Origin of the sequence: uncultured Modestobacter sp., from assembly GCF_947486615.1 — a bacterium.
Classification (GTDB): Bacteria; Actinomycetota; Actinomycetes; order Mycobacteriales; family Geodermatophilaceae; genus Modestobacter.
Genome location: NZ_CANKUD010000006.1, coordinates 113196 through 228538 on the forward strand (window position 1 = coordinate 113196; position 115343 = coordinate 228538).

Consider the following 115343-nt stretch of genomic DNA (forward strand, 5'->3'; position numbering starts at 1 on the left):
CGGGACATCACGCCCAACCAGGCGCGGTCCGGCTGGGCGGTGGGCTGGCAGAAGGAGGCCTTCTGGGGGCGGGAGGCGCTGCAGGCGGAGAAGGCCGCCGGGCCGGCGCGGCGGCTGTGGGGCCTGCAGGCCCCCGGCCGAGGCATCCCGCGCCCCGGGATGGCCGTGCTCGACGGGGACGGCGCCCGGATCGGTGAGGTGACCAGCGGGACGTTCTCCCCGACGTTGCGCACCGGCATCGCGCTGGCGCTGCTGGACACCACGTCGGGTGTGGCCGAGGGCAGCGAGGTGTCGGTCGACGTCCGGGGCCGGCCGCAGCCGGTCGTCGTCCGCCGTCCGCCGTTCGTGGAGTCCCACGTCCGGTGACCGAGTGCTCCCCGCCGCCGCCGGCGGCGGGGAGCGGCTCAGCGCTTGGGGTGTGACTCCTTCGTCGGCACCGGCGGGTCGGGCATCCCGTCGGCGACGACCGCGTCGCGGCGGCCCATCGGCTGGGGCTCGCCCTCGGTGGTGTCGGCCGCGGTCTGGTGCTCGGTCTCGGCGTTGATCTCCGCGCCCAGCAGCACCAGGTAGCAGGTCAGGTACAGCCACAGCATCAGCACGATCACCCCGGCGATGGCGCCGTAGGTCTTGTCGTAGGACCCGAAGTTGTCCACGTAGATGCTGAACAGCAGGCTGACGACCGCCCAGATGACGGTGACCACCAGCGAGCCGAGGCTGACCCAGCGCAGCTTGGGGGCGTCCCGGTCCGGGGCCAGCCGGTACAGGACGGCCAGGGACCCGGCGATCACGGCCAGCAGCAGCACCCACCGCAGCACCTGGGCCAGGACGGTGCCGAGGACGCCGAGGGGCAGCGCGTCGAGCACGACGGGCACCACCGCGATGAGCGCGAAGGTGAGCAGCACGAAGACGATCGCGCCCAGGGTGAGACCCAGGGCGAGCGCCTTGCGCTTGACGAAGCTGCGGGTCTCCACCTCGTCGTAGGCGAGGTTCACCGCGGTGATCAGGTTGCCGGTGCCGCCCGAGGCGCTCCACAGCGCAGCCAGGATGGAGACGATCAGGCTGACGGTCAGCGCACCGCCGCTGTTCTCGGTGATGTTGGTCAGCTGGGTGGTGAGCAGGGTCTGGGCGCTCTCCGGCAGCTGGTCCGACAGCGAGGCGATCTGGCTGGCGACCTGGTCGGGGGAGGCCACCAGGCCGTAGATCGAGATGGTCGCGATCAGTGCGGGGAAGACGGCCAGGAAGGCGAAGAAGGCCACCCCGGCACCGATGATCGGCATGTTGTCGGCGTTGTTCTCCGCCCACGCCCGCTTGACGATCTGCAGCCAGCCGCGCGGGGGGATCTCCGTGGGCTTCTCGGCGTGCACCCCCGGCATCTCGCTGCCGCTGGGCACCTCGGGCGCGGGCCGGGCCGCCTCCCGCGTCTCGGTGGCCACCACCGTCGACGACGTGGCCCCGCCGGGCGGACCGCTCGCGTCGTCCCGCTGTTCGGCGGCACGGGCCGCGGCCCGCCGTTCCGCCTTCTCCTGCACGCGCGCACGGATGTTGTCCACGGCGCTGCCCGGTCGCCCGGTGTCGACCATCTGGGTGGTCCCCTCGTCTCGGGTGGTGGTCGGCTCGCGGGTCAGTCGCCGGGCCAGTTGCCGGTCAGCCTGGTGAACCCGCGCGCGCCGGCCCGGTCGATCACGGCCTTGGTGGCGCCGAACAGCGCGCCCTGGACGGCGGCGGCCAGCACCACCTCGCGCATCCCGTACTCGCTCTGCAGGGCGCCCGGTGCGTCGTCCTCGTGGGCGACACGCTTCCACACCTGCTTGAAGGCCGCTCCGGAGAGCGCGCCGGCCAGCACGCTCCCCAGCAGACCGAACGGGCGGTAGACGGCCTTGGGGCTCGGGCTCACCGGAGGACCCGGGCCAGCGTGCCCCGCCAGCCGCTGCGCCGGCGGGTCAGCCGCTGGGCGGTGGCGCGCTGGGTCGCGGCCAGCTGGGCCGTCGCCGCGCGCTGGCTCGCGGTGAGCCGGGCGGCCGCGGCCCGCTGGGTGGTGGTGACCCGGGTGGTGGCCGTGTGCCGGCGCGCGGCCCGGGCTCGGGCCGCTGCCTTCCGCCGGGCGGCGGTGCGCTCGGCGGCCGCCCGGCGGGCCGCGGCGCGCTCCTGGCCGGCCCGGCGTGCGGCGCGGGCGGCTGCGGCACGGCGCTCGGCGGCCCCCTTCGCCGCTGCGCGCTCGGCCCGGCCGGCCCGACGACGCCTCCGCCAGGCGACCAGGCCCACCAGCGCGGACACGGCCGCGACCCCGCCGCCGATCACCGCCGGGGGGTTCTCCCGGTAGGTCTCGACCGCGGTGTCCTTGGTGCGGTTGACGCCCTCGACGGCCGAGGTCCGGGCGCGGTCGGCGCTCTCCTTGGCCCGGCCGGGGACGTCCAGGCGGTGGCTCAGCTCGTCCACGGTGCGCCCGAGCTGCTCGCGGGTCTGCTCGATGTCGGCCCGGATGGCGTCGGGGTCGGTGGGCCCGGCGCCGCCGTCCGGCTTGCTGCTGTCGGCTCCGGTCATCGGGACGCACTCTCCTTCACGGTGGCGACGTCGGTCTTGACGCTGGAGATGGCCTCGGTCGGCACCGGTGGGGCGGCCTGCTGCACGTCCTTCTTGCCGATCAGGGCGAGGACGCCGGCGAGGGCGAAGAGCACGACCGCGACGATCACCGCCGAGAGCCAGGCCGGGACGGCGAGGGCCAACGCCAGCACGGCGGCAGCGACGAGCACCTGCAGGCCGAGGAAGCCGAACAGCCCGGCCCCACCGAACAGGCCGGCGCCGACGCCGAGCTTCTTGGCCTTGGTGCTGACCTCGGCCTGGGCCAGGCGCATCTCGTCCCGGACCAGCCGGGTCAGCTGGTCGGAGAGCTGACCGATCAGCTCACCGGTCGAGGCGTTCTCCGGGGCGGGTGGCGGTGCGGTCACGCGGCTCGCGCCGGCGCCCGGGATGGGCTGGCTCATGGGTCCTCCGCGGTCTCGGGCGTGGGTGGTGCCTGCACCATGCCCATGCACTTACCTTGTAAACCAAGATCGCCTGGACGTCGCGGAGGCCTTGCCACAGCGGCGGGAGCTGCCGTCGGGCCGCCGGGTCGCTAACCTCCCGCCATGAGCTGGACCTGGCAGCTGGAAGACGCCTCGGGTGCGCCCGTGGACCCCGCGACGCTCGGGGTGGAGGTGCCCGAGTGCGACAACCAGGGTGACGCCGAGTCCTGGCTGGGGGAGACCTGGCGCGACCTGCTGGAGCGTGGCGTCGCGACGGTCACGCTCCAGCAGGACGGCGAACGCGTCTACGGCCCGATGGGCCTGGCCGCCTCCTGACCGGGGTGGACGCCGCCGAGCGACGTCCACCCCGCCCCGGCCCCCTGGCCCCCTTGCAGAGCCCGCCGCGAGCCTGCGAGTGGTGGGGGGCGAGGGGGTCCTTCCTCAGCCCCGGGAGGTCTTGGCCGGGTCGCGCTCGACGACGTCGCCCAGTGCCTCGTCGATACGGGCCATGACCTCGGCCGGCAGCTCCACGCCGGCGGCCTTGACGTTGTCGTGCACCTGCTCGGGGCGGCTGGCCCCGATGATCGCCGCGGCGACGTTCTTGTTCTGCAGCACCCAGGCGACGGCCAGCTGGGCCATCGACAGACCGAGCTCGTCGGCGATCGGGCGCAGCTGCTGGACGCGGGTCAGCACGTCGTCGGTCAGGTAGTTCTTCATCGACCCGCCCACGGTGGCGTGACCGCCCCGGCTGTCGACCGGCGGCTGCTGTCCGGGCAGGTACTTGCCGGTGAGCACACCCTGGGCCAGCGGCGACCAGACGATCTGGGAGAGGCCCTCCTGCTCGCTGGTGGGCACCACCTCGGCCTCGATCACCCGCCACAGCATCGAGTACTGCGGCTGGTTGCTGATCAGCTGCACCTTGAGCTCGCGGGCGAGCTCGGCGGCGGCGGCGATCTCCTCCGCGCGCCACTCCGAGACGCCGAGGTACAGCACCTTGCCCTGCCGCACCAGGTCGGCGAAGGCGGTCATCGTCTCCTCCAGCGGCACCGAGGAGTCGTACCGGTGGGCCTGGTAGAGGTCGACGTAGTCGGTCTGCAGTCGCTGCAGCGACGCATTGCAGCTCTCCACGATGTGCTTGCGGGACAGGCCGCGGTCGTTGGCGCCGGGGCCGGTGGGCCAGTAGACCTTGGTGAAGATCTCCAGGCCCTCGCGACGCTGGCCGGCCAGCGCCCGGCCCAGCACCGACTCGGCCTTGGTGCCGGCGTACACGTCCGCGGTGTCGAAGGTGGTGATCCCGACGTCGAGGGCGGCCCGCACGCAGGCGTGCGCGGCGTCCTCCTCGACCTGGCTACCGTGGGTCAGCCAGTTGCCGTACGCGATCTCGGAGATGGTCAGGCCGGAACGGCCCAGGCGTCGTGTCTGCACGACACGACGGTACTTAGGCCGGGTAATGACCAGCCGCGGCCCCCTCGCAGGGTCCCGCCACGAGCCTGCGAGTGGTGGGGGGCGAGGGGGTCCTTATTCAGACCTCCGCGCCGAGGGCGACCTGCGGCTTGGGGAAGCGCCAGCGGCGGATCATCGTGGCCCGGCTGACGCCGTACCAGATCAGGCTGCGGGTGCGCTGCGTGGTGTTCGGGAAGCGCTCGGCCACCGTCTTCTTGATCTTGCGGCCCAGGATGACCGAGTCGCCGATGATGACCAGGAAGAAGGCGAACCAGATGAAGACGGTGTAGCTCTGCACGGCCGGGTTCGGGATGAAGTAGCCGACCAGCACCAGGGCTGCGACGACCAGGAAGACGCTGCCGGCGTTGCGGCGGGCGTCGACGAGGTCGCGCACCAGCCGACGCTCGGGGCCGCGGTCACGGGCGGGCAGTGAGCTGTCGTCCCCGCGGGCGGCTGCCTCGCGGGCGCTGCCCCGGCCGGCGGCCTGCTGCTCGCGCATCCGCCGGTAGGCCTCCTTGCGGGTGGTTGGCGGCGGGGGCACCGGCCCGCTGCGCCGGCCCTGGGCCTCGTTGCGCCGTGGGGTGGGTCGTCCCTTGCCCACGGCCGTGCTCCCGGCCAGCTGGGTGGTCAGGTCGGACTGGGCGTCCGGGGTCGTCGCGGAGTCGGCGCGGCGGCCGGGCAGGCGGAGCTTCACGGCCGGTGAGTCTACGTGGCCGCGGGCGCCGTCCGGTGTCGTCCGCTGCTCTCCGGCCAGGCGTCGTCCCCCGTCCGGATGGGTGCGGATGCGCCCTCGGTCGGCGAGAGCGCCGTACAGTGGGAAGCAGCTCCGCCACGGCGGTGTTGGAAGCTCCGGCAGTCCGTCCCCGCGACGGGCCGTGCAGGACACCCTCGAGTGTGGGAGGACCACGACATGACCGTGCAGGACACGCAGGCCCCCGGCGCCACCGGCGTCATCCTCAGCGAGCCCGCCGCGTCGAAGGTGAAGACGCTGCTGGAGCAGGAGGGCCGCGACGACCTGCGGCTGCGCATCGCCGTGCAGCCCGGTGGCTGCTCGGGTCTGCGCTACCAGCTGTTCTTCGACGAGCGATTCCTCGACGGCGACCAGACCTTCGAGTTCAGTGGCACCGAGGTGATCGTCGACCGGATGAGCATCCCGTACCTCAGTGGCGCGACGATCGACTTCGTCGACACCATCGAGAAGCAGGGCTTCACCATCGACAACCCGAACGCCGGCGGCTCCTGCGCCTGCGGCGACAGCTTCCACTGATCGCCGGCTGAACCGCCACGAGGCCCGGTTCCCCCTCGGGGGAGTCGGGCCTCGTCGTGTCCGGGGTCAGTCCACCGGGTCCGACGGCACTGGGATGGGGAGCCGACCGCCGGTCGGCACGGGCTCCGGGACCAGCGGGCCGGGGGTGAGGGACGGCGGTGGCTCCGCGGGGGTGACGAATGCCGGACTGCCCGGGCTCGTGAAGTCGCCCCTGGCGCTGTAGCTCGGCTCCGTGCCGGTCGGCGGGCTCGGCGGCGGAGGCGGCGAGGCGCACGCGCTCGGGGTGTCCGGACAGACACCGTCGTCCGTGGAACAGCCGGCGAGCAGCCCGGCCACCGCCAGGGCGGCGACCAGACCGGCTCGCCGGCGGCGGGTCACAGCCGGACCGGGTAGATCGGCTCGGGGATCTGCGGGGTGATCCGCTCCTCGACGAAGATGCCGTGCCAGATCATGAACACCAGCACCTCCCAGACCTGCCGGGCGATGCGCTTGCTGGGCACCTCGGCGTCCTGGAGCCGGTCCAGCAGGCCGAGCACGTGGTCGCGGTCGAGCCACTCGTCGGTCTGGCTGGCGGTCACGATGTCCCGGGCCCACTCGTGCAGCGGGCCGGCCAGGAACTCCGCCGTCGGCACCGGGAAGCCCAGCTTGCGGCGGTTCATGATCTTCGGCGGCACGATCTGCCGCATCGCCTGGCGCAGCGCGTACTTGGTCGCGTCCCCGCGCGCAGGGACCCGCATCTCCAGCGGCAGGCTGCTGGCCAGGGCGAAGACCTCGGGGTCCAGGAACGGGACGCGCAGCTCCAGGGAGTTGGCCATCGTCATCTTGTCCGCCTTGACCAGGATGTCCCCGCGCAGCCAGGTGAACAGGTCGACGTACTGCATGGCCGTCACGTCGTCGTAGCCGGCCTCGCGGGTCTGCCGGTAGAGGGCCTCGGTGACCGTGACGTGCGACATGTCGGGGTCGTGACCGGGCAGCAGCTGGGCGAGCTCGGCGGCGTTGAGGTTGCGGGCGTTGCCGTAGTAGCGCTCCTCGAGCGGGATCGAGGCGCGCCGGAGCAGGTCCTGCCCGCGCACGCCCTCGGGGACCACCCGGGACAGTGCGCCGAGCGCCCGTCGTCCGGCGGCTGGCAGCTTCGACGCCCAGGCGAGGCTGAGCGGCTCGCGGTAGATGGTGTAGCCGCCGAACAGCTCGTCGGCGCCCTCGCCGGAGAGCACCACCTTCACGTGCTTGCGCGCCTCGCGCGCCACGAAGTACAGCGGCACGAGCGCCGGGTCCGCGACCGGGTCGTCGAGGTACCAGACGACGGTGGGGATCGCGTCGGCGAACTCCTGCGCGGTGATCTCCACCGGCACGTGCCGGACGCCCAGGATCCGGGCCGACTCCGCGGCGATGTCGACCTCGGAGGTGGCCTCGCGCTGGAAGCCGACGGTGAAGGTGACCAGGTCGCTGTTGTACTTGTGCGCCAGGGCGGCGACGGCGGTGGAGTCGATCCCGCTGGAGAGGAAGGACCCGACGGTCACGTCGGCGCGCATGTGCTTGGCGACCGAGTCGTCCAGCACCTCGGCGATCCGGTCGTACAGCGCCTGTTCCGACCCCGGGGTGACCGGCTTCGGGGCGAAGCTCGGGTGGAACCAGCGCTGCGTGTGCAGCTCGCCGTCCGCGACGGTGAAGCTGGTGCCGCTCTCGATCCGCCGGATGCCCCGGTGCAGCGTGGCCGGCTCGGGGACGTACTGGAGCGTCAGGTAGTGCTGCAGCGACGCCGGGTCGACGCCCCCGGCGCCGGGCGTGCCGCCGAGCAGCTCCAGCAGGGCCTTCTTCTCCGAGCTGAAGACCAGGCCGCCGTCGGCCAGGCGGGCGGTGAACAGCGGCTTGATACCGAAGGCGTCCCGGGCGCCGAACGCCGTCCCGGTCTCGGTGTCCCAGATGACGAAGGCGAACATCCCGCGCAGCCTCGGGACGACGGCCTCACCCCACAGGTGGTAGCCGGCGACGATGGCCTCGGTGTCGCCCTCGGTGGCGAAGGTCGCACCGGCGGCCTTCAGCTCCTCGCGCAGCTCCAGGTAGTTGTAGATCTCGCCGTTGAAGACGATCCGGTACCGCCCGTCGGCGTAGGGCATCGGTTGCGGGCTGCCCTCGATGTCGATGAAGGCCAGCCGGTTGAAGCCCAGCACCGCGCGCGGGTCCGACCACACCTCCCGGTCGTCCGGGCCACGGTGCCGCAGGCAGCGCAGCGCGTGCTGCACCCCGGAGACCGTCTGCTCGTCGACCCGTTCGGCGTCGGTGGACAGGTAGGCCAGCAGGCCGCACATGCGGGAGGTCTCCAGGTGGTGGGAGGCGGGGGAGGGGCGGTCAGAGCGGCTGGCCGGCGCGCACCCGCGCCGTCACCCGCCGCTCGGCCCAGAACGACACGAACGGCACGACGCCGGCCAGGAAGACCAGGACGGTGCCCTTGGCGGTGAACCGCGCCTTTCGGGCCAGGTCGAAGGCGGCGAGCAGGTAGACGATGTAGAGGAAGCCGTGGATCGGCGACACGACCTCCGAGACCTCGGGGACCCCACCCCAGTGGTTCAGCGGCAGGGCCACGAAGACCACGATGATGAGCATCACGCCGACCACGTACGCGAGGACCCGGTAGCGGCTCAGTGCGGTCGTCAGCTGCGCGGTGGACGTGGTGGTGTCAGCGGCCACGGGGCACCTCCTGCCCGAGGGCCTTGGCGTTCAGCTCGGCCAGGTAGGCGTTGTAGGCGGCAAGCTCCGGGTCACCCGTGGTGTCGATCCGGGGGCGCTGGTACAGGACGACGGCGTTGCCCGGCTCGTCGTCGGCCGGGTCGCGGTTGGCCTCGTCGCGGCACATCCGCAGGTAGAACCACAGGCCCATGAAGCCGTAGAGCGGCCACTGCAGGGCGTAGCTCCAGTTGACCGGCCCACCGCCGTCCTCGGCCTTGCCGAGCTGCCAGTTGCCCAGGAAGAAGGTGGCCACGAACAGCGCCGCCACCAGCAGGTGCATCAGCATCCACCGGACGGTGAGCAGGCGGGAGTACACGCCCCGACTCTAACCGCCGGGCGGGGCTCGGCGGCGCCGTCCCGGGGAGGCGACGCGCACATCCGCCCTCCGCGGTGGACGGCGCGCGGCCCGTCCGACCAGCCCGGTCGGCGACCCGCCGGGAGGGCCTGCCCGCCCCCGGGACGACAGGCGGGGTCGGCTAGTCTCGGCGAGACTGTGGTCGGGGTGGGCAGAGCCTGTCGGGGAACCGAGGAGCGCCCGCCGGTGAGACCGCGTGGCGCCGCCACGCGGGGGATGAGGAGGCAGCGGGCAGTGGCTCGACGCAGCAAGCTGGCGAAGGTCGCCGGGCTCGGTCTCCTGGGTGCTCTGACGCTCAGCGGGTGTGATGTCACGGGCAGTTGGCTCAGTTGGGGATGGCCTGAGGGCATCACCGACGAGGCTCGCGAGATGCACCAGTTGTGGATCGGCTCGACGATCGCGGCCCTGGTGGTCGGCATCGCGGTGTGGGTCCTCATCGCCTATGCGGCCATCCGGTATCGCAAGCGCGGTGACGAGCTCCCGCGGCAGACGGCCTACAACCTCCCGTTGGAGGTCGTCTACACGGTCATCCCGTTCGTGATCATCGCGGTGCTGTTCTTCTTCACCGTGAACACGCAGAACCGGGTGATGGAGCGGAGCGCCGAGCCCGAGGTCACGGTCGCGGTCAACGCGTTCAAGTGGAACTGGCAGTTCGTCTACCCGGAGACCACCGACGCGAACGGTGGCGAGCCGGTGTCGACGGTCGGCAGCACCACCGAGATCCCCATCCTGGTGCTCCCGGTCGACCAGACGATCCGTTTCGAGCTCGCCTCGGCCGACGTCATCCACTCGTTCTGGGTGCCCGAGTTCCTCTTCAAGCTCGACGTCATCCCGGGCAACGAGAACGGCCGGGACAACGTCTTCGAGGTGACCGTGCGGGAGCAGGGTGCCTACGTCGGCCGGTGCGCCGAGCTGTGCGGCACCTACCACGCCTACATGAACTTCGAGGTCCGCTCGGTCAGCGAGGAGGACTTCGAGGACTACCTGGACGCCCGCCTCGACGGCCTGTCGACGTACGACGCGCTGGAGAGCATCGGTCAGCCGGGTGTGGCGACCAGCACCGTGCCGTTGCCCCAGGGCGGCCAGCAGGCTGCTGCCTCCGATGACTGACCCGACCATCTCGCTGGACCAGGAGGAACGGCCGTGAAGGTCGAAGCGCTCATCTTCAACTTGCTCACGGTGTTCTGCATCGTGGCCGCGCTCGTGTACGGCATCTGGGCGCGTGAGCCGATCGGCACGACTGCGCTGGCGCTGTCCGGCGGCCTGACCGCGCTGATCGGCGGGTTCTTTTGGTTCGTCAGCCGGCGCATCGACGCCCGCCCCGAGGACCGCAAGGACTCCGAGATCGCCGACGGCGCCGGGGAGCTGGGCTTCTTCAGCCCGGCAAGCTACTGGCCCTTCGGGCTGGCCCTGTCCGCTGCCCTGATGGGCCTGGCGCTGGCCTTCTGGTACCCGTGGCTGGTGCTGCTGGCGGGTGCCTTCCTGCTGATGACCATCGGCGGGTTGCTGTTCGAGTACTACGTGGGGCAGAACGCGCACAGCTGAGCCCTCCTGCCCGTGCAACGGGGCCCCTCCCATCTCGGGAGGGGCCCCGTTGCACGTCCTGGGCCGGGAGAGGCCCGCAGCAGAGGACGGCGGGTCGGCGGCCTGAGTGCCGATGCGCGCCAGGTGACTGCTCGTCTGCATCCGGCGGCTCCTGGATGCGGCGCCGGGCGCCGGGTGTGGAGCGGCCCTGGGGCCCTCCCGTCTGGTGCTGGGCCAGGACCCAGGGCTTCCTGCTGCGCGGCGCGTGGCCTCCTGCCTGCGGACTGGCACGCCGTGCGTGCCGGGCAGCGGCACGCGGCCGGCGTCGACGGACTGCCGCCCGATCGGGTGGCCTGGCCAGCCGGGCCGGCCTCGGCCGCTGCCCACGGCCAGCTGGTGCCGTGTGATCCGCCGGCGTCCGCGGCACGCCCCGGAGGGGACCGGTTGGTCAGTGGGCAGGCGTTCTGCGGGCTCAGGCGGGGCTGGAGCGCGGGCGTGGAGGGGCCCGGGGGAGAGGGTGACCGCCTCACCGGCCGGGGATGGGTCGGACGGGGAGGAGTGCGCGGCGCCGGCGACGGCGAGGGACCGCGGTCAGGCTGTGCTCCCCGGCGGCCCTGAGCCAGTGAGGTCCCCACGGCCGCTCTCGAGCTGCGCTGCACGGGGCCTCGGTGCGAGCGGGTGTGCGACGTCTTCCCAACGGCCGGCCGTTGCACGGTGGTCATCGGCCCGACGGCTGCCCTGATGGTCTGCGGCGCGGTGGTTGCCGGGGTGGCCGGGAGAGGTGCGCCGCAGGCGTCGTCTCATGCCGGTCAGCCGGTCAGCCGGTCAGCGGGACTCTGCAGGGATCCAGGCACCGAGCTGGCGGCCCGGCAACGAGCAGGGCCCCGGCGGACGATGCCGCCGGGGCCCCTGCTCGTGTGGTGCTGGGTGGTGCTGGGTCAGTCGCGCGGCTCCTGCTGGGGCCGACCACCCTCGGACGGACGTCCGCCTTCGCTGGGGCGGCCGGACCCGGTGAGTTCCCGGCTCGACTGCTCCGACTCCAGGCCGCGGGCCTCCAGCTCGGCCTGGCGCTGCACCGCAGCCGGCTCCTCGATGGGGGAGAAGAAGCCCCTGATCGCCCGGCGAGCGCCGCCGACCTGGTTCATCTTCTTCGGCACCGAGGCACCGCCGTAGGCGAGCTGGCCATGACCGTGCTCGTCGACCGGACCCAGCGGCTGGTGGACCTCGATGAACTCACCGCTCGGCAGCCGGCGGATGACGCCGGTCTCGATGCCGTGCTCGAGCACCTCGCGGTCGTGCCGCTCGAGACCCAGGCAGATCCGGTAGGTGATCCAGTAGGCGATCGGCGGAAGGACCAGGAAGCCGATCCGGCCGAACCAGGTCATCGCGTTGAGGCTGATGTCGAACTTCTCGGCGATGACGTCGTTGCCGCCGGAGATCCAGAGCACCACGTAGGCGGTGATCGCCATCATGCCCAGCGAGGTGCGGACCGGGACGTCGCGGGGGCGCTGGAGCAGGTGGTGGCTGGCCGTGTCACCGGTCAGCTTGCGCTCGATGATCGGGTAGAGCGCGAGCAGGGTGAACATGATGCCCGGGATGCCGAGGGCGCCCCAGAGGACCGGCGGGATGTGGTAGCCCCACAGCACGATCTCCCACGGCGGGAAGATCCGGGAACCACCGTCGACGAAGCCGATGTACCAGTCGGGCTGGGAGCCGGCCGACACCTGCGCCGGGTTGTAGGGCCCGAACAGCCAGAACGGGTTGATCTGCACCAGACCACCGAGTGCGGCACAGAGACCGAAGACGATGAAGAACAGTGCGGTCGCCTTGCCGGCGAACGTCGGGAAGAGCCGGTGGCCGACCACGTTGTGCTCGGTCCGACCAGCACCCGGGAACTGCGTGTGCTTCTGCTTCACCAGGATCAGCAGGTGCAGCGCGATCAGGGCCAGCAGGATGGCCGGGATGATCAGGACGTGCAGGATGTAGAGCCGGCCGATGATCAGCTCGCCGGGGAAGTCCCCACCGAAGACGGTGAAGTAGACCCACGTCCCGATCACCGGGATGGAGAGGAACACCGCCGAGAAGATCCGGAGGCCGGTGCCCGACAACAGGTCGTCGGGGAGGGTGTAACCGGCGAAGCCCTCGAGCATGGCCAGCACCAGCAGTGCGACACCGATGAACCAGTTGGTCTCACGGGGCCGGCGGAAGGCGCCGGTGAAGAAGATGCGGAGCAGGTGGACGCAGATCGCGGCCACGAACAGCAGCGCCGCCCAGTGGTGCATCTGGCGGATCAGCAGGCCACCGCGGACGTCGAAGGAGATGTCCAGCGAGGACTCGAAGGCCGCCGACATCTCGATGCCGCGCATCGCTGCGTAGGAGCCCTCGTACGTGACCTCGGTCATCGTCGCGTCGTAGAAGAACGTCAGGTACGTCCCGGACAGCAGCAGGACGACGAACGCGTACAGCGCGATCTCGCCGAGCAGGAAGGACCAGTGGTCGGGGAAGACCTTGTTCAGCGTGCGGCGGAGCGGCCCGGCGACGATCAAGCGATCGTCGACCTCCAGGGCCGCCTTGCCGACGAGCGTCGTGGGCTGGCCCGGCGCCGTCGTCGTGGTGGTCGCCATCAGTCGAGTCTCCCAATGTTCCAGAACGAGGGTCCGACGGGCTCGGGGAAGTCGCCGCGTGCCCTGAAGTATCCCTCGTCATCGACGGTGATGGGGAGCTGCGGCAGAGAGCGGGTCGCGGGGCCGAAGACCGGCTTCGCGCCCTGTGTGACGTCGAACTGCGACTGGTGGCACGGGCACAGGATCCGGCTGGTCTCCTGCTCGTACAGCGATACCGGGCAGCCGGCGTGGGTGCAGATCTTGGAGTAGGCGATGTAGTCGCCGTAGCCGAAGTCCTCGCGGCCCTCGGCGGGCACCAGGGTGTCCATCTGGTCCGGACGCAGGCGGATCAGCATGACGGCCGCATCAGCTGCCCGGTTGCCGCCCTCGACGGCCGGGAACACCGTCTCCAGCGAGCCGACCTGCTGGTCGCCGGGGCGGATGGGGGTGCCGTCCTCCCGGAGGAGGCGGACGCCCTCGGCCCACGGGGTGGTGGCCAGCAGGTTGCCGGTGTTCGGGTTCTTGATGAGGCCGCCGAGCGGGGCGATCAGCATGGCGCCGAAGGCCGCACCCATCACGCCGATGGTGCCCAGCAGCACCTTGCGGCGGGGGAGGCCCGAGTTCTCCAGGCTGCTCATCAGCGTCGCGCCGGTGGTGACCCGGTCGAAGTGCGAGCCGTCGTGCTTGTCCTGGACCGCGGTCTCGTGCGGCAGCAGCTTCTTGACGTAGAGCACCAGGCCGACACCGATGCAGATCAGCGATGCGCCCATCGTGGCGCCCAGGAGCGGGGTGTAGATGGCACTCCAGGTGCTGCCGCCGATCTCCCACTCCCAGCTGGGGAGGAACCAGCCGGAGCCGGCGTAGATCACCAGGAAGGCGACCGCGAACAGGGCGGCCAGCGCGAACCACAGGGTGACCTGCCGGGTGTTCTTCTTCTCCAGCGGCGAGCCGGGCGGGGCGGCGGGTTCGACGTGCAGGACCTCGACCCCGTCGTAGCGGGCGCCCAGCCGGTCCAGCTCGGTGCGGTCCATCGCCGCCAGCTGCTGGGGCGAGTGCTCCGCGTCGGGGCCGCTGTGGTGCGGTCCGGACGTGTTGTCCCCGCCGGCCGAGCCAGGACCGTGCTCGGTGGTGGTCACGCGGTCTCCTCGGAGGCGTTCATCGCCCGTGCGTGACGGGCGGGCTTGAGCGGGTGGTGCGGGAACTGGCTCACGGGGCCTTCGTCCCCATCCAGAAGATCCCGAAGAGCAGGGCGCCGACACCCACGGTCCACATGACCAGGCCCTCGGCGACCGGGCCGACCCGGCCGATCCCGGCGCCGCCGGGGTCGGCAGCGGCCTTGATCGTCTGCACGTAGTTGATGATCGAGCGCTTCTCGTCCGGCGTCAGCTGGTTGTCCCCGAAGACCGGCATGTTCTCCGGGCCGGACAGCATGGCGGCGTAGATCGTCAGGTCGTTGGCGTCGAGCAGCGAGGGGGCCCGCTTGCCGGAGGAGAGCGCCCCGCCCATGCCGGTGAAGTTGTGGCACTGGGCGCAGTTGAGCCGGAAGAGCTCCCCGCCCTCGGCCAGGTCGCCGTCCCGCAGGTCGCCGGAGGGCAGCGTGGGGCCGCCACCGTTCGCCTGGATGTAGGCCATCAGCTGATCGATCTCCTCCTCGGAGAAGATCGGGGGGCGCTCGGGGGCCTGGGCCTCCTGGCGGACCAGCGGCATGCGCCCGGTGTGCACCTGGAAGTAGACGGCGGCCTCGCCGACCCCGATCAGGGACGGGCCGCGGTCCTGGACGCCCTGCAGGTTGGACCCGTGGCAGGTGATGCAGCTGCGGGTGTACAGCTCGCGGCCGGCCTCGACGGCGTTGGACGGGTTGCCGGTCGAGTCGTCTGCGGCGCTGGCCCCCGGGGCCAGGGCGGAGTAGCCCACCCCGGTCAGCACCAGCGCGGCCAGCAGGCCGGCGATGTTGGCCAGGCGGCGGCGCTGCTTGCTCCGGCGACGGTCGCGTGCCGCGGCAGCCGGTGAGCCGGCGGCCGGACGGCGACGGCGCAGGCCGCTGCGCCCGCCCTCGAGGGGGGCTTCGGAGGAGGCGTTCGTGGTGGACACCCGGTTCCCTACTTGATCAGGTAGATCGTGACGAAGAGACCGACCCACACGACGTCGACGAAGTGCCAGTAGTAGGACACCACGATGGCCGAGGTCGCCTGGGCAGGCGTGAAACGGCCCATGGTGGACCGGATGAGCACGAAGAGGAAGGCGACCAGGCCGCCGATCACGTGCAGGGCGTGGAAGCCGGTGGTCAGGTAGAACACCGACCCGTAGGCCGACGACGAGATGGTCGTGCCGTGGTCGACCACCAGGGTGCGGTACTCGAAGCCCTGGCCCAGCACGAAGACCAGGCCCATCGCGAAGGTGATGGTGAACCAGCGGCGGAGGCCGTAGACGTTGCCGATCTCGGCGGCGAACACGCCGTACTGGCAGGTCACCGAGGAGGCGACCAGGATGAGCGTGAAGAACAGCGCGTACGGCACGTTCAGCTCGGTCGGCTCCGGCGGCCAGCCGTCCTCGGCTCGGGCTCGCGCGGTGAAGTACATGGCGAACAGGCCGGCGAAGAACATCAGCTCACTGGCGAGCCAGACGATCGTGCCGACGCTGACCATGTTCGGTCGGGTCAGGGAGTGCACCCGCGAGGTGTCGAAGGTGCTGCTCGCCACGGGGGCCGTTGTCACCGGCTCATCATGGCATCGGTACAGGCGTCCCACGACGTGGGGTGGGACGGCGTGGCGCGTGTCGAGGCCGCTGTGCGCGAGTGCGCTGGACAGGCCCGTGCGGCGCACTGCCCGGGCGGTCGGGTGGGGGCACTAGGCTCGCGCAGGTGAGCGTCGACGCCGCACCGGCCACCGTGCTGGTCTTCAGCCCGCGGGCCGAGGTCCGCGCCGCCGTCCAGACCGCGCTGGGCCGTTCGCCGGCCCCGGACGTGAGTCCGGTCACCTACGTGGAGTGCGCCACGGCCGACGAGGTCGTCGCGGCCGTCGACGCCGGTGGCATCGACCTCTGCGTGCTGGACGGCGAGGCCCAGCCGACCGGGGGGATGGGCATCAGTCGCCAGCTCACCCACGAGGTCGCCGACTGTCCCGCGTTGGTGGTGCTGATCGCGCGGCAGGCCGACAGGTGGCTGGCGCACTGGTCGATGGCCGACGCCACCCTCGCCTACCCGATCGACCCGTTGGCCGCCACGGACGTGGTTGCCGGGCTGCTGCGCGAGCGCGACGCGCAGCGCCCCGCCGTCCGTCGCTGATCGGTGGGCACCCAGGAGCCGACGTGGTCGGGTCTGCTCAACCGGCTCGTCCGGGGTGAGGACCTCGCCGCGGTGGACACCCGCTGGGCGATGCGCCAGGTGATGACCGGGGAGGCGACGCCTGCTCAGGTCGCCGGCTTCGTCGTGGCGCTGCGCGCCAAGGGCGAGTCGCCCGAGGAGGTCACCGGCCTGGCCGGGACGATGCTGGACCAGGCCACCCCGGTCGTGCTGCCGGTCGACTGCGTGGACATCGTCGGCACCGGCGGCGACGGCGCCCAGACGGTGAACATCTCGACCATGGCGTCGATCGTGACCGCCGCGGCGGGCGCGCCGGTGGCCAAGCACGGCAACCGGGCAGCGTCCTCGGCCTCGGGCACCGCCGACGTCCTGGAGGAGCTGGGCGTGGTCATCGACCTGCCGGCTGCCGCCGTGACGCGGTGCGTCCGGGACGCCGGGATCGGGTTCTTCTTCGCGCCGGTGTTCCACCCCGGCATGCGACACGCCGCTGCCCCCCGGCGGGAGCTGGGGATCGGGACCGTCTTCAACTTCCTGGGGCCGTTGACCAACCCGGCCCGGCCGGTGGCCGCTGCGATCGGCTGCGCGGACACCCGGATGGCGCCGGTGCTGGCCCAGGTGCTCGCCGACCGGGGCACCCGGGCACTGGTGTTCCGCGGCGACGACGGGCTGGACGAGCTCACCACCACGACCACCTCGGCGGTGTGGGTGGTCCGGGACGGCGAGGTGGTGGCCGAGCGGCTGGACCCGACGGCGCTCGGCGTGCCGGTCGCCGAGCCGGGCGCGCTCCGGGGCGGCGGCCCGGCGGTGAACGCCGAGGTGGTCCGCCGTCTGGTGGCGGGGGAGCGCGGCGCGGTGCGGGACGCGGTGCTGCTGAACGCGGCCGCGGCGCTGGCGGCCTTCGACGAGCGCGGCGCACGGCTGCACGACGCCCTGGAGGCCGGTCTGCAGCGCGCGGCGGCAGCGGTGGACGACGGCCGCGCCGCGGCGAAGCTCGACGAGTGGGTCCGGGTCAGTCGCGCGGCACGGGACGGCGTCGACGCCTGACGGTCGGCGGGTCCCCGGCGGGTGAGAACGCCGGACGGTCTCGCCCCCGCTGCCCCGTGCGCACCGGGGCAGCGGCCGGTCGGCCCTGGTCGGGGCGCCTGGTCAGCGCTCGGCCGGGGCCTGGATCCCTGTCCCGGGGGTTCAGTCGGCCTGTTCGAAGCCGATCGAGAACGCCGCTTCGAGGTCGTGCCGGGAGTAGGCGCGGAAGGCGATGTGCGTGGCGGTGTCGACCACGCCGGGCACCTTGTTGATCCGGCCGGCGATCACCTGCGCGATCTCCTCGAACTCGTGCACCCGGACGAGCGCCACCAGGTCGACGTCGCCGGCCACGGAGTACACCTCGCTGACGCCCGGGAGCGCGGCGACGGCCTCGGCGACCTCGCCGATGGAGTCGGTGGCGGCATCGATCATCACGATGGCGGTGATCACGTCGGGGATGCTAGCCCGCCGGCGACCCGGCTGCGCCGTCCCCGCCGCGAGGTGGGGCGTGCGGCCGGGTCGGGGGCACCGGGCACGAACCGGTCGGGCTGGGCGCGGGTGCTCAGCGACCGGTGGTCGGCGAACGGGTCCAGTTCTGCCCGGCCGGCCTCCACCCGGGCGAGGAAGTCCCGGTAGTGCCCGGTGCCCGGGGTGCGGCTGGCGAGCGTGCCGGTGACGTCGACCAGCCGGGTGCCGGGCTTCTCCATCCAACGCAGCACCAGCTCGGTCTCGTCGACGCTGGCCGCCAGCTCGCCCTCCGGTCCGATCGTGGTCTCTGCGGTGGTCAGCAGGTCGGCCAGGTGGCCGCGCACCGAGCGGCCGCGTTCGGCGACGCCGGCGGCGACCAGGCGGCCGCGGCGGACGACCGACAGCTGCCAGCCACCGGACCCGTCGGGCCGGGCCAGCACCAGTTCCGGGACCGCGGCCAGCAGCTCCAGGCGCTGCCGGCGGTGCACCGCGCGGAGCAGGACGGCCACCCGGTCCCGGAGCACGGCGGCGTCCTCGTAGCGGCCCTCCCCGGCCAGCCGCTCGACCCGGGCGAGCAGCGGTGCGACCAGGCCATGGGGGTCGGAGTCGACCGCGGCGGCGAACACCGACGCCACCGAGGCGTACTCCTCCCGGCTCTGCTGTCCGGTGCACGGCGCGCCGCACCGGCCCATCCCGGCGAGGGCGCACGCGGTGCCCAGCACGGTGAGCGAGAGCCGGGACGTGCACTGCCGCAGCGGCAGCGCCTCGTGCACCGCCGCGACCGCGGCGTCCGCGGCCCGGCGGTCGGGGAACGGCCCGAGGAAGACCCCGGCGCCGGGCCGCACGCGGCGCACCACCGACAGCCGGGGGAAGGGCTCGTCGGTCAGCCGGACCCACAGTGCGCGTTCGGGGAAGCGGGACCGGCGGTTGTAGCGCGGCTTGTGCTCGGCGATCAGCCGCAGCTCGCGCACCGCGGCCTCCAGGTCGTGGGCGCACGGCAGCGCCTCGATCCGTTCGGCCAAGGTGATCATCTCGGTCATCCGGCTGCGCTGCTCGCCGGCGGAGAAGTAGCTGCGCACCCGGCTGCGCAGGTCGGTGGAGGTGCCCACGTACAGCGGTTCGTCGCCGGGGCCGCGGAAGACGTAGACCCCGGGGCCGGACGGCACGTGCTCGGCCAGGTGCCGCTTGCGCCGTCGCCGGGGATCGATCTGCCGGGTCAGCCCGGTCAGCTCCTCCAGCGACGTGATCCCGAGGGGGCCGAGCCGTTCGAAGAGGCCGTGCAGGACGTCGACGGTCGCCCGGGCGTCGTCCAGGGCCCGGTGGCAGGGCTGGGTGGAGGTGGAGAAGTAGGGCGCGAGCGTGGCCAGCTTGCAGTTGGGCACCTCGTCGCGGGTCAGCAGCCGGCGGGCCAGGACGGCGGTGTCGACCGAGGCGAACGCCGGCCACGCCACCCCCGTCGACTCGCAGGCCGCCCTGAGGAACCCGAGGTCGAACGGGGCGTTGTGGGCCACCAGCACGGTGCCCCGGGCGAACTCCAGGAACGCCGGCAGCACCCCGTCGATGCGGGGTGCGGCGGCCACCATGGTGGAGGTGATGCCGGTCAGCACGCTGATGTAGGGCGGGATCTCCCGGCCCGGGTCGACCAGGGTCTGGAACTCGCCGAGCACCTGACCGCCGCGCACCTTCACCGCACCGATCTCGGTGATCGCGCTGTCCTTCGGGGAGCCCCCGGTGGTCTCCAGGTCGACCACCACGAAGGTGACGCCGGCCAGCGGGGTGCCCAGCTCCTCGATCGCGGCCTGCTCGAACCGGGGCCGCTCGGACGCCGTGTGCCCCGGGGTGCTCAGCCGGTGCCACCCGGGCGGGGTGGTCGGCGGCCGCGGGGAGACGGTCGACGGGCGGGGCGGAACGGGTACGGACGGCACGGGACGGACGCTAGGTCGGGGGTCCGACAGTCCTCCGGAGGCCACGCCGGGCCGGTGGGTGACCCGGGTCCGGCCCGGGCGGCCGGGCGCGGGCGGTCGCGCAGAACTGTCGGTGGCCGCTCCTAGCGTCCGTGGCGTCCGGATCCGAGAGAGAAGGAGAGCCGCCGTGCTCATCGACTGCGACACCTGCACCGTCCGCGGTCAGGGCTGCGACGACTGCGTCGTGACCGTCCTGCTGGGTGCGCCACCGGGGTGGGGGAGCGAGCCCACCGTGGTCCCGCTCAGCCGGCGCCGTCCCGGCGTCCGCGCCGGCGAGCCGCTGGAGCCGGCCCGGGACGTGCCCGCGCGGGTGGACGCCGCTGCCGACGTGGACAGCACCCCGCACGACGACGACGTCCGCCCGGTCGTGGAGCTGGACGAGGTCGAGCGGAAGGCGGTCCGGGCGTTGGCAGACTTCGGCCTCGTCCCGCCATTGCGCCATCAAGATGCGACGACCCGAGGCGACCGCCACGTGAGCTGACAAATCCCAGACCTGTGATTTGTCAAGTGCTGCGGTGCATTCGGGGTTTGACGGGGCTTCATCTCGATCCGGTCACGGACTTAGGTTCGTCGTGTCCGAACGGGATGTCGTCGCCACAGAGGGTGACCCCGGACGGGCACCGCCGAACCGCCGGGCCGCCTCAGCGGCCGGGTGGACCGGGAGCCCACCGCAACGATGGAGTGGGTCTCGCGTGCTCCGCAGCGTCGGAGCGCACGCGTCGACGACGACGCGCAGACCGGGCGTCCACCCGCCCGGACCCGTGAGCTGACCGGTCGGCGGTCCCGACTGCGAAACGGAGTCCCGCCGCCCGTGGCGACGTCCCAGCACCGTGTCCGGTCCGCCTCCCTGTCGGCCCTGGCCCAGCTCCCGCATGGTCCCCGCCGCACCCGGCTCGTCGGTCGGCTCGGCACCGGGCTGCTCACCGGGCTCGTCGCCAGCCTGACCCTGGCCGTGCTGCCGGGCAGCGCCGCCGCGGCCCCGGCCACCCAGGCCGGCAGCGCGGACGAGGCGACCCGGCTGGCCGGTGAGGCCACCCACGAGCTCGAGGTCGTCACCGAGCAGCTCAACGAGGCCCAGGAGGTGCTGGCGCAGCAGCGGGCGGCCGCCACGGCCGCCGAGCAGGCCGTCGCCGCGGCCCAGGCCCAGCTCGCCACCCTGGACGCCCAGATGCGCCAGGTGGCGGTCAGCGCGTTCACCGGGGAGAACCTGTCCCGCTTCAACGCGCTCATGACCAGCGGCTCCGCTGACGAGTTCATCGTCCAGGTCACCACGTTGGACGCCATCGCCGGGCACACCAACGACGTGCTCGCCGAGGTCACGGCCGCGGCGGCCACCGCGCAGCAGGCCAAGGCCGACGCCGACGCCGCAGCCGCGACCGCCGAGCAGACCCTCGCGGACATCACCGCACGGCAGGCCGACCTCGGCGAGCAGATCTCCGAGTACAAGGCCCAGTACGAGGCGCTGAGCGTCGTCCAGCAGCAGGCCGTCGTCCAGCAGCACACCGGCCCGGTGCTGGAGGCCCCGGAGGTCGTCGTCGCCTCCAGCGACGCGGCGCAGACCGCCGTGGACACCGCGCTGGCCCAGCTGGGCGACCCCTACGTGTGGGGCGCGGGCGGCCCCGACGCCTACGACTGCTCCGGCCTGACCCAGTACGCCTACGCCGCGGCCGGGATCAGCCTGCCGCACTCCAGCCTCAGCCAGTCCCGGATGGGCACCCCGGTCTCGCGGGGCCAGCTGCAGCCCGGTGACCTGGTCTTCTTCTACAGCCCGGTCAGCCACGTCGGCATCTACATCGGCAACGGTCAGATGGTGCACGCCTCGACCTTCGGCCAGCCGGTGATCGTCTCCAGCGTGGACATGGCCGGCTACGCGAGCGCCCGCCGCCTGGTCGGCTGACCGGAGCGCCCGACCGATCCCGGACCCCCGTCCGGGACCCGGCCTGCGACACAGCAGGCCTGCCTAAGCTCGGCGGCGTGCGCCCGAGGACCCCCTTGACCCATCCGACCTGCCGCAGGTGAGCACCGCCTCCGGTGCCCCGCCGGACCCGCGCAGCACCCGCCGGCTCGCCCTGCTGGTCGCCGCTGTGCTGGGGGCGGCCCTGGTCGGGGTGATCGTGGTGGCGACGCCCTGGCAGCTGCTGCCCGTCCCGCCCGGTGGCCGCACCCCGGTCGACCCCGCCGCGGTGTTCACCGCCGACCAGATCGCCCGGGCCGAGGCGTTCGCCGCTGCCCTGCGGCCGGCCTCGCTGACCTCGCTGGTGCTGGGCCTGGCCGTCTCGGCGGTGCTGGGGCTGACCCGGGCCGGAGCCGCGGTGGCCCGGGCACTGGCCCGCCCGCTCGGCGGTGGCTGGGTCTGGCAGGTGCTGCTCGGCGCGGTCGGCATCACGGTGATCGGCCGGCTGGCCACCCTGCCGCTGTCGGTCTACGGCGAGGTGGTGCGGCACCGCTACGGCCTGTCCACCCGCGGCTGGGGGCTGTGGGCGCGCGACGTCGCCACCTCGACCGCCATCTCCGCCGGCCTGACCGCGCTGGGGCTGCTGGCGATCGTCGCCCTCGCCCGCCGGGCACCGCGCACCTGGTGGGCCTGGGCCGGCGGCGCCGCGGCCGCGCTGGTCGTGGTCGGCTCCTTCCTCTACCCGCTGGTCATCGAGCCGGCGTTCAACCAGTTCGAGTCGATGCCGGCCGGCCCGCTGCGCACCGAGCTGCTGGAACTGGCCGAGCGCAGCGGCACCCCGGTGGACGACGTGCTGGTCGCCGACGCCAGCCGGCGCACCACCGCGCTGAACGCCTACGTCTCCGGATTCGGCTCCACCCGGCGGATCGTCGTCTACGACACGCTGCTGGACCGGCTGCCCGACGAGCAGATCGAGTCCATCGCCGCTCACGAGCTGGGGCACGTCGCCAACGACGACGTCCTCACCGGCACGCTGATCGGCGCGCTGGGCGCCGGGGCCGGGACGGCGCTGCTCGGCTGGCTGCTGACCGCCACGCCGCTGCTGCGCCGGGCCGGGGCGTCCGGGCCCGGCGACGGGCAGGTCGTGGGCCTGCTCATGCTGCTGGTCGCGGTCGGCACCCTGGTCTCCACGCCGGTGCAGAACCTGGTGTCCCGGCACATCGAGGCCCGCGCCGACCTGCACGCCCTGGACCTGACCGAGGACCCGGGGTCCTTCACCGGCGTGCAGCGGTCGCTGGGCGCGGCCAACCTCAACGACCCGGACCCGCCGGCGGCCTGGCTGTGGTTCTTCGGCTCGCACCCGACCGTTCCGCAGCGGATCGCCTTCGCCGAGGACTGGGTGGCGGTGCACGGCCGGTGAACCGCACCCTCGTGGTGACCAACGACTTCCCCCCGCGACAGGGCGGCATCCAGACCTTCGTCGCGGCCCTGCTGGCGACCCGGCCGCCGGGCACGCTGGTCGTCTACGCCTCCGACCACCCGGGCGCGGCCGAGCATGACGCCGCGCTGCCCTACCCGGTGGTGCGGGCCGGGACGTCGATGCTGCTGCCCACCCCCGCGGCCACCCGGACGGCGGCCGGGCTGGCCCGCGAGCACGGCTGCGACACCGTCTTCTTCGGTGCCGCCGCACCGCTGGGCCTGATGGCCCCGGCACTGCGCCGGGCCGGGGTCGGGCGGCTGGTCGGTGCCACGCACGGCCACGAGACCGGCTGGGTGGCGCTGCCCGGTGCCCGCCAGGCGATGCAGCGGATCGCCGGCGGGCTGGACGTGGTGACCTACATCAGCGAGTACACCCGCAGCCGGCTGGCGCCGGCCCTGGCGGACCGGACCCGGCTGGTGCAGCTCTCACCCGGGGTCGACGTCGAGCAGTTCACCCCGGACGCCGACGGGTCCGCGGTGCGGGCCCGGCTCGGCCTGGGCGATGCCCCGGTGGTCGTCTGCGTCTCCCGGCTGGTGCCGCGCAAGGGGCAGGACGTGCTGGTCGAGGGCTGGTCCCAGGTGCTGGCCCGGCACCCGGGGGCGCGGTTGCTGCTGGTCGGTGGCGGCCCGCTGGAGCCGGCGCTGCGGCGGGCGGTCGCCGCCCGGGGGCTGACCGGCTCGGTCGTCCTCACCGGCGGCGTGCCCGCCGCGGAGCTGGCCGGGTACTACGCGGCCGGGGACGTGTTCGCCATGCCCTGCCGGACCCGTCGGGGCGGGCTGGACGTCGAGGGACTCGGCATGGTCTTCCTGGAGGCCGCCGCCTGTGGCCGGCCGGTGGTCGCCGGCACGTCCGGGGGTGCACCGGAGACGGTGCGCGAGGGCGTCACCGGGCACGTGGTCGACCCGCGGTCACCCGCGGAGGTCGCCCGGGTGCTGGCCGACCTGCTGGACGACCCGGCGCGCGGCCGGGCGATGGGCGCGGCCGGCCGGGCCTGGGTGGAGGAGCGCTGGTCGTGGACGACGATCGCGCAGACCTTCACCCAGGTCCTCGACGGCGCTTAGCGGCCCCGCTGCAGGGGGCCGGTGTGAGCCTGCGAGGACCGGGGGGCAGCGGGGTCCTTCGAGTAGAGCGCCTCGACCTCGTCGCCGAAGTGCTTCATCACCACGGCGCGCTTGAGCTTCAGGCTCGGGGTCAGCGTCCCGTTGTCCTCGGTGAAGTCGTCGCCGAGCACCCGGAACTTCTTGATCGCCTCGGCGTGTGACACCGCCTTGTTGGCGTCGGCGACGGCGGCGTCGAGCTCGGCGAGCAGGTCGGGGTCGTCGCGCAGCTGGGCGGCGGTGAGCGCGGCGTCCTTGCCCTGTGCCTTGAGCCAGGCCGGCAGCGCCTCGGCGTCCAGGGTGACCAGCGCGGCGATGAAGGGGCGCTGGTCGCCGACGACGATGCACTGGCTGACCAGCTTGTGGGCCCGCAGCCGGTCCTCGAGCACGGCCGGGGCGACGTTCTTGCCGCCGGCGGTCACCAGGATCTCCTTCTTCCGCCCGGTGATCCGCAGGAAGCCCTGGGCGTCGAGCTCGCCGATGTCACCGGTGTGGAACCAGCCGTCGGCGTCGATGGCCTCGGCGGTGGCCTGCTCGTTCTTCCAGTAGCCGCGCATGACGATCCCGCCGCGCAGCAGCACCTCGCCGTCCTCGGCGATGGCGGCGTCCACGCCGGGGAGCGGGCGGCCGACGGTGCCGATGCGCAGGGCGGCGTCGTGGTTGACCGCGGCGGCGGCGGTGGTCTCGGTCAGGCCGTAGCCCTCGAAGATGGTCACCCCGATGCCGCGGAAGAAGTGGCCCAGCCGCTCACCCAGCGGCGCACCGCCGGAGATCGCGCCCGAGCACCGCCCACCCAGGGCGGCGCGCAGCTTGCCGTACACCAGCCGGTCGAACAGGGCGTGCTGCAGCTTCAGGGCCAGGCCGGGGCCGCCGGTGTCCTGGGCGCGGGACCAGTCGACGGCGACCTGGGCCGCGCGGTCGAAGATCTTCCCCTTGCCGTCTCCCTCGGCCTTGGCCTTCGCGCTGTTGTAGACCTTCTCGAACACCCGGGGGACGGCGAGCACGAACGTCGGCCGGAAGCGGCCGAGGTCGCCGACCAGGTCCGCGACGTCGGCGGTGTGCCCGATGACCGTGCGGGTGTTGATCGCGCCGACCTGCAGCACCCGGGCCAGCACGTGGGCCAGCGGGATGAACAGCAGCAGCGACCCGTCGGGGTTCATGAACCGGTCGAGCAGGGTCATGCCGTTGCGGATCTCGAACAGGAAGTTGGCGTGCGTGAGCTCGCAGCCCTTGGGCCGCCCGGTGGTGCCGCTGGTGTAGATCAGCGTGGCCAGGCTCCCGGAGGTCAGCGTGGCCCGGCGGGCCGTCAGCTCGCTGTCGGGGACGTCGGCGCCGGCCGCGGTGAGGGTGTCGACCGCGCCGTCGTCCAGCACCCAGACCGGCCCGAGATCGGGGACCTCCGAGCGCACCGACTCGACGGCCGCGGCGTGCTCGGCGCCCTCGACGACGATCGCCCGCGCGCCGGAGTCGGCCAGGATCCAGGCGACCTGGTCGGCACTCGAGGTCTCGTAGACCGGGACGACGACCGCGCCGGCGGTCCAGATCGCGTAGTCCAGCACCGTCCACTCGTAGCGGGTACGGGCCATCAGGGCGACCCGGTCGCCGGCCTGCACGCCACCGGCGACCAGGCCCTTGGCAACCCCGGCGACCTCGGCGGCGAACTGGGCGTGGGTCACGTCGACCCACTCGCCCCCGCGCTGGCGGCGCAGCCCGACCTCGGTCGGGTGGTCGGCCGCGTTCCGGGTGATCATGTCGGTCAGGGCGTCATCGGGCCCCACGGTGGCAGTGGGGGGAACGCTCAGCTCGCGCACGCCGGTCCTCTCTGTCCCGCCCGGGCGGGGCACCGTCGCCCCACCACCCCGGACGTGGGGTCGCCGGTCAATCTAGTCCGGCGGTGCGATCGCCAGCACCGGATGCGTCCCCCGCCCGGGGCAGCCGGCCCGGCAGGAGGCCAGGTGGGGACGGCGGACCGACTACCCTCCGGCGCATGGCGGACCAGTCCACCCAGTCGATCGTCGTCGATGCGCCCGCGGCCCAGGTGATGGCCGTGATCGCCGACTTCCCGGCCTACCCGCAGTGGGTCGGGGCGGCCAAGCAGGTCGAGGTGCTGGAGACCGGCCCGGACGGGCGGGCCCGCCGGGTGCACTTCGTGCTCGACGCCGGGGCGGTCACCGACGACTACGTGCTGGACTACAGCTGGGACGGCGACCGGCGCGTCGACTGGACCCTGGTGCAGGGCCAGATGCAGAAGCAGCAGGACGGCTCCTACGTGCTCACCGAGTCCGGCGGCTCGACGACCGTGACCTACTCGATCACGATCGACCTGTCGATCCCGATGCTCGGGCTGATCAAGCGCAAGGCGGAGAAGGTCATCCTCGACACTGCGCTCAAGGAGCTCAAGAAGCGCGTCGAGGGCTGATGCGCACCGCCCAGGTCCTGCTCGTGACCGGTCCCGGCGGCGCGGGCAGCTCGACGGTCGCCGCGGCCACCGCCCTCCGGCTCGCCGCCGACGGCAGCCGCTGCGTGCTGCTCACCGCCCGGGCACCCTCGGTGGGGGGCCTCGCCGACGCGGTGACCGTGGACGTCGTCACCGCCCAGCCCGCGCTCGAGGCGCTGTGGGCGCGGCACGCCGACCAGGTCACCGCCGCGGCACCGCTGCTCACCCTGCCGCCGGCGACCTCCGTCGTCCCGGTGCCCGGCGTCACCGAGTTCGCCCTGCTGGCTGCGCTGGCCGGGCACGTCCGCGCCGGGGACGCCGAGGTGGTCGTGCTCGACGCCGGCCCGGCGCCGGCAGCCACCGCCCTGCTCTCGCTGCCGACCGCCCTGCGCTGGTGGCTGGGCCAGCTGGCGCCCACCCGGCTGCGGGTGCTGGCCACCCTGCGCGCGGCGGCGAGCTCCGGCCACCCGGGCCCGGCCGCGGGACTGCTCGCGGGGGCGACGGCGGTGGAGGAGCTGCTGGACGCCGCACCGCTGACCGACCCCTCGCGCACCGCCGTGCACCTGGTGCTGCGGCCGGAGCCGGCCGCGGCCGACCAGCTGCAGGAGACCGCCACGGCACTGGGCGTGCTGGGGCAGCGGGTCGCCTCGGTGACCGTGTCCCGGGTGCTGCCGGAGGGGCCGGGGGAGTGGTGGGCCCGACGGGCCGCCGTCCAGCGGGAGGCGCTGCGCGGGGTGCGCGCGCTGGTCGAGCGCGTCGGCGAGGTCGCCGAAGCCGCCGTCCCGCCGGTGTCGGTGGCCGAGCTGACGGCGCTGGACGCCGCGCTGCCGGTCACGGCCGGTGAGCCGGCGGCGGTGCCGGCACCCCGCCGGGCCGACGGCGGCTGGGCGCTCGACGTGCCGCTGCCGTTCGCCCGCCGCGGGGCGGTGGAGCTGACCCGGTGGGCCGACGACCTGGTGGTCACCGCGGCCGGCGTCCGTCGCTCGCTGCCGCTGGACCCGCTGCTGCGGCGCTGCACGGTCGCCGGTGGCGCGCTCAACGACGCCGGCACGGACCGCGCGACCCTGGAGGTCCGGTTCACCCCCGACCCCGAGCAGTGGCCGCCCGGCCTGCTGGCCGCGCACGCCGCCGGAGCCGGGGCGTGACCGCCCCGGGCGGTGACTGGGTGGAGCAGGCGCGCCGCTTCGTCGCCGGGCTGGCCGCGGACCCGGTCGCCGGCTCGCCGCTGGCCGACTGGGCCGAGCAGGCCCGCCGGCTCACCGCCGAGCACCGCATCGGTGACCGGCTGCAGGGCTTCCTCGGCATGCCGCACTCCGCGGCGCCGGCCGACGAGCGCGCCGGCACCGCCGGCGCCGCACCCGATGCCTCCGCCACCGGGACGACTGGGCACGGTGGCCCCGGGTCGGCTGCCCGGTCCCGCGCCGAACGGGCCGGCGCGCCCGAGCCCGGTCCGGCCGGGCCTGGTCCGGCCGGGCCTGGTGCCGCGGGGTCCGACGCCACTGTCGAGTGCCGGGGCTGCCCGCTCTGCGCGGGCCTGGCGGCGCTGCGCGGCCGGCGTCCGGACCTCACCGAGGCGCTGGCCGACGTCCTCACCGCGGCGGCGACTGCGCTGCGCGGTGACCCGGTCACCACCCGCACCACCTCGAACGCCCCCCGCACCACCCCGGACGGCAGCGACGCCGGCACCGATGTCCCTGCCCCCGACGTCCCCGCCGGGGACGCCCCCGCGCCACCGGAGAAGACCGTGCCCCACCCCACCCCCGCCCCCGTCCAGCGGATCGACGTCGCGTGAGCGGCGACCTGACCCTGCCTGCGGCGGTGTCGCCCGCCGACGCCGCGCTGCTGCCGGCCCTGGGCATCGACATCGGCGGCACCAAGGTCGCCGGCGGGGTGGTCGCGCCGGACGGCACGATCCTGGACACCGCCCGGCGGGCGACCCCGGGCAGGTCGGTGAGCGCCACCGAGGACGCGATCGCCGCCGTCGTCGACGAGCTCGCCGAACGGCACGGCGGTCCGCTGGTCGGGGTCGGCGTCGGAGCGGCCGGCTGGTTCGACCGGACCGGGGACACCGTGCTCTTCAGCCCGCACCTGGCCTGGCGCAACCAGGCGCTGCGCAAGGACCTCGCCGTCCGGCTGCAGCGCCCGCTCTGGGTGGGCAACGACGCCGACGCCGCGGCCTGGGCGGAGTACCGCTACGGCGCCGCCCGCGGCAGCGACCTGGTCGTGATGATCACGCTGGGCACGGGCATCGGCGGCGGGCTGGTCATCGACGGCCGGCTGCAGCGCGGGGCGCACGGCGTGGCCGGCGAGTGGGGCCACATGCGGGTGGTGCCCGACGGGCGGTTGTGCGCCTGCGGCAACCGGGGCTGCTGGGAGCAGTACGCCAGCGGCAACGCCCTCGGCCACACCGCCCGCGAGGTGGCCGACAACTCCCCGGCGGCCGCCGCCGACCTGCTCGACCGGGTCGGTGGGGACGCCGCCCGGATCACCGGCGAGGTGGTCGCGACCGCCGCGGCCGACGGTGACCCGCTGGCCGTCGAACTGCTGTGCGAGGTGGGCACCTGGCTGGGGCAGGGCATCGCCGACCTGTCCGCGATCCTCGACCCGGACGTCGTGGTCATCGGCGGCGGGGTGAGCGTGCTCGGCGAGACCGTGCTCGCCCCGGCCCGCGACCGGCTGGAGCGGGCACTGCCCGGCCGCGGCTTCCGGCCCGGCCCGCGGGTCGCCGCCGCCCAGCTCGGCGCGCAGGCCGGCCTGGTCGGCGCCGCCGACCTGGTCCGCCGTGCCGTGGTCGACGGGGACGCCTGACGGAGGGATCCCGCTGCCCCCACCGCTCGTGAGCTCGCAGCGGGGGCCGGGGTCACGGGGCGAGCTCGCGGGCCAGCTGCTCGAGGAACAGGCCGATGTCGGTGACGATGCCCATCGCCTGGGCGCTGCCGCGGTCGGCGAGCTTGGTCACCGTGGCCGGGTTGATGTCCACGCAGACCAGCGGGATCGAGGCCGGCAGGATGTTCCCGGTGGCGATGGAGTGCAGCATCGTGGCGACCATGATCGCGAAGCCGACGTCCGGCAGTTCCGCCCGCATGGCGCGCTGACCGACGACCACGTCGGTGATCACGTCAGGCAGCGGGCCGTCGTCGCGCACCGAGCCGACCAGCACGAACGGCTTGCCGGCCTGCACCATCGCGTGCATCACCCCACCGGTGAGCACCCCGGTCTCCACCGCGGCGGCGATCGAGCCGGCGGCCCGGATGGTGTTGATCGCCCGGATGTGGTGCTCGTGGCCGTGCGGCACCCCCGAGCCCTTGGCCAGGTCGACGCCGAGCGAGGTGCCGAACAGCGAGGACTCGATGTCGTGGGTGGCCAGCGCGTTGCCGGCGAACAGCACGTCGACGTAGCCGGCGCGCACCAGCCGCACCATCGCCGGCGCCGCGCCGGTGTGCACCACGGCCGGGCCGCCGACCCACAGCACCCGCTGGCCGGCCGCCTTGACCTGGCGCATCCGCTCGGCGATCTGCCGGACCAGCAGCGCCTGCGGCTTCTCACTCGACACCGAGGACGACATGAACCCGAAGTCGTCCTCATCGCCGCGCGGGGCCTGCGGCGGCAGCTCGACCCGCACGCCCGATGCACCGCAGACGACCTCGTCGCCGGCGCGCACGTCGCTCACCGGGACGGTCCGGACGGTCGGGGCCCCCGCGCCGCGGGTCACCACCAGGCCGCAGTCCATCTCCGGGCGCTGCACCCGCAGCCAGTCGCGGTCCAGCCGGACCAGGGTCTCCAGGTTGGTGGTCGAGTAGAAGTCCTCGGGGAAGACGCCGTCCGCCGGCGCCGGGCGGGTGGTCGCGGTCCCCGGGTCGACCGGGTTGGCGCCGTGCACCTGCAGCCGCATCACGATCCGGTCCAGCCGCTCGGGCTCGTCGGCCCGTACCTCCACCAGCGCCCGCGACTCGTCCTCGTGCTGCCGGCCCAGCTCCAGGCTCTCGATCCGGTAGTCGCCGCCGTACTCCAGGACGTCGTCGAGCACCCGGGCCAGGATGCCGGTGTCCATGAGGTGCCCGGTCAGCGTGACGGTGGCCGAGTGCGCGAGGGCGGGTGAGGTCACCCCGCGCACGCTAGGGGAGCCCGTCGCCCGGGAGAACCCCTCGCGGTGCCCCGCCCCGCCGGCCCCGTCGCAGGGGCCCGCCGCGAGCCTGGGAGCGGTGGGGGCGACGGGGTCCTTCTTCAGACGACGGCGCCGTCGTCGCCGTCGTCGGTCGACCGCTCGCGCATCCGGGAGACCAGCACACCGACCCCGCTGACCACGGCGGCGACCCCGAGCACCAGGCCCAGGTCGATCGAGAGCCCCAGCCTGGTCGGCGCGATGATCAGCAGCGCGCCGGCGGCGATCAGCAGCAGGGAGTACAGCGACGCCGGGGCCAGCACGGGCAGCGGCGGGGGCGGCGGGGGCTCGTAGTGCTCCTCCGGGGCGTCCAGCACCGAGGTCTCCGCCGGCGGCGGGGGCGGGTCGTCGCGCGGGGGACCGTCGGGGACGGACCGGCCGTGCTCGGCCTCGAAGGCGGCGACGATCCGGGCGAACTCCTCGTCCTCGCGCTGCTGGTCGGGCCGGAGCCGCTCCGGCTGCGGGGGAGCGGGGGCGGGCTCGTCGGTGTGCTGGGCGACCACGGTGGCGGCCTCGGTGCGCCGGGCCCGGTCCACGAACAGCCGGTCCGACGGCGGGCTGGGCAGGGAGACGCTGCGGGTGTAGGGCTCCACGTCGGTGGAGGGGTCCAGGTAGGCGGCGATCCCGGCCGCCTCGAGGACGTCGAGCAGGTGCTCACCCACCCGGGGGTCGACGTCGCGCAGCGGGTACCAGAGTGCGGCCTGCAGACCGTTGTCCCGACGGCCCCGGCCGCGACGGGGGAGGGTCACGCCGGGCTCGGGGACGAGGCGGGCACGCGCTGCCGGATCCACTCCACCGAGCGAGCGAAGATCATCGGGGCGTCGTTGTCCAGGGTCGCCACGTGGAAGCTGTCGTGCAGCAGGACCTCGGTGGTGTCCGCGCTGCCCACCTCGGCCAGCAGCAGTCGGGTGGAGGCGGGCTCGACGACGTGGTCGGTGACGCTGCGGAACACCAGCAGCGGCGCCCGCACCGCGCCGAGGTCGGCACGGACTCCCGCCCAGAGCCGGCGCAGCGCCAGGGCGGCCCGGGTGGGCAGCCGCCGGTATGCCAGCTCCACGCTGCCCGGCTTCTTCACGTCGTTCGCGACCGGCGCCCAGGCCGGGGTCAGCCGGGCCAGCAGCGGCAGCAGGGCGGCGTCCTTCCGCTCGGTCAGCAGCGAGGGGTTCACCAGCACCAGCGCGTCGACGTCGCCGGGACGGCGCTGGGCCAGCCGCAGCGCCAGCGTGCCGCCCATCGACAGCCCGGCCACCACCACCGCCGTGCAGCGCCCGCGCAGCTCGTCCAGGGCGGCGGACAGCGCGCCGTACCAGTCGTCCTCGGTGCTGGCGTTGGCGTCCTGCCAGCGGGTGCCGTGCCCGGGCAGCAGCGGGCAGCGCACGGTGAACCCGGCGGCGGCCAGGTGCTCGCCCCACGTCCGCAAGCTCTGCGGGGTGCTGGTGAACCCGTGGCACAGCAGCACCCCGACCGGGCCGTCGCCCAGCGCGAACGGCTCGGCACCGGGCAGCACCGGCGTCGGCTGCGGCATGGTCCCCTCCGGGTCGGGTCGGGTGGTGCAGGGCGGGTGGTGCGGGGGCATGGGGCGGGTGGGGCGGGACGGGCGAGGTGCGCCGGCCGATTGTCGGAGCGCCAGGCGCTTCCCTAGTCTGACAGTCGCTGAGGGAGGCGCGTTGTTCTACTGGTTCCTCAAGTACGTGGCCGTCGGGCCGATCGTCAGGCTCGTGTTCCGGCCCCGTGCGGTGGGCGCCGGGCACGTGCCCGCGACGGGTGCGGCGATCATCGCGAGCAACCATCTCTCGGCCTCCGACTGGATCTTCATGCCGCTGTCGCTGCGTCGGCGGGTCACCTTCCTGGCCAAGGCCGAGTACTTCACCGGCACCGGGCTCAAGGGCGCCGCCCAGCGGGTGTTCTTCGCCGGCAGCGGGCAGGTGCCGATCGACCGGACCAACGCCTCCGCGGCCGAGGACGCCATCCGCACCGGCATCGCGATCCTGACCCAGGGCAGGCTGCTGGGCATCTACCCCGAGGGCACCCGCTCCCCGGACGGCCGGCTCTTCCGCGGCAAGACCGGGGTGGCCCGGATGACCCTGGAGACCGGCGCCCCGGTCGTGCCGGTGGCGATGGTCTACGAGCCGCGCAGGGTCCCGCTGCCCGGCCGGCTCGGCCGGCTGCTGAGCAAGCACATGGTCCGGGTCGTCGTCCGCTTCGGGGAGCCGCTGGACTTCTCCCGGTACGCCGGGCTGTCGGGTGACCGGTTCGTCGAGCGGTCGATCACCGACGAGATCATGTACGAGATCATGGAGCTCTCCGGCCAGGAGTACGTCGACCTGTACGGCGCCAAGGTGAAGAAGTCGATGGACACCACCGGGGTCAGCGCGACGGAGGCGGTCGGCCGGCTGCAGCCACCCCCGCACGAGACCGCCGACCGGCTGCCCAGCTCGCTGGCCGGCTGACCGGGCCGGACCGCGCGAGCACGCCGCGGGCGTGGACCTGCAGCGGGCGGCGCCTACGGTGTGCCGGTGAGCGTGCGGCGGTACTTCTACGACACCGAGTTCATCGAGGACGGCACCACCATCGACCTGGTGTCGATCGGTGTGGTCGACGAGACGGGCCGGGAGTTCTACGCCGTCAGCACCGAGTTCGACCCGGACAAGGCCATCCCGTGGGTGCGCCGCAACGTGCTGGACCAGCTGCCCTCCCCGGCGGACCGGGCCTGGCGGAGCCGGCAGCGGATCCGGGAGGACCTGCTCTCCTTCCTCACCGCCCCCGGCGAGGAGATCGAGCTGTGGGCCTGGTTCGCCGCCTACGACCACGTGGCGCTGGCCCAGCTGTGGGGGGCGATGCCGGCACTGCCCCGCCCGATCCCGCGGTTCACCCGGGAGCTGCGCCAGCGCTGGGACGACGCGGGGAAGCCGCAGCTGCCGCCGAAGCCGGCCGGCACGCACGACGCGCTGGTCGACGCCCGCTACAACCTGACCCGCTGGCGGGTCATCCAGGACGCGACAGGGGCCGCCGGCAGCTGATCGCTGCCGACGGCCCCTCGGCCCCGCTGCAGGGGCCCGCGCTGAGCTTGCGAAGCGTGGGGGGCAGCGGGGTCCTTCGACTTACACGGTGAAGACGTTGATCAGCCGGGTCAGCTCACCGGAGAGCTGGTCCAGCTCCCGGGCGGCGGACCGGGCCGAGTCGACGTCGGCCGCGGTGCGGTCGGCGTCGGTGGTGACGTCGTTCATCGTCTCGGTGACCGAGCTGGCGCCGTCGGCGACGGAGCTGACGCTGCGGGAGAGCTCGTTGGTGACCGCCGTCTGCTCCTCCACCGCGCTGGCGATGGTGGTCTGGTGGTCGTTCATCTCCCGGATGACCGCGACGATCTGGCTGATCGAGCCGACCGCGGCACTGGTGTCGGCCTGGATCGACTGCACCCGCTGGTGGATCTCCTCGCTGGCCCGCGAGGACTCCTGGGCCAGCTCCTTGACCTCGGTGGCCACCACGGCGAAGCCCTTGCCGGCCTCACCGGCGCGGGCGGCCTCGATGGTGGCGTTCAGCGCGAGCAGGTTGGTCTGCTCGGCGACCGCGGAGATGACCTTGACGACGTCGCTGATCTCCCGCGAGCTGGTGCCCAGGGCCGCGATCGCGGTCTCGGTGCTGGCGGCCAGCTCGACCGCGCCCTGACCGACGTGGCTGGCGTCGCTGGCGCTGCGGGCGATCTCCCGGATCGCCGACCCCATCTGCTCGGCACCGGCCGCGGCCGAGGAGACCCCGGAGCTGATGTCCGCCGCTGCCTGGTGGGCGTGGCGGGCCTGGTCCCGGCTGCGGGACGCCCGGTCGCTGAGCCCGTCGGCCACCCGGGCGACCCCGGAGGCCGAGGTGGCCAGCGAGCCGGCGGCGGAACCGATGTCGCGGATGGTGCCGGCCACCTTGTCCACGAACCGGTTGAAGGCGTTGGCCAGCTCCCCGACCTCGTCCTTGGACGAGTCGTCGACCCGCTGGGTGAGGTCGCCCTCGCCGTCGGCGATCTCGGCCATCCGCTGGCGGAGCGCGTCCAGCGGCGCGGTGAGCCGGCGGCCCAGCCACCAGGCGAGGGTGGCGCCGGCGACCAGCACGAGCAGCGCGGCCACGACCAGCGCGGTGAACATCGAGGACCGGCCCTCGTCCAGCCCGTTGACCGGGCCGGCGAAGTCGCTGTCCTGCGCGTCGACCGCGATCACCCAGTCCCACGGGGCGTAGTAGGCCACCTGGACGGTGTGCGAACCGCTGGCGGCGTCCTGGTACTGCACGGTCGCCTGCTCGCCGTCGCCGAGCTCGAGGGCGGCGGTGACGATCTCCTGGACGTAGGCCTTCCCGTCGGCGTCGGTGGTCTCGAGGAGGTTCTCCCCGTCGGTGGCGCCGTCCGGGCTGATCAGCACCTGGCCGGCACGGTCACCGGTGGCGCCCAGCACCTGCACGGCGCCGTTCTCACCGACTGCGGTGTTCTGCACGCTCTCCCGCAGCGTCGGCATGTTCTCCTGCTTGACGCCGACGTAGAGCACGCCGATGACCTGGCCGGCCTCGTCGAGCAGCGGCTGGTAGGCGGTCACGTACCAGGAGTCGACGACGAACGCCGTGCCCCGGTAGGTCTGGCCGGCCAGCACCGCGGCGATCACCGGGCTGGGCGTGCCGTTGGCGCCGAGCGCGGGGATGTAGGTGCCGATCGCCCGGCTGCCGGTCGCACTGACCACGTTGGTGGCCACCCGCAGCATGTCGCCGGCGTCGTTCATCCGCTGGAAGATCGTCGCGGTGCCGCCGACCAGCGACTGGATCTGGTCGATGACCGGGGTCGGCGTCGCGACGTCGGAGTTCTGGCCCAGCCACTCGCCACCGACCTGGACGCGGGGAAGCGCGACCGGGGTGACCTCGCTGGTGACCTGGTTCTTGGCGTCCCAGGTGACGGTGTTGCGGGTGGCCGACCCGAGGGACAGGCCCCCGGACTGCTCGAGCACGTAGTTGGCGACCTGCAGGTCGCTGTCGACCTTGGCGGCGGTCGACTCGCCCTGGGTGGAGACGATGTCGTACACCCCGTCGGCGGTCTGCTCGACGCTGTGGTCGACCAGATCCTGGACGTCGGCCTTCGCATCGTCGGCGAACTGTCCGCTCTGCCAGGCACTTACCCCCAGCATCGCTGCCCCCGTGACGGCGACGCTGGCCACCGCCAACGCCACCACCTTCGTCCTGATGCCCCTGCGCACGTGTGCCCCCTGGCCCGCTTCCCCGGGCGGGAGAACTCCCGCCTCGGGCAGACCATCGGCAGTCGAGTGGATCTTCGGTACCCCCTGCGGCGACCACGTCCCGGGCCGTCCGCGCCGGGTCCCGGACGGCGGTCCCGGGGCGGGTCGGACGGGCGGGTCGACCGGCGGCCCTGACCCGCCCGCGCGCGCCGTACCCTGGCTGCGTGAGCCTCCCCGAACCTGCCGAGCTGCTCCCGGACCTGGACCGGTGGCGGGGACTCCCCGCCGCCCAGCAGCCGGAGTGGCCCGACCGGGCCGCGCTGGACGCCGTGCTGTCCACCCTCACCACCGTGCCGCCCATCGTGGCGCCGGCCGAGGTCGACACCCTGCGCCAGCAGCTGGCCGACGTGGCCCAGGGCAAGGCGTTCCTGCTGCAGGGCGGTGACTGCGCGGAGACGTTCGACCTGAACACCGAGCCGCACCTGCAGGCGACCACCCGCACGCTGCTGCAGATGGCCGTCGTCCTGACGTACGGCGCGAGCGTGCCGGTGGTCAAGGTGGGCCGGGTGGCCGGGCAGTACGCCAAGCCGCGCAGCTCCAACACCGACGCGCTCGGCCTGCCGTCCTACCGGGGCGACATGGTCAACTCGCTCAACCCGGTGCTCGAGGAGCGGATCCCCGACCCGAACCGGCTGGTGCGCGCCTACGCCAACTCCGCGGCCGCGATGAACATGATCCGCGCCTACGCCCGGGGTGGGCTGGCCGACCTGCACGCGGTGCACGACTGGAACAAGGACTTCGTGGCCAGCTCCCCGGCCGGGGTGCGCTACGAGGTGATCGCCCAGGAGATCGACCGGGCGCTGGCGTTCATGAAGGCCTGCGGCATCGATGACGCCGCACTGCGCGGGGTCGAGCTGTACAGCAGCCACGAGGCGCTGATCCTGGACTACGAGCGGGCCCTGCTGCGGATGTACGAGGGCCGCCCGTACGCGCTGTCCGCGCACTTCGTCTGGGTGGGGGAGCGCACCCGGCAGATGGACGGCGCGCACATCGAGTTCGTCTCCAAGCTGGCCAACCCGATCGGGGTCAAGATCGGCCCCACCACGACGCCGGAGCAGGCGACCGAGCTGGTGGAGCGGCTGGACCCCGAGGGCGTCCCCGGCCGGCTCACGCTGATCAGCCGGATGGGCAACGGCAAGGTCCGCGACGTCCTGCCCGGCATCGTGGAGAAGGTCACCGCCAGCGGCCACCAGGTGGTCTGGCAGTGCGACCCGATGCACGGCAACACCCACGAGTCGCCCAGCGGCTACAAGACCCGGCACTTCGACCGGGTGGTCGACGAGGTGCTGGGCTTCTTCGACGTGCACCGGGGCCTGGGCACCTGGCCCGGCGGCATCCACGTGGAGCTCACCGGTGAGGACGTCACCGAGTGCCTCGGCGGGGCGATGGAGATCAGCGACGACGACCTCAACAGCCGGTACGAGACGGCCTGCGACCCGCGGCTGAACACCGGCCAGTCGCTGGAGCTGGCGTTCCTCGTCACGGAGATGCTCCGTGGCTGACGAAGGACCCCACTGCCCCCCACCACTCGCAGGCTCGCGGCGGGCCCCTGCAGCGGGGCCGGGAAGCACGGCGGAATGACGATCTCCAACGGCGGGTCGGTCGACCTGCGCTCGGACACCCTGACCCGGCCGACCGCGGCGATGCGCCGCGCGATGGCCGAGGCGCTCGTCGGCGACGACGTCTACCGCGAGGACCCGACGGTCAACGCGCTGGAGGAGCGGGTCGCCGAGCTGTTCGGCCACGAGGCCGCGCTGTTCGTCCCGTCGGGGACGATGGGCAACCAGATCGGCCTGCGGCTGGTCTGCGAGCCGGGTCAGGAGGTGCTCGGGGACGCCGACGCGCACGTGCTGACCTACGAGATGGGCGCTGCCGCGGCGCTGTTCGGGCTCTCCTCGCGCACCGTGGTGTCCGAGGGGGGCCGGCTGTCGGCCGACCAGCTGATCGCCCAGGTGCGCCCGCACGGCGACTGGCACCTCACCGCCACGGCGGCGATCGCGGTGGAGAACACGCACAACCGCGGTGGCGGTCTGGTGCAGCCGCTGGCCGAGCTGGAGCGGCTGTTCGAGTGGTCCCGCACCGCCGGGGTCAACGTGCACCTGGACGGCGCCCGGGTGTTCAACGCCTCCGTCGCCAGCGGCGTCCCGCTGTCCACCTACGGCCGGCTGGCCGACACCGCCTCGGTCTGCCTGTCCAAGGGGCTGGGCGCGCCGGTCGGCTCGGTGCTGGTCGCCGGCGCCGAGCGGATCGCCGCCGCCCGGCTGTGGCGCAAGCGGCTCGGCGGCGGCATGCGACAGGTCGGGGTGCTCGCTGCTGCGGCGGCGTACGCCCTGGGCCACCACCTCGACCGGCTGGCCGAGGACCACGAGCACGCCCGGCTGCTGGCCGAGCGCCTCGGCGTGGACCCGGCGACGGTGGAGACCAACATGGTGGTCGTCGACGACGTGCCGGCCCCGGCGGTGGCCGAGGCGGCCAGGGCGCAGGGTGTGCTGGTCGGCCAGGTCAGCGCCCGGCGGGTCCGGCTGGTCACCCACCTGGACGTCGACCGGGCCGGGGTGGAGCACGCGGCGAAGGTGCTCACCCAGGTGATCGGGGACCTCGCCGGCCGCTGAGGCCCGGGGCAGCCCGTCCCGAGTCCGAACCGAGACGGGCGACGACTCGCGCTCGGGTGATCATGACTGAGACAGTGGGGCCCTCGTCCGCGGCCGCGGGCGAGACCGCGTCGCCGTCGACACGAAGAGGTCCCCCGTGCCAGAAGTCGAACCCGCCCTGGGTACCACGCCCCTGTTGTTGATCGCGGTGGCCGCGGTCGCCGTGCTGCTGGTCCTGATCATGAAGTTCAAGGTGCACGCGTTCGTGGCGCTGGTGCTGGTCAGCCTGCTGACCGCGCTGGCGACCCGGATCCCGGTCGGTGACGTCATCGACACCCTGCTCGCCGGGTTCGGCTCGACCCTGGCCAGTGTCGCGTTGCTCGTCGGCCTGGGCGCGATGATCGGCAAGCTGCTGGAGGTCACCGGCGGCGCCACCGTGCTCGCCGACTCGATGATCAACCGGTTCGGGGAGAAGCGGGCGCCGCTGGCCCTCGGCGTCGCCTCGCTGCTGTTCGGCTTCCCGATCTTCTTCGACGCCGGCTTCGTCGTCTTCCTGCCGATCATCTTCAGCGTCGCCCGCCAGTTCGGCGGGTCGGTGCTCATCTACGCGCTGCCCTCGGCGGGTGCGTTCGCGGTCATGCACGCCTTCGTGCCCCCGCACCCCGGTCCGGTGGGCGCCGGCGACATCCTGGGCGCCGACATCGGCCTGCTGGTGATCGTCGGCCTCGTCGTCGGGCTGCCGACCTGGTTCATCTCCTGCTACCTGTTCAGCCAGTGGATCGGCCGGCGCGTGCCGGTCTCGATCCCCTCGACCCTGGCCGGGCGGAAGTCCGAGGCCGACGACTCCCGGGTCGACAGCGACGCCGACGACCCGGACGGCCCGCGCGACGGCGGCGGCGCCACCGCGGCCGGCGGGACGGCGACCGCGACCGCCACCCGCACCGGTCCGCCGAAGTTCAGCACCGTGCTCACCCTGCTGCTCCTGCCGCTCGTGCTCATCCTGCTCAACACCGGCTTCAACACCCTGGCCACTGCCGGCGCGGTCGACGAGGACGCCGGCTGGCTGGACTGGGTGACGTTGCTCGGCCAGACGCCGGTGGCGCTGCTGATCACCCTGCTGGTGGCGGCGGCCGTGCTCAGCCGGGAGCGCTTCTCCCGGTCCGAGACCGAGGACCTGCTCAACTCCTCCATCGGGCCGGTCGCAGCGATCATCCTGATCACCGGTGCCGGTGGGATGTTCGGTGGCGTGCTGCGGGCCAGCGGCATCGGCACCGCGCTGGCCGACAGCCTGGAGTCCATCGGCCTGCCGGTCATCGTCGCCGCCTTCGTGATCGCCACCTGCCTGCGGGTGGCGCAGGGCTCGGCGACGGTGGCGCTGCTGACCACTGCCGGCCTGATCGCGCCGGCGGTGGCCGAGGGTGACCTGTCCCGGCTGGACACCGCCCTCGTCGTCATCGCCATCGCCTGTGGTGCCACCGTGCTCTCCCACGTCAACGACTCGGGCTTCTGGCTGGTGGGCCGGTTCCTGGAGATGGACGTGAAGACCACCCTGCGCACCTGGACGGTGATGGAGACGCTGATCGGCGTCGTCGGCTTCGCGATCGCCTGGGTGCTGAGCCTGATCGTCTGACCTGTACGCCCGACCCCCGGATGCCGGGGCCGGGTCGCCCGCGCAGCGGACGGCCCGGCCCCGGGGTGTGGGTAGGCGCCGGGTCAGTAGGCGCTGAACAGCAGGTCGTTGTTCGCCGTCCGGGTGGTGGACACCCGGTCCTTGGTGGTCCCCGCGGTGATCGCCGCCGACACCGTCGCCGGGGACGCCGCGGGGTTGCCCTGCAGGTACAGCGCCGCGACACCGGCCACGTGCGGGGTGGCCATCGACGTCCCGCTGATCGTGTTGGTCGCGGTGTTGCCGGTGTACCAGTCGCTGATGATGCCCACGCCAGGGGCGAACAGGTCCACGCAGTTGCCGTAGTTGCTGAACGAGGCCGGGGCGTCGTTCCGGTCGGTCGCGCCGACGGTCAGGGCCGCGCCCACCCGCGACGGCGAGCCGCCGCAGGCGTCCTGCGGGACGCCCCGGGCATCGCCGTTCCCGGCGGCCACGGCGTAGGTGACGCCGTCGGCGATGGACCGCTGCACGGCCGCATCGACGGCGGTGCTGATGCCTCCACCCAGGCTCATGTTCGCCACCGCGGGAGCGCCGGCGGTGTGGTGCGCGGTGACCCAGTCGATGCCGGCGATGACCCCGGCGTTGCTGCCGCTGCCGGCGCAGTCCAGCACCCGGACCGCGACCAGGCGCGCGCCCTTCGCGACGCCGTGGGTCGTGCCGCCCACGGTGCCGGCGACGTGCGTGCCGTGGCCGTTGCAGTCGTCGGCGCTGCCGCCGTCGATGGCGTCGTAGCCGGAGACCGCGCGGCCGCCGAAGTCGGCGTGCGAGAGCCGGATGCCGGTGTCGATGACGTAGGCGGTGACCCCGGCGCCGGTGGCGGTGTAGCTGTAGGAGCCCGACAGCGGCAGCGCCCGCTGGTCGGTGCGGTCCAGCCCCCAGGTGGCGCGGGTCTGGGTGGCCTCCAGCTGCACCGGGGCGTCCCGCTCCACCGCGGCGACGCCGGGCAGGGTGGCCAGCCGGCCGGCCACGGCCGTCGGGAGCTCGACGGCGAAGCCGGTGAGTGCGGCGGTGTAGACGTGCTCGACCTCGCCGTCGAACCGCTGGGCGGCCTGGGCGGCGATGGCGGCCGCGGGAGAGCCGGGCACGAGGCTCACGATGTAGGTGTCCAGCGGGGCGGCGGGAGCGGCGGCGGCGGTGCCGGTGGTCGCGCCGAGGCCGGCGACGGTCAGCGCGGCGACGGTGCCGGTGACCAGAGTCCTTCGGATGTGCACGGTCGGTTCTCCTCGGTCCGGGGGAGTCGCACTGTGAGGTGCGACGCAGACACGGAGAGTGAAGCCGGACGGTTCACGTGGCGGAAGAGAAAACCGCGTGCAATCGATTGTGTGCGGCGCGTTACGACGTCCGGGCGCGTCGCGCCGGTCAGTCCGGCAGCGTCGTCCCGTCGCGCAGCGCGCTCAGCAACGCGATGTCCCTGGCGTGGCCGTCGTCCGCGCTGGGCGTCTCCACCACGACCGGCATCCCGGCCATGGCCGGATGGGTGAGCAGCTCGGCGAAGGGGGCGGCGCCGATCGAACCGGCGCCGATCGTGGTGTGCCGGTCCCGGGTCGAGCCGCAGGCGTCCAGGGAGTCGTTGGCGTGCACCAGGCCCAGCCGGCCCGGGCCGACGGTCGCGGTCAGCGCGTCCAGGGTCGCCGCCATCCCGCCGGGCGTGGCCAGGTCGTGCCCGGCGGCCCAGGCGTGACAGGTGTCGAAGCAGATGCCGACCGCCGGGTGCTGCTCCAGCGCCGCGAGGTAGGGGCCGAGGTCCTGCACCGTCGCGGCCAGCGACTTCCCGCCACCGGCGGTCGGCTCGATCAGCAGCCGGGGCCCGCTCTCGGGGAGTGTCTCCAGCACCGGCAGCAGCCGCTCGTGCAGCTGGGTCAGCGCCGCCTCGTAGCGGTCCTCGCCGACCGCCGACCCGGCGTGCACCACGACCCCGGCGCAGCCGAGCTGAGCGCCGCGGGCCAGGTTGTGCTCGATGGTGGCGATCGACTGCGCCACGGTCGCCTCGCTCGGCGAGCCCACGTTCACCAGGAACGGCGTGTGGATGAACGAGGGCACCCCGCGCTCGGCGCAGCCGGCGGTGAAGGCGGCGTCCTGCGCCGGGTCGCCGGCGCTGGGCCTCCAGCCGCGGGGGTTGCCGACGAACACCTGGACGGCGCGGGCGCCGACGGCGTCGGTGTAGGCCAGGCCGCCCTTGGCCAGGCCGCCCTTGATCTGGATGTGCGCCCCGATGGGCGGCGGTGCGGTGGCTGGGGGGTCGGCAGAGAGCAGAGCGGTGCTGGCGGAGGTCACGAGGAGGAGGTCACCCGAAGCTGATGAGGATGCGGACGGTGCTGCCCTGGTCGACGACCTCGCCGGCCTTGGGACTCTGGTTGAACACGCGGTCACCGGCGATGAACGTCTCGCTCTGCACCTGCAGCCCGGCCGCCTCGAGCGCGGCGGTCGCCTCCTCCGCGGACTGACCGCGGACGTCGGGCACGGTGACCTGCGGGACGCCGATCGAGACGGTGATGGTGACGTCGCTGCCGTAGGGCTGGGCGCCGTCGCCCGGGCCCGGGCTGACCGCCATGACCGCACCGGTGGACACCTCGGCGCTGCGCCCCTCGTCCCGGGAGACGGTGAAGCCCAGCTGCTCCAGGTTGTCCTGCGCGGCGTCCGGGGACTGGCCGACCACGTTGGGGACGTCGACCGGCGCGCGGCCCTGCGACACCACCGCGGTGACGGTCTCGCCGCGCTTGAGCGGGGCGCCGGCGGCGGGCTCGAAGGCGATGACGCTGCCGGCCGGCACGTCGGAGTCGAACTCCTCGCGGGACAGCAGCGCCACCGGCACGCCCTCCAGCGCCGCCTGCACCGCCTCCAGCGGCTGGTTCACCAGCGCCGGGTCGACGCTGAACCGTTCAGGCCCCTTGGAGACGACGAGCTCGACGTCGGAGTTGCGGATGGCCTCCGCGCCGGCGGCGGGCTCGGCGGAGATCACCACGCCGGCGGGCACGTCCTCGCTGAACTGCTCCTCGCCGAACACCGGGTCCAGCCCCGCCTCCTGCAGCATCCCGACGGCGGTGTCCTGGTCCTGGTTGACCAGGTCGGGGACGTCGGTCCAGCGCCCGGAGCCCAGCCACCAGCCGATGGCGGCGATGGTGACCGCGAGCAGCAGCACCAGGGCCAGGGCGAACCGTGCCCGGCGGCGGCGGATGTGCGACGGCACCCCGGGGCGGACCGGCGCCGGCCGGGCACCGCCGACGTGCGTGGTGGCCCCGGCGCCGGTGCCCGGCAGCACGGTGGTGCCGCGGCCGGGGCGCATCCCGCCGAGCACCTCGGTGCGCGGGTCGCCGTCCCGCGGGCCCGGCGAGCTGGGCTGCCGGGGGCGCGGGGCGGTGGGCCGGTTGGTCGGCCGCAGCGTGGCGGTCGGGTTGTCCGCCGGGCGCCCGGTGGGCACCGGCACCCGGGCCAGGCCCAGGTCGGCGCGCACGTCGGTGAGCTCGGCCAGGAAGGCGCCGGCGTCCAGCGGGCGGGCCGCCGGGTCGCGCCGGGTGGTGCGGGTGACCAGCTCGTCGACCTGCCAGGGCACCGAGGCGACCTCGGCCGACGGTGCGGGGACGTCGTGGTGCACGTGCTGGTAGGCCACCGCCAGCGGGGTGTCCCCGGCGTAGGGCGGGTGGCCGGTGAGCAGCTCGTAGAGCATCACGCCGGCCGCGTAGACGTCGCTGCGGGCGTCGCTGCGGCCGCGCTCGAGCTGCTCGGGCGAGAGGTAGGCGACGGTGCCGATCAGCACCCCGCCGGTGTGGCTGGTCTGCCCGGTGCCGGCGACGGCGCGGGCCAGGCCGAAGTCGGCCACCTTGACCTGGCCGTCGGTGGAGATCAGCACGTTCTCCGGCTTGACGTCGCGGTGCGCGATGCCGGCCCGGTGCGCGGCGGTCAGCCCGGCCAGCACCGGCTCCAGCACGGCGAACGCCTCGCCGACGGTGAGCCGGCCGCGGGCCTGCAGCAGGTCGCGCAGCGTGCGGCCGCGGACCAGCTCCATCACCAGGTAGACCAGCCCCTGGTCGCTGCCCTGGTCGCTGACCGAGACGACGTTGACGTGGCTGAGCATCGCGGTGGCCCGCGCCTCACGGGTGAACCGGTCGACGAAGGCGGGGTCGTGCGCCAGGTGCTCGGCCATCACCTTGACCGCCACGGTGCGGTGCAGCCGCAGGTCGGTCGCGGCGTAGACGGTGGACATGCCGCCGCGCGCCAGGCGCTCCTCGAGGCGGTAGCGCCCCTCGAGGACGAGGCCGACCACGGGGTCGGTCACGACGGTCTCCACGGGGGCGAGTCTAGGAGCGGATCGGGCCTCGTGGACCCAGCGACGCGGACGACGAGGTCACGGTCTGGACACCGGTGACCGGGAGTGACCAGGTGGACGGATGGGGTCTGGGGGTCTGGTCGCCGGGTGCTGGACGTGGCCAGTGGGACGGCCGTGGCCGGACGGCGCGCCGACCCGGTGGCCAGCGGACCGGAGCCCGGCTGTCCCGGCACCGGCGGCAGGCAGCTCAGCGGCCCGGGGCTCGACGGCGTGGAGGTCAGCGGCCCGGGGCTCAGCGGCCCGGGGCTCAGCGGCTCGGGGCTCGGCGGCCCGGGGCTCGGCAGCCCGGGGCTCAGCGGCCCGGCCACGGTGCCCGGACGACGGTGTCCTGCGGGACCGCCGCGACGTCGTCCAGTCCGCACAGGGCCATGGTGTGCGCCAGCTCCTCGGTCAGCCCGCTGATCACCCGCGCCACGCCGTCGGCACCACCGGTGGCCAGCCCCCAGGCGGTGGGCCGGCCGAGGAAGACCGCGCGGGCGCCCAGCGCCAGCGCGGTGAGCGCGTCGGAGCCGGTGCGGATGCCGCCGTCGGCGTAGACCTCGACCTCGTCGCCCACCGCGGCCACCACCTCCGGCAGCGCCTCGGCGCTGGCGATCGCCGGGTCGGCCTGCCGGCCGCCGTGGGTGGACACCCAGACCGCGGCGGCCCCGGCGGCCACGCACCGCGCGGCGTCGTCGCCCCGCAGCACGCCCTTCACCACGACCGGCAGCCCGGACAGCTCGGCGTACCGGCCGATGTCGGCGAACGTCCAGGTGGGCGTCTCGGCGGCCGGCAGCGGTGGGCCGCCGGCCGCCGGCGGGTGGTTGGCCAGCGGCAGCCCGGCGGGCAGCGCGAAGTCGTGCCGCAGGTCGCGGTGCCGGCGGCCGAGCACCGGCAGGTCGACGGTGAGCACCAGGGCGCGGTAGCCGGCCTGCCCGGCGCGGCGGGCCAGGTCGTCGGTGTGGGCGGGGGAGTGCAGCCGGTACAGCTGGAACCATCGTGGCCCGGCCGGGGTGGCGGCGGCGACGTCGGCCAGGGCGGTGTTCGCGCTCGTCGAGACGGTCATCAGCGCACCGGCCGCGGCCGCGCCCCGGGCCGTGCCGAGCTCGCCGTCCGGGTGGGCCAGGGCCTGGTGGGCCCAGGGCGCGACGCCGATCGGGGTCGCCACCTCGGTGCCCAGCAGGGTGGTGCCCAGCCGGACCGCGGTCACGCCGCGCAGCACGTGCGGGCGCAGCCGCCAGGCCCGCCAGGCGGCCGGCGCCTCGGCCAGCGTCGTCTCGGTGCCGGCGCCGCCGGCGTAGTAGTCGAAGACATCGCCCGGCAGCACCTCCCGGGCCCGGGCCTCCAGTGCGTCGAGGTCCAGGAACGGCGGCTCGCGGCCCGGGTCGTCCGGGGTCGCCGTCTCCCCGGCCGTGCGCTGCGGCTGGCTGAGCCGGGGAGCCTGCGCCGGGCCGTCGCTGCGCGCCATGGCCGCAGCCTAGGGAACCTGCCGCCCCGTCGCCGGGGTTCCGTGATCGGCGGCGGGGTGTGGCCGGGCGCCGCTCCCGCCCCGGGCGGACCACGGCGCGGCCCTGACGGACCACGCCCCGGCGGGCGGGCCGGCGGCCGACCTAGGCTGACGGGGTGGACACGCTCACCCCTGCCGAGGTCGCCCAGCAGCTCGGCGTCTCGACGAACAAGGTCCGTCAGCTCATCGCCGAGCGGAAGCTCATGGCGGTCCCCGGCAGCGGCAACAGCAAGATCCCGGTCGACTTCGTGCAGGAGGGGGCGATCCTCAAGCACCTCCCCGGTCTGCTGACCGTCCTCTACGACGGTCGCTTCACCGACGAGGAGGCCTTCGAGTGGCTGTTCCGCGAGGACGACTCGCTGCCGGGCACCCCCGTCCAGGCGCTGCGGGACGACCGGCACACCGAGGTCACCCGCCGGGCCCAGGCCCTGGCGCTGTAGTCGCCGGCCGATGGGGCACCTGACCTACCTCGCGCTGCTGGTCGGCTGCCTCGTGGTGACCGCGCCGCTGGAGCTGCTGCTGGGCGTGCGGGTCTACGCGCGCTGGCGCCGGCTGCTGCTGGCGGTCGTGCCGGAGTTCGTCGTCTTCGTGGTCTGGGTGCTGTACGCCATCGCCGAGGGCCACTGGGACTACAGCAGCACCCGCACCATCGACGTCCGGCTGCCCGGTGGCATCCCGGTGGAGGAGGTGCTCTTCTTCCTCGTCGTCCCGGTGTGCGCGGTGCTGGCGCTGGAGGCGGTGCGCAAGGTGACCGGCTGGGACGCCGGCTACCCGGCCGAGGAGGCCCTGCGGGACGAGGAGGTGGGCCGGCGATGACCTACTCGCAGATCGCGGTGGTGGTGCTGGTCGCCGTCCTGGTCGTGGACCTGGCGGTGCTGCGCACCCGGCTGGTGACCCGGCCGGTGTTCTGGGTCGCCTACGCCATCGTCATCACCTTCCAGCTGCTGATGAACGGCGTGCTCACCGGGCTGGACGTGGTGACCTACGACCCGGACACCATCTGGGGTCCGCGGATCGCCTACGCCCCGGTGGAGGACCTGCTGTTCGGCTTCGCCCTGGTGCTGCTCACCCTGGCCAGCTGGGCGGCGGTCAACCGGCGGGCGAACACCGCCAGGCGCCGCGGCTTGGACACCGACACCCGGCGGTCCAGCACCCGGTAGTCCGCGCGCTCGATCTCGGTGAGGATGCCGCCGTACAGGTCGGTGGCGGCCCGGACGCAGTCCCGCGACTCCGGGGCCAGCATCGGCGTGCCGGGGGCGGCGTCGTCGTACCGGCGGCGGACCACCTCGACCATCTCCCGCATGAGCTGGCGGAACCGGTCGTCGAACCGTTTGGCCGCCAGCTGCTCGCGGGTGACCCCGTGCGCGGCCATCAGGTCGGCGGGCAGGTAGACCCGGCCGCGGTCCACGTCCTCGGCGACGTCACGCAGGAAGTTGGTCAGCTGGAAGGCCTCGCCCAGCGCGATGGCGTGCGGTGCGGCCTCCTCCCGGGCGACGCCGGGTGCCGTGCCGAGCACCGGGAGCACCTGCAGGCCGATCACCGACGCCGAGCCCCACATGTACCGGTCCAGGGCGGCCAGGTCGGCGTAGCCGTCGACGTCGAGGTCGCTGGTCATCGCGGCCAGGAAGTCGACCAGGTGCTCCAGCGGGATGTCGTACCGCCGGTAGGTGTGCACCAGCGCCAGCCGCACCGGGTCGTCGGACCAGCCGGCCTCGACCTCCTCCAGCGCCGCCTTGGACCAGGCCAGCAGCTCGCCCTCGGGGTCGCGGCCGGGCAGGTCGGCGCCGACGTCGACGATGTCGTCGGCCACCCGGGCGGCGGCGTACAGCGCGTGCACGGCCGGTCGGCGGTCGGGGGTGAGCAGCCGGGTGGCCAGGAAGTAGGACTTGCCGTGCTCGGCGGCGATGCCGCGGCAGACGGCGTAGGCGGCGTCCAGCCGGGCCTGCTGTTCGGCCCGGCCGGGCGGCGGGACGGCGGTCACGCCCGCACCCCGGTGATCCGCTCGGCGGCGAGCCGGCCGCTGATCACGACCATCGGGACGCCGACGCCCGGCTGCACCGACGAGCCGGCCAGCACCACGTTCTCCGGGCCGCTGCGCGGCAGCGTGGACGGCCGGAACGGGCCGGTCTGCCCGAAGGTGTGCGCCAGCGCGAACGGCGTGCCGGCGGCCATGCCCTGCGCCGCCCAGTCCAGCGGGGTCAGCATGCTCTCCACCTCGATCGCCTCGCCCACGCCGGTCCAGCCACGGGCCTCCAGGGTGGTCAGCAGCTCCTCCCGGTAGCGGGGGGCCAGCGCCGGCCAGTCGAGCCGGTCGTTGCCGCCGCTGCGCGGGTCCAGGTTCGGCGTCGGGGCGACCACGCTGAGCACCTGGCCGCCCTCGGGCGCCAGCGAGCGGTCGGTCACCGACGGCATGGAGATGAGCAGGCTGGGGTCGCTCATCGGCCTCCCCGTCCGGGTCAGCTCGTCGAACACCTGCTGCCAGGCGTGGCCGAAGCTGATCGTGTGGTGCGCCTGCCCGGGCAGCTCGGCGCGCACGCCCAGGTGCAGCGCCACGCAGGACGGTGAGTAGACCGGCCGGCGCGGGCCGCGCACGCCGGGCACCAGCAGGTGCGGGGCGTCGGCGGTGACGACGACGGCGTCGGCGGGCAGCCGGTCGCCGCCGGCCAGCCGGACGCCGGTGACCCGCCCGCCGGCCAGGTCGAGCTCGGTGACGTCGGTGTCGTAGCGGAACTCCACCCCGGCGTCGGCGGCGGCCGCGGCCATCGCCCGGGGGACGGCGCCGATCCCGCCCTGCGGGTGCCAGACGCCGGCGCCGATGTCCAGCTGGGCGATGACGGCGTAGGCGGCGATCGCCCGGAACGGCGAGACGCCGGCGTAGAGGGCCTGGAAGCTGAACAGCCGGCGCAGCCGGTCGTCGGTGAACGCCGCCTCGACGTGCTTGGAGAGCCGGCGGAAGCCGCCGCGGCGGACCAGGGTGAGCAGCTCGGGGCCCAGCAGGTCCAGCGGGGAGTCCAGGTTGCGGTCGATGAAGGTGCGCAGCTGCAGCCGGTACAGCTCGGCGAGGTCGTCGAGGTAGCGGAGCAGCGCGGCGGCCTCACCCGGCCCGCAGAGGCGCTCCACCTCGGCGGCGAACGCGGACCGGTCGGCGTGCACGTCCAGGTGCGAGCCGTCGGCGAACTGCGCCCGGTAGGTGGTGTCCAGCGGGGTGAGGGTCAGCCGGTCGGCCATCCGCTCACCGACGGCGGCGAACGTCTCCTCGATCAGCTCCGGCGCGGTGAAGACCGAGGGGCCGGTGTCCAGGGTGTAGCCGGCCCGGCCGACCACACCGGCCCGCCCGCCGGGCCCGGGGCAGCGGTCGACGACGGTGACCTCCCGGCCCGCGCCGCGCAGCCGCAGCGCCGCGGACAGCCCGGCCAGGCCGGCACCCACGACGACCACCCGGTCGGTGCGCCCGGGGACGGTGCGCAGTGGGCGGTCCAGCAGCGGGCTCACGCGGCGCGGCTGGTGGCGGCGACGGCGAGGGCGTCCAGCGCGCGGCAGGCGTCGGCGGCCAGCGGCGCGTCGGCGATCGCCCGGCGGGCGGCCCGGGTCTGCGCGGCGATCCGCTCCTCCACCCGGTCCAGCGCGCCGGTGCGGGTCATCAGCGAGCGCACCTCGTCCAACTGGTCGCCGTCCGCGGCGGAGTTGCCCAGGGCGCCGGCGAGCAGGGCGCGCCCGTCGCCGTCCGTGGCCTCCTCGGTGAGGGCCACCAGCAGCGTGCGCTTGCCCTCGCGCAGGTCGTCGTCGGCGGACTTGCCGGTGACCGCGGGATCGCCGAACACGCCCAGCACGTCGTCCCGGAGCTGGAAGGCCTCACCCAGCGGCAGCCCGATGGCGGTGCAGACCTCCAGCGCCTCGGGGCCGGCGGCGGCCAGCGAGGCGCCCAGCTGCAGCGGCCGCTGGACGGTGTAGCCGGCGCTCTTGTAGCGGGCCACGGCCAGCGCACCGGCCGGCCCCGGCAGCCCGCCGGCGGCGCGCAGCAGGTCCAGGTACTGGCCGGCGGTGACCTCGGTGCGCATGGTGTCCCAGACCGGGCGGGCGCGGGCCAGCGCGCCGGCGGAGATGCCCGAGCGGCGCAGCAGCTCGTCGGACCACACCAGTGCCAGGTCACCGACCAGGATCGCGGCGCCCACGCCGAAGGTCGCCGGGTCGCCGTCCAGGGAGTCGCCGTCGTGCCGGTCGGCGAACCCGACGTGGGTGGCCGCCCGGCCGCGACGGGTCACCGCGGCGTCCATGACGTCGTCGTGCACCAGGGCGCTGCTGTGCACCAGCTCCAGGGCAGCCACGGCGCGCAGCACGGCGTCATCGGCCTCGGCGGCCGGGTCCTCGCTGTCGACGAAGGCCCGCCACCCCCAGTAGGCGAACGCCGGGCGCAGCCGCTTGCCGCCACCGGCGACCGCGGCCACCTCGTCGGCCACCGGCACGAGCTCGGCGGCCATGTTGGCCAGCGTCTCCCGCTGCTCGGTGAGGAAGGACCGCAACGCCGTCTCGACCGCACCCCGGAGACGGCCGAGATCGGCCGCCTCGAGGACCGGGGCGAGGAGGCCGTCGGCGGAGGAGTCGCGCTGCTGCGTCCCTGCTGTCACACGGCGAGTATTGCCCAACTCGGCGGTGTGCGACTCCGATCGGGTGAGGTGAGCCCGATGTGGGGCCGCGGCCCCGTACTCTCGCCTGTCATGACCGGCACCGTGCGCGAGCTGTTGCAGTCCGAGCAGCCCACCTGGTCCTTCGAGTTCTTCCCGCCGCGTGACGCGGCGGCCGAGGGGCAGCTGTGGACGGCGCTGCGCCAGCTGGAGCAGCTACGGCCCTCGTTCGTCTCGGTGACCTACGGGGCGGGCGGGTCGACCCGCGAGGGCACCGTGTCGGTGACCGAGCGGATCGCCACCGACACCACGATGCTGCCGATGGCGCACCTGACCGCGGTCGACCACAGCATCGCCGAGCTCCGGCACGTGGTCAGCCGGCTGGCCGACGCCGGGGTGCGCAACCTGCTCGCGCTGCGCGGCGACCCGCCGGGCGCCGACCCGCAGGCCGAGTGGACGGCGCACCCGCAGGGGCTGCAGTACGCCGCGCAGCTGGTCGAGCTGATCAAGGGCATGGGCGACTTCTCGGTCGGCGTCGCCGCCTTCCCGGAGAAGCACCCGCGGTCGGTGGACTTCGACAGCGACACCGACATGTTCGTGGCCAAGTGCCGGGCCGGCGCGGACTTCGCGATCAGCCAGATGTTCTTCCGGGTCGAGGACTACCTGCGGCTGCGCGACCGGGTGACGGCGCGCGGCTGCGACGTCCCGGTCGTCGCCGGGGTCATGCCGGTCACCAACGCCCGGCAGATCTCCCGGATCGTGCAGCTGTCCGGGCAGGCGTTCCCGACCGAGCTGGCCGACCGGTTCGCCGAGCTGGACGGCGACACCCCCGAGCACAAGCAGGCGGTGCGCGCCTACGGGGTCGAGGTGGCCACCGAGATGTGCCGGCGACTGCTGGCCGAGGGCGTGCCGGGCATCCACTTCATCACCATGAACCGCTCGACCGCCACGCGTGAGGTGTGGTCGAACCTGGCCGGCGCCGACCTGGTCAGCTGAGCAGCTCCTCGGCCTCCTGGGCGGCGCGACGCAGGCCCTCCCGCTCGGCGGCGTAGCCACCGACCACGCCGACGACCGGCAGCTGGGCCAGCGCGCGGTGCCGCAGCTTGCCCTTCGGGCGGGCGTCCAGGGCGTCGTCCACCCGGCTGAGCAGGCGGGCGGCCCGCCAGATGCCGCGGGCGACGCCGGCCGCGCCGGAGCGGTCCGCGCCGAGCGCCTCGTCCAGGTAGACGCCCCGGCTGCGCGCCAGCAGCGGGGTCACCCGGTCGGCGGGCAGGTCGCGGTCCAGCAGCACCCGGGCCAGCAGCGACACCCGCTCGGCCGGCTCATCGACCCCGTGCGCCCGGGCGACCCCGAGCACGACCAGCGCCTGGACGGCGGAGCCGACGGTGTTCTGCAACGGCAGCAGGTCGGCGACCTTGCCGGCGAACCGCGGTGCGGCCGACACCCCGGCGGCGACCCGGCTGACCTGCTCGGCCCACCAGTCGGCGCGCTCGGCGGGCGAGAGCCGCGGCGGGCGACCGAGGCGCTGGACGAGCGGGCCGAGGCCGGCGTCCACCCGGCGCAGCACGTCGACGACCACGGCGTCACTGATCGGGGCGGCCATGGCGTCCGACCGTAGGTGCCGCGGCCCGGGTCCGCAGGACCAGCGCGACGGACCGGCACGTCGGCGCGGCTGCCGGGGCGGCCGGGCCGCTACCGTGCCGCCGTGGTCATCGGGGCCGCCATCCTGGCCGTCGTCGTGCTGGCCGCGCTCGCCGTGCTGCAGGCCCTGCTGGCTGCCGGCCGCCCGTACGGGCAGCTGGCCTGGGGCGGGCAGCACCGCGTGCTGCCGCGCCGGCTGCGGATCGGCAGCGCGGTGTCGATCGCGCTGTACGCCGTCTTCGGCTGGGTGCTGGTCCGGGCTGCGGTCGAGGCGCCCACGGCCGGGCGTGCGCTGGAGGTGGCCGTCTGGGTGCTCACCGGGTACTTCGTGCTGGGCGTGCTGGTGAACGCGGCCTCGCGCAGCCGGCCCGAGCGGGCGGTGATGACCCCGGTCTGCCTGGTGCTGGCCGCCTGCTGCCTGGTCGTGGCGCTGGCCTGACCGCGCTCGACCACCGGGGTGGCGGGGCCGTCGTACCGTGGCCGGGTGGCTCGACGGCGGACCGGAGCAGCCCGCCGCTGGGCACTGGTGGTGGGCCTGGTCGCCGTGCTCCTTGCGCTGCCCTCGGTGATCGGCGCGCTGCCCGCCTCCGACGCCGGCACGCCCGCGGCCGACCTGCGCCGGGCGGTGCTGGCGTCTGCCGACGTCCCGTTCGCCGGGTACGCGCAGTCCGCCGGCGGACTCGACCTGCCGGTGGGCGACCAGCTCACCTCGGCAGCCGACCTGTTCAGCGACCGGACGACGATGCGCGCCTGGTACCGCGGCCCGGCCGACTGGCGGGTGGACGTCGTCGCACCGACCGGCGAGACCGGGGTGCACGCCGACCCGGGCGGCACCTGGACCTGGACCTGGGAGCGGGCGGTGGCCACCCGGACGGCACCGAGCCCGCTGGCGCTGCCCACCGCGCCGGACCTGCTGCCCAGCGCCCTGGGCCGCCGGCTGCTGTCGGAGGCCACCGACGCCGAGCTGACCCGGGTCGGCGCCGAGCGGGTCGCCGGGCGGGACGCGCTGGGCGTGCGGCTGCGCCCGGCCGACGCGGCGTCGTCGGTGAGCCGGGTCGACGTGTGGGTGGACGAGGCCAGTGGGGTGCCGCTGCGGGTGCAGGTCTTCGGCGCCGACGGCGACCGGCCGGCGCTGGACACCAGCTTCCTGGAGTTCGAGCCGACCACCCCGCCGGCCGAGGTGACCGCCTTCGACCCACCGGCCGACGCCGAGCTGCGGGAGGGGCAGGACGCCCAGCTGCTGCAGTCCGCCGTCCGCGCCGCGGAGGACGGCCGCCGGGTGCGGCTGCCGGCGGCGCTGGCCGGGCTGGACCGCCGCACCATCGAGGGAGCGCCGCGTTCGGTCGGGCTCTACGGGCGCGGCGTGACCCTGCTCGCGGTCAGCCCGCTGCCGGGACGGGCCGCCGACGGCCTGCGCGACGCGCTGGTCCGGGCGCCGGGCGCGGTCGTCGACGACTTGGGCGTGCGCATCTCCGCCGGGCCGCTGGGCCTGATGCTGGTGGACGGCGAGGACGGCCCGGTGCTGCTCACCGGCACGGTCGAACTGGACGCCCTGGCCGCCGCGGCGACCGAGCTGGTGCCGGCGTGGTGAGCGAGGCGGTGATCCAGACCGCCGGGCTGGTCAAGCGCTACGGGCAGCTGCGCGCGGTCGACGGCATCGACCTGGACGTGCGGGCCGGTGACGTCTACGGCTTCCTCGGCGCGAACGGCTCGGGCAAGACCACCACCGTGCGGATGCTGCTGGGCCTGGTGCTGCCCACCCGGGGCGAGGTGCGGCTGCTGGGCGAGCCGATGCCCCGCGCCGCCCGCCGGGTGCTGCCGAGGGTCGGTGCGCTGATCGAGGGCCCGGCGCACTACGGGCACCTGTCCGGCCGGGCGAACCTGGCGCTGCTGGACGCCGCCGGGCCCGGCGGGTCACGGCGCACCCGCACCGCCCGGATCGACACCGTGCTGGAGCAGGTCGGCCTGGCCGGCGTCGGGCGCAAGCCGGTCAAGGCCTACTCGCTGGGCATGCGCCAGCGGCTGGGGCTGGGGGCTGCGCTGCTGCGCCGTCCGGAGCTGCTGGTGCTCGACGAGCCGACCAACGGGCTGGACCCGCAGGGCATCCACGAGATCCGTGACCTGCTGCTGGAGCTGCACCGCGGCGGGACGACGGTCTTCCTCTCCAGCCACCTGCTGGCCGAGGTGGAGCAGCTGTGCACCCGGGTCGGGGTGCTCGACCGCGGCCGGCTGGTGCTGCAGGACCAGCTGGCCACCCTGACCGCGCCCACCGGCGCGACGATCGTGCAGACCCCGGACCCGGGGCGGGTGCGGGCGGCCCTGGACGGCCGGGTGCTGCGCACCGACGGCGACCGGGCCGTGGTGCGTGGCGCCGACCCGGCCGAGGTCAACGCCGCGCTGGTCGCCGCCGGGGTGCCGGTCACCGGCCTGGCGCTGGAACGCCCGACCCTGGAGGAGGTGGTGCTGGCCGCGGCGAGCACCAGCGCCGACCGGGTGGAGGCGCCGGGGGAGCGGGGGCGCCGGTGATCGCCGTCGAGCTGCGCAAGCTGTTCCGCCGTCCCCGCACCTGGGTGACGATCGGCCTGCTCAACGGGCTGCCGGTGCTCGTCGCCGTGCTGCTCGCCCTCACCGACCTGGCGCCGCGGCCGGGCGAGGGGCCGGTGTTCCTCTCCGCGGTGCTGACCAACGGCACGCTGTACCCCCTGGCGGCGCTGGCCATCGTGCTGCCGCTGTTCCTGCCGATCGCGGTCTCCGTCGTCGCCGGGGAGGCGGTCGCGGGGGAGGCGCAGGCCGGCACGCTGCGCTACCTGCTGGCCCGCCCGGCCGGACGCACCCGGCTGCTGGTCGCCAAGCTCGTCGCGGTCATCGCCTTCGTGCTGGTCACCGTGGTGGTCGTGGCCGCGGTCGGCTACCTGACCGGGCAGCTGCTGTTCGACGTCTCACCGATCGGCGGGACGGCGCTGTCGGGCACCACGCTGACCAGCCAGGAGATCGCCGGTCGGACGCTGCTGGCGATCGGCTACGTCACCGTCTCGATGCTCGGGGTGGCCGCGTTCGCGCTGTTCTTCTCCACCCTCACCGACTCCCCGCTGGGCGCGACGCTGGGAGCGCTGGCGGTGCTGATCGCCTCGTCGCTGCTGTTCACCCTGGACGCGGCGTCGGCGTTCGCGCCCTACCTGCCCACCCGGTACTGGCTGGCCTTCGTCGACCTGTTCCGCGACCCGATCCTGTGGCGCGACGTCGTCCGCGGGGTGGCGCTGCAAGGGGTCTACGTGGTGGTGCTGGTCGGCGCGGCGTGGGCCAACTTCACCACCAAGGACGTCACCTCCTGAGCCGGCGGGCCGAGGCGTCGTCGGCTCGGCCCTGACGGTCAGAAGGTGAAGCGGTGGACGCCGGCGCGCAGGTCGGTGGCCATCCGGGCCAGCTCGTCCACCGCCGCCCGGGTCTGGCCCAGCGCCCCGGTGGTCGAGGACGCCGCCGTCGAGACCCCGGTGATGTTGCCGGCGATCTCCGCCGCCCCGCCGGCGGCCTCCTGCACCGACCGGGACATCTCGGCCGTGGTCGCGGTCTGCTCCTCCACCGCGCTGGCGATGGTGAGCTGGAAGTCGTTGATCGAGGCGATCACCGCGCTGATCCGGCCGATCGCGGTCACCGCACCGGCGGCGTCGCCCTGGATCGCCTCGACCCGGCGGGCGATGTCCTCGGTGGCCCGGGCGGTCTCCAGCGCGAGCTCCTTGACCTCGGTGGCGACGACGGCGAAGCCCTTGCCCGCCTCACCGGCCCGGGCGGCCTCGATGGTGGCGTTGAGCGCCAGCAGGTTGGTCTGCTCGGCGATGGAGGTGATGGTCTTGACCACCGCGCCGATCTCCTGGCTGGAGGTGCCCAGGGCCTCGATCGTCCCGGTGGTGGCCTGCGCCTCGGCCACGGCACTGGCGGCGACGCGGGCCGCTTCGGCGGCGTTCGAGCTGATCTCCCGGATGCTGGCGCCCATCTGCTCCGCGCCGGCCGCGACGGTCTCGACGCTGCGGGAGACCTCACCGGCCGAGGTGGCGACGACCCCGGACTGGGCGGACGTCTCCTCGGCGGCGGCGGAGATCTGGGCGGCCGAGGCGCTGAGCTCCTCCGAGCTCGCGGCGACGGCGTCGGCCGATCCGCTCACCGCGGACAGCACGGTCCGCAGCTCGGCCAGAGCGCCGTCCAGGGCGGCCGCGGTCTGGCCGACCTCGTCGCGGGAGGTGACGTCGGCGGTCCGGGTGAGGTCGCCGGCGGCGAGGGCCTGCGCGCTGGCCTGCAGCCGGCGCAGGCCGCCGCTGATCGCCCGGGCGACGAGGATGCCCGCGGTCAGCGCGGCCAGCGCGCCGAGGACGATGACGACCGCCAGCACGGTGCGGGTCTGCTCGTACTCCTCGGTCGCGGCGGCCGCCGTCGCGGCGGCGTTGGTGGCGCGCTGCTCGGCGAGTTCGTTGATCTGCCCGATGATCTCGGTCGCGATCGGGGTGATGGTCGACTCGCGGGCGGCGGACCAGCCGGCGAGGTCGCCGGCGTCGGCGAGCGCGTCCAGCCCGACCATCGCGGCCTGGTACTCGGTGATGCCGTCCAGCACGGCCTCGATCAGCGCACGGCCGGAGTCCGACGGGTGGGTCGCCAGGTAGCTGTCGGCCGCGGCGGCGAGCCCGGCGTAGGCGTCCTGCCGGGCCTGCAGGTACTTCGCCCGGTCGGCCGCGGTGGTGGCCACCGCGTAGTTGGTGCCGGCCAGCCGGACGGCGAAGAAGTCCGAGCGCACCGCCTCGACCTGCGCGGTGCCGATGACCTCCTGGTCGTACATCTGGGTGGTCGCGTCCGCGGTGTGCCCCAGGCTGCGCAGGCCGAGCAGGCCGACGAGGACGGCGACGAGCACTGCGGTGCCGACCGCAGCGACGATCTTGGTGGTGATGCCCCAGCGCGGGCGGGACGGGGTGGTGGTGCCGGGCACGAGATGCCTCCGTGGCTGCGTGATCACGAGCGGCGCCGTCCTGGCGCCTCGCACTCGGTAATGACCCAGCTACTTCCGGTCATGCCCCATTCGGTTGTGCCTCACCCGAAGTGGGTGCCCGGCGCAACCGTCCCGGCTCAGCCCTGTCGCAGCCGGGCGCAGTCGGTGGCGGTGAGCTCCACCGGCGGGCCGGCCGCCAGCTCCGCCAGCACCATGGCCTGCACCAGCGGGTCGGTAGGCAGCTGGCCGTGGCCGACCTGGGCGTCGGCGCACACCGACTGGACCGGGAGCTCCAGCGCGCCGTCCAGTCGGGCGGACTCCGGCGGGGTCACCGTGGTGTCGTCCGTCGTCCAGATCGACACCCAGGTCGGCCCGTCCGGGGTCTCGTCCCCGGCGTTGAGCCGGGCGAGCAGGTCGCTGTCGGTGGTGAGCTGCTGGCACCCCTCCGGGCACTGGGACGGCGCCAGCGAGGTGGCCAGGTCGGCCACCCGGGTGCCGTGGTGCGGCGACCCGAGGGTGAGCACCCGGCGGGCCTGCTCGGCGCCACCGTCGGCCGCCCACAGCCGGGCGATCACCCCGCCGGCGGAGTAGCCGACCACGTCGACGCTGTCCGCACCGGTCCGGGCCAGCGCGTCGTCCACCGCTGCGGCGAACGCGTCCGCCGACGCGGTCAGGTCACCGGTGCCCTCACCGGGCACCGCCACGACGCTCGCGTCGCGGCCGACGGCGGTCAGGCGGTCGGCGAGGCCCTGCAGCGAGCGGGTCGAGCCGCCGTACCCGGGCACCAGCAGCACCGGGCCGGGTTCGTCCTGGTCGGGCGCGGCCGAGGGGGCGTCGTCCCCGCGGCCGGACAGCAGTGGCACGGCGACGGCCACCACGGCCAGGACGACGACCGCCAGCAGGGCGAGCGCCAGACGGCGGCGGGCGGGGGAGAGGCCGGCGAGCACCCACCCACTGTCCCTGCTGGCACCACCTCGTGCCCGCGTCGTGATGGACTGCACCGGTGCTGACCCGCGACGAGTACCTGGCGGCGTGGTCCCGCTGGCACGGCGGCACCGACCCGGCCGACAGCCGGCTGGTGCGGGGCTGGCTGACCCTGGCCTACACCCTGGCCCGCCCGCTGGCCCGGTGGTCCCCGCTGGCGGTCACCGCACTCGGCCTCGTCGTGGCCGCCGCCGCAGTCGGGCCGGCGGCGGCCGGCGGTGCCTGGCTGGTGGCCGCCGGGCTGCTCATCGGGCTGTCCGGGCTGCTGGACTCCCTGGACGGGGCACTGGCGATCGCCGGCGGCCGGGCCTCCCGTCGGGGCTTCGTGCTCGACTCCGCGGTCGACCGGCTCACCGAGGTCGCCTACGCCCTCGCCCTCTGGGTGGCCGGTGCCCCCGGCTGGCTGGTCGCGGCCTTCGCGGCGCTGTGCTGGTTCCCCGACTACCTGCGGGCCCGGGCCGGCCAGGCCGGGGTCCGGGAGACCGGGGCGATCTCGGTCTGGGAACGTCCCACCCGGGTGGCGATGGCCGGGTTCACCGTCGGCGGGGCGGGCATCGCCGCCGCCGTCGTCGACCCCGCGCTGGTGGTCACCGCGGGGACGGCGGTGGGCTGCCTGCTCGGCCTGCTGGGGACCGCGCAGCTCGGGGTGCAGCTGCGCCGCGCGCTCGCCGACTGACCCTCTCGGGTGGGGACTGCGGGCGGTCCGGTGCTGGCCGCTCTTACCCTGGACGGGCCTCGGCGCGCGTTCCTGCCCGGGGTCGAGCGGCCTGCTCGTGGCCGCCGTCCCCGCACGGAGAGAGTCCGCCCATGTCCGTCGTCGTGACCGGGTCCATCGCCACCGACCACCTGATGACCTTCCCCGGCAAGTTCACCGACCAGTTCGTCGAGGGGAAGATGGAGAACGTCTCCCTCTCCTTCCTGGTCGACGACCTGGTGCAGCACCGTGGCGGCGCGGGGGCCAACATGGCCTACGGCCTGGCCCAGCTGGGGCTGCGCCCGGTGCTCGTCGGTGCGGTGGGCAGCGACTTCGACGACTACGACGCCTGGCTGACCCGGCACGGCGTGGACACCGGCAGCGTCCGCTGGTCCGAGCTCAAGCACACCGCCCGGTTCACCTGCACGACCGATGTGGCGAACAACCAGATCGCCTCGTTCTACTCCGGCGCCATGTCCGAGGCCTCGCTCATCGAGCTGGCGCCGGTGGAGAAGCGGATCGACGCGGTCGACCTGGTCATCGTCGGCCCGAACGATCCCACCGCGATGGTGCAGCACACCAACGAGTGCCGGGAGCGTGGCTACCGGTTCCTCGCCGACCCCTCGCAGCAGCTGGCCTGGGCCGACGGCGACATGATCCGCGACCTGGTGGACGGCGCCGACCTGCTGTTCACCAACGAGTACGAGCACGCCCTGCTGCTGCAGAAGACCGGCTGGGACGACGCCGAGGTGCTCTCCCGGGTCGGCACCTGGGTGACCACGCGGGCGGCCAAGGGCGTGCGGGTGGAGCAGGCCGGCGCCGAGCCGATCGACGTCATCGCCGTCCCGGAGACCAAGCCGGTCGAGCCGACCGGCGGCGGCGACGCGCTGCGCGCCGGCTTCGTCGCCGCCCGGCAGTGGGGGCTGGGCATCGAGCGCGCCACCCAGGTCGGGTCGGCCGTGGCCACGGCCGCGGTCGAGGTGATCGGCACCCAGGAGTACACGCTGTCCCGGGAGTCGTTCCTGGCCCGGTTCGCCGACGCCTTCGGCGCCGACGCCGCCGACGAGGTCGCCCCCTTCCTCCCCGCCTGACCCCGTCCCCGGCGGCCATGTTCGCCAACATGGCCGCCGGGGAGGGCCTCATCGGCCGGCCGTCAGCGTCCGAGCGGCCATGTTCGCCAACATGGCCGCCTGACGGAGGGCCTGCGCGGATGATCGTCAGCGTCTGGGCGGCCATGTTCGCCAACATGGCCGCCGGAGGGCGTCAGCCGCCGCGGAGGCGTTCGCCGATGGCGGGGTCGTCGGACCAGTCGCGGTAGGGGATCCGGCGGATCTCCGTGATGTCACCGATCGTGGACCACTCGTTGCCGCCCAGCCGGGCCAGCGGGCGCAGCTCCTCGATCCGCGGCCGGCCGTCCCGGACGGCGGCCGCGTGGACGGCGATGTGCACCACCCGCCCGAAGACGACGGTGCTGTCGCCGAGGGACACCGTGCCGTGCAGCACGCACTCGATGGACACCGGTGACTCCGCCACGCGGGGCACGCCGACCACCTCGCTGGGCTCCAGCCGCACCCCGGCGTGCTTGGCCTCGTCCTGGTCGGGCGGGAAGTCGGTGGCGGTGGCGTTGACCTGCTCGAACAACGCCTCAGGGGTCAGGCTGATGGTGAACTCGCGGGTCTGCTCGACGTTGGTCAGCGAGTCCTTGCGGCCCACGCTGGTGAACTGGACGACGGGCGGGTCGACGCAGGCCACCGTGTAGAAGGAGTGCGGAGCGAGGTTGCGCACGCCCTCGGCCGAGCGGGTGCACACCCAGGCGATCGGCCGGGGGACGACAACTGAGTTCAGCACCCGGTAGAAGGCGCCGGGTGCCATCTCGGCGGGGTCGAAGTGCACCCGCGGTGGGCTGCTCTGCTCGGTCACCCGGACATCCTCGCGCCCGGCCGCCGCGGGTTCAGCTCGGCTCCGGCGGGTGCTCGGCCCGCCACTCGTCGAAGGCGGCGAGGAACGACTCGGCCATCCGCTGCTCGGTGACCAGCTGGTCGCGGTCGGTGTCGTCGACCATGCGCTCGCTCAGCGCCTTCGTGTTGAAGCGGATGGCCCGGAAGTAGGGGATGAACGACCGCGGCTGGAACGCCCGCTCCGAAGGGCTCGGGGTGAGGCCGACCGGTGTCCAGGGCTCGGGCGGTGGCAGCGCGGGCAGCCCGAGGCCCTCGACCGCGGCGAGCACCGGCTCGTCGTCGGTGCGGTCGGTGAAGTCCCGGGACAGCTCCCGGAACACCTCGCGACCGTCCGGGGCCACGACCACCACGATCGGCCGGAAGATCGAGGCCGCCGTGTCCCAGGCGTCCAGCGGCTGGGCCAGCTGGGCGCCGTCCGGGTCGCTGGTCCAGCGGAAGGGCAGGTGCCAGGTGGCGTTCATGCCGAGCTGGACCTCGGGCGGGTCGACCGAGGCGAGCACCACCTCGGCGCCGGCGGCGGTGAGCCGGGGCAGGGACCGGGCCAGGCGGACCGCCTGGGCGCAGCAGTAGGGCTACCAGTCGCCGCGCAGGCCGACCAGCACGAGGGCGGCGCGTTCGGAGGAGCGCAGGGTGAGCAGCTCGCGAGGGTCCATCGGCCCAGGCTAGGGGTGGCCCGCCGGGGCTGCCGGGTGGCCGGCGCGGTCGGCGGTCAGGGCCCGGCCGCGCCAGTGGAGCGTGCCGCGGTGGTGCCCGGTCACCGAGCGGGCGACCAGCACGTCCAGCAGCGCGATCGACACCGGGTGGGCCAGCGCGTCGGGCCAGACCCGGCTGCCGGTGCGGGCGGCGACGACGGCTCGCCCGGCGACCCCGGCGGCGTAGCCGACCGTTCCGGCCCGGGACCCGGTGAGCGCGGCCAGCGGCGGCAGCAGCCAGACGGCGCTGAGTGCGGCGGCGGCCCCGGTGGCCGCCGCCGGCCGCCCGCCCACCGCCGACCACAGCGACTTGCCGTAGCCGTCCCGGACGCCCGGCCAGCCGTCGTACATCCGGCAGGCGGCCAGTGTCGAGCCGTCGATGACCGCCCCGCGGCCGCCGGCGGCCTTGACCGCCCGCAGCAGGGCGACGTCCTCGATCACCTCGCCGCGCACCGCGGCGTGGCCGCCGGCCCGGTCGTAGGCCGTCCGGGCGACCACCAGGAACTGCCCGTTGGCGGCGGCCAGCGAGGGCCGCGCCGAGCGCTCGGCCAGCCGCAACGGCAGCAGGGTGCCCCACAGCCACTGCTGCAGCGGCTGGACCAGGCGTTCGGCCACGCTGCCGGTGAGCTGCCGGGGCCAGGGGGAGACCAGGTCCAGCCCCGCCTCCTCGAGCACGGCCGCGGCCGAGGCGATCGCGTCGGGCATCAGCCGGACGTCGGCGTCCAGGAAGACCAGCAGGTCGGTCTCGTCTGCCGTGGCGGCTCCCTGGGCGCAGGCGTGCGGCTTGCCCAGCCAGCCGGGCTCCAGGGGTGTGCCGGGCACCAGCTGCACCCGGTCGTCGCCGACCGCGGCCACCCGGTCGGCCGTGCCGTCGGTGGAGCCGTCGTCGACCACCACGACCCGGAGGTCTCGAACGCCCCGCTGGTCGAGCACGGCGGCCAGGCAGCCCTCGATCTGCTCGGCCTCGTCGCGGGCCGGGACGACGACGGTGACCCGCCGGTCCGTGGCGCGCGGCAGCGCCGGTGGCCGGCGCAGCAGCCGGGTGTTGACCGCCGCGTGCAGCGCGGCCAGCACCGAGAGGCCGGCGCAGACCCGCACCAGCCGCCGCCAGGCGGCGATCACCGGCGCCGTTGCTGGACGACGAGGGCGACCACGACGGGCAGCGCCAGCAGCACCCCCCAGACCGCCGATCCGGGCAGGCCCAGCCAGCCGGCGTGCGCGAGCGCCCCGCCGAGCACCATCCAGCCCAGGATGAGCAGCGGTGCGGCGTCGCCGGCGCGCGGCGGGCCGGGGCGGGCGGTGCGGGCGACGAGCAGGTCGAGCGCGGTCATCAGCACCAGGCCGGCGAACAGCCAGCCGGCGAGGTTGGTCAGCGGCACGGTGTCGATGCCGGGGAGCCCCGGGCTGGGGTGTGCCCAACGCCAGTAGCCGGCCTGGACCAGCTGCGGGTCGAGCACGACGTCCCAGACGGCGAAGACGTAGGCGGCGATCAGCACCCGCAGCGGCCGGGACGACGGGGCGAGCCGGCGGGCGGCCACCCAGCTGGGCCAGGCCATCATCAGCCAGGCCAGCGGCACCAGGAAGGGCACGCCGAGCAGCATCGGGCCCAGCACGTCGCTGTAGGTGTAGCTGCCGTAGGGGAAGCCGGTGGCCAGGCCGAGCGCCTCGAACAGCACGGCGACGACGGCCACCAGCACCAGGACGCCGAGACCGGTGCGCAGCCCCCGGCTGACCGCGGCGTGGCTGATCGCCGCCGCGGAGCCGAACAGCACGATCGCCCAGCTGACCGCGTTCCGGGCCGGGCCGTCGGTGAGCGGGTAGGCGATCGCGGTGCCGAGCAGGGCCACGGTGAACACCAGCGGTACCCACCCGGCCGACGGCCGGCGGAGGACACGGGCAGCGGTGACCGCGCCGGTCATCCCGCCGTCCTCCGGCGGACCCTCCGGGCGAGCTCCGACCGCAGCCGGGCCGCCGGACGGCGGTCGGCGAGCACCACCCGGGCCGCGGTGCGCCCGGAGTTGCCGGACACCCCGCCGCCGGGGTGCGTGGAGGCGCCGGTCAGGTAGAGGCCGCCCAGGCCGGGCACCCGGTGCCCGGACAGCGCCGGGGTGGGCCGGAAGCCGAACATGCTGGCCAGGCTCATCTCCACGTGCATGACGTTGCCACGCAGCAGCGACAGTTCCTGCTCCAGCTTGAGCGGGGTCTGTACGTACAGCCGCTGTACCGAGTCGGCGAAGCCGGGGGCGTACCGGTCCACCGCGGCGATCAGCTGCTGGGCGGCGCGGTCGGCGATCTGCTCCCAGTCCGAGCCGTCGGCGAGTTCGTAGGGGTACCACTGCCCCCAGATGGTGACCACGTGCTGGCCGGGCGGGGCCAGCGTCGGGTCGCTCGCGGAGAACGACATCGCCAGCGGCACCGGTTCCCGGGGGAGCTCGCCGGCCAGCCAGTCGCCGTGCGCCCGGGCCAGCTGCGCCCGGTCGGTGCACAGCAGTTGCAGTCCCTGTAACGCCTCGTTGCCCACCCCCGGGTACTGCGGCAACGCATCGGTCTGGCAGCGCAGCACCAGGCCGAAGCCGTTGCCCAGCGGCGGGTCGGCGTCGGCGAGCGCAGGCGGGGCGTCGTCCCCGGCGAGGGCCTTGGTGGCCAGCACGTGGCAGGCGGCGACGACCACGGGTGCGGTGACCCGTCGTCCGGAGACCGTCTGCACGCCGGTGACCCGCCGGTCGCCGTCCGGGCCGTCCACCAGCAGTCGCGCGGCGCCGTCCCCGAGGGTGACCCGGCCGCCGTCGCTGGTCAGCCGGGCGGCCAGCGCCTGGGTGAGCCCGCCGGAGCCGCCCACCGGGTGGCCGGGCGGGACGTCGTGCAGCAGCGCCACCCAGGCGACCATCGCGGCCGTGCCGGGCTCGGACATCGGCGGGCCGGACTGCGCGCCGAACCAGGCCAGCGCCGCCTTGAGTCGCTCGCTGGTGAACCAGCGGTCCAGCAGTGCGTCGCCGGAACCGAGGAAGTCGGTGGCGATCTCCCCGCCGGAGGTGCGCGGCTGCCCGCGGCGGGGGGCGCCCACCGGCCACAGGTGCCGGACCAGTCGCGCGGGGCTCGGCCGGTCACCGAACGCCTTGACCACCGCGGCGCTGCGCGGGCCCCAGATCTCGACGAACCGGCGGTAGGCCGCGGCATCGGCGTCCCCGCAGGCGGCAGCGATCGAGGCGCAGGTGGCGTCGAGGTCGACGGAGAAGACCAGCGGCCGGCCGTCCGGGCCGGGGTCACCGGGCACCGGCGCGGGCGCGAAGCCCCACGGGTCGCAGTCGACGTAGCGCAGCCCGTGCCGTTCCAGCTCGAGCTCCTCGACCACCCCGCTGTGCCGGATGATCACGTGCGCGCTCGAGCCGCGGTCGACCCGCACGCCCGGCCAGCGCTCCACGGTGGAGACCGCGCCGCCGAGCACCTCGTCGGACTCCACCACCTCCACCCGCAGCCCGGCCCGGGCCAGGTGGCAGGCGGCGACCAGGCCGTTGTGCCCGGAGCCGATCACGACGGCGTCGACGGCGGTGTCGGCGGTGGGTGTCTCCGGTGTCGCTACGGGGATCAGTCCTTCGGTACGAGGCGGGCCAGCGGCAGCCGGGCGCCGAGGATGGCGAACGGGCGCGGGTCGCCGGGGAAGTGGTGGTCGCGGGCCAGGTCGACGAAGCCGTCGGCGTGGTAGAGCCGGAAGGCCTTGGTGTCGGTGTCCGGGGTGCTCAGCAGCGCGGCCGGGTACGGCAGGTCGGCCACCAGGGCGTGCAGCAGCTGGCGGCCCAGGCCCCGGCTCTGGGAGTCCGGGTGCACGTGCAGCTCGCAGACCTCGAAGGCCCCCGGCAGCCACTGCTTGGCCGTGCGCCGGTCCAGGGCGTTGCGCACCTGGTCGTGCCACCACTGACCGGGGGCGACCAGGTAGCCGTAGCCGAAGCCGACCAGGCGCTCACCGGTCGTGCCGTCGTCCCGGCGACCCTCGGCGAAGGCGCCGACCGCCCGGAAACCGGGCCGCTCGGTGTGCTGGACGGCGTAGCCGTACCGGCCGGCGACGACGGAGTCGCCGTAGCCCATCGCGGCGCCGTAGATGGCCAGCGCCTCGTGCAGGTGCTCGCGCATCCAGCCCGCTGGCAGCTCGATGACGCGGGTGGCGGGGGTGGTGTCGGTCATCGGGGGGTCCCCTCGTCGTCGCCGGGCCGGGAGTCGGGCCCGGGGCCCACCTCCGCGGGGGTGCCGGCGGTGAGCTGCAGCAGCTCGTCGTAGCTGGTGGGGAAGACGGTGTGCGGGTGCCCGGCCGCGGCCCACACCTGGGCGTGCCGGGCCAGCTCCACGTCGACCAGGGTGCCGATCGGCGCCGGGTGGCCGATCGGGGCGACCCCGCCGATGGCCTGCCCGGTGTGCTCGTGGACGAACGCAGGCGTCGCCCGGGTGATCCGGGGGACGCCCAGCAGGTCGGCCACCAGGGCCTCGTCGACCCGGTGTGCGCCGCTGGTCAGCACCAGCAGCGGCTGGCCGTCGACGTCGAACGCCAGGCTGTTGGCGATCGCACCGACCTCCACGCCGAGCCCGGCCGCGGCCGCTGCGGCGGTGCGGGCGCTGTCGGGCAGCACGCGCACCTCACCGGCCGCGCCGGCCTCGCGCAGCAGGCGCGTCACCTCGGCGACCCGGGGGTGCTGGGTCTCCGCAGCCGTCATGCTGGCGATCCTCCCACCGGCTCCGGGCCGGCGCCCCACCCGGGACCGCGGGGGCTCCGGTCGGTGGTGCAGCGTTCCTGGGCGGTCGCGCCGGGCCGGGTCGCGTCCGGGATGCGGTCGGGTGGGCATTCCGGACGGTGGCGCGTCAGTGCACCCGGTCGCCGGGCCGGCGCTCCCACCGGCGGAGCCGCACCGCGGCGTCGCGGATCGTCGCCGTCTCCGTCGCCACCGGTGCGTAGCCCGCTCGACGGGCGACCGCCTCGCTGGCCGTGTTGCCCAGGATCGTCTTCAGCACCACCCGGTCGTGGCCGACGTCCAGTGCCCATTCGGTGAGCCGACGGGTCGCTGCCGTGGCGAGCCCACGGCCCCGTCCCGCCGGGAGCAGGGCGTAGAACACCTCGGGGTCGTGCTGCCCGTTCATCGCGATCCCGGCGGTGCCGACCGTGGAGCCCGCGGAGTCGCGGACGACGTAGCGCCCACCGCTGCCGGCCGCTGCCCCGCGCACCCTCGTCTCGATCCGGGCGCGGGCGGTGGACTCGTCCAGGCCCGGCGGGTACCGCGTCCAGCGCAGGACGTCCGGGAGCGCCGACAACGCCACCTCCACCGGCCAGTCGTCCGGCGTGATCAGCCGGAGGGCGGTGCGGTCGCCGGTGAGCTCGGCCGGGAGCGGAGCTCGGAGCGTGTCGGCCACGGTTCATCCTGCACCCGGCGGACCGGTCGACCCTGTGTGCCTGCGGCTGCGCAGCTCGGTGCAGTGGCTGTAACGACACGGATGACGACACGCCCGTCCGGCTTGACGCCTCCCGGCGACTCCGGTCTACTCAGACCTGTTCGAACACTTGTTCGAACACCGGTGGGTCCGCTCACCGGCCCGGGCCGTCACGCCGCACGGCGTGCGCTTCCCCGCCGGGCCGGTCGTGGGCCGGCAGGTGGGGGCTGAGAGTTGCGGAGTCTGTCATGAGCCGGGTGCTCGTCGGGGCCGGTGGCCACGTCGGTGAAGAGGTGCAGGTCGAGCAGGGGCCGTCGGGGCCGGCCCAGTTCTGGCGGGCGCAGACCCGCTACGTGGTGGGCGAGCTGCTCGACTCCTGGGTGGAGACCGCACCGTGGTGGCAGCCCGGTGCCGCCGGGCGCGGTGGCGCGTCCGCCGACCTGGTGGCCACCCGGCAGGTCTGGCGGCTCGAGGCCGTGCGCGCCGGGCGGTCCCGGATGAGCTTCGCCGGGGTGTTCGACCTGTCCTGGGAGCCGACGGCGAACCAGTGGCTGCTCGTGCGGGTGCACGACTGATGGGCGCCGCACGTGCCCTGCCGGCCCAGGGCGAGCTCCCGTTGCCCCCGCCGCTGCCGACCGCCGCGGCACAGCTGCTGGGCCAGGCCCACCGCGGCCTGGGCGAGGCGGCTGCCTGCCCCGACGCGGGCTGGCGGTATGCCACCGCGCACCTGGCCGCGCTCCGCGCCGCAGCCGCGGTGCTGGCCGCCCGCACCCAGCCCGAGCCGGGCCGGCGCCGGCCGCGCAGCGCCTGGGTGCTGATCGGCCAGGTCGCCCCGGAGCTGAGCGAGTGGGCGGCGTTCTTCGCCGCCGGCGCGGCCAAGCGCGCCGCGGCCGAGGCCGGGCTGTCGCACGCGGTCACCGAGCGGGAGGCCGACGACCTGGTCCGGGACGTGCGCACGTTCCTCGGCGTCGTCGAGACCGCGATCACCCGCCCGGTGGCATCACCGCCCCGGCTGCGCGCGGTCGACCCGGGCTCGCGCCGTCGCGGCCCCGGGCGCACCGGCCCGAGCACCGGTTCGAGCACCACCCCGTGAGCGACCCCTTCGTCCACCTGCACGTCGCCTCGGGGTACTCGATGCGGCACGGCGCCAACCACCCGGCCGACCTGGTCACCCGGGCGGCCGACCACGGCATGCGGGCACTCGCGCTGACCGACCGCGACGGCCTCTACGGAGCGGTCAAGTTCGCCCTGGCCTGCCGGTCGGCCGACATCCGCCCGCTGTTCGGCGTCGACCTCGCCGTCGACCCGGTCGCCGGCGGCGAGCCGGGGGAGCAGGCCCCGGGCCGGATCACCGCCGCCGCCCGGCACCGGGCCGCGCATCCCGCCGGCCGCCGGTCCCCGGCCCGTGGCGGGGCCAGCGTCGACCCGCGGTCCCCGCGGGTCACCTTCCTCGCCCGGGACGGCGCGGGCTGGCGGTCGCTGTGCCGGCTGACCAGCGCCACCCACCTGGGCGGCACCCGCGGGGAACCGGTGAGCTCGCTGACCCTGGCCGGCGAGCACTCGGCCGGGCTGCTGGCGCTGCTGGGTCCCGGGTCCTCGGTGGGCCGGGCGCTGGCCGCCGGTCGGGCCGACCTGGCGCACGCGCGGCTCGCCGCCTGGCGGTCGGTGTTCGGCCCCGGGCAGCTGGTCATCGAGGTCGTGCACCACCGCGGTCAGGGCGACCGGTCCCGCGCGCAGGCCATGCTGCGGCTGGCCGCCGAGGCCGGGGTGCCGGCGGTGCTCACCAACGCCGTCCGGTACGTCGACGCCCTCGACGCCCCGACCGCCGACGTCCTGGACGCCAGCCGCCGGCTGGTGCCGCTGGGGCAGCGGCACGTCGACCGGCGCACCGCCGAGGGGCACCTGAAGTCGGGCAAGGAGATGGCCCTGCTCGCCGAGGAGCTGGCCGGCCCCGACCGGGACGCGGCACTCCACCTGCTGGAGACCACCGCCCGGGTCGCCGAGCAGTGCGCCGTCGACATCCGGGCCGACCTCGGCATCGGCACCGTGCGCCACCCCGAGCTCGACGTGGTCACCACCGCCGCCGAGCGGGGGATGGGCCCCTCGCAGGTGCTGCGCGGCCGGTGCGAGGCCGGGTTCGGCCGCCGCGGGATGACCCCGACGTCCGCGGTGCGCGAGCGGTTGGAGGAGGAGCTCGCGGTGATCGACTCCCTCGGCTACCCGTCCTACTTCCTCACCGTCGCCGACGTGGTCACCCTGATCAAGGAGCTGCGGGTGCGGGCCGCGGCGCGCGGTTCGGGCGCGGGCAGCCTGGTCACCTACCTGCTGGGCATCTCCGACGTCGACCCGATCCGTTACGGCCTGCTGATGGAGCGGTTCCTCTCCCCGCTGCGCCACCAGCTGCCCGACATCGACATCGACGTCGAGTCCGCCCGGCGGATGGAGGTCTACGACGCGGTGATCGACCGCTTCGGTGCCTCCCGGGTCAGCTGCATCTCGATGATGGACACCTACCGGGTGCGGCACGCGATCCGCGACGTCGGCGCGGCCCTGGGGCTGCCCCCGGCCGAGGTCGACGCGGTGGCCAAGGCGTTCCCGCACATCCGGGCCAACCAGGTGCACGCGGCGCTGCGCGACCTCCCCGAGCTGCGGGCCAGCCGGATGGGGTCCCAGCGGGGCGGCGGCACCGGCGACCTCGACCTGCTCTTCGACCTGGTCTCCCGGCTCGACGGGCTGCCCCGGCACATCGCGCTGCACCCGTGCGGCGTGCTGCTCTCCGACGCCACCCTGCTCGACCGCACCCCGGTGGAGAACAGCTACCTCGGCTACCCGATGAGCCAGTTCGACAAGGACGACGTCGAGGAGCTGGGGCTGCTCAAGCTCGACCTGCTCGGCATCCGGATGCAGTCGGCGATCGCGCACGCGATGGACGAGGTGGCCCGGGTCGACGGCGAGCAGGTCGACATCGACGCCGTGCCCCGCGACGACCCGACGACGTTCGAGCTGATCCGCAGCACCCGGACCCTCGGCATGTTCCAGATCGAGTCACCGGGCCAGCGGGAGCTGGTCGGCAAGTTCGGTCCGCAGACGTTCGAGGACCTCATCGTCGACATCTCGCTGTTCCGGCCCGGGCCGGTGAAGAGCGACATGGTCACCCCGTTCCTGATGGCCCGGAACGGCTGGCGCGACCCGGTCTACCTGCACCCCGCGCTGCAGCCGGCGCTGGAGCAGACCGCCGGGGTGGTGGTCTTCCACGAGCAGGTGCTGATGATCGTGTCGGTGATGACCGGCTGCACGCTGGCCGAGGCCGACGAGGTGCGCCGGGCGCTGGGGGAGAAGGACGCCCATCCCGAGGTCAAGGCCTGGTTCGCGCCGCGCGCGCTGGCCGAGGGCTTCGACACTCCGGTGGTCGAGCAGGTGTGGGAGGTGCTGGTCGCCTTCGGCTCGTTCGGCTTCTGCAAGGCCCACGCCGCGGCGTTCGCGCTGCCCACCTACCAGTCGGCCTGGCTGAAGACCCACCACACCGCGGCCTTCCTGGCCGGGGTGCTCACCCACGACCCCGGCATGTACCCCAAGCGGCTGATCCTCGACGACGCCCGCAACTTCGGGGTGCAGGTGCTCGGCCTGGACGTCAACGCCTCCACCGGCACCTACCGGATCGAGCGGGTCGACTACGGCGCCACGGACGACGGAGGCGCTGACGACGAACTGGACGACACGGCCCGGTCGTGGGCCCGGCCGTCGTGGATGCCGCCGTCGATGCCCGACCCGGGGCGGTACGGCATCCGGCTGTCGCTGGCCGACGTGAAGGGGATCAACGACGAGGAGGTCGCCCGCATCCAGGCCGGGCAGCCCTACCGGTCGCTGACCGACTTCTGGAACCGGGCGCGGGTGTCCCGGCCGGTGGTGGAGCGGCTGGTGCTGGCCGGGGGCTTCGACTCGGTCTACGGGTTCGGGGTGCGCGACAGCGAGGCCGGCCGGCCCGCCCGGCGGCGCGAGCAGCTGACCCGGCGCGACCTGCTGCTGCAGATCGGCGAGCTCGACCGCTGGAGCCGCAGCGGCGCGAAGGCCGCCGGCACCGGCCAGCTGGGCCTGGACCTCTTCGGCACCGAGGCCGCAGCAGAGCCCGGGCTGTTCGACATCGAGGTCCCGGCCGAGGACGCCGGCGGGCAGCCGGAGTTCGTCGCCTCCGGGCTGCCGGAGTTCACCGACGCCGAACGGGTGCGCGCCGAGCTGGAGGTGCTGGGGCTGGACGCCAGCCGGCACGTCGTGGAGTTCTACCGGCCGTTCCTGGCCGCGCTCGGCGCGGTGCCCGCCGGTGAGCTGCTGCAGTGCCGCAGCGGGGCGGAGGTGCTGGTGGCCGGGGTGAAGGTGGCCACCCAGACCCCACCGATCCGGTCCGGCCGGCGGGTGGTGTTCGTGACTCTGGACGACGGCACCGGCTGCGCGGACTCGACCTTCTTCGAGGACGTGCAGGGCCCCTACGCCGCCACCGTCTTCCACTCCTGGCTGCTGGTCATCCGCGGGGTGATGCGCCGCACCGGTCCGCGCGGGGTGTCGATGCGGGCCACCGGGGCCTGGGAGCTGCCGGCGCTGCACGAGGCCTGGGAGACCGGGGGGATGGCCGCGGTCGCCGAGCTGATGGCCGCGCCGGGGGAGTACACCGAGCAGGCGATCACCGGGGCGGCGGCGTCCCGCGCCTCCCGCCCGGTGGTGGTGCGCCCGGTGCTGGTGCACCCGACCGGCTTCCGGATGTCGCCCTACGCCGACATCAAGCCCGCCGGCGAGGACGCCGCCACCGCTGCCCGCCGCGCGGCCGCCGCCCCACCCCGCAAGCTCTGGCACTCCAGCCCCGGCAGCTCCGGCCACTGAGCGGAGAGGGCTGAACCCGCACGGCCCAGGACCCCCGCAGTTCTGGGCCGTGCCAGTTCAGCGATCCACAACTGGCTCACCGTGCTCGGCTCCGAGGCTGCCGTCCGGGCCGGGTGGGCTGGGCGGTGCGCCACTAGGCTCCCCGGGGTGACGACCCCTCCCGCCACCGCCGCGCAGGCCCCGGCCCGGACGGCAGCGATCTGGGCTGCGCTCGACCCGCTGGTCGCCGCCGGCACCCCGCTGCAGGTGCTCGACCTGGGCGGTGGCAGCGGGATGTTCGCCGTCCCGCTCGCGGCTCTGGGCCACCAGGTCACCGTGGTCGACCCCAGCGCCGATGCGCTGGCCACCCTGCACCGCCGCGCCGCCACGGCCGGCGCCGGTGATCGGGTCCGCGGCGTCCAGGGCGACGGCGACCGGATGCTCACCGCCCTCCCGTCCGGCGAGGTCTTCGACCTGGTGCTGTGCCACTTCGTGCTCGAGGTCGTCGACGACCCGGCCAGCACCCTGAGCCAGCTCGCCGGCGTGCTCCGCCCGGGTGGCCAGCTGTCCCTGGCCACGGCGAACCGGGCCGGCGCGGTGCTCTCCCGCGCGGTCGGCGGGCACCCGGTGGAGGCCCGCGCCCTGCTCACCGACCGCGATCCGGCGCCCGGCCGCACCGGTCCCGCCCGCCGGCGGTTCGACCCCGAGCAGCTGTTCACCCTGCTCACCGGCGCGGGCCTGGAGCCGGGGGAGTGGCGGGGCGTCTCGGTCGTCGCCGACCTGCTCGGTGCCTCCTCCGGCGCCGACCCCGACGCGCTGCGCGCCCTGGAGCTGGCCCTGGCCGGAACCTCGCCCTACCGGGACGTCGCCACCGGCCTGCACGTGCTGGCCACCCGGCCCGCCGGCTGACGAGGTGCTGCCCGACGAGTTCGGGGTGCCGGCCTACGGCACCAACACCCTCGCCGACGTGCTCCCCAGCGTCGCCGCCGCGCTCGGCGTCCCGGTGCACCGCGGCGACCTGCCGGCCGACCCACTCGACCTGACCCCGGCGCTCGGCGGTGCCCGCCGGGTCGCCGTCCTGCTGGTGGACGGGCTGGGCGCCGACCTGGTGGCCGCGCACCCGCACGAGGCGCCGGTGCTGAACGCGCTGGGCACCCCGGCCGGCGTGCTGTCCGCGCCGTGCCCCAGCACCACCCCGGTCAGCCTCACCACCCTGGGCACCGGCCTGCCTCCGGGCAGCCATGGCGTGCTGGGCTTCGTCACCGCGGTGCCGGGGGAGGGCCGCACCCTCAACCACGTGCAGTGGGGCGACGACCCCGATCCCCGCCAGTGGCAGGCGCAGCGGACCGTGTTCGAGCAGGCCACCGCCGACGGGGTCGCCTGCACCGCGGTGGGCCCGCACACCTACCGTGGCTCGGGCCTGACCCGCGCCGCCTACCGGGGCGCCGACTACGCCGACGCCTACACCGCCGGTGACCTGGTCGCCGGCATGCACGCCGCCCTCCGCGCCGGCGACCGCAGCCTGGTCTACGGCTACACCGCCGACCTCGACCTCATCGGGCACGTCCGCGGCGTCGACTCGCCCAGTTGGCGCGCTCAGCTGGGCATCGTCGACCGGCTGGTCGAGCAGCTCGCCGCCGGCCTGCCCGAGGACGCCGTCCTGCTGGTCACCGCCGACCACGGCATGGTCGACGTGCCTGAGCACACCCGGCTGGACGTCGACGAGGAGCCGGGGCTGCTCGACGGTGTCGCGCTGCTGGCCGGGGAACCGCGGGCCCGCTACGTGCACGCCGAGCCGGGCGCGGCCGCCGACGTGCTCGCCGCCTGGCGCGCGGTGATCGGCCACCGCGGCTGGGTGGTCGGCCGGGACGAGGCGATCGCCAGCGGCGTCTTCGGCGACGTCGACGCGACACTCGCCGCCCGGATCGGTGACGTCGTCGCCCTCGCCCGCGGCACCTGGGCGTTCACCGCCAGCGCGCAGGAGGCCTACGGGTCGGTGCTGGCCGCCTACCACGGGTCGCTCACCCCGGTGGAACTGGCGATCCCGCTGCTCGCCGCCCGCGGCCGCGCCCTGCGCTGAGGATCAGGCGGGGACGCGCAGCGACAGCGGGTGCCAGGTGCGCCACCGGCCGGGCCGGACCGCCGCGCAGGTCAGCCGGTGCGCCTCGCCCGACAGCCGGCTCTCCACGGTGACCAGCACGTCGCCGGCCGGGCCGGCCAGCGTCACCTCGAACCGCTCGGCGCCCCCCTCCGGCGACTCGAGCGTCCGCACCCGCCGGGTGGCGAGGTCGTCGACGCCCAGCAGCCCGAGCTCCGAGCGGGCGTGCTGCTGCGCGGCCTGCGCGGCCGGCGCGACCCCGGCGCGGCCGCGCAACCACGGCAGCGCGACCTGGCCGGCCGCGTGTGCGGCGAGCAGCGCGGCGCCGTCCTCGGGCACCTGGCCGTAGACGAAGCCCCAGGGCAGGACGACGACGTTGGCGGCGAACCGGTCACCGCCCAGGTGGCTGGTCTCCCAGACGTCGGCCGGGACGCCGCCGGTGGGCAGCGCCCGGGCCAGCGGCCGGCCCCGCACCGCGCAGCAGACGTCGTGCGCCCCGTGGGTGCAGACCAGGTAGGTGGGCACCTGCGTCGGCTCGCCGACCGAGCCGTCCCAGGGCCGCTCGAGCAGCTCGGCGTCGGACTCCCGGGTCGACCACGTGACCGTCTCCCGGCCCGGTGTGGTGTCGGCGACCGCCCAGCGCCGGCCGGAGTCGGCCAGCCGTTCCCCGGGCCGGCGCACCATCTGGATCCGCACGCCCAGCTCCCGCGCCCGGGCGGCCAGCCGGGAGGCGACCCGCCGGTCGAACCGGGACTCCAGCAGTGCGTCCCGGCCCCACGGCCCCGGCTGCTCCACCAGCAGCCACCGGCGGGCCGGCGGTGCGGTCGCGACGGGCGAGTCGCCCCGCAGCAGCGCCTGCACCGAGCACCGGACGTCGTCGAGCCGCCCCGGTGGGCTGGAGCGGGGCGCGACGACCTCCCCGGCGTCCTGGCAGAACTGGGGGTCGACCTCCGGTGGCTCAGGCCTCGGTGCGGTCGTCACGTGTCCCATCGTGCTCCGCGGCACCGCCGGCCCGGGCGCCCGGGACGATCGCGATCGACTCGGTCACCAGCCGGCGGGCCAGGGTGAGCTGGTCGGCGGCGTCCAGGCCCGGCAGATCACCCACCTTCAGCTCACCGGCGGCCAGCAGCGCGGCCAGCGCGGGGTGGGTGCTCGCCGGCAGGTCGTGGGTGCGGCGGCCGGCGACCAGGGCGACCCGCTCGCCGGCCGGCTCACGCAGCTGCAGGCGCAGCTGCGGCCGCACCCGCAGCACGGTGTCGGCGGTCAACGCCGCGATCGCGGTGGACTGGGCCAGCGGTGAGACCGGGGCCGGCCGCACCTGAGCCCAGGTGCGGGCCCGCAGCGCGTCGGCGACGGCGACCGGGTCGACCTCGCCGAGCCAGCGCTGCAGGCCCGACAGCACCGCGGCGACGTCCTCGGTGGTGGCCGCCGGGTCGGCCAGGTCGACGCCGAGCGGCAGCGAGCCGCGCAGCGCGGGGTCGTCGGCGGCGAGCGTGCGCACCAGGTCCAGCGCCGACTCCACCGCGCCCCACCGGGTCACCGAGTGCACGCCGACGGTCAGGTGCGCGCTGATCTCACCGAGCGCGACCGCCGAGTGCAGGTAGCCGCGGGGCAGGTAGAGGGCATCGCCGGGGCGCAGCACGGCGTCGATGACCGGCGGGCGCTGCGCGGCGGCGGCGACCTCGTCGGCCCGGTCGGCCCAGGGGTGGGTGCGCAGCGGGTCGGGGAGCACCGGCTCGTGGATCGTCCAGTGCTTCTCACCGGCGATCTGCAGCACGAACACGTCATGCACGTCGTAGTGCGGGGAGAACCCGCGCGAGGACGGCGGGGTGATGTAGGCGTTGACCTGGGTGGGGTGGCCGAGGTCGGCGGCGAGTTGGTTGGCGAAGTCGATCAGCGGCGGCCACAGCCGGTGCAGGCCCTGCAGGACGACGGTGCTGCCGTCGGCGAAGAGCCGGAGCACCGCGTCGGAGGAGACCTGGTCGGCGACCTCGGCCCCGGCGCCCTGGGGGCTGGTGAACCGCTTGGCGTCCACGACGGCGCCGTCCTTGGCGATCCGCAGGAACGGGGTGCGCAGCCCGCGGGTGCTCAGCAGCTCGTCGACGGCGGCCAGGTCGAGCAGGTCGGTGAAGGTGCCGCCGAGCTCGGCGGCGGTGGAGAGGAGGGGCCGGCGGGCCCAGTGCTCGGTGGCGAACACCTCCGGGTCGACCCGGATGCACCGGCGCAACGCGGGACGGGCACCGTCCTCCGAGGTGGAGGACGGTGCCCGGTCCTGCAGATCAGGGTCGAGCACGGTCAGGCCGAGCCGTCCGCGCCGCCGTCGTGCTGCCCGGGCGTGCCGCCGCCGGCACCGGAGTCGGCCGGACCCTCGGCGCCACCGTCGGCACCGCCGTCCGCGCCACCGTCGGCACCGCCGTCAGCGCCACCATCGGCACCGCCGTCGTGCTGACCCGGGGTGCCGCCGCCGGCGCCGGAGTCGGCCGGACCCTCGGCGCCACCGTCGGCACCGCCGTCGTGCTGACCGGGCGTGCCCTCGCCCGCGCCCGAGTCCGCGGGGCCCTCGGTGCTGGTCATGTCGTCGTCGTCGAACGCCATGGTTCCTCCGATCGTCGTCATCGTGACCGCCGGACGGCGGCCACCTGGAGCTGTTCTACCGCGAAGATCCATTCCCCACACCTCCGGGGCCCGAGGCGTCCCGGTTGCCCACAACCGGTGTGGCAGGGTCGCAGGCGATGAACGCCCCCGGAACTGCTGGTCCCGCCCCCGATGCGGTGGCCAGCACCGCGGCGGCGTTCCGTGCTCTGCTCGAGGACGGCTGGTCCCCGCCGCTGCCCGGCGCCGGCGCCACGCTCACCCGATGGCGGTCGCTGGCCGCGGTCGCCCGTCGCGACCTCCCGCTCGCCCGGCTGGCCGAGGGGCACGCCGACGCCGTGTCGGTGCTGGCCGAGCTGGGCGGCCCGGCGGTGCCCGAGGGCGCCCGGCTGGGGGTGTGGGCCGCCGAGCCGCCGGACGGCCAGGTCGTCGCCACGTCGACGCCCGAGGGCTGGCGGTTGTCCGGCCGGAAGCGGTGGTGTTCCGGCGCCGGCACGCTGACCGCGGCCCTGGTCACCGCGGCCGCCGAGGACGGGCGCCGGCTGTTCCTGGTCGAGCTCGGCCGGCCGGGCGTACGGGTCGACCGCACGACCTGGGTGAACGCCGGCATGGCCGGCAGCGACACCGCCGACGTCCACCTGCTCGACGTCGCGGGCGTCCCGGTGGGGGGCCCGCGCGGCTACCTGGACCGGCCCGGCTTCTGGCACGGCGGCATCGGGGTCGCGGCGGTCTGGGCCGGTGGCGCGCAGGGCGTGGCGGCGGCGCTGACCGCGGCCGCCGTCCAGCGCGGGCCCGACCCGCTGCGCGACGCCGCCCTCGGCGCGGTCGACGCGCTGCTCGCCGGGGTCGACGCGGCACTGCGGGCGGCCGCCGCGGAGGTGGACGCCGACCCGCTCGACCGCACCGGTACGGCGCAGCTGCGCGCGCAGCGGGTGCGTGCGCTGGTGGCGCGCGCCGGAGCGGAGGTGCTCGACGTCGTCGGGCGTGCCCTCGGCGCGGGCCCGCTGGCCCACGACGCCGAGCACGCCGCCCGGGTCGCCGACCTCACCGTCTACCTGCGCCAGCACCACGGCGAGCGCGACCTGGCCGCGCTCGGTGCACTGGTGCGGGAGCGGGGCGGCCGGTGACCGGGGACCGGATCGCCGCACCGGGCACCGCGGAGCAGGTCTGGACGCCGTGGCTGACCGCGCAGGACTGGCCGGCCTGGGTGCCGGACCCGAGCTGGACCAGGGTGGCCGTCTGCGCCGCCCACCCGGACGACGAGGTGCTCGGCGCCGGGGGAGTGCTGGCGCTGCTGGCCGGCGCGGGGGTGCCGGTGCACCTGGTCGCGGCCACCGACGGCGAGGGCAGCCACCCGGGCAGCGTGGCGCTGCCGGCGGCCGAGCTCGCCGCCGCCCGGGTGGCGGAGACCGTGGCCGCGCTGGCCGAGCTGGGCGTGCCGGCCCGGGTGACCCGGCTGCGGCTGCCGGACTCCGGGCTCGCCGGGTGCGAGGGCGAGCTCACCGAGCGGCTGGCCGCCGCCGTCGCCGGCTGCGACGCGGTGCTGGCCCCGTGGACCGGCGACGCGCACCCCGACCACGAAGCGGTGGGCCGGGCCGCAGTGGCCGCCGGGGCCGCCGCCGGTGTGCCGGTGTGGCAGTACCCGGTGTGGGCCTGGCACTGGGCCACCCCGGAGGACCCCCGGGTGCCCTGGCACACCGCGCACCGGGTCGACCTGCCGCCGGCGGTGCGGGCCGCCAAGCGGGCCGCGGTGGCCCGGTTCGTCACTCAGGTCCAGCCGCTGGGTCCGGCCCCGGCCGACCGGGCGGTGCTGCCGGCCGGGGTACTGGCGCACTTCGACCGTGACCTGGAGGTGCTCTTCCGGTGAGCCTGCCGCCGTCCTTCTTCGACGCGATGTACGCCGCGGCCGACGACCCCTGGTCGATGCGCACCCGCTGGTACGAGGAACGCAAGTACGCCCTGACGACGGCGGTGCTCCCGCGGCGGCGGTACGCCGACGGGCTCGAAGTCGGCTGTTCGGTCGGCGAGCTCACCGCGCGGCTGGCCGACCGGTGCGACCGGCTGACCGGGTGGGACGCCAGCGCCGCTGTGGTCGAGCGGGCCACCGCGCGGGTCGCCGGCCGCGGACATGTGCGGATCGAGCAGGCCACCGTGCCGGCCCGGCCGCTGCCGCAGGTCGACCTGCTGGTGCTCTCCGAGGTGCTCTACTACCTCGACGCCGCCGATCTGCAGCGGTTGCTCACCCAGGTGGCCGCCGCGGTCCGGCCCGGCGGCACGCTGCTCGCGGTGCACTGGCGGCACCCGGTGGCGGAGTACCCGCAGACCGGTGACGCGGTGCACCAGGCGTTGCGGGCGGCCCTGCCCTGGCCGCGGGTCGCCGCGCACGAGGAGCCGGACCTGCTGCTCGACTGCTGGGTGGCGGCCGACGCCGGGGACCTGCGGGCCGCGTCGGTCGCCGCTGCCGAGGACCTGTGGTGAGCGGGGTCGACCTGCTCGGGGTCCTGGTGCCCGCGCGGGACGAGGAGCAGTTGCTGCCGGGCTGCCTGGCGGCGCTGGCCACCGCCGCCCAGCTGCCGGGGTTGACCGGCACGGCGGTGCAGCTCGTGGTGGTCGCCGACGGCTGCACCGACGGCACGGTGGCGGTCGCCCGCCGGGCCGGCGTCGAGGTGCTCACGGACGGCGGTCCGGCCGGCAACGTGGGCCGGGCCCGGCACCGCGGCGCGCTGCACCTGCTGTCGGTGGCCGCCCGGGCCGGGGTGGCCGCCGACCGCGTCTGGCTGGCCAGCACCGACGCGGACAGCCGGGTGCCGGCCGACTGGCTGGGCGTGCACCGGAGCGCGGCGCGGTCGGGCGCCGACGCGTTCGTGGGCACGGTGGAGATCGACGACTGGACGGGGTTCGCCCCCGGGGCCGTGCGGGCCTTCGACGTGGCCTACGACGCCTGGCGGGCCGGTGGCGCCGGCGCCGTCCACCCGCACGTGCACGGCGCCAACCTGGGCGTGCGGGGCAGCGCCTACCTCCGGGCTGGCGGCTTCCCGCGGCTGGTGGTGAGCGAGGACCACGGTCTGGTGGACGCCCTGGTGCGGAGCGGGGCCAGCGTGCTGCGCAGCCCGCTGGCCCCGGTGGTGACCTCCGCCCGCCGGGCGGCCAGGTCACGAGGTGGTCTCGGCACCGATCTCGACCGCCTGGCGACGCGTTTCGGCGGCGGGTGACCGGCTACCCTCTCGAACAGGTGTTCGACACGAGGGATGGGGGTGTCAGGTGTCCGGACGCGCTACCGGTTGCACGGTGCTGCACGTCGACATGGACGCCTTCTTCGCCAGCGTCGAGGTGCGCCGGCACCCCGAGCTGGCCGGCACGCCGGTCATCGTCGGCGGCGCCGGCAACCGCGGGGTGGTCACCTCGGCCACCTACGAGGCGCGGGCCTACGGGGTGCACAGCGCCATGCCGACGTCGCGGGCCCTGCGGCTGTGCCCGACCGCCACCGTGATCCCCGGTGACCTGGCCCTCTACGCCGAGGTCTCCCGCTCGGTGATGGCGCTGTTCCGCTCGATCACCCCGCTGGTCGAGCCGCTGAGCCTGGACGAGGCGTTCCTGGACGTCGCCGGCGCCGGCCGCCGGCTGGGCGGGCCGGTGGAGATCGGTGAGTACATCCGGGCCCGGGTCTTCGACGAGCAGGGGATCACCTGCTCGGTCGGGGTGGCGGGCAGCAAGTTCGTGGCCAAGCTGGCCTCCACCCGCGCCAAGCCCGACGGGTTGCTGGTGGTGCCCCCGGCGCAGGTCATGGACTTCCTGCACCCGCTGCCGGTCGGGGCGCTGTGGGGCGTCGGTGCCAAGACCGAGGAGGTGCTGCTGCGGCTGGGCCTGAAGACGGTGGGCGACCTGGCGCACGTGCCGGCCCGCACCCTGCAGCGGGCGGTGGGTCAGGCGGCCGGCAGCCACCTGCACGAGCTGGCCTGGGGGCGCGACCCCCGCCGGGTGGTGCCCGACGAGCCCGACCGGTCGACCGGGGCGGAGGAGACCTTCGGCACCGACGTCGACGACCCGCAGGTGGTGCACCGGGAGCTGCTGCACCTGGCCGAGCGGACGGCGGGGCGGCTGCGCTCCACCGGGCACCTGGCCCGCACGGTCACCCTCAAGGTCCGGTTCGCCGACTTCACCACGATCACCCGCTCCCGCACCCTCAAGGTCCCGACCGACGTGGGCCAGGAGCTCTACGACACCGCCCGCACGCTCTTCGACGCCCTCGGGCTGGACCGGGCCCGGATCCGGCTGGTCGGCGTGCGGGCCGAGGGGCTCGTGGAGGCCGACGCCACCGCCCGGCAGCTGGAGCTGGGGGCGCGCGAGCACGGCCGCCGGGACGCCGAGCTGGCCGCGGACCGGGCCGCCCGGCGGTTCGGCGCGGGTGCGGTCCGGCCGGCGACGCTGCTGGGCCGGCGGCACGTCCCGGGAGCCGGTCCGGTCGTGCGCGACCCATCCCGGGGAACCGGTCGCTGACCTGCTCGTCGGCCTCCGGGCACGCCCCGACGAGGGGTTCCGGGGCACCAACGGGTGTGTCGAGGGCAACTCGCCTTTCGCAGCCCGCCAACGGCTCGTATCCTCGGTGTCACCGCGGGCGGACTGCCGCCGGTGGCTGATTGCACTGCGCACCTGGAGGTCGACGTGCCGCTCTCCGAGCACGAGCAGCGTCTGCTTGAGCAGATCGAGCGCGCCCTCGTCGATGACGATCCGAAGTTCGCCTCGACGGTCCGTACCAGCGACCGTCGGCAGAAGGCCCGCCGCAAGGTCCAACTGGGCGCGGTCCTGGTGGTCATCGGTCTGGCCGTGATGGTCGGCGGGGTCGCCCTGCCCAGCGTGCTCGTCGGGGTGCTGGGCTCGCTGATCTCCTTCGGTGGGCTCGCCCTCGGCGTGCTGAACTACCAGGCCGCCACGGGCGCCGTCGAGAACGGTCCGACCGCCGCCGGACCGGGTGGCGCCACGACCGCGCGGGGCAAGCCGGGCAAGGCCCGCCGCCAGCCGATGAAGGACCGCCTCGAGGAGCGTTTCCGCCGCCGCTACGACCAGTAGCCCGGCCCGCCCGTCGACACCAGCAGCCACCGTCCCGTCCGGGACGGTGGCTGCTGGTCTCTCCGTGGCCGGGGGTCAGCTCCCGGGCGTCGGCACCGTGTCGAACAGGGCGCTGACCGACTCCCCGTCGTGGATCCGCTGCACCGCCTGGGCCAGCGCCGGGGCGACCGACAGCACGGTGAGCTTCTGCGACGCACCCGCCGGCACCGGCACCGTGTTGGTGCAGACGATCTCCAGCACGTCGGGCTGGGCGCCGATCCGCTCCAGGGCGCCGGCGGCGAAGAGCCCGTGGGTGCAGGCGACCCGGATCGACCGGGCGCCGGCGTCCCGCAGCCGGTCGATCAACTCCAGCACCGTGCTGCCCTTGGCGATCTCGTCGTCCAGCACGATCACGTCCCGGTCGGCGACGTCGCCGATGACGGCGCTGATGCTCACCCGGTCGTCGGCGAACCGTTGCTTGGCCCCGGCCGCCACCGGCACGCCGAGCCGACGGGCGAACGCCGCGGCCTCCTTGGCGTTGCCCAGGTCGGGGGAGACCACGGTGGTGCGGGACAGGTCCAGCGTGCGGAAGTGGTCGGCCAGCTCCCGCAGCGCGTGCAGGTGGTCCACCGGCACGCTGAAGAAGCCGTGCACCTGCGGGGAGTGCAGCGTCATCGCCAGCACCCGGCCGGCCCCGGCGGCCACCATCAGGTCGGCGATCAGCCGGCCACCGATGGAGATCCGCGGGGCGTCCTTCTTGTCCGAGCGCGCGTAGGCGTAGTGCGGCATCACCACGGTGATCCGCCCGGCCGAGGCGCCGCGCGCCGCGTCGATCATCAGCAGCAGCTCGACCAGGGCCTCCTGCACCGGCGTCACCAGCGGCTGGACCAGGAAGACGTCGCGCTCCCGGCAGTTGGCCTGCAGCTGCACCTCGAGGCAGTCGTTGGCGAACCGGGTGGTCCGGACCGGGAGCAGCGGCACGCCCAGCTGCGCGCACATCTCCGCGGCCAGCTCGGGGTGGGCACTTCCGGCGAACACGGCGATCTCACGCAAGGGGCGCTCCGGGGGTGCGGACGACGACGGCGGCAGCCGCCGGCGCCACCGTAACGAGGACCCGCGCCACCCCGCCGGGCGGAGCGGTGGGCGGGCCGGAGCGGTGCCGCCCGGCCGGGTGCCGCGGGCGCTCGGGCGGGAGAGGGCAGGTGCTCCAGGCGCCGGTGGCGCAGGTGCGCCGGGCCCGGTGGCGCAGGTGCCCCGGGTCCGGTGGCGCAGGTGCGTCAGGCCGGGCGGAGCGGGCGTGGGGTGTGCGCGGTGACCCAGCGCGCCGCAGCGGCCAGCGTCGAGGCCGGCCAGCACGCCGCCCGCAGCCGCTGCGGCCGCGTCGCCGAGCGCAGCAGCGCCCGCCGCACGGTGCCCAGCGCGTCGGTCAGCACCGGGTCGGGCCCCGGCCGGTCCGCGGGTGGGCCGTAGACCGACCGCTCCTCGGCCAGGGCCAGGGTGCGCAGCCCGGCCACCGCGGCCGGCTCCGCCCCGGAGAGCCGCTCGGCCAGTTGCCGGGCCAGCTGGCGGGCGGTCGAGGCGCCCGCCACCTCGATGCCCAGGTCGGTGGTGGTGTCCAGCAGCTCGTCCCACAGCGCCGCCGGGCGGCCGTCGGCCAGCCGCGCCCGCCGTACCCGGCGCCGGGCCAGCAGCGGCACCCCGGCGAGCGCGACGAGCAGCAGCACACCGCCGGCCCCGGCGAGCCAGGGGAGCAGCGGCGAGGGCTCGGCGTCCGAGGGCGCCGCCAGCGGCACCTGCTGGTCGTCCCGGTCCAGCTGGGCCGTCGGCCCGGCCGGCACCGGCGCCTCGGCGGACGGGGTCGCCGGGTCGGTGACCGCGTCGGCGATCGCCGCCGACCGGGGGGCCCAGGGCAGCGGCACCGCCCGGTTCGCCGCGATCGGGGTGGGGTCGAAGGGGATCCAGCCCAGCCCGGCGAACCACACCTCGACCCAGGCGTGCGCGTCGTCGGTGGTGACCACCCGGGAGCGCTCCTCGCCGCGCTCCCGGCCGGGGGTGTAGCCCAGCACCACCCGGGCCGGCACGCCGGCGGCCCGCACCAGCACCGCCATCGCCCCGGCGTACTGCTCGCAGTAGCCACGGCGCAGCCGCAGGAAGTCGGCGAGGTCGTCGCCGGTGGTGCCGGGCTGGGTGGACAGCGAGTAGGTGAAGCCGTTGGCCCGGTCGGTGAACAGGCCCAGGATCGCGCGCACCCGCTCGTAGGGGGTCTGCTCGGGGCCGGTCAGCTCGTCGGCCAGTGCGGTGACGCTGGGGTCCAGCTCCGGCAGCTCGGTGTACCGACGCTGCACGTCGGCCTCCTCCGACGTCTGCGGGACCGCCAGCAGCTCGTCCACCGAGGGCTCGGGCTGTTCGGCGACGACCCGGTAGGAGAGATCCGCGGTGGTGGTGTCCCGGCCGAACGCCGTCCGGGCGTCGGAGTCGAAGCGCCAGTCGTCGGCGTCGGCGTCCTGCACCCGCACCGACAGCGGTGAGTAGAGCAGGGGCAGGAAGCGGTCGTCGTGCTCCAGCACGGTCACGTCCGCGGTCACCCGGCGGCTGGCCTGGGCCTCCGACAGCGGGGCGAGCGTCCCGTCGTCGGCGATGGACCGCTGACCGTCCAGGTTGCTCAGGTGCCAGCCCTCGTCCCCGTCGTACTCGTCCAGGGCGACCGCCCGCAGGTAGCCGGGGTCCTCGACCGAGGAGTCGACGCGGAGCAGGTCGATCGGGTCGGGGAGGGAGAGCTGGCCCTGCATCTCCGCGACCGGGTCCAGCGCCGTCCCGACCCCGTCACCGGTGCCGGCCCCGCCCATCCCGGCGGCCAGCGAGCCCTCGGCCAGGGTGGGGACGGCGACCGGCAGGAGCACGCCGGCGACCAGCGCGACCAGCCCGGTGCGCAGCGCCGGGAGGGTGCCGGTGCCCAGCGGCGAACCGCTGCCACCCCGGGCGCTGCCGAGCAGCCGCCCGCGCTGGTCGGCCCACAGCAGGACGGCGAAGCCGGCGGCCGGCGCGGCGAAGGAGAGGAACGCGACGTCGCCGGTGACGGTGCTGACCGGGACGCAGTAGAGCACCAGCAGGCCCAGTCCACCCAGCGCCGGCTGCCGGGCGGGGACGGCGAGCAGGTCCACCGCCAGCGCCACCAGCGCGACGAACACCGAGGTGAGCGCCACCAGGCCGGTCAGTGGCAGGGCGGGCGTGGCCTGCTCGCGGATCTCGGCCGCACCGTCGGTCAGCACACCGCCCAGGTCGGCCACGCTGCTCGGCGTGGGCAGCACCCCGGCCAGCGCCTGCTCCGGGGAGAAGACCACGGTGAGGACGACCAGCACCAGGGCCAGCTGGCCCACCGGCACCAGCAGCCGGCTCGCCGCGACGACCAGCCGGCCGCCGTCCGGGTCGACCACCCTGGCCAGGCCGGCGCGCAGGGCGGCGCCGCCCAGCCCGACGGCCAGGACGGCGAGCGTCACCGGCGCGATCCAGGTGCGGGCGGCGAACACCGGGTCCAGCGCGAGGGCGCCGAGCAGCACGGCGACGGTGGCGGCCAGCGCGGTGCCCGTCCCGGTGTCGGTGGACCGGGGCAGCTCCCCGGGAGGGCGGGTCATGCCGGCACCCGCCCGCCGGTGGCCGCCCCGGCGCCCAGCTGCGCCCAGACCTGCTCGACCGGCCGGTCCGGGCCGGCCAGGACCACCTGCCACCCGGCGGCGCGCAGCAGGTCGGCGGCCTGGCCCTGCCGGGTGCAGACCTCCGCGCGCGCGGCGGGGCTCAGCGGCCGGCGTCCCCGGGTCGCGCCGGCGTCCAGCCAGCCGGCGGGGTCGACCAGCACGGCCACGTCGGTGCCCGGGCCCGAGCGGGACCGGGTCAGGGCCAGGACGTCGTCGGGGTCGACCAGGCCGAGCAGGCAGATGGCCGGGCCCTCGACCGAGGACCGGCGCATCGCCTCGGTGCCGGCCTGCAGGCCGGGAGAGCGGGAGCCGCCGAGGACGGCGAGCCGCTCGAGCAGCTCCTCCGGTCCCAGCTGACCGTGCCCGAGGGCGGGGGTGAGCTCGCCGGTGTCGGTGACCACGCGCAGCCCGGCGCCGCGGCGCAGCAGGTGGGTGCCGATGCTGGCGGCTGCCTCGACCACCCACTCCAGGGTGTCCTGCGGCGCCGCCGGGTCGGCCCCGGAGACCGAGCCGCCGAGCAGGTGCCCGGTGGCCCGGCCGTCCAGGAACAGCGTCGCCGCGGCGCGCCACGGCCGTTCCTCCAGCCGGACCATCAGCTCGCCGGTGCGGGCGGTGGCGCGCCAGTGCACCAGGCGCAGGTCGTCGCCGTAGCGGTACTCCCGGGTGCTGACGTCGTCCTCGCCGTGCACCGCGATGGACCGGCGGGCGCCCTCCCCGCCGGACCCGCCGGCGCCGGTCAGCGAGCCGCTGCCCTGCAGCGGGCGCACCCGCGGGACGACCAGGAGCGGAGCGGTGTCGCTGCCGGCCGCGGTGCGCAGCACCAGCCCGAAGGGGTCGACCAGTCGGAGCTTGAGCGGGCCGAGGGAGAACCGCCCGCGCCTGGTGCCGTGCAGCCGGTAGCGCAGCGGGGCGGTGGCCCCGGCGGACAGCCGCTCGACGACGAACCGGGGCCGGCTGCCCAGCTCGGGCGGCAGCTGCTCGGTGAGCAGCCACAGCCCCCCGGCGCGGCGGTCGGTGTTGGCCACCTCCAGCAGCACGTCGGCGGTGCCACCCCGGGGCAGCCGGGCCGGTGTCACGGTGCGCCGGGTGGCGACCCGGAACCGCTGCCGGGCCACGCCGACCGCCGACACCACCGGGAGCGCCAGCACGAACAGCGCCAGCTGCACCAGGGCCTGCTCACCGAGCAGCGCGCCCAGCAGCACCAGCGTGATCCCGGCGGCCACCAGGCAGCGACCGCGCAGGGTCAGGGACGAGGCGGCGTCGGCGAGCCGGGTGCGGGCCATCGGCGGGTCCTGCGCGGGAGCCGGGTCAGGAGCCGCGCTGGACGGGCACGGCGGCCAGCAGGTCGGTCACGACCCGCTGGGTGTCCCGCCGGGCCAGCGCGGCGTCGGGGGTGAGCAGCAGCCGGTGCGCCAGCACCGGCACGGCCATCGCCTGGACGTCGTCGGGCAGCACGTGGTCGCGGCCGGCCAGCGCCGCGGTCGCCCGCGCCGCGCGCAGCAGCTGCAGGCCGGCCCGCGGTGAGGCGCCCAGGCGCAGGTCGGGGGAGCGGCGGGTGGCCTCCACCAGCGAGACCACGTAGCGGCGCAGCGGCTCGGCGACGTGCAGCCGGCCCACCGCGGCGACCAGGGCCCGCACGCCCGCCGCGTCGATGACGGGGGAGAGCGCGGTGAGCGGGTCCGTGGTCGCCCGCTCGTCGAGCATGGCCAGCTCGGCGTCCCGGTCGGGGTAGCCCATCGAGACGCGGGCGGTGAACCGGTCCCGCTGGGCCTCGGGGAGGGGGTAGGTGCCCTCCATCTCCTGCGGGTTCTGGGTGGCCACCACCATGAACGGCCGGGCCAGCTCGTAGGTGACGCCGTCCACGGTGACCTGGCGCTCCTCCATGCACTCCAGCAGCGCCGACTGGGTCTTGGGCGAGGCGCGGTTGATCTCGTCGGCGACCACCACGTTGGCGAAGACCGCACCCGGCTTGAACTCGAAGGCCCGGGACTCCTGGTCGTAGACGGCCACCCCGGTGACGTCGCTGGGCAGAAGGTCGGGGGTGAACTGGATCCGGCGCACCGTGCCGTCGATGGTGCGGGCCAGCGCCTTGGCCAGCGTGGTCTTGCCGACCCCGGGCACGTCCTCGATGAGCAGGTGGCCCTCGGCCAGCAGCACGACCAGGGCCAGCCGGACGACGTCGGGCTTGCCCTCGACCACCCGGCCGATCGCCTCGGCGAGCCGGGCGCCCTCGGCGGCCACGTCGAGGTCGGGCTGGTCGAGGTCGGGGTGCGCTGCTGTCTCCGCGGCGTGTGGCCCGGTGCCGTTCGAGGGCGCGGAGGTCAGCTCCGTGGCACCTCGACCCGACCGCAGCTCTGCCGTGCCCTCCGTCACGCGGCCCACGGTACGTGCTGTTCAGGGCCGGGTGCGGCCGGTCCGGTTCCGGTGATCGCGGCGGCCGGTGGTGGACCCGGTGGGGCGCGGTGGGGGAGAGGGGGCGACACGTGCCGAAGTGGTGTCCAGTGGGGGCCAGTGGGTTACTGTGTCGCGCAATGGGGAGGTCGACCCCACGGATGGGGGTCGACACAGCCAGAGGAGGACAGATGCGGGGGGTGATCCGGTGTTCGTCGGCAGCTACCCCCTGCGGCTCGACGAGAAGGGCCGGCTCGCCCTGCCGGTCCGTTACCGCGAGCTCGTGGCCGACGGGATGGTGATCAAGAAGGGCCAGGAACGCTGCATCTACGGGCTGACCATGGCCCGGGTCGCCGAGCAGAGCGCCGCCCTCAAGGCGATGGCCCCCGCCGACACCAACGCCGCCCGCATGCACGCCCGGATGAGCTTCGGCTCGATGGTCGAGGTCGAGGCGGACAAGACCGGGCGGATCACCCTCCCCGCCAGCCTGCGGGAGTACGCCGGCCTGGACCGCGACGTCGTGGTCGTCGGTGTCGACACCCGCTTCGAGATCTGGGACGCCACCACCTGGGACGGCTACGTGGCCGAGCAGGAGGCGATCTTCGCCGCGATGGAGAGCGAGGGGATGCCGACCCTGTCCTGACCCGCCCCACCGGACCCCACCCAGACCCCGAGCACGTCCAGCACGACCCCAGAACTCCCCGAGCGAGCCGACTTCCCCCCGGCTCGGTCGGGACCCGGGCACCGAGCCGACTTCCCCCCGGCTCGACGCCCACCGCACGGCAGGACCGCACCACCGCACAGCAGGACGGCGAGACCGCCCCACCCGCCCAGCCGCCCCAGCAGGGCTCCTCCTGGTACCGCTTCCCCGGCGCCAGGCGGGCCCTGCGGGGCGGCGGGCCAGGGCAGGACCCGGTCCGCGCCCCACCCCCGCTCCACCCGGCTCCACCAGCCCCACTCCGCCCCACCCACCGGGCCGCCCCACCGGGCCGCCCGCCAGCACCGCCCGGCCACGAGCCGCCCACCCCCGGCAGCAGTCCAGAGGAGCCCGTCGATGAGCAGCCCCGAGCCCACCGGGCCCGCGCTGCACGTCCCCGTCCTCCTCGACCGCGTGACCGAGCTGCTGTCCCCGGCGCTGAGCGCCGACGGCGCCGTCCTGGTCGACTGCACCCTCGGCCTGGCCGGCCACTCGCTGGCCCTGCTCGGCGCCCACCCCGGCCTGCGGCTGATCGGGCTGGACCGCGACCCCGACGCCCGCGCCGAGGCCGCCGCCCGGATCGCCGCCGCCGGCCACACCGACCGCGCCACCCTGGTGCCCGCCGTCTTCGACGAGCTGCCCGAGGTGCTCGACCGGCTCGGCGTGCCCGAGGTCCAGGGCGTGCTGTTCGACCTCGGCGTCTCCTCCCTGCAGCTGGACCGGCCCACCCGTGGGTTCAGCTACTCCACCGACGCCCCGCTGGACATGCGGATGGACCCCAGCGGCCCGCGCACCGCCGCCGACGTGGTCAACACCTACTCCCGCGGCGAGCTCACCCGGGTGCTCAAGGTCTACGGCGAGGAGCGCTTCGCCGGCCGGATCGCCGCCGCCATCGAGCGGGAGCGCGAGCGCGAGCCGTTCACCGGCACCGCCCGGCTGGCCGAGCTGGTGCGCGACGCCATCCCCGCCGCCACCCGCCGCACCGGCGGACACCCGGCCAAGCGGGCCTTCCAGGCCCTGCGGATCGAGGTCAACGACGAGCTGGGCGTGCTCACCCGCGCCCTCCCGGCCGCCATCGAGGCGCTCGCCGTGGGCGGCCGGCTGGCCGTGATCAGCTTCCACTCCCTCGAGGACCGCATCGTGAAGCAGACCCTCGCGGCCGAGGCCACCGACCGCACCCCGCCCGGCATGCCGATGCCGATGCCCGAGCACGCCCCGGTGCTGCGGCTGGTCACCCGGGGTGGCGAGGCGCCCGGCGAGGCCGAGCTCGCCGCCAACCCCCGCGCCGCCTCCGCGCGGGTCCGCGCGGCCGAACGGGTCCGGCGGCCGTGACCCGGTACCCGGGTGCGCCCGCCCCGACCAGCCCGACCCCGATCACGCCGGCCCAGCCCACCACCGTCCGCGAGGAGCACCCATGAGCCAGCCCGCGCGGGCCGTGCCCCGCACCAGCACCCCCCGGACGACGGCCCGGGCCACCCCCACGCACGACAGCGCCGCACCGCGGAGCACCGCGCGCAGCGGCGCGGCCCGGGCCACCCCGGCCCGCGCCACCACCGCCCGCGCCACCGGCCCGCGCACCACCACCGGCCCGGTGCACGTGCCGCGCAGCTCCTCGACCCGGCGCACCGGGCCGATCACCGCCGGCGCGCAGCTGCGCCTGGTGCCCCCGGCGCCGGCCCGCGCGCCCGGCCGCAGCCGCGCCCGCCGCCCGGCCGCGCGCACCCGGCGGGCCCCGTTCGTCGTCCTGCTGGTCGGGCTGCTGGTCGCCACCACCCTGGGGCTGCTGCTGCTGAACACCGCGATCGCCGTCGACTCGCTGCAGGCCACCCAGCAGCGGGTCGCGAACGCCGAGCAGGCCGAGCAGGTCGCTCGACTGGAACAGCAGGTCGTCGCTGCCGATACCGCTGCCGAGCTGGCTCGCGCCGCCGCGGCGGCCGGGCTGGTCCAGCCGGGGGCAGCGGCCCACCTGGTGCTGCAGCCCGACGGCACCTCGGTGGTCGTCGGCAGCGCCGTCCCGGCGCCCGTGCCCGAGCCCCCGACCGAGACCGACGGACCCTCGTCGCCGACCCCCGGGAACTGATCCGTGCGCTCCGCTGGCCCTCCTCCGCCGATCCGCCCTGCCGCCCCCCGCGGGGACGGCGGCCGGTCCACCGGTCCGGCGGGTCGCGGTGACGCGCTGCGGGCGCGCCGCGACCCGGGTCCCCGTCGCCGCCGGGCACCCCTGGGCGTGGTTCAGCGCGACCGGCGCAACCGGTTGGGGCTGGCCTTCCTGATCACCCTGCTGGTGGTCGTGGTGGGCCGGCTCGTCGTGCTGCAGGGTGTCGACGGTGCTGCGCTGCAGCTGGCCGCGGAGAACGACCGGCTGCGCTCCTACCCGATCGAGGCCGTCCGCGGTCAGGTCACCGACCGCAACGGCAACCCGCTGGCGTACTCGGTGAACGCGGTCACGGTGAACGCCGACCCCTCGGTGGTCGCCGACCCGACGCGCACCGCCCTGGCGCTGACCACCCTGCTCGGCGTCCCGGTCGACGAGCTGACCGAGAAGCTGTCGCGGGAGGGGCGCTTCGTCGTCCTGGCGGAGAAGGTGTCCACCGAGGCCGCCGACGAGATCCGTGAGCTGCCGCTGAGCACCCGCGGCGGCCTGGTGCTGGTCGACGACCCGGTCCGGCTCTACCCGGCCGGTGCGGTGGGCGGCCAGGTCGTCGGCTTCGTGGGCTCGGACGGCGACGGGCTGGCCGGCATCGAGCAGACCTTCGACGAGGAGCTGGCCGGCACCGACGGCCAGGAGCGGATCGAGGTCGACGGCAGCGGGAACCCCATCCCCTCCGGGATCGACGACTCGCAGCCGGCGACCGACGGCAGCAGCGTGCAGCTGACCCTGGACGAGGACCTGCAGTACGTCGTCCAGCAGACGCTGGACGCCGCCTGCGCCGACGAGGCCACCGAGTCCGCCTCCGCCGTGGTGCAGGACGTGCACACCGGTGAGGTGGTCGCACTGGCCTCCTGCCCGGGCTACGACCCGAACACCTACAACACCACCGACCCGGCGCTGCTGGGCAACCCGGTGGTCTCCGACGTCTACGAGCCCGGCTCGGTGATGAAGGCGGTCACCCTGGCCGCCGCCATCGAGGAGGGCAAGGCCACCAAGGACACGGTGCTGAACGTCGACGGGCACATCCAGGCCGGCGACGTCGTCGTCACCGACGCCCACGACCACGAGCCGATCGACTTCACCCTCACCGGCATCCTGGCCAAGTCCAGCAACGTCGGGTCGATCATGCTGGCCCGGGAGGTCGGCGACAGCACCTTCGAGCGCTACCTGCGGGCCTTCGGCCTCGGGTCGACCACCGGCGTCGAGCTGCCGGGGGAGAGCGCCGGCATCCTGCAGGACTCCGCGGAGTGGAGCGCCGCGCGGGCGGCGAACGTGCCGATCGGGCAGGGCGTCTCGGTGACCACCCTGCAGATGGCCTCGGTCTACCAGGCCCTGGCCAACGACGGCGTGCGCATCCCGCCGCGGATCGTCTCCTCGGTGACCGCCCCCGACGGCACGGTCACCGACACCCCGCAGCCCGCGGGCGTGCGCGTGGTCAGCGAGTCCACCGCCGACCAGCTCACCTACATGCTCGAGGCCGTCGTCGGCCCGGGCGGCACCGCGCCGCTGGGCGAGGTCGACGGGTTCCGGGTGGCCGGCAAGACCGGCACCGCGCAGCGGGCCAACCCCGAGACCGGCAGCTACGCCGGCGGTGGCTACTTCACCACCTTCGTGGGCTACGCCCCGGCCGACGACCCGCAGTACGTGGTCGCCGTCGACCTCGAGCGGCCCACCAGCGACGCCGAGGGCGGCCAGGTCGCCGCCCCGCTGTTCGCCGACGTCATGCGGTACGCGCTGATGTCCGGCGGCGTCGTCCCCTCCGGTTCGCCGCGGCCGGACTTCACCCTCACCGTCCCCTGACCCCGACCAGCGCCGGGACCGGTGCACCGGCGCGGGCGACACGGGCCCGGCGGGTGACCGGGCCGGACGGGCCCACGCCGGTAGATTGGACCGACGTGACCTCGACCGCGCCAGGGTCGGTGCCCCGGCCAGCGGGGAACCGCCCGCTCCCGCTCCTCGACCTCGCCGATCTCGTCGGTGCTCCCGTGCAGGGAGCGGCCGACCTGACCGTCGGTGGCGTCACCCTCGCCTCCGGCGAGGTCCGCCCCGGCGACCTCTACGCGGCCCTGCCCGGTGCGCGCACCCACGGCGCCCGGTACGCCGCCGACGCCGCCGCCCGGGGTGCGGTCGCGGTGCTCACCGACCCCGCGGGCGAGGCCGAGGCCCGGGCGACCGGGCTGGCGGTCTGCGTCACCCCGGAGCCGCGCGCCGTGCTCGGCGCGGTCGCCTCCCGGGTGTACGGCCGGCCGACCGAGCAGCTGCGCGTGCTGGGCATCACCGGCACCAACGGCAAGACCACCACCGCCTACCTGGTCGAGGCCGGGCTGGCCGCGGCCGGGCTGCCCAGCGGCCTGATCGGCACCGTGCAGACCCGCACCCGGGGCCGGGACGCCGCCGGCGCGCCGGTCACCACCGAGCTGCCCAGCGTGCGCACCACCCCGGAGGCCACCGACCTGCACGCCCTGCTGGCCACCATGGTCGAGGCCGGGGTGCAGGCGGTGGTGATGGAGGTGTCCAGCCACGCGCTGGTGCAGGGCCGGGTCGGCGGCGTCGGGTTCGCCGCGGCCGGCTTCACCAACCTCTCCCGCGACCACCTGGACTTCCACGGCGACGAGGAGAGCTACTTCCAGGCCAAGGCGCTGCTGTTCGACGGGCGCGCCGCGGTCGAGGTGGTCGACGTCGACGACCCGGCCGGACGGCGGCTCGTCCGCCCCGGCACGGTCACCGTCTCCACTGCAGGTCCGGACGCCGACTGGTCGGCCACCGACGTGGCGAGCGTGCCGGCCGGCGGGTCGACGTTCACCCTGCACGGCCCCGGTGGGCGCAGCTGGCCCGCCCGGCTGCGGCTGCCCGGCCGCTTCAACGTCGCCAACGCCGTCCTCGCCGTCGCCCTGCTGGACGCCGTCGGCGTGCCGGTGGAGACCGCGGTCGCCGGGCTGGCCGAGACCGTCGTCCCGGGGCGGATGGAGCCGGTGGACGCCGGCCAGCGCTTCGTCGCCGTGGTCGACTACGCGCACACCCCCGACGCCGTGACGACGGCGCTGCGCGCGCTGCGCGGGGCGACCACCGGCCGGCTGGTCACCGTGCTGGGCTGCGGCGGCGACCGGGACCCGGGCAAGCGGCCGGCGATGGGCGCCGCGGCCGCGGCCGGCAGCGACGTGCTGGTGATCACCGACGACAACCCCCGCTCGGAGGACCCGGCGACGATCCGCAGCGCGATGCGGGCCGGCGTCGAGGACGTCCCGGTCGGGGAGCGCGCCGAGGTGCTGGAGATCGGCGACCGGCGCGCCGCGCTGGCGGCGGCCGTGGCGCTGGCGCGCCCGGGTGACACCCTGCTGGTCGCCGGCAAGGGCCACGAGACCGGCCAGGAGGTGGGAGGTCAGGTGCTGCCCTTCGACGACCGTGCGGTGCTGCGGGAGCTGCTGACCGCCGGGACGGTGCCGGCGTGATCGCCCTGACGCTGGCCGAGGTGGCCCAGGCCGTAGGTGGAGAGCTGGCCGGCGGGCCGGGCGACCTGGTGGTCTCCGGCGCGGTGCTGGTCGACTCCCGCGCCGTGGCCGCCGGCGACCTGTTCGTCGCCCTGCCGGGGGAGCGGGTGGACGGTGCGGACTTCGTCCCCGCCGCCGCCGCCGCCGGCGCGGTCGCCGCACTGAGCACCCGGGCCGACCCCGCGCTGCCCTGCGTCGTCGTCGCCGACCCGGTCGAGGCCCTCGGCCGGCTGGCCGGGGCGGTGCACCGGCGCCTGGTGGACGGCGGCCTGGTCACCATCGGCATCACCGGCTCCTCGGGCAAGACCTCCACCAAGGACCTGCTCGGTCAGGTGCTGGCCACCGCCGGCCCGACCGTCAGCCCGCAGGGCTCCTTCAACAACGACATCGGGCTGCCGCTGACCGTGCTGTCCGCCGACGCGGACACCCGGCACCTGGTGCTGGAGATGGGCGCCCGCGGTCCCGGGCACATCGCCCGGCTGTGCCGGGTCGCCCGGCCGCGGATCGGCGTGGTGCTCAACGTCGGCTCCGCGCACCTGGGCGAGTTCGGCAGCGCCGAGGTGATCGCCACCAGCAAGGGCGAGCTGGTCGAGGCCCTGCCGGCCGAGGGCACCGCGGTGCTCAACGCCGACGACCCGCGGGTGATCGGCATGGCGCCCCGCACCTCGGCCGCCGTCGTGACCACCGGCGTCGAGAGCGAGGCCGACGTCCGGGCCACCGACGTGACCCTGGACGAGGGCGCCCGCCCGCGGTTCACCCTGCAGGCCGGCGGTGAGCGGCACCCCGTCGCGCTGCAGGTCGTCGGGCTGCACCAGGTGGCCAACGCGCTGTCCGCGGCCGGCGCCGCCCTGGCCGCCGGGATGACCCCGGCGCAGGTCGCCACCGCGCTGTCGGCGGCCGGGCCGCGCAGCCGCTGGCGGATGGAGGTCACCCGGCGCGCCGACGGGGTGACGGTGGTCAACGACGCCTACAACGCCAACCCCGAGTCGATGCGCGCGGCGCTGGCGGCGCTGGTCCGGCTCCCGGGCCGCCGCCGGATCGCCGTCCTCGGCGCAATGGGGGAGCTGGGGCCGGCCGCCGACGCCGCGCACGCCCGGCTGGGCCGGGACGCCGTGCGCGCCGGGGTCGACCTGCTGGTCGCCGTCGGCCCGGACGCCCTCGGTGTGCACACCGGTGCACTGGCCGAGCAGGGCGCGGCCGGGAGCAGAGCAGATGGCCACGGGGGAGAGCGGGAGACGAGCGTGCACGTGCCGGACCGGGCCGCGGCAGCGCGGCTGTTGGCCGAGGTGGTGGCCCCGGGCGACGTCGTCCTGGTCAAGGCCTCGCGCAGCTACGGGCTCGAGGAGCTCGCCGCCGAGCTGCTGGGCTCCGGCGGCACGGAGGTGACCGCGTGAAGTCCGTGCTGGTCGCCGCCGCCATCGGGCTGATCGTCTCGATCCTGGTCACGCCGCTGGCGATCAAGGCCTTCCGCCGGCACGGCTTCGGCCAGGAGATCCGGGACGACGGCCCGGAGAGCCACCTGGCGAAGAAGGGCACGCCCACGATGGGCGGCACCGTCATGGTGCTGGCCACCGTCGTCGGCTACCTGGTCGCCCACCTGTTCCTGATCAACCAGGAGGGGCGCGGGGTCACCGCCACCGGCCTGCTGCTGCTCTTCCTGCTGATCGGCCTGGGCACCGTCGGCTTCCTCGACGACTACCTGAAGATCCGCTACCGGCGCAGCCTCGGGCTGAACAAGACCGCCAAGCTGGTCGGCCAGCTGGTCGTCGGGGTGACCTTCGCCGTCCTGGCACTGATGGCCGACGACGAGAACGGCACGGCCGTGGCCACCACGGCGGTCTCCTTCGTCCGGGACATCGCGCCGCTGACCCTGCCGGCGTTCCTGTTCGTGGCGCTGGCCTACGTGTTCATCGCCGGGTTCTCCAACGCCGTCAACCTCACCGACGGGCTGGACGGGCTGGCCGCCGGCTGCTCGGCGATGGTGTTCGCCTCCTACGTGATCATCTCGTTCTGGCAGTTCGGGCACGACTGCGCCGGCGAGCTGGTCGACGGCTGCTACACCGTGCGCGACCCGCTGGACGTCACCCTGGTCGCGGCCGCGGCGATGGGCGCTTGCCTGGGCTTCCTGTGGTGGAACACCTCCCCGGCCCGGATCTTCATGGGCGACACCGGGTCGCTGGCCCTCGGCGGGCTGATGGCCGGGCTGGCGATCGTCACCCGCACCGAGCTGCTGCTGGTCGTGCTCGGCGGCCTGTTCGTCGCGGTGACCCTCTCGGTGGTCATCCAGGTCGGCTTCTTCCGGGCCACCCGGCGGCGGGTGTTCCGGATGGCGCCGCTGCACCACCACTTCGAGCTGGCCGGCTGGGCGGAGAACACCGTCATCGTCCGGTTCTGGCTGGTCACCGGGATGGCGGTCGCCTTCGGGATGGGGCTGTTCTACGCCGACTGGCTCGCCTTCGCCGGGCTGTGAGCGCACCGGTGGACGAGCAGGGACAGCAGCCGATGGGCACCGTGCTGGTGGCCGGGCTCGGCGTCTCCGGCGCCGCGGCCGCCCGGGTGCTGCTGGCCCGGGGCGACGAGGTGCTGCTCACCGACGCCGCGGAGCCGGCCGTGCTGGCCGAGCTGGTCGCCGCCGGCGCCCGGTGGCTGGGCCCGGTGGACGCCCCGCCGGAGGGGGTCGACCTGGTGGTGACCTCGCCGGGCTGGCGGCCCGACTCCCCGCTGCTGGTGGCCGCGGCCGCCCGCGGCCTCGAGGTCGTCGGCGAGCCGGAGCTCGCCTGGCGGTTGCGGATCGCCGCCCCCGGGGGCCGCCCGGCGCCCTGGTACGCCGTCACCGGCACCAACGGCAAGACCACCACGGTGACCATGCTCGAGCAGGTGCTGCTGGCCGGTGGCCGGCGGGCGGTCGCCGCGGGCAACGTGGGCCGGCCGCTGGTCGAGGTGGTCACCGCCCGCGCCGCCGACGGCAGCCCCGCCTACGACGCGATCGCCGTGGAGCTGTCCAGCTTCCAGCTGCACTGGTCCTCCTCGATCGCCCCCGACGCCGCCTGCGTGCTCAACATCGCCGACGACCACGTCGACTGGCACGGCTCCTTCGACGCCTACCGGGACGCCAAGGCCCAGCTCGTCCGGCTGGCGCCGGTCGCGGTCGCCGACGCCGGTGACCCGGTGGCCTCCGCGGTCGTCGCCGCCCACCGGCACCCGGTCACCGTGACCCTCGACGAGCCGGCCCGCGGCCAGCTCGGGGTCCGGGCCGGGGCGCTGGTCGACCGCGCCTTCAGCGCCGAGCCCGCCGGTGAGGTGCTGGTCGAGCTGGACGCGCTGCAGGTCCGCGGGCCGCACAACACGGTCAACGCGCTCGCCGCCGCCGCGCTGGCCCGCGCGGCCGGGGTGGACCCGGCGGCGGTCGGCCGCGGCCTGGCCGCCTTCCGCGGCGGCGCCCATCGCAACGTGCTGGTCGGCAGCCTGGACGGCGTGGACTTCGTCGACGACAGCAAGGCCACCAACCCGCATGCCGCGGGTGCCTCGCTCGCCGCCTACCCGCGGGTGGTGTGGATCGCCGGTGGCCTGCTCAAGGGCGCCGACGTCGACCCGCTGGTCGCCGCGGTGGCCGACCGGCTGGCCGGGGTGGTGCTGCTCGGCCGCGATCGGGAGCAGCTGGCCCGGTCACTGGCGCGACACGCCCCGTCGGTCCCGCGCACGGTGGTGCCCAGCGGCGACGATGACGCTGTGACCGATGGGACTGACGGGGACCGGGTGATGGGTGAGGTGGTGGCGGCCGCCGTCCGCCTGGCCCGGCCGGGTGACACCGTGCTGCTGGCGCCCGCGGCCGCCTCGATGGACGTCTTCACCGACTACGCCCACCGCGGCCGGGCCTTCGCCGCCGCCGTCCGGGCGCTGGGCTGACCCGCCGATGGCCACGACCACCCGCGAACGCCGGGCCGTGCCCGCCCGCCCGCCCGAGCCCGCCACCACCCCGCGCACCGGGCTGACCGCCCGGTTCCGCGGCCCGGCCTGGCTGGACGGGCCGATGACCAGCGCGCACCTGGTACTGGGCTCGGCCGGCATGCTGCTGGCCATCGGCCTGGTCATGGTCTTCTCCGCCTCCTCGATCGAGGCGGCCACCTCCGGCCAGCCGGCCTGGCTGCCCGGCGTCCGGCAGCTGACCTTCGCCGTCATCGGCCTGGCCGGGATGCTCGTGGCGATGCGGCTGCCGGTCGGGCGGATCCGGCAGTGGTCCGGCCGCGGCATGCTGGTGGTGTTCCTCCTGCTGGCCCTGGTGCTGATCCCGGGCATCGGCATCAAGCTGAACGGCTCGCGGGCCTGGTTCGACCTGGGCTTCACCAACTTCCAGCCCTCCGAGCTGGCCAAGCTGGTCTTCGCGCTCTGGGGCGCCCACGTGCTGGCGCTGCGCGAGCGGTACCTGACCACCCGGACGCTGCTGGTGCCGGTCATCCCGGTGTTCGTGCTGATGTGCCTGCTGCTGATCGCCGAGCCGGACATGGGCGCCGTGGTCAGCCTGGGCCTGGTCGTGGCCGGGCTGATGTGGGCCGGCGGGCTGTCCCGCCGCTACCTCGCCGGCGCGGTCGCGGTGGTGGCCGCGCTGGTCGCGCTGATGGTGGCGGTGGCCCCGTACCGGATGGCCCGGGTCACCTCGTTCCTCGACCCGTTCGCCGACCCCCTCGGCGACGGGATGCAGGCCATCCGCGGCTTCTACGCGCTGGCCACCGGCGGCGTGTGGGGCGTGGGCCTGGGCAACAGCGCGCTGAAGTGGAACCTGCTGCCGCACGCGGAGTCCGACTACATCTTCGCCATCATCGGTGAGGAGCTGGGCTTCCTCGGCTGTCTGGTGGTCATCGCGCTCTACGGGATGCTGGCGTGGGCCGGGTTCCGGATCGCCCGCCGCTCCACCGACCGGTTCGTGCAGCTGGCCAGCATCGCCATCACCGTCTGGCTGGTCGGCCAGGCGACGATGAACATGGGCTACGTCGTCGGGTTGCTGCCGGTCACCGGCGTCACCCTGCCGCTGATCTCCGCCGGCGGCACGTCGCTGGTGCTGACGCTGTTCGTGATCGGGCTGCTCGCCCGGTTCGCCCGCTCCGAGCCCGCCGCGATCGCCCACCAGCGGCACGCCCGGCGTGGCTGGCTGGCCCGGCTGCTGCTCCCGGTGCCGGCCGCCGCGGTCGACCCGGTGCCCGCCCGCCGGCGTCGTCCGGCGCGCCCGGACCGCGACCAGGGCCGGTCCTGGGCCCCGGGCCAGGGCTGGGCCGCGGGCCAGGGGTGGGGGCAGGGTCGCCGCCCGGAGCCCGTCCGCGAGCCGGACCGGTGGCGCCCGGGGCGGACGGTCACCCGGGTGCCGGGGCTGCGCACCCAGGAGCAGTTGGCCGTGCAGCCAGGCTCCCGGGAGCCCCGGCCCGACCCGCGCCGTGCCGCGCCGGGACCGGGGTCGGCGGCCCCGGACGCGCGCCGGGGAGCGGTCCAGCGGCAGACTGGACGCGGCCGGCTCCCCGCCGGTGACCGTCCGATCGTCCGCAACCGGCCCCCGGCCGCCGGGCCCGTCCTCCGCGACGTGCCCCGCGACCCCGGTGGGCCCGGTGAACCCCCCGCCGCGCGGGCGCGGCCGGTCGCCCGGCCCCGCCCCCCGAGAACGGAACGGCCACGCCCCCTGTGACCTCCCCCCAGCCCGCCCCCGGCGCCGGAGCGGCTGAGCCGACCGGTGACCGCCCGGTCTCCGTCGTGCTCGCCGGCGGCGGCACCGGTGGGCACATCGAGCCGATGCTGGCCCTCGCCGACGCCCTCACCCGGCGGGACGGCGCACCCGGTGGCACGCCCCGGGTCACCTGCCTGGGCACCGCCCGTGGCATGGAGACCCGGCTGGTGCCGGCCCGCGGCTACGACCTGCGGCTCATCCCCCCGGTGCCGCTGCCCCGCAAGCCCACCCCGGACCTGCTCCGGGTGCCCGGGCGGGTGCGGCGGTCGGTCGCCGAGACGCGGGCCCTGCTCACCGAGCTGGACGCCGACGTGGTCGTCGGCTTCGGCGGCTACGTCGCCCTGCCGGCCTACCTGGCCGCGTGGCGGGCCGGTGTGCCCGTGGTCGTGCACGAGCAGAACGCCCTCCCCGGCCTGGCGAACCGGATCGGTGCCCGGGTGGCCGCGCGCGTCGCGGTCACCGTGCCCGCCACCCCGCTGCGCGGCGGGGAGCACGTCGGCATGCCGCTGCGCACCTCGATCAGCGGCCTGGACCGCGCCGCCCGCCGGGCCGAGGCGCGCGCCGAGTTCGGGCTGGACGCCGACCGGCCCACCCTGCTGGTCTTCGGTGGCTCGCAGGGCGCCGCCTCGCTGAACCGCGCCGCGGTCGCCGCCGCGGACCCGCTCACCGCCGCCGGCGTGCAGGTGCTGCACGCCCGGGGACCCAAGAACACCGACGTCACCGTGCCTCCCCGCCCGGCCGGCGCGGCGCCCTACGTCGTCGTCGACTACCTGGAGCGGATGGACCTGGCCTACGCCGCGGCCGACCTGGCGCTGTGCCGCTCCGGCGCGGTCACCGTCGCCGAGCTGTCCGCCGTGGGGCTGCCGGCCGCCTTCGTGCCACTGCCGATCGGCAACGGTGAGCAACGGCTCAACGCACTGCCCGTGGTCGAGGCCGGTGGCGGGCTCCTGGTGGCCGATGCCGACCTGTCGCCGTCCTGGATCGAGGCTCAGCTGGTGCCCCTGCTCACCGACCCCCAGCAGCTCGCCGGGCTGGCCCGGCACGCGGCCGCCGCCGGCTCCCGGGACGCCGACGAGCGGCTCGCCGACCTCGTGCTGCAGGTCGCCGGCCAGGGGGTGGGCAGCCGATGAGCGCCGACGACGTCGCCGCCTGGCGCGGGCCGATCCCGGCGCTGGCCGACCTCGGCGCGGTGCACTTCATCGGCATCGGCGGCGCCGGGATGAGCGGGATCGCCCGGATCATGCTGGCCCGGGGGGTGCCGGTCTCCGGCAGCGACCGCCGGGAGTCCCCTGCGCTGCGGGCGCTGGCCGCCCTCGGTGCCCGGGTGGAGGTCGGCCACGCCGGCGAGCACGTGGGCCAGGCTTCCACCGTGGTGGTCTCCACCGCGATCCGGGACGACAACCCCGAGCTGGTGGCGGCCCGCGAGCGCGGCCTGCGGGTGCTGCCGCGGGCGGTGGCGCTGGCCGCGGTGATGGCCGGGCGGCGCAGCGTCGCCGTGGCCGGCACGCACGGCAAGACGTCGACCACGTCGATGCTCACCGTCGCCGTCCAGGCCTGCGGGGTCGACCCCTCGTTCGCCATCGGCGGCACGCTGAACGAGTCGGGGTCCAACGCCCACTCCGGGCAGGGCGACGTCTTCCTCGCCGAGGCCGACGAGAGCGACCGGTCGTTCCTGCTGCTGGCGCCGTTGGGGGCCATCGTCACCAACGTCGAGGCCGACCACCTGGACAACTACGGCGACCTGGCCGCGGTCGAGGCCGCCTTCGACACCTTCGTCGGCACGGTCGCCGACGGCGGCTTCCTGGTGCTCTGCCTGGACGACCCGGGTGCGGCCCGGCTGGCCGGCGTCGGTGCGGCGGCCCGGGTGCGCACCTACGGGCAGCACCCGGACGCCGACCTGCGGCTGGACGACCTGCGGGTGGCCGCCGACGGCACCCGCTACACCGCGGTCCTGGACGGCCGGGTGCTCGGCGAGGTGCACATCCAGCTGCCCGGGGAGCACATGGCGCTCAACAGCGCCGCCGCGTTGCTGGCCGGGCTGGAGCTGGGGTTGCCGGCCAGCGGGCTGATCGGTGGCCTGGGCCGCTTCGGCGGGGTGCACCGGCGGTTCGAGCTCAAGGGGACGGCGGCCGGGGTACGGGTCTACGACGACTACGCCCACCACCCGACCGAGGTGTCCGCGCAGCTGCGGGCCGCCCGGGCGGTCGTCGGCTCCGGGCGGCTGCTGGTCCTCTTCCAGCCGCACCTCTACAGCCGCACCGCCCAGTTCGCGGCCGGCTTCGGGACGGCGCTGGGGCTGGCCGACGAGGTCGTGGTGATGGAGGTCTACGGCGCCCGCGAGGACCCGGTGCCCGGGGTGACCGGTGCGCTGGTCGCCGACGCGGTGCCGCTGCCCCCCGGCCGGGTGGCGTTCGAGCCGTCCTGGTCGGCGGCGGCACCGGCGATGGCCGCCCGGGCCCGGCCCGGTGACGTCGTGGTGACCATGGGCGCCGGTGACGTGTCGATGGTCGGGCCGGAGGTGCTGGCCGCGCTGGCAGAGCCGACGGCGCCGGACGGCGATTCGGAGCCGACGGGAGCCGAGCCGGGACCGACGCGGTGAGCCGGAACGGGATGACGACCAGCGACCGGGCCCGCAGCGGCCGGCGCGGCGCCGTCCCGTCCGGCGGTGCGACCTCGGTGACCTCGCTGCGGGCCCGGCGGCGCCGGTCCCGCCGGCGCACGCACCCGCGGCGCCGGCAGTTGGCCGTGCTGGCCGTGGGCGTGCTGCTGCTCGGTGTCCTGGCGTGGGTGTTCCTGGCCAGCCCGCTGCTGGCGGTGCGGACGGTGCGGGTCGACGGTGCCGGTGCGCTGTCGGAGGGGCAGGTCGTGGCTGCGGCCGGCGTCGCGGAGGGCACCCCGCTGGTGCGGGTGGACACCGACGCGGCGGCCGGACGGGTGGCCCAGCTGCCCCAGGTGGCCTCGGTGGAGGTCACCCGCGGCTGGCCGGGCACGGTGGTGGTGACCGTGGTCGAGCGCGTGCCGGTGGCCGTGGTCGAGCAGGCCGGTACGCGTCAGCTGGTCGACGCCGGGGGAGTGGTCTTCGACACCATCACCGGGGAGCCCCCCGCCGGCGTGGTCCCGCTGGACGTCCCGGACCCGGGGCCGGACGACGTGGCGACCCGGGCAGCGCTCGGTGCGCTGACCGCGTTGCCCGACGAGGTGCGGGACGTGGTGACCGGCGTGACGGCCTCCACCGGGGACGACGTGACGCTGAGCCTCACCGACGACCGGACGGTGCGGTGGGGGAGCGCGGCCCGGACCGACCGCAAGGCCGAGGTGCTCGGCGCGCTGCTGGCCCAGATCGAGGACGGCGAGCTGGAGCCGGCCGACACCCTCGACGTCAGCACCCCGGACTCCGTCGTCCTGCGCTGAACGGGTGGCCGGCCGGAGCTGCCGGGGCTGTTCCGACACGCCCGGCGGGAAAATGACCTGCGCGTCGTCCTTCTCGGGCGCGCCGCTGTGCTCGCACCGGGTCTGCACCCGGGCCTGAGACGCCGGCCAGGCAAGTCGTCACTGGCGGTGAGCCAGATGTGACGGAAGGGTCGGGTGCGGCTCGTGCGAATCCGCTCTGTGGACACGCCGAGCAGGAAGGGGTGCTTGCTGCCCCCGGAGGGCGCACCTAACTTCGTCCTCACAACGACTCAGTTGACATAACTATAAGGCTTAACCTGAGGATGAGGGTCCAGTTGGGGAGCGCAGAATGACACCTCCGCACAACTACCTCGCGGTCATCAAGGTCGTCGGCATCGGCGGCGGCGGGGTGAACGCGGTCAACCGCATGATCGAGGTCGGCCTCAAGGGGGTCGAGTTCATCGCGATCAACACCGATGCACAGGCCCTGCTGATGAGCGACGCCGACGTCAAGCTCGACGTCGGCCGTGAGCTCACCCGCGGCCTGGGCGCGGGCGCGCAGCCCGACGTCGGCCGGCAGGCCGCCGAGGACCACCGCGAGGAGATCGAAGAGGTGCTCAAGGGCGCCGACATGGTCTTCGTGACAGCAGGCGAGGGTGGTGGCACGGGCACCGGCGGTGCCCCCGTCGTCGCCTCCATCGCCCGCAAGCTCGGTGCGCTGACCATCGGCGTGGTCACCCGCCCGTTCTCCTTCGAGGGGAAGCGGCGGGCCGTCCAGGCCGAGTCGGGCATCGAGGAGCTGCGCAACGAGTGCGACACGCTCATCGTGATCCCGAACGACCGGCTGCTGCAGCTGGGCGACCGGAACGTCAGCGTCATGGACGCCTTCCGCACCGCCGACCAGGTGCTGCTCTCCGGTGTCCAGGGCATCACCGACCTGATCACCACGCCCGGCCTGATCAACCTGGACTTCGCCGACGTCAAGTCGGTCATGTCCGGAGCGGGCTCGGCGCTGATGGGCATCGGCAGCGCCCGCGGTGACAACCGCGCGCTGCTGGCGGCCGAGCAGGCGATCGCCTCGCCGCTGCTGGAGGCTTCGATGGAGGGCGCCCACGGCGTCCTGCTGTCGATCTCCGGTGGCTCGGACCTCGGCCTGTTCGAGATCAACGAGGCGGCCTCGCTGGTCAGCGACGCCGCCCACCCGGACGCCAACATCATCTTCGGTGCCGTCATCGACGACGCCCTGGGTGACGAGGTCCGGGTCACGGTGATCGCGGCCGGGTTCGACGGTGGCAAGCCGAGCAACCGCAAGGACGCCGGAACGACGCCGCTGGCGACGTCGGCCCCGGTCGCCCAGGCGGCTCCGGCTGCGCCGGCGGCCCCGCCCGCGCAGGTGCGGTCGGCGCCGACCCAGACCGGTGAGCGCCTCGCGGCGCCCGCTCCGGCTCCTGCCCCGGCTCCGGTGCCGCCGTCCACGACGGCTCCGCGGACCGGGCAGCCGGGCAGCACGCCGCCCCAGGGTGGTGGGCTGACCGTCCCGCCGCTGCCCCCGATGCCCGGCGGCCAGGGGAACGGCGGCACGCGTCGTCCGCTCGCCTCCGAGGACTTCGAGGAAGAGCTGGACATCCCGGAGTTCCTCCGCAGTCAGTGAGGAAGGACCCCGCTGCAGGGCCCCGGACGCGCACGCTCGGTCCGGGGCCCTGCAGCGTGTCCGGACCGAGGCTGACCAGATCGTCGGAGGGAACGGCACCGTGAACAGCGAATCGGCCATCGCGCCGACGATGCGACCCCGTCGGGTCGTCACCGATCGGCGCGGCGGCCGTTCTGCTGCGCCGTACGAGTCGTTCAACCTCGGCGGGCACGTCGGCGACGACCCCGCCGCCGTCGCGGCCAACCGTGCCCGGCTGGCCGGTGAGCTCGGCGTGCCGGCCGACCGGCTGGTCTGGATGACCCAGGTGCACGGCACCGGGGTCGCCATCGTCGAGGACGCCGACGAGAACCCGGTGGCCGACGTCGACGCGCTGGTCACCGCCACCCCCGGGCTGGTGCTCTGCGTGCTCGTCGCCGACTGCGTGCCGGTGCTGCTGGCCGACCCGGTGGCCGGCGTCGTCGCGGCCGTGCACGCCGGCCGGGAGGGCGTGCGGCGCGGGGTGGTGCCGGCGACGCTGGCGGCGATGACCCGGCTGGGCTCCCGTCCCGGCGACGTCGAGGCGCTGCTCGGCCCGGCCGTGTGCGGTCTGGACTACGAGGTCCCGGCGGCGATGCAGGCCGAGGTCGGCCGGGTCGCCCCGGCGGCGGTGGTGCGCACCCGCACCGGCACCCCGGGTCTTGACCTGCGGGCCGGGCTGGCCGAGGTGCTGCGCGGTGCCGGTGTCCGGCAGGTCGTCCACGACCCGCGCTGCACCGTGGAGGACCCCCGGCTGTTCAGCCACCGGCGGGACGGCGTCACCGGCCGGCAGGCCGGCGTCGTCTGGCTGCAGTGAGCACCTCCCGGCCCCGTCCCGAGGTTCGCCCCGAGCGTGCGAGGGGTGAGGAGGACGGGGTCCTCCGACTCGCCGAGAACCTGCAGGCGGTCCGGGAACGGATCGACGCGGCCGCCCGGGCCGCCGGTCGCGACCCGGCGTCGGTGCGGCTGCTGGCGGTCAGCAAGACCCGGCCCGCCGAGGACGTGCGGGCCCTGGCCGGCCTCGGGCAGTCCGACTTCGCCGAGAACCGGGTGCAGGAGCTCGCCGGCAAGGCGGCCGACCTCGCCGACCTGGCCGGGCTGCGCTGGCACCTGGTCGGGCAGCTGCAGCGGAACAAGGCCGCCGCCGTCGTCCGGCTGGGGGCCGGGGTGCACTCGGTCGACCGGGTGTCGCTGGTGGAGGCGCTGAGCCGGGCCGCCGACCGGGACGAGCGCACCGTCGAGGTCCACCTCCAGGTCGACCTGGGTGGGCCCGAGGGCGAGCTGGGCTCCCGGGGCGGCGCGCACCCGGACGAGGTCCCCGGCCTGGCCGACGCCGTCGCGGCGGCACCGGGCCTGCGGCTGCTCGGTCTGATGGCGGTGGCTCCCCGTGGGGAGGACCCCGCGCCGGCGTTCGCCCGGCTGGCCGAGCTCGCCGCCCGGGTCCGGGCCGACCATCCTGCTGCCGTGGAGCTATCGGCAGGCATGAGCGGCGACCTGGAGGCCGCTGTGACAGCTGGGGCCACCGAGGTGCGTGTCGGTACCGCGTTGTTCGGTGCCCGCCCCCTAACCTCCGGTCCAGGGAAGTGACGCGGGACCCGTAGACCCTCCCGAGTCACACCAGCACCACCCGCACCACCGATCACCCGTTCAGCACGAGTCGTCCTGCGACGAGACCAGAGGGAGACGTCCGATGGCCGGAGCCATGCGAAGGATGGGGGTCTACCTGGGCCTCGTCGAGGACGACGACGCCCGTGGTGGGTACGACCGCTACGCGTCGCGGCAGAGCGACTACGACCACGACGACCGGGGCTACGACCGCGGTTACGACCGGTACGCCACCTCCTACGACGACGACCCGGCGGCCGACGTCCCCGGGGAGCGGTACGGCTACGCCGACGCCTACGCCTCGCCCGGCTACGACGACCAGCCGGCCGCCCAGTACGCCGGTGACAACTTCGCCCAGGAGCTCCCGCCCGAGCCCGAGGTCTCCCTCGGTCGCCGGCCGGCCACCCCGCGCACGCTCGGCCTGGCCGGGACGACGGCGGGCAGCACCTCGGCCCGGCTGGCCGCGGCCGGTGGGACGGGGCTCGGCTCGGCGTCCGCCGCGCGCAGCCGCATGTCCGGTACCGGTATCTCCGGCGGTGGCATCTCCGCTGGTGGCACGGCGACGTCCGGATCGGCCGGACTGGCGATGAGCGAGCCGGTCGTCCCGGCCCCGGTCCCCGTGCCGGCGCCCGTCGCGGCCCCCGAGCCCAAGCCGCAGGGCTACCGGATCACCACCGTGCACCCCGCCTCCTACAACGAGGCGCGCACGATCGGCGAGCGCTTCCGGGACGGCATGCCGGTGATCATGAACCTCACCGACATGGAGCACGCCGACGCGAAGCGACTGGTGGACTTCGCCATCGGCCTGACGTTCGGGCTGCACGGTAGTATCGAGCGGGTCACGGCCAAGGTCTTCCTGCTCAGCCCGCAGGACGTGGACGTGACTGCTGAGGACAAGGCCCGCATCCGTGAGGGCGGGTTCTTCAGTCAGTCCTGATGGGCGATTCCTGCCTGATGGCTGCGCCCTGACCACCTGGCACGAGGTGCCCTGAACGAGCGAGGACCGTGGCTCTCCTTCTGCAGATCGTCTCGTCGGTCTTGCTCGTCTTCCTGATCCTGCTGTTCGCCCGGTTCGTCGTGGACTGGGTGATGGTGCTCGCCCGCAGCTGGCGCCCGCAGGGTCTGGTCGCCGCCGGCCTCGAGGTCGTCTACGCCACCACCGACCCGCCGCTGAAGGCCGTGCGCAAGGTGATCCCGCCGCTGAACCTCGGTCAGATCCGGCTGGACCTCGGGTTTATGGTGCTCCTGATCGGCGTCATCCTGCTGCGCAGCGTCCTGAACAGCCTGGCCTACTCCTACGCATGACTCGTCCTGACTTCCCGGAGCGGGGTGCGGACACCGAGCGGTTCGCCGCCGGTCTGCGTCCGTCCCCGTCCCTCCCGTCCGACCTGAGGTGAGCCGCATGCCACTGACTCCCGCCGACGTGCACAACGTCGTCTTCAAGAAGCCGCCGATCGGCAAGCGCGGCTACGACGAGGACGAGGTCGACGCCTTCCTCGACGTGGTGGAGGCCGAGCTGGCCCGCCTGATCGAGGAGAACAACGACCTCCGCGCGTCCGGGAGCAGTGGCTCGCGCGACGAGCGCCCCGAGTCCGCCCCGATGACCGTCGCGGCCCCGCCGCCGCCCCCGGCCCAGCCGGCCGCGCCGCAGGTGCGTGAGGACGACGCCATCCGCGCCTCCCGGATGCTGGCCCTGGCGACCGAGACCGCCGAGCGGCACGTCAACGAGGCCAAGGCCCAGTCCGACCAGATGGTCGGCAGCGCCAAGAGCAACAGTGAGCGGATGCTCGCCGAGGCCCGTGCCAAGAGCGAGCAGATGGTGGGCGAGGCCAAGAGCCGCGCCGACGCGATGCTCGGCGACGCGCGCACCCGCGCCGACACGATGGAGCGCGAGGCCCGCGCCAAGGCCACCGCCCTGCAGCAGGACGCCGAGCGCAAGCACGTCGAGGCGATGGGCTCCCTGGAGGAGAAGCGGGCGAGCCTGGAGCGCAAGGTCGACGAGCTGCGCACCTTCGAGCGCGAGTACCGCACCCGGCTGCGCTCCTACCTGGAGTCGCACCTGCGGGACCTGGACAGCCGCGGTTCGGCCGAGCCGTCGTCCAACGCCCGGCAGAACCAGCACGTCAGCGCCTGAACACCGACCGCCCTGAGGGGCGGTCGACGGAGCCCCTCCGGACCTCGGTCCTGAGGGGCTCCGTCGCGTCCGGGCCGGGGCGGGGCGGCGCGGCTAGCATCCGGCTGTGGTGCTCGTCGCAGGCGTCCTCGTGCTGGCAGCCGTGGGCCTGCTGGTCGCCGGGCTCGTCGCGGGCTCGGCCACGGTGCAGTGGATGTCCTTCGGCGTGAGCTCCGTCGCGGTGCTGCTGCTGGTGCTGGGCGAGCTCCGCCGGCGCCGGCACGCCCGGCGGGAGGACCGCCCGACCGGCACCGGGACGCGGCAGCGTGCCGGGACGGCCGACCCCGGGCCCGAACCGGTGCACCGCCTCCCGCAGGCGCACCTGCCCCCGGTCCCGCCCACGAACCCGGGCCTGGACACGGCCGGCGGTGCGACGGCCGCCTCGACCTGGCCGTCCGGTCCACCGTCGGGCTCCCACGCCCGCGCGGACGCTGGGCCGCCCACAGGAGCCCGCGCCCACGCGGACGGTGGGCCGCCCACGGGCGCCCACGCCCGGTCCGAGGCCGGCGCACCGGCGGTCGACGACGGCGGTGAGCCGCCGGTGGAGGAGGTCGAGGTCACCGACCTGCTGCTCGTGCTCGACCTCGCCGACGAGGTGCTGGTGGTCGACGAGCACCCGCGCTACCACCTGGGCCGGTGCGCGTACCTGGCCGGCGCGCAGCCGGTCCCGCTGCCCATGGTGGAGGCCCGTACCGACGGCTTCACCCCGTGCGGGGCGTGCACCCCCGACCGGGTGCTGGCCCAGCGGGAACGGGCCCGCCGCTCGGCGTGACCGTCGTCCGCCCTCCCCGCCGCGGGACCGCGACGGGGAGGGCGGACGACGTCAGCTGCGGGCCGGGGCGATCCAGACGGAGGCCCCGGCGGGAGCCTCGAGCGGCTCGCCGGGGCCGGTGGCCTGGGCGTGCACCGTGAGGGCGAGCACCTCGGCGGAGAGCTGCCCGGCCTGCTCGGTGAGCGCCTGGGCGATGGCGCCGTCCCCGGTCCACCACAGCTCGATCCGGTCGCTGACGGCCAGCCCGCGGGACTTGCGGGCGTCCTGGACCAGCCGGACCACCTCGCGGACCAGTCCGGCCCGCTCCAGCTCGGGGGTGAGCGTGAGGTCCAGCGCCACGGTCAGCCCGCCGGCCGAGGCCACGGTCCAGCCCTCGCGCGGGGTCTCGGTGACGATCAGGTCGCCCTCGGCCAGCGGCACGTCCGCACCCTCGACCGGCACGGTGGCCGTACCGGTGCGGTAGGCGGCGACCAGCTCGGCCGGGTCGGCGGCGGCGACCGCCGTGGCGACCGCCTGCACCTGCTTGCCCAGCCGGCGGCCGACGGCCCGGAAGTCCACCTTCACCGACACGTCGACCAGCGACCCGTCGACGGCGGCGAGCTCGGTCAGCTCGGCGACGTTGAGCTCCTCGGCCACCTCACCGACCAGGTCCCGGGGGAGCTGCGCCCAGCCCGGCGCGGCGATCAGCGCCTGGGCCAGCGGCTGCCGGGTGCGGGCCTTGGCCGAGGTGCGCGCCGAGCGGCCCAGCTCCACCAGCCGGCGGACCAGGGCCACCTGCTCGACCAGGACGTCGTCCCGGGCGTCCTCGTCGACGGTCGGCCAGCTGGCCAGGTGCACCGAGTCGACCGCGCCCGCGGCACCGGGCAGCACGGCGTTGCGCCACACCTGCTCGGTGAGGAACGGGGTGAACGGGGCCATCAGCCGGGTCAGGCCGTCGAGCACCTCGTGCAGCGTGCCGAGCGCGGCCGGGTCGCCGTCCCAGAAGCGGCGGCGGCTGCGCCGGACGTACCAGTTGGACAGGTCGTCGACGAAGCCGGCGATCAGCCGGCCGGCGGTCTGGGTGTCGAACTCCTCCAGCGCGTCGGTGACCCCGGCGGTGACCGAGGCCAGCTCCGCCAGCGCCCAGCGGTCCAGCAGCGGCCGCTCCGCCCGCGGGGGGGCCGGGGTGGCAGCCGGGTCCCAGCCGTTGGTCTCGGCGTACAGGGTGAAGAAGCTGGCGGTGTTCCAGTAGGTCAGCAGGACCTTGCGGACCACCTCGGACAGCGTCTCGTGGCCCACCCGGCGGGCCGACCACGGCGAGCCGCCGGCCAGCATGAACCAGCGGACCGCGTCGGCGCCGTGCCGGTCCATCAGCGGCATGGGCTCGAGGATGTTGCCCAGGTGCTTGCTCATCTTCCGGCCGTCCTCGGCCAGGATGTGCCCCAGGCAGAGCACGTTCTCGTAGCTGCTCTGCTCGAACACCAGCGTGCCGACGGCCATCAGCGTGTAGAACCAGCCACGGGTCTGGTCGATGGCCTCGGCGATGAACTGCGCCGGGTAGGCCGCCTCGAACTCCGCCTTGTTGCGGTGCGGTGCGCCCCACTGGGCGAAGGGCATCGAGCCGGAGTCGTACCAGGCGTCGATCACCTGGCGGACGCGGCGGTAGGTGCCCTCCTCGCCGTCCACGGTGAAGGTGACGTCGTCGATGAACGGCCGGTGCGGGTCCAGGTCGGACAGGTCGGTGCCGGTGAGCTCCGACAGCTCGGCCAGCGAGCCCACCACGACCATCCGGCTCGGGTCGGCGTCGTTGCGCCAGATCGGCAGCGGTGTGCCCCAGTACCGGTCCCGGGACAGCGCCCAGTCGACGTTGTTGTTCAGCCAGTCGCCGTAGCGGCCCCACTGGATGTTCTCCGGGTGCCAGTTCGTGCGCTCGTTCTGCGCCAGCAGCTGGTCCTTGACCTGGCTGGTGCGGATGTACCAGGAGGGCTGCGCGTAGTACATCAGCGGCGTGTGGCAGCGCCAGCAGTGCGGGTAGCTGTGCTCGTACCGCAGCTCCCGGTAGAGAACGCCCCGGTCCTGCAGGTCCTGCACCAGCGTCGGGTCGGCGGCCTTGAAGAAGTGCCCACCGACCAGCGGGACGTCGGCGGCGAAGTGCCCGGTCGGGTCGATCGGGTTGACCACCGGCAGGCCGTACTCGCGGCAGACGGCGAAGTCCTCGGCGCCGAAGGCGGGGGACTGGTGCACCAGCCCGGTGCCGTCCTCGGTGGTCACGTAGTCGGCCAGCAGCACGTAGTGCGCGTCCCCCTCGGGGAACTCCACCAGCTCGAAGGGCCGCTGGTAGTGCACCCGCTCCCAGTCGCGCCCGGTGGTGCGCGCCAGCACCTCGGCGCCCTCACCCAGGACGGCGGTCAGCAGCGGCTCGGCGACGACGAACGTGCCGTCGTCCGTGCGGGCCACCACGTAGGTGACGTCGGGGTGCACGGCGACCGCGGTGTTGGAGGGCAGGGTCCAGGGGGTCGTCGTCCAGATGAGCAGGTCGGCCTTGCCGGCCCACTCGCCGCTGGTGACCGGCAGCCGGACGTAGACCGACGGGTCGGTCAGCGTCTCGTAGCCCTGGGCCACCTCGTGGTCGGACAGGCCCGTGCCGCAGCGCGGGCAGTACGGCGCCACCCGGTGGTCCTCCACCAGCAGGCCCTTGTCGAACACCTGCTTCAGCGACCACCAGACGCTCTCGATGTAGCTGGCGTCCATCGTCCGGTAGGCGGTCGACATGTCGACCCAGTAGCCCATCCGGTGGGTGAGCTCGGCGAAGGCGTCGACGTGCCGCTCCACCGACTCCCGGCACTTGGCGTTGAACTCGGCGATGCCGAACCGCTCGATGTCGGGCTTGCCGGCGAAACCCAGCTCCTGCTCGACGGCGATCTCCACCGGCAGGCCGTGGCAGTCCCAGCCGGCGCGGCGGGGCACCGAGAAGCCCTGCATCGTCTTGAACCGGGGGAAGACGTCCTTGAACGCCCGGGCCTCGATGTGGTGGGTGCCCGGACGGCCGTTGGCGGTGGGCGGACCCTCGTAGAACACCCACTGCGGCTTGTCGGCCGACCCCTCGAGCGAGCGGGCGAAGACCTTGTCGGCCTCCCACTGCTCGAGGACCTCGTGCTCGAGGGCCGGCAGGTCGACCTGCGGGGGAAGGGCCCGGAACGGCCCGGTGGGAGCACTCACGGGGTCCATCATCCCCGACCCCGCCACCCGCCCCGCGCAGCCGCCGGTCCGCGCCGGGTCCCGGGGCCGGCACCCCCGTACGGGAGACTGCCCCCATGGGGGCCTGCCGATGAACACGACGGTCACCGTCGCGTTGGCCATCGGTGCGCTGGTGGTGCTCGTCGCCGCGGTGGCCCTGCGGCTGGCCGACCGGATCGGGCTGCCCTCGCTGCTGATCTACCTGGCCCTGGGCGTCGCGCTCGGGGAGAGCGGCCTGGGCGTCGAGTTCGAGGACGTCGGGCTCACCCAGACCCTGGGCGTCGCCGCCCTGGTGGTGATCCTCGCCGAGGGCGGGCTGACCACCCGGTGGTCCGACGTGCGCCGGGCGGTCGGCCCCGGGATCGCGTTGGCCACGGTCGGCGTGGTCGTCAGCATCGCCGTGGTCGCCGGGATCGCCGTCTGGCTGCTGGACTTCTCCTGGCCGTTCGCGCTGCTGCTCGGTGCGGTGGTCACCTCCACCGACGCGGCCGCCGTCTTCTCCACCCTGCGCCGGATCCCGCTGCCCCGGCGGATGGTCGCAGCACTGGAGCTGGAGTCCGGGCTCAACGACGCCCCGGTGATCCTGCTGGTGCTCGCGCTCAGCGAGCAGCTGACCGGCGGGGCCACGCAGGCCTGGTACCTGGTGCTCGCCGAGGTGCTCGGTGAGCTGGCGGGCGGGACGGCGATCGGCGTGGGAATCGGCTTCGGTGGCGCCTGGCTGCTGCGCCGCGCGGCACTGCCGCTGGTCGGCTTCTACCCGCTGGCGACGCTGGCGCTCTGCGTGCTGGCCTTCGCCTCGGCGGACCTCGCGCACACCTCCGGCTTCGTGGCCGTCTACCTGTGCGGCCTGGTGCTGGGCAACGCGTCGCTGCCGCACCGCGCCGGGACCATCGGCTTCGCCGAGGGGCTGGCCTCCCTCGCCCAGATCGGGCTGTTCGTGCTGCTCGGGCTGCTCGTCTCACCCTCCCGGCTGCCCGATGCGCTGCTGCCGGCGCTGCTCATCGGCGGCGCGCTGCTGCTGGTGGCCCGCCCGCTGTCGGTGCTGCTCAGCCTGGTCTGGTTCCGGATGCCGTTCTCCCAGCAGCTGTTCGTCTCCTGGGCCGGGCTGCGCGGGGCGGTCCCGATCGTGCTGGCGACCTTCCCGATCGCCGCCGCGGTGCCCGGTGCCACGCGGGTGTTCGACACGGTGTTCGTGCTGGTGGTCGTCTTCACCGTCGTCCAGGGCTGGTCGCTGCCGGCGATGGCCCGGCTGCTGCGGATCGCCACCCCGGTCACCCCGCGTGACATCGACGTGGAGTCCGCGCCGCTGGACGAGCTGGGCGCGGAGCTGATGCAGCTGCGGGTGCCGGAGAGCTCCCGGCTGCACGGCGTCTACCTGCCCGAACTGCGGCTGCCCCAGGACTCCGCGGTCGTGCTCGTCGTGCGCGACGGCCGGCCGTTCGTGCCCGACCGGGACACCCGGCTGATGCGCGGTGACCAGGCGCTGCTGGTGTCCGCGCGCGGCTCCCGGGAGGAGGCCGAACGACGGCTGCGGGCCGTCAGCCGGGCGGGTCGCCTGGCCACCTGGCGCGGCGAGGGCGGCCGGCCCAGCGAGAGTGATTGAGCCACTGGCCGCCACCGGCCTCCCGGCGGGAGCTGCACCCGGTCCCTGACGAGCCACGGCGAGGCGTTCAGCGCCGGCCCGGTCTCGGCGAGTGCTGCCGCTGTCCGGGTTGACCCGGTCGAGCGGGGGTTGAGCCGCGCTACGACGCGGCTCAACCCCCGCTGAGGCGGCTCAACCCGGGCATCGTCGAGCGGACATGGTCAACCCCGGCACTGTCGGCCCCGGACGGTGACGTCCGGTCTGCCGGCAGGTGCGGGTCGGTCGGTCGGTCGGTCGGTCGTCCCGACCCGGGGCCGTCGACGTCCGGGTCGACCCGGTTGGGATGGGGTCGAGCCGCGTCAGGGCGCGGTTCGACCCCAGATGGCGCGGCTCGACCCGCGGCGGGTGGAGGCGGTGCAGATCAGCCCTGGAGCTCCAGGGTCTTGGTGGTGTCGGCGCGCACCTGCGCCAGCAGCTCGGGCTCGGCGGAGAGCTCGCGGCCGTAGGAGGGGATGGCCTCCTGCAGCAGCGGCCGCCAGGCGTCGATCCGGTCGGGGAAGCAGCGCTCCAGCAGCGTGAGCATCGCCGCGGTGGCGGTGGAGGCACCGGGCGAGGCGCCCAGCAGGCCGGCGACCGTGCCCTCGGCGCCCACGATCAGCTCGGTGCCGAACTGCAGCACCCCGCGGCCGGTGGTCGGGTCCTGCTTGATCACCTGCACGCGCTGACCGGCGGTGATCAGCTCCCAGTCGTCCTGCTCGGCGGTCGGCACGAACTCCTCCAGCGCACGGAACCGGGCGCTGGTCGACTGCAGGACCTGGCCGATCAGGTACTTCGTCAGCGGGATGTTGGCGATCCCCGCGCCCAGCATCGAGCCCAGGTTGCCGCTGCGCACCGACTTCGGCAGGTCCCACATCGACCCGGCCTTGAGGAACTTGGGGGAGAAGCCGGCGTAGGGCCCGAACAGCAGGGCCTGCTCGCCGTCGATCAGCCGCAGGTCCAGGTGCGGCACCGACATCGGCGGCGCCCCGACCTTGGCCTGGCCGTAGACCTTGGCCTGGTGCCGGGCGACCAGCTCCGGGTTGCGGGTGCGCAGGAACTGGCCGCTCACCGGGAAGCCACCGAACCCGCGGATCTCCGGGATGCCCGCACCCTGCAGCAGGGGCAGCGCCCCGCCG

106 protein-coding genes and 2 pseudogenes (2 of these 108 cut by a window edge) are annotated in these 115343 nt (G+C 75.0%); 61 read left to right on the plus strand and 47 right to left on the minus strand.

Going from position 1 to position 115343, the window contains the following annotated elements; genetic code table 11:
- Positions 1-366, plus strand: the end of a protein-coding gene (gene gcvT, locus Q1A09_RS12940; RefSeq protein ID WP_299955518.1) for a glycine cleavage system aminomethyltransferase GcvT. It extends 753 nt beyond the left edge of the window; the window shows 366 of its 1119 coding nt (coding positions 754-1119); its start codon lies beyond the left edge, outside the window; the stop codon is at positions 364-366.
- A 38-nt stretch (positions 367-404) separates the two neighbouring features.
- Here gcvT and Q1A09_RS12945 read toward each other — a convergent pair whose 3' ends face one another.
- Genes Q1A09_RS12945 through Q1A09_RS12960 form a run of 4 tightly spaced genes read right to left on the minus strand, consistent with a single transcriptional unit; the run spans position 405 to position 2981 of the window.
- Complete coding sequence (locus Q1A09_RS12945) at positions 405-1580, minus strand: YihY/virulence factor BrkB family protein (RefSeq protein WP_299955520.1); 1176 nt, start codon at positions 1578-1580, stop codon at positions 405-407.
- Positions 1581-1621: 41 nt separating this feature from the next.
- Positions 1622-1894: a DUF4235 domain-containing protein gene (locus tag Q1A09_RS12950; RefSeq protein WP_299955522.1), complete on the minus strand. Its 273-nt coding sequence runs from the start codon at positions 1892-1894 to the stop codon at positions 1622-1624.
- Positions 1891-2541 carry a DUF3618 domain-containing protein gene (locus Q1A09_RS12955; RefSeq protein ID WP_299955524.1) on the minus strand — a complete coding sequence of 217 codons (651 nt, stop codon included), beginning with the start codon at positions 2539-2541 and terminating at the stop codon, positions 1891-1893. Before Q1A09_RS12955 ends, Q1A09_RS12950 begins: the two co-directional genes overlap by 4 nt.
- Complete coding sequence (locus Q1A09_RS12960) at positions 2538-2981, minus strand: phage holin family protein (protein WP_299955526.1); 444 nt, start codon at positions 2979-2981, stop codon at positions 2538-2540. The genes Q1A09_RS12955 and Q1A09_RS12960 overlap by 4 nt, the downstream gene beginning before the upstream one ends.
- Positions 2982-3125: 144 nt before the next feature.
- On the opposite strand from Q1A09_RS12960, the gene Q1A09_RS12965 reads away from it, so the two are divergent.
- Positions 3126-3338 carry a hypothetical protein gene (locus tag Q1A09_RS12965; RefSeq protein ID WP_299955528.1) on the plus strand — a complete coding sequence of 71 codons (213 nt, stop codon included), beginning with the start codon at positions 3126-3128 and terminating at the stop codon, positions 3336-3338.
- A 105-nt stretch (positions 3339-3443) separates the two neighbouring features.
- Here the strand turns inward: Q1A09_RS12965 and Q1A09_RS12970 are convergent, their stop codons facing one another.
- Both Q1A09_RS12970 and Q1A09_RS12975 read right to left on the minus strand, forming a co-directional pair.
- Positions 3444-4427 (minus strand): aldo/keto reductase family protein, encoded by a 984-nt coding sequence (locus tag Q1A09_RS12970; RefSeq protein WP_299955531.1) that lies wholly within the window; start codon positions 4425-4427, stop codon positions 3444-3446.
- A 97-nt stretch (positions 4428-4524) separates the two neighbouring features.
- Positions 4525-5139 carry a DUF3043 domain-containing protein gene (locus tag Q1A09_RS12975; RefSeq protein ID WP_299955533.1) on the minus strand — a complete coding sequence of 205 codons (615 nt, stop codon included), beginning with the start codon at positions 5137-5139 and terminating at the stop codon, positions 4525-4527.
- A gap of 216 nt (positions 5140-5355) precedes the next feature.
- Here Q1A09_RS12975 and Q1A09_RS12980 point away from each other — a divergent pair, with 216 nt between their 5' ends.
- Positions 5356-5712, plus strand: a complete 357-nt coding sequence (locus tag Q1A09_RS12980) for an iron-sulfur cluster assembly accessory protein (protein WP_299955535.1) — start codon at positions 5356-5358, stop codon at positions 5710-5712.
- A 374-nt stretch (positions 5713-6086) separates the two neighbouring features.
- Here Q1A09_RS12980 and asnB read toward each other — a convergent pair whose 3' ends face one another.
- From asnB to Q1A09_RS12995, 3 genes are read right to left on the minus strand one after another with little or no spacing between them, the layout of a single operon-like run.
- On the minus strand, positions 6087-8021 hold the full coding sequence (gene asnB, locus Q1A09_RS12985; protein WP_299955537.1) for an asparagine synthase (glutamine-hydrolyzing): 1935 nt from the start codon (positions 8019-8021) through the stop codon (positions 6087-6089).
- Positions 8022-8061: 40 nt separating this feature from the next.
- Positions 8062-8400, minus strand: coding sequence for a DUF3817 domain-containing protein (locus tag Q1A09_RS12990; protein WP_299955538.1), 339 nt, complete (start codon positions 8398-8400; stop codon positions 8062-8064).
- A complete protein-coding gene (locus tag Q1A09_RS12995; RefSeq protein ID WP_222193465.1) occupies positions 8390-8755 on the minus strand; it encodes a metalloprotease in 366 nt (121 codons plus the stop codon). Before Q1A09_RS12995 ends, Q1A09_RS12990 begins: the two co-directional genes overlap by 11 nt.
- A gap of 408 nt (positions 8756-9163) precedes the next feature.
- On the opposite strand from Q1A09_RS12995, the gene coxB reads away from it, so the two are divergent.
- The gene (gene coxB / locus Q1A09_RS13000) at positions 9164-9904 is read left to right on the plus strand and encodes a cytochrome c oxidase subunit II (RefSeq protein WP_299955541.1); all 741 of its coding nucleotides are present in this window, start codon (positions 9164-9166) and stop codon (positions 9902-9904) included.
- Between the two features lie 33 nt (positions 9905-9937).
- Positions 9938-10339, plus strand: coding sequence for a cytochrome c oxidase subunit 4 (locus tag Q1A09_RS13005; RefSeq protein WP_299955544.1), 402 nt, complete (start codon positions 9938-9940; stop codon positions 10337-10339).
- A 917-nt stretch (positions 10340-11256) separates the two neighbouring features.
- Here the strand turns inward: Q1A09_RS13005 and Q1A09_RS13010 are convergent.
- The 4 genes from Q1A09_RS13010 to Q1A09_RS13025 all read right to left on the minus strand — a co-directional run bounded on the left by Q1A09_RS13010 (position 11257) and on the right by Q1A09_RS13025 (position 15635).
- Complete coding sequence (locus Q1A09_RS13010; protein WP_299955546.1) at positions 11257-12942, minus strand: cytochrome bc complex cytochrome b subunit; 1686 nt, start codon at positions 12940-12942, stop codon at positions 11257-11259.
- Entirely contained in the window at positions 12942-14057 is a 1116-nt protein-coding gene (locus Q1A09_RS13015) for a ubiquinol-cytochrome c reductase iron-sulfur subunit (protein WP_299955548.1), read from the minus strand. Before Q1A09_RS13015 ends, Q1A09_RS13010 begins: the two co-directional genes overlap by 1 nt.
- A gap of 70 nt (positions 14058-14127) precedes the next feature.
- Complete coding sequence (locus Q1A09_RS13020) at positions 14128-15012, minus strand: c-type cytochrome (protein ID WP_299955550.1); 885 nt, start codon at positions 15010-15012, stop codon at positions 14128-14130.
- 8 nt (positions 15013-15020) lie between these two features.
- Entirely contained in the window at positions 15021-15635 is a 615-nt protein-coding gene (locus tag Q1A09_RS13025) for a heme-copper oxidase subunit III (RefSeq protein ID WP_366139780.1), read from the minus strand.
- A gap of 146 nt (positions 15636-15781) precedes the next feature.
- Here Q1A09_RS13025 and Q1A09_RS13030 point away from each other — a divergent pair, with 146 nt between their 5' ends.
- Both Q1A09_RS13030 and trpD read left to right on the plus strand, forming a co-directional pair.
- The gene (locus Q1A09_RS13030) at positions 15782-16204 is read left to right on the plus strand and encodes a hypothetical protein (protein WP_299955552.1); all 423 of its coding nucleotides are present in this window, start codon (positions 15782-15784) and stop codon (positions 16202-16204) included.
- A gap of 3 nt (positions 16205-16207) precedes the next feature.
- Complete coding sequence (trpD, locus tag Q1A09_RS13035) at positions 16208-17266, plus strand: anthranilate phosphoribosyltransferase (protein ID WP_299955554.1); 1059 nt, start codon at positions 16208-16210, stop codon at positions 17264-17266.
- A 141-nt stretch (positions 17267-17407) separates the two neighbouring features.
- Here the strand turns inward: trpD and Q1A09_RS13040 are convergent, their stop codons facing one another.
- Together Q1A09_RS13040 and Q1A09_RS13045 are read right to left on the minus strand one after the other, a co-directional pair.
- The gene (locus tag Q1A09_RS13040) at positions 17408-17695 is read right to left on the minus strand and encodes an Lrp/AsnC family transcriptional regulator (RefSeq protein WP_299955556.1); all 288 of its coding nucleotides are present in this window, start codon (positions 17693-17695) and stop codon (positions 17408-17410) included.
- Positions 17692-19638, minus strand: a complete 1947-nt coding sequence (locus tag Q1A09_RS13045; protein WP_299955558.1) for a DEDD exonuclease domain-containing protein — start codon at positions 19636-19638, stop codon at positions 17692-17694. Before Q1A09_RS13045 ends, Q1A09_RS13040 begins: the two co-directional genes overlap by 4 nt.
- A gap of 166 nt (positions 19639-19804) precedes the next feature.
- On the opposite strand from Q1A09_RS13045, the gene Q1A09_RS13050 reads away from it, so the two are divergent.
- The 4 genes from Q1A09_RS13050 (at position 19805) to Q1A09_RS13065 (ending at position 24112) form a co-directional block, all read left to right on the plus strand.
- Positions 19805-20158, plus strand: a complete 354-nt coding sequence (locus Q1A09_RS13050; protein WP_366139781.1) for a hypothetical protein — start codon at positions 19805-19807, stop codon at positions 20156-20158.
- Between the two features lie 330 nt (positions 20159-20488).
- Positions 20489-21574 carry a C40 family peptidase gene (locus Q1A09_RS13055; RefSeq protein ID WP_299955560.1) on the plus strand — a complete coding sequence of 362 codons (1086 nt, stop codon included), beginning with the start codon at positions 20489-20491 and terminating at the stop codon, positions 21572-21574.
- A gap of 118 nt (positions 21575-21692) precedes the next feature.
- Positions 21693-22991: a M48 family metallopeptidase gene (locus Q1A09_RS13060; RefSeq protein WP_299955562.1), complete on the plus strand. Its 1299-nt coding sequence runs from the start codon at positions 21693-21695 to the stop codon at positions 22989-22991.
- On the plus strand, positions 22988-24112 hold the full coding sequence (locus Q1A09_RS13065) for a glycosyltransferase family 4 protein (RefSeq protein ID WP_299955564.1): 1125 nt from the start codon (positions 22988-22990) through the stop codon (positions 24110-24112). Before Q1A09_RS13060 ends, Q1A09_RS13065 begins: the two co-directional genes overlap by 4 nt.
- Here the strand turns inward: Q1A09_RS13065 and Q1A09_RS13070 are convergent.
- Positions 24109-25959, minus strand: coding sequence for a long-chain fatty acid--CoA ligase (locus Q1A09_RS13070; RefSeq protein WP_299955566.1), 1851 nt, complete (start codon positions 25957-25959; stop codon positions 24109-24111). The genes Q1A09_RS13065 and Q1A09_RS13070 overlap by 4 nt on opposite strands.
- A gap of 176 nt (positions 25960-26135) precedes the next feature.
- On the opposite strand from Q1A09_RS13070, the gene Q1A09_RS13075 reads away from it, so the two are divergent.
- Genes Q1A09_RS13075 through Q1A09_RS13090 form a run of 4 tightly spaced genes read left to right on the plus strand, consistent with a single transcriptional unit; the run spans position 26136 to position 29393 of the window.
- On the plus strand, positions 26136-26567 hold the full coding sequence (locus tag Q1A09_RS13075; RefSeq protein ID WP_299955568.1) for an SRPBCC family protein: 432 nt from the start codon (positions 26136-26138) through the stop codon (positions 26565-26567).
- Positions 26567-27730, plus strand: a complete 1164-nt coding sequence (locus Q1A09_RS13080) for an ArsA family ATPase (protein WP_299955570.1) — start codon at positions 26567-26569, stop codon at positions 27728-27730. Before Q1A09_RS13075 ends, Q1A09_RS13080 begins: the two co-directional genes overlap by 1 nt.
- A complete protein-coding gene (locus tag Q1A09_RS13085) occupies positions 27727-28377 on the plus strand; it encodes a hypothetical protein (RefSeq protein ID WP_299955572.1) in 651 nt (216 codons plus the stop codon). The genes Q1A09_RS13080 and Q1A09_RS13085 overlap by 4 nt, the downstream gene beginning before the upstream one ends.
- Positions 28374-29393: an ROK family glucokinase gene (locus Q1A09_RS13090; RefSeq protein ID WP_299955574.1), complete on the plus strand. Its 1020-nt coding sequence runs from the start codon at positions 28374-28376 to the stop codon at positions 29391-29393. Before Q1A09_RS13085 ends, Q1A09_RS13090 begins: the two co-directional genes overlap by 4 nt.
- A 52-nt stretch (positions 29394-29445) precedes the next feature.
- Here Q1A09_RS13090 and Q1A09_RS13095 read toward each other — a convergent pair whose 3' ends face one another.
- From Q1A09_RS13095 to Q1A09_RS13105, 3 genes are all read right to left on the minus strand, one after another.
- Complete coding sequence (locus tag Q1A09_RS13095; RefSeq protein WP_299955576.1) at positions 29446-30690, minus strand: TIGR00300 family protein; 1245 nt, start codon at positions 30688-30690, stop codon at positions 29446-29448.
- A gap of 119 nt (positions 30691-30809) precedes the next feature.
- Positions 30810-31496 carry a hypothetical protein gene (locus Q1A09_RS13100; protein ID WP_299955578.1) on the minus strand — a complete coding sequence of 229 codons (687 nt, stop codon included), beginning with the start codon at positions 31494-31496 and terminating at the stop codon, positions 30810-30812.
- Positions 31493-32272, minus strand: coding sequence for a carboxylesterase (locus Q1A09_RS13105; protein WP_299955580.1), 780 nt, complete (start codon positions 32270-32272; stop codon positions 31493-31495). Before Q1A09_RS13105 ends, Q1A09_RS13100 begins: the two co-directional genes overlap by 4 nt.
- A gap of 142 nt (positions 32273-32414) precedes the next feature.
- On the opposite strand from Q1A09_RS13105, the gene Q1A09_RS13110 reads away from it, so the two are divergent.
- Together Q1A09_RS13110 and Q1A09_RS13115 are read left to right on the plus strand one after the other, a co-directional pair.
- Positions 32415-33197 (plus strand): 1-acyl-sn-glycerol-3-phosphate acyltransferase, encoded by a 783-nt coding sequence (locus Q1A09_RS13110; RefSeq protein WP_299955582.1) that lies wholly within the window; start codon positions 32415-32417, stop codon positions 33195-33197.
- A gap of 66 nt (positions 33198-33263) precedes the next feature.
- Positions 33264-33767 carry a polyadenylate-specific 3'-exoribonuclease AS gene (locus Q1A09_RS13115; protein ID WP_299955584.1) on the plus strand — a complete coding sequence of 168 codons (504 nt, stop codon included), beginning with the start codon at positions 33264-33266 and terminating at the stop codon, positions 33765-33767.
- An 81-nt stretch (positions 33768-33848) separates the two neighbouring features.
- Here the strand turns inward: Q1A09_RS13115 and Q1A09_RS13120 are convergent, their stop codons facing one another.
- Positions 33849-35897 carry a methyl-accepting chemotaxis protein gene (locus Q1A09_RS13120; RefSeq protein ID WP_299955586.1) on the minus strand — a complete coding sequence of 683 codons (2049 nt, stop codon included), beginning with the start codon at positions 35895-35897 and terminating at the stop codon, positions 33849-33851.
- A gap of 272 nt (positions 35898-36169) precedes the next feature.
- On the opposite strand from Q1A09_RS13120, the gene Q1A09_RS13125 reads away from it, so the two are divergent.
- From Q1A09_RS13125 to Q1A09_RS13135, 3 genes are all read left to right on the plus strand, one after another.
- On the plus strand, positions 36170-37507 hold the full coding sequence (locus tag Q1A09_RS13125; RefSeq protein ID WP_222193494.1) for a class II 3-deoxy-7-phosphoheptulonate synthase: 1338 nt from the start codon (positions 36170-36172) through the stop codon (positions 37505-37507).
- A gap of 75 nt (positions 37508-37582) precedes the next feature.
- On the plus strand, positions 37583-38617 hold the full coding sequence (locus Q1A09_RS13130) for a low specificity L-threonine aldolase (protein ID WP_299955600.1): 1035 nt from the start codon (positions 37583-37585) through the stop codon (positions 38615-38617).
- Between the two features lie 175 nt (positions 38618-38792).
- On the plus strand, positions 38793-40226 hold the full coding sequence (locus Q1A09_RS13135) for a GntP family permease (protein ID WP_299955602.1): 1434 nt from the start codon (positions 38793-38795) through the stop codon (positions 40224-40226).
- 83 nt (positions 40227-40309) lie between these two features.
- On the opposite strand, the gene Q1A09_RS13140 is transcribed toward Q1A09_RS13135, so the two are convergent.
- From Q1A09_RS13140 to Q1A09_RS13155, 4 genes are all read right to left on the minus strand, one after another.
- Positions 40310-41473: a S8 family peptidase gene (locus Q1A09_RS13140; RefSeq protein WP_299955604.1), complete on the minus strand. Its 1164-nt coding sequence runs from the start codon at positions 41471-41473 to the stop codon at positions 40310-40312.
- 148 nt (positions 41474-41621) lie between these two features.
- Positions 41622-42536, minus strand: coding sequence for a deoxyribonuclease IV (locus Q1A09_RS13145; protein WP_299955606.1), 915 nt, complete (start codon positions 42534-42536; stop codon positions 41622-41624).
- Positions 42537-42546: 10 nt separating this feature from the next.
- Positions 42547-44547, minus strand: coding sequence for a Stk1 family PASTA domain-containing Ser/Thr kinase (gene pknB, locus Q1A09_RS13150; protein WP_299955608.1), 2001 nt, complete (start codon positions 44545-44547; stop codon positions 42547-42549).
- 331 nt (positions 44548-44878) lie between these two features.
- On the minus strand, positions 44879-46033 hold the full coding sequence (locus Q1A09_RS13155; RefSeq protein WP_299955610.1) for an alpha-hydroxy acid oxidase: 1155 nt from the start codon (positions 46031-46033) through the stop codon (positions 44879-44881).
- Positions 46034-46188: 155 nt separating this feature from the next.
- Here Q1A09_RS13155 and Q1A09_RS13160 point away from each other — a divergent pair, with 155 nt between their 5' ends.
- The 3 genes and pseudogenes from Q1A09_RS13160 to Q1A09_RS13170 form a co-directional block, all read left to right on the plus strand.
- Positions 46189-46512, plus strand: coding sequence for an Rv2175c family DNA-binding protein (locus Q1A09_RS13160; RefSeq protein ID WP_299955611.1), 324 nt, complete (start codon positions 46189-46191; stop codon positions 46510-46512).
- A gap of 10 nt (positions 46513-46522) precedes the next feature.
- Entirely contained in the window at positions 46523-46888 is a 366-nt protein-coding gene (locus Q1A09_RS13165; RefSeq protein WP_299955613.1) for a lycopene cyclase domain-containing protein, read from the plus strand.
- A pseudogene (locus Q1A09_RS13170) lies at positions 46885-47094 on the plus strand (lycopene cyclase domain-containing protein); the annotation flags it as partial. The gene Q1A09_RS13165 and the pseudogene Q1A09_RS13170, both read left to right, overlap by 4 nt.
- Here Q1A09_RS13170 and Q1A09_RS13175 read toward each other — a convergent pair.
- Genes Q1A09_RS13175 through Q1A09_RS13185 form a run of 3 tightly spaced genes read right to left on the minus strand, consistent with a single transcriptional unit; the run spans position 47091 to position 50697 of the window.
- Positions 47091-48053, minus strand: a complete 963-nt coding sequence (locus Q1A09_RS13175; protein WP_299955615.1) for a phytoene/squalene synthase family protein — start codon at positions 48051-48053, stop codon at positions 47091-47093. The pseudogene Q1A09_RS13170 and the gene Q1A09_RS13175 overlap by 4 nt on opposite strands.
- The gene (crtI, locus tag Q1A09_RS13180) at positions 48050-49564 is read right to left on the minus strand and encodes a phytoene desaturase family protein (RefSeq protein ID WP_299955617.1); all 1515 of its coding nucleotides are present in this window, start codon (positions 49562-49564) and stop codon (positions 48050-48052) included. Before crtI ends, Q1A09_RS13175 begins: the two co-directional genes overlap by 4 nt.
- Positions 49561-50697: a polyprenyl synthetase family protein gene (locus Q1A09_RS13185; protein WP_299955619.1), complete on the minus strand. Its 1137-nt coding sequence runs from the start codon at positions 50695-50697 to the stop codon at positions 49561-49563. The genes crtI and Q1A09_RS13185 overlap by 4 nt, the downstream gene beginning before the upstream one ends.
- 90 nt (positions 50698-50787) lie before the next feature.
- On the opposite strand from Q1A09_RS13185, the gene metF reads away from it, so the two are divergent.
- A complete protein-coding gene (metF, locus tag Q1A09_RS13190) occupies positions 50788-51690 on the plus strand; it encodes a methylenetetrahydrofolate reductase [NAD(P)H] (RefSeq protein WP_299955621.1) in 903 nt (300 codons plus the stop codon).
- On the opposite strand, the gene Q1A09_RS13195 is transcribed toward metF, so the two are convergent.
- The gene (locus Q1A09_RS13195) at positions 51683-52297 is read right to left on the minus strand and encodes a hypothetical protein (RefSeq protein ID WP_299955623.1); all 615 of its coding nucleotides are present in this window, start codon (positions 52295-52297) and stop codon (positions 51683-51685) included. The two genes, metF and Q1A09_RS13195, sit on opposite strands and share 8 nt — an antisense overlap.
- 102 nt (positions 52298-52399) lie before the next feature.
- On the opposite strand from Q1A09_RS13195, the gene Q1A09_RS13200 reads away from it, so the two are divergent.
- Genes Q1A09_RS13200 through Q1A09_RS13215 form a run of 4 tightly spaced genes read left to right on the plus strand, consistent with a single transcriptional unit; the run spans position 52400 to position 55667 of the window.
- The gene (locus Q1A09_RS13200) at positions 52400-52774 is read left to right on the plus strand and encodes a hypothetical protein (RefSeq protein ID WP_299955625.1); all 375 of its coding nucleotides are present in this window, start codon (positions 52400-52402) and stop codon (positions 52772-52774) included.
- 45 nt (positions 52775-52819) lie between these two features.
- Positions 52820-53926, plus strand: coding sequence for a sigma-E factor regulatory protein RseB domain-containing protein (locus Q1A09_RS13205; RefSeq protein ID WP_299955626.1), 1107 nt, complete (start codon positions 52820-52822; stop codon positions 53924-53926).
- The gene (locus tag Q1A09_RS13210) at positions 53923-54861 is read left to right on the plus strand and encodes an ABC transporter ATP-binding protein (RefSeq protein ID WP_299955628.1); all 939 of its coding nucleotides are present in this window, start codon (positions 53923-53925) and stop codon (positions 54859-54861) included. The genes Q1A09_RS13205 and Q1A09_RS13210 overlap by 4 nt, the downstream gene beginning before the upstream one ends.
- Entirely contained in the window at positions 54858-55667 is an 810-nt protein-coding gene (locus Q1A09_RS13215) for an ABC transporter permease (protein WP_299955629.1), read from the plus strand. The genes Q1A09_RS13210 and Q1A09_RS13215 overlap by 4 nt, the downstream gene beginning before the upstream one ends.
- Positions 55668-55705: 38 nt before the next feature.
- On the opposite strand, the gene Q1A09_RS13220 is transcribed toward Q1A09_RS13215, so the two are convergent.
- Positions 55706-57307: a methyl-accepting chemotaxis protein gene (locus Q1A09_RS13220; RefSeq protein ID WP_299955631.1), complete on the minus strand. Its 1602-nt coding sequence runs from the start codon at positions 57305-57307 to the stop codon at positions 55706-55708.
- Positions 57308-57444: 137 nt separating this feature from the next.
- Entirely contained in the window at positions 57445-58254 is an 810-nt protein-coding gene (locus Q1A09_RS13225; RefSeq protein ID WP_299955632.1) for an alpha/beta fold hydrolase, read from the minus strand.
- Positions 58255-58310: 56 nt separating this feature from the next.
- Between Q1A09_RS13225 and Q1A09_RS13230 the strand changes: the two genes are divergently transcribed.
- Together Q1A09_RS13230 and Q1A09_RS13235 are read left to right on the plus strand one after the other, a co-directional pair.
- On the plus strand, positions 58311-58967 hold the full coding sequence (locus tag Q1A09_RS13230; protein ID WP_299955634.1) for a CDP-alcohol phosphatidyltransferase family protein: 657 nt from the start codon (positions 58311-58313) through the stop codon (positions 58965-58967).
- A 131-nt stretch (positions 58968-59098) separates the two neighbouring features.
- The gene (locus Q1A09_RS13235) at positions 59099-60076 is read left to right on the plus strand and encodes a carbohydrate kinase family protein (protein ID WP_299955636.1); all 978 of its coding nucleotides are present in this window, start codon (positions 59099-59101) and stop codon (positions 60074-60076) included.
- Positions 60077-60248: 172 nt separating this feature from the next.
- Here the strand turns inward: Q1A09_RS13235 and Q1A09_RS13240 are convergent, their stop codons facing one another.
- The 8 genes and pseudogenes from Q1A09_RS13240 to Q1A09_RS13275 form a co-directional block, all read right to left on the minus strand.
- A complete protein-coding gene (locus Q1A09_RS13240) occupies positions 60249-60905 on the minus strand; it encodes a flavin reductase family protein (protein WP_299955638.1) in 657 nt (218 codons plus the stop codon).
- 31 nt (positions 60906-60936) lie between these two features.
- A pseudogene (locus Q1A09_RS13245) lies at positions 60937-61503 on the minus strand (hypothetical protein); the annotation flags it as partial.
- 102 nt (positions 61504-61605) lie between these two features.
- Positions 61606-62757, minus strand: coding sequence for a glycosyltransferase family 2 protein (locus Q1A09_RS13250; RefSeq protein ID WP_299955640.1), 1152 nt, complete (start codon positions 62755-62757; stop codon positions 61606-61608).
- Positions 62754-63554, minus strand: coding sequence for a carotenoid biosynthesis protein (locus Q1A09_RS13255; RefSeq protein WP_299955642.1), 801 nt, complete (start codon positions 63552-63554; stop codon positions 62754-62756). The genes Q1A09_RS13250 and Q1A09_RS13255 overlap by 4 nt, the downstream gene beginning before the upstream one ends.
- On the minus strand, positions 63551-65167 hold the full coding sequence (locus Q1A09_RS13260; RefSeq protein ID WP_299955643.1) for an NAD(P)/FAD-dependent oxidoreductase: 1617 nt from the start codon (positions 65165-65167) through the stop codon (positions 63551-63553). The genes Q1A09_RS13255 and Q1A09_RS13260 overlap by 4 nt, the downstream gene beginning before the upstream one ends.
- Positions 65168-65220: 53 nt before the next feature.
- Positions 65221-65814 (minus strand): N-acetyltransferase, encoded by a 594-nt coding sequence (locus Q1A09_RS13265; protein ID WP_299955645.1) that lies wholly within the window; start codon positions 65812-65814, stop codon positions 65221-65223.
- Positions 65811-66338, minus strand: coding sequence for a YbaK/EbsC family protein (locus Q1A09_RS13270; RefSeq protein WP_299955647.1), 528 nt, complete (start codon positions 66336-66338; stop codon positions 65811-65813). Before Q1A09_RS13270 ends, Q1A09_RS13265 begins: the two co-directional genes overlap by 4 nt.
- A 145-nt stretch (positions 66339-66483) precedes the next feature.
- Positions 66484-67029, minus strand: a complete 546-nt coding sequence (locus Q1A09_RS13275; protein WP_299955649.1) for a GNAT family N-acetyltransferase — start codon at positions 67027-67029, stop codon at positions 66484-66486.
- A 266-nt stretch (positions 67030-67295) separates the two neighbouring features.
- Here Q1A09_RS13275 and Q1A09_RS13280 point away from each other — a divergent pair, with 266 nt between their 5' ends.
- The 5 genes from Q1A09_RS13280 (at position 67296) to Q1A09_RS13300 (ending at position 73978) form a co-directional block, all read left to right on the plus strand.
- On the plus strand, positions 67296-67622 hold the full coding sequence (locus tag Q1A09_RS13280) for a DUF6504 family protein (RefSeq protein WP_299955651.1): 327 nt from the start codon (positions 67296-67298) through the stop codon (positions 67620-67622).
- On the plus strand, positions 67622-68140 hold the full coding sequence (locus Q1A09_RS13285) for an SAV_6107 family HEPN domain-containing protein (protein ID WP_299955653.1): 519 nt from the start codon (positions 67622-67624) through the stop codon (positions 68138-68140). The genes Q1A09_RS13280 and Q1A09_RS13285 overlap by 1 nt, the downstream gene beginning before the upstream one ends.
- Complete coding sequence (locus tag Q1A09_RS13290; protein WP_299955655.1) at positions 68137-71919, plus strand: DNA polymerase III subunit alpha; 3783 nt, start codon at positions 68137-68139, stop codon at positions 71917-71919. The genes Q1A09_RS13285 and Q1A09_RS13290 overlap by 4 nt, the downstream gene beginning before the upstream one ends.
- A 147-nt stretch (positions 71920-72066) precedes the next feature.
- Positions 72067-72807, plus strand: a complete 741-nt coding sequence (locus Q1A09_RS13295; RefSeq protein ID WP_299955657.1) for a bifunctional 2-polyprenyl-6-hydroxyphenol methylase/3-demethylubiquinol 3-O-methyltransferase UbiG — start codon at positions 72067-72069, stop codon at positions 72805-72807.
- Between the two features lie 4 nt (positions 72808-72811).
- Complete coding sequence (locus tag Q1A09_RS13300) at positions 72812-73978, plus strand: alkaline phosphatase family protein (RefSeq protein ID WP_299955659.1); 1167 nt, start codon at positions 72812-72814, stop codon at positions 73976-73978.
- Positions 73979-73981: 3 nt separating this feature from the next.
- On the opposite strand, the gene Q1A09_RS13305 is transcribed toward Q1A09_RS13300, so the two are convergent.
- From Q1A09_RS13305 to Q1A09_RS13315, 3 genes are read right to left on the minus strand one after another with little or no spacing between them, the layout of a single operon-like run.
- A complete protein-coding gene (locus tag Q1A09_RS13305) occupies positions 73982-74977 on the minus strand; it encodes a sucrase ferredoxin (RefSeq protein WP_299955661.1) in 996 nt (331 codons plus the stop codon).
- A complete protein-coding gene (locus tag Q1A09_RS13310) occupies positions 74955-76289 on the minus strand; it encodes a cupin domain-containing protein (protein WP_299955663.1) in 1335 nt (444 codons plus the stop codon). Before Q1A09_RS13310 ends, Q1A09_RS13305 begins: the two co-directional genes overlap by 23 nt.
- 2 nt (positions 76290-76291) lie before the next feature.
- Complete coding sequence (locus Q1A09_RS13315; protein ID WP_299955666.1) at positions 76292-76591, minus strand: BatC protein; 300 nt, start codon at positions 76589-76591, stop codon at positions 76292-76294.
- Between the two features lie 137 nt (positions 76592-76728).
- On the opposite strand from Q1A09_RS13315, the gene Q1A09_RS13320 reads away from it, so the two are divergent.
- From Q1A09_RS13320 to Q1A09_RS13345, 6 genes are all read left to right on the plus strand, one after another.
- On the plus strand, positions 76729-77715 hold the full coding sequence (locus tag Q1A09_RS13320) for an acyl-CoA dehydrogenase family protein (protein WP_299955667.1): 987 nt from the start codon (positions 76729-76731) through the stop codon (positions 77713-77715).
- On the plus strand, positions 77712-78455 hold the full coding sequence (locus tag Q1A09_RS13325) for a PIG-L deacetylase family protein (RefSeq protein WP_299955669.1): 744 nt from the start codon (positions 77712-77714) through the stop codon (positions 78453-78455). The genes Q1A09_RS13320 and Q1A09_RS13325 overlap by 4 nt, the downstream gene beginning before the upstream one ends.
- Positions 78452-79066: a class I SAM-dependent methyltransferase gene (locus Q1A09_RS13330; protein ID WP_299955671.1), complete on the plus strand. Its 615-nt coding sequence runs from the start codon at positions 78452-78454 to the stop codon at positions 79064-79066. The genes Q1A09_RS13325 and Q1A09_RS13330 overlap by 4 nt, the downstream gene beginning before the upstream one ends.
- Positions 79063-79800, plus strand: coding sequence for a glycosyltransferase family 2 protein (locus Q1A09_RS13335; RefSeq protein WP_299955673.1), 738 nt, complete (start codon positions 79063-79065; stop codon positions 79798-79800). Before Q1A09_RS13330 ends, Q1A09_RS13335 begins: the two co-directional genes overlap by 4 nt.
- 49 nt (positions 79801-79849) lie before the next feature.
- Entirely contained in the window at positions 79850-81085 is a 1236-nt protein-coding gene (gene dinB, locus Q1A09_RS13340) for a DNA polymerase IV (protein WP_299955675.1), read from the plus strand.
- Positions 81086-81217: 132 nt separating this feature from the next.
- Positions 81218-81655, plus strand: coding sequence for a DUF3040 domain-containing protein (locus Q1A09_RS13345; protein WP_299955677.1), 438 nt, complete (start codon positions 81218-81220; stop codon positions 81653-81655).
- Between the two features lie 75 nt (positions 81656-81730).
- On the opposite strand, the gene Q1A09_RS13350 is transcribed toward Q1A09_RS13345, so the two are convergent.
- The 4 genes from Q1A09_RS13350 to Q1A09_RS13365 all read right to left on the minus strand — a co-directional run bounded on the left by Q1A09_RS13350 (position 81731) and on the right by Q1A09_RS13365 (position 87567).
- Positions 81731-82687 carry a ribose-phosphate pyrophosphokinase gene (locus Q1A09_RS13350; protein WP_299955679.1) on the minus strand — a complete coding sequence of 319 codons (957 nt, stop codon included), beginning with the start codon at positions 82685-82687 and terminating at the stop codon, positions 81731-81733.
- A gap of 224 nt (positions 82688-82911) precedes the next feature.
- Complete coding sequence (locus tag Q1A09_RS13355) at positions 82912-85266, minus strand: transglutaminaseTgpA domain-containing protein (RefSeq protein ID WP_299955681.1); 2355 nt, start codon at positions 85264-85266, stop codon at positions 82912-82914.
- Positions 85263-86609, minus strand: coding sequence for a DUF58 domain-containing protein (locus Q1A09_RS13360; RefSeq protein ID WP_299955683.1), 1347 nt, complete (start codon positions 86607-86609; stop codon positions 85263-85265). The genes Q1A09_RS13355 and Q1A09_RS13360 overlap by 4 nt, the downstream gene beginning before the upstream one ends.
- A gap of 25 nt (positions 86610-86634) precedes the next feature.
- Entirely contained in the window at positions 86635-87567 is a 933-nt protein-coding gene (locus Q1A09_RS13365; RefSeq protein WP_366139786.1) for an AAA family ATPase, read from the minus strand.
- A gap of 358 nt (positions 87568-87925) precedes the next feature.
- Here Q1A09_RS13365 and mraZ point away from each other — a divergent pair, with 358 nt between their 5' ends.
- The 19 genes from mraZ (at position 87926) to Q1A09_RS13460 (ending at position 109370) form a co-directional block, all read left to right on the plus strand.
- Positions 87926-88360 carry a division/cell wall cluster transcriptional repressor MraZ gene (mraZ, locus tag Q1A09_RS13370; RefSeq protein ID WP_299955687.1) on the plus strand — a complete coding sequence of 145 codons (435 nt, stop codon included), beginning with the start codon at positions 87926-87928 and terminating at the stop codon, positions 88358-88360.
- A gap of 411 nt (positions 88361-88771) precedes the next feature.
- Positions 88772-89746 (plus strand): 16S rRNA (cytosine(1402)-N(4))-methyltransferase RsmH, encoded by a 975-nt coding sequence (rsmH, locus tag Q1A09_RS13375; RefSeq protein WP_299955690.1) that lies wholly within the window; start codon positions 88772-88774, stop codon positions 89744-89746.
- A gap of 82 nt (positions 89747-89828) precedes the next feature.
- A complete protein-coding gene (locus Q1A09_RS13380; RefSeq protein ID WP_299955692.1) occupies positions 89829-90494 on the plus strand; it encodes a hypothetical protein in 666 nt (221 codons plus the stop codon).
- A gap of 147 nt (positions 90495-90641) precedes the next feature.
- A complete protein-coding gene (locus Q1A09_RS13385; protein WP_299955694.1) occupies positions 90642-92366 on the plus strand; it encodes a penicillin-binding protein 2 in 1725 nt (574 codons plus the stop codon).
- Positions 92367-92461: 95 nt separating this feature from the next.
- Positions 92462-94015: a UDP-N-acetylmuramoyl-L-alanyl-D-glutamate--2,6-diaminopimelate ligase gene (locus Q1A09_RS13390; RefSeq protein WP_299955696.1), complete on the plus strand. Its 1554-nt coding sequence runs from the start codon at positions 92462-92464 to the stop codon at positions 94013-94015.
- Positions 94012-95448: a UDP-N-acetylmuramoyl-tripeptide--D-alanyl-D-alanine ligase gene (murF, locus tag Q1A09_RS13395; protein ID WP_299955698.1), complete on the plus strand. Its 1437-nt coding sequence runs from the start codon at positions 94012-94014 to the stop codon at positions 95446-95448. The genes Q1A09_RS13390 and murF overlap by 4 nt, the downstream gene beginning before the upstream one ends.
- Positions 95445-96524: a phospho-N-acetylmuramoyl-pentapeptide-transferase gene (mraY, locus tag Q1A09_RS13400; RefSeq protein WP_299955700.1), complete on the plus strand. Its 1080-nt coding sequence runs from the start codon at positions 95445-95447 to the stop codon at positions 96522-96524. The genes murF and mraY overlap by 4 nt, the downstream gene beginning before the upstream one ends.
- Positions 96521-97960, plus strand: a complete 1440-nt coding sequence (gene murD, locus Q1A09_RS13405) for a UDP-N-acetylmuramoyl-L-alanine--D-glutamate ligase (RefSeq protein ID WP_299955702.1) — start codon at positions 96521-96523, stop codon at positions 97958-97960. The genes mraY and murD overlap by 4 nt, the downstream gene beginning before the upstream one ends.
- A 7-nt stretch (positions 97961-97967) precedes the next feature.
- Positions 97968-99725 carry a putative lipid II flippase FtsW gene (ftsW, locus tag Q1A09_RS13410; protein ID WP_299955704.1) on the plus strand — a complete coding sequence of 586 codons (1758 nt, stop codon included), beginning with the start codon at positions 97968-97970 and terminating at the stop codon, positions 99723-99725.
- Positions 99722-100894, plus strand: a complete 1173-nt coding sequence (gene murG / locus Q1A09_RS13415) for an undecaprenyldiphospho-muramoylpentapeptide beta-N-acetylglucosaminyltransferase (protein WP_299955705.1) — start codon at positions 99722-99724, stop codon at positions 100892-100894. Before ftsW ends, murG begins: the two co-directional genes overlap by 4 nt.
- On the plus strand, positions 100891-102363 hold the full coding sequence (murC, locus tag Q1A09_RS13420) for a UDP-N-acetylmuramate--L-alanine ligase (RefSeq protein ID WP_299955707.1): 1473 nt from the start codon (positions 100891-100893) through the stop codon (positions 102361-102363). The genes murG and murC overlap by 4 nt, the downstream gene beginning before the upstream one ends.
- Positions 102364-102374: 11 nt before the next feature.
- A complete protein-coding gene (locus Q1A09_RS13425) occupies positions 102375-103175 on the plus strand; it encodes a cell division protein FtsQ/DivIB (RefSeq protein WP_299955709.1) in 801 nt (266 codons plus the stop codon).
- A gap of 328 nt (positions 103176-103503) precedes the next feature.
- Positions 103504-104805, plus strand: a complete 1302-nt coding sequence (gene ftsZ / locus Q1A09_RS13430; protein ID WP_299955711.1) for a cell division protein FtsZ — start codon at positions 103504-103506, stop codon at positions 104803-104805.
- A 100-nt stretch (positions 104806-104905) separates the two neighbouring features.
- On the plus strand, positions 104906-105637 hold the full coding sequence (gene pgeF / locus Q1A09_RS13435) for a peptidoglycan editing factor PgeF (protein WP_299955713.1): 732 nt from the start codon (positions 104906-104908) through the stop codon (positions 105635-105637).
- On the plus strand, positions 105634-106407 hold the full coding sequence (locus Q1A09_RS13440; RefSeq protein WP_299955714.1) for a YggS family pyridoxal phosphate-dependent enzyme: 774 nt from the start codon (positions 105634-105636) through the stop codon (positions 106405-106407). The genes pgeF and Q1A09_RS13440 overlap by 4 nt, the downstream gene beginning before the upstream one ends.
- 103 nt (positions 106408-106510) lie before the next feature.
- Complete coding sequence (locus Q1A09_RS22635) at positions 106511-107362, plus strand: cell division protein SepF (protein ID WP_366139783.1); 852 nt, start codon at positions 106511-106513, stop codon at positions 107360-107362.
- A gap of 68 nt (positions 107363-107430) precedes the next feature.
- Positions 107431-107730, plus strand: coding sequence for a YggT family protein (locus Q1A09_RS13450; RefSeq protein WP_299955715.1), 300 nt, complete (start codon positions 107431-107433; stop codon positions 107728-107730).
- Between the two features lie 97 nt (positions 107731-107827).
- Entirely contained in the window at positions 107828-108559 is a 732-nt protein-coding gene (locus tag Q1A09_RS13455) for a DivIVA domain-containing protein (RefSeq protein ID WP_299955716.1), read from the plus strand.
- Between the two features lie 106 nt (positions 108560-108665).
- Complete coding sequence (locus tag Q1A09_RS13460) at positions 108666-109370, plus strand: phage holin family protein (RefSeq protein ID WP_299955717.1); 705 nt, start codon at positions 108666-108668, stop codon at positions 109368-109370.
- Positions 109371-109421: 51 nt separating this feature from the next.
- Here the strand turns inward: Q1A09_RS13460 and ileS are convergent, their stop codons facing one another.
- The gene (gene ileS / locus Q1A09_RS13465) at positions 109422-112568 is read right to left on the minus strand and encodes an isoleucine--tRNA ligase (protein WP_299955718.1); all 3147 of its coding nucleotides are present in this window, start codon (positions 112566-112568) and stop codon (positions 109422-109424) included.
- Positions 112569-112677: 109 nt separating this feature from the next.
- Here ileS and Q1A09_RS13470 point away from each other — a divergent pair, with 109 nt between their 5' ends.
- A complete protein-coding gene (locus Q1A09_RS13470; RefSeq protein WP_299955719.1) occupies positions 112678-114189 on the plus strand; it encodes a potassium/proton antiporter in 1512 nt (503 codons plus the stop codon).
- Between the two features lie 400 nt (positions 114190-114589).
- Here the strand turns inward: Q1A09_RS13470 and mqo are convergent, their stop codons facing one another.
- Positions 114590-115343 carry the 3' portion of a malate dehydrogenase (quinone) gene (gene mqo / locus Q1A09_RS13475; protein ID WP_299955720.1) on the minus strand. It continues 734 nt past the right edge of the window, so the window shows 754 of its 1488 coding nt (coding positions 735-1488); the start codon falls outside the window, past its right edge; the stop codon is at positions 114590-114592.

Coding starts and splice junctions, on each gene's coding strand:
- Q1A09_RS13120 (WP_299955586.1), bottom strand. CDS start 35,897: ATGCTGGGGGTAAGTGCCTGGCAGAGCGGACAGTTCGCCGACGATGCG.
- Q1A09_RS13235 (WP_299955636.1), top strand. CDS start 59,099: ATGTCCGTCGTCGTGACCGGGTCCATCGCCACCGACCACCTGATGACC.
- Q1A09_RS13075 (WP_299955568.1), top strand. CDS start 26,136: ATGGCGGACCAGTCCACCCAGTCGATCGTCGTCGATGCGCCCGCGGCC.
- Q1A09_RS13455 (WP_299955716.1), top strand. CDS start 107,828: ATGCCACTGACTCCCGCCGACGTGCACAACGTCGTCTTCAAGAAGCCG.
- rsmH (WP_299955690.1), top strand. CDS start 88,772: ATGAGCAGCCCCGAGCCCACCGGGCCCGCGCTGCACGTCCCCGTCCTC.
- Q1A09_RS13155 (WP_299955610.1), bottom strand. CDS start 46,033: ATGGCGCGCAGCGACGGCCCGGCGCAGGCTCCCCGGCTCAGCCAGCCG.
- Q1A09_RS12960 (WP_299955526.1), bottom strand. CDS start 2,981: ATGAGCCAGCCCATCCCGGGCGCCGGCGCGAGCCGCGTGACCGCACCG.
- Q1A09_RS13255 (WP_299955642.1), bottom strand. CDS start 63,554: ATGACCGGCGCGGTCACCGCTGCCCGTGTCCTCCGCCGGCCGTCGGCC.
- Q1A09_RS22635 (WP_366139783.1), top strand. CDS start 106,511: ATGGCCGGAGCCATGCGAAGGATGGGGGTCTACCTGGGCCTCGTCGAG.
- Q1A09_RS12955 (WP_299955524.1), bottom strand. CDS start 2,541: ATGACCGGAGCCGACAGCAGCAAGCCGGACGGCGGCGCCGGGCCCACC.
- Q1A09_RS13270 (WP_299955647.1), bottom strand. CDS start 66,338: ATGACGGCTGCGGAGACCCAGCACCCCCGGGTCGCCGAGGTGACGCGC.
- Q1A09_RS13355 (WP_299955681.1), bottom strand. CDS start 85,266: ATGACCCGCCCTCCCGGGGAGCTGCCCCGGTCCACCGACACCGGGACG.
- Q1A09_RS13320 (WP_299955667.1), top strand. CDS start 76,729: ATGAACGCCCCCGGAACTGCTGGTCCCGCCCCCGATGCGGTGGCCAGC.
- Q1A09_RS13080 (WP_299955570.1), top strand. CDS start 26,567: ATGCGCACCGCCCAGGTCCTGCTCGTGACCGGTCCCGGCGGCGCGGGC.
- asnB (WP_299955537.1), bottom strand. CDS start 8,021: ATGTGCGGCCTGCTGGCCTACCTGTCCACCGACGCCGAACGGGTCGAC.
- Q1A09_RS13165 (WP_299955613.1), top strand. CDS start 46,523: ATGGGGCACCTGACCTACCTCGCGCTGCTGGTCGGCTGCCTCGTGGTG.
- ftsW (WP_299955704.1), top strand. CDS start 97,968: ATGGCCACGACCACCCGCGAACGCCGGGCCGTGCCCGCCCGCCCGCCC.
- Q1A09_RS13130 (WP_299955600.1), top strand. CDS start 37,583: ATGACGATCTCCAACGGCGGGTCGGTCGACCTGCGCTCGGACACCCTG.
- Q1A09_RS13315 (WP_299955666.1), bottom strand. CDS start 76,591: ATGGCGTTCGACGACGACGACATGACCAGCACCGAGGGCCCCGCGGAC.
- Q1A09_RS13425 (WP_299955709.1), top strand. CDS start 102,375: ATGACGACCAGCGACCGGGCCCGCAGCGGCCGGCGCGGCGCCGTCCCG.
- Q1A09_RS13010 (WP_299955546.1), bottom strand. CDS start 12,942: ATGGCGACCACCACGACGACGGCGCCGGGCCAGCCCACGACGCTCGTC.
- Q1A09_RS13105 (WP_299955580.1), bottom strand. CDS start 32,272: ATGCCGCAGCCGACGCCGGTGCTGCCCGGTGCCGAGCCGTTCGCGCTG.
- Q1A09_RS13195 (WP_299955623.1), bottom strand. CDS start 52,297: ATGGCCGCCCCGATCAGTGACGCCGTGGTCGTCGACGTGCTGCGCCGG.
- Q1A09_RS13285 (WP_299955653.1), top strand. CDS start 67,622: ATGGGCGCCGCACGTGCCCTGCCGGCCCAGGGCGAGCTCCCGTTGCCC.
- metF (WP_299955621.1), top strand. CDS start 50,788: ATGACCGGCACCGTGCGCGAGCTGTTGCAGTCCGAGCAGCCCACCTGG.
- coxB (WP_299955541.1), top strand. CDS start 9,164: ATGCACCAGTTGTGGATCGGCTCGACGATCGCGGCCCTGGTGGTCGGC.
- ftsZ (WP_299955711.1), top strand. CDS start 103,504: ATGACACCTCCGCACAACTACCTCGCGGTCATCAAGGTCGTCGGCATC.
- murC (WP_299955707.1), top strand. CDS start 100,891: ATGAGCGCCGACGACGTCGCCGCCTGGCGCGGGCCGATCCCGGCGCTG.
- Q1A09_RS13360 (WP_299955683.1), bottom strand. CDS start 86,609: ATGGCCCGCACCCGGCTCGCCGACGCCGCCTCGTCCCTGACCCTGCGC.
- Q1A09_RS12965 (WP_299955528.1), top strand. CDS start 3,126: ATGAGCTGGACCTGGCAGCTGGAAGACGCCTCGGGTGCGCCCGTGGAC.
- Q1A09_RS13470 (WP_299955719.1), top strand. CDS start 112,678: ATGAACACGACGGTCACCGTCGCGTTGGCCATCGGTGCGCTGGTGGTG.
- Q1A09_RS12945 (WP_299955520.1), bottom strand. CDS start 1,580: ATGGTCGACACCGGGCGACCGGGCAGCGCCGTGGACAACATCCGTGCG.
- Q1A09_RS13265 (WP_299955645.1), bottom strand. CDS start 65,814: ATGACCGACACCACCCCCGCCACCCGCGTCATCGAGCTGCCAGCGGGC.
- Q1A09_RS13380 (WP_299955692.1), top strand. CDS start 89,829: ATGAGCCAGCCCGCGCGGGCCGTGCCCCGCACCAGCACCCCCCGGACG.
- Q1A09_RS12980 (WP_299955535.1), top strand. CDS start 5,356: ATGACCGTGCAGGACACGCAGGCCCCCGGCGCCACCGGCGTCATCCTC.
- Q1A09_RS13280 (WP_299955651.1), top strand. CDS start 67,296: ATGAGCCGGGTGCTCGTCGGGGCCGGTGGCCACGTCGGTGAAGAGGTG.